Annotated in this window: 118 protein-coding genes and 7 tRNA genes (2 of these 125 only partly in view); 49 read left to right on the plus strand and 76 right to left on the minus strand. The window is 61.4% G+C overall.

What is annotated here, in order from left to right; genetic code table 11:
- Nucleotides 1-1213: the 5' portion of a cobyrinate a,c-diamide synthase gene (locus tag MCUTH_RS06690; protein ID WP_066957373.1), read on the minus strand. It extends 119 nt beyond the left edge of the window; only the first 1213 of its 1332 coding nucleotides appear in the window; it begins with the start codon at nucleotides 1211-1213; the stop codon falls past the left edge of the window.
- A 128-nt stretch (nucleotides 1214-1341) separates the two neighbouring features.
- On the opposite strand from MCUTH_RS06690, the gene MCUTH_RS06695 reads away from it, so the two are divergent.
- The 6 genes from MCUTH_RS06695 to MCUTH_RS06720 all read left to right on the plus strand — a co-directional run bounded on the left by MCUTH_RS06695 (nucleotide 1342) and on the right by MCUTH_RS06720 (nucleotide 6985).
- Nucleotides 1342-2034, plus strand: coding sequence for an energy-coupling factor ABC transporter permease (locus MCUTH_RS06695; protein WP_066957732.1), 693 nt, complete (start codon nucleotides 1342-1344; stop codon nucleotides 2032-2034).
- Complete coding sequence (locus MCUTH_RS06700; RefSeq protein ID WP_066957375.1) at nucleotides 2031-2321, plus strand: energy-coupling factor ABC transporter substrate-binding protein; 291 nt, start codon at nucleotides 2031-2033, stop codon at nucleotides 2319-2321. Before MCUTH_RS06695 ends, MCUTH_RS06700 begins: the two co-directional genes overlap by 4 nt.
- A gap of 43 nt (nucleotides 2322-2364) precedes the next feature.
- Complete coding sequence (gene cbiQ, locus MCUTH_RS06705; RefSeq protein ID WP_066957377.1) at nucleotides 2365-3141, plus strand: cobalt ECF transporter T component CbiQ; 777 nt, start codon at nucleotides 2365-2367, stop codon at nucleotides 3139-3141.
- Nucleotides 3138-4343, plus strand: a complete 1206-nt coding sequence (locus MCUTH_RS06710) for an energy-coupling factor ABC transporter ATP-binding protein (RefSeq protein WP_066957378.1) — start codon at nucleotides 3138-3140, stop codon at nucleotides 4341-4343. Before cbiQ ends, MCUTH_RS06710 begins: the two co-directional genes overlap by 4 nt.
- 115 nt (nucleotides 4344-4458) lie before the next feature.
- Entirely contained in the window at nucleotides 4459-5958 is a 1500-nt protein-coding gene (pyk, locus tag MCUTH_RS06715) for a pyruvate kinase (RefSeq protein WP_191092826.1), read from the plus strand.
- 55 nt (nucleotides 5959-6013) lie between these two features.
- Complete coding sequence (locus MCUTH_RS06720; RefSeq protein ID WP_066957381.1) at nucleotides 6014-6985, plus strand: cation diffusion facilitator family transporter; 972 nt, start codon at nucleotides 6014-6016, stop codon at nucleotides 6983-6985.
- A gap of 9 nt (nucleotides 6986-6994) precedes the next feature.
- On the opposite strand, the gene MCUTH_RS06725 is transcribed toward MCUTH_RS06720, so the two are convergent.
- The gene (locus MCUTH_RS06725) at nucleotides 6995-7594 is read right to left on the minus strand and encodes a diacylglycerol/polyprenol kinase family protein (RefSeq protein WP_161937581.1); all 600 of its coding nucleotides are present in this window, start codon (nucleotides 7592-7594) and stop codon (nucleotides 6995-6997) included.
- Between the two features lie 264 nt (nucleotides 7595-7858).
- On the opposite strand from MCUTH_RS06725, the gene MCUTH_RS06730 reads away from it, so the two are divergent.
- The 3 genes from MCUTH_RS06730 (at nucleotide 7859) to MCUTH_RS06740 (ending at nucleotide 9946) form a co-directional block, all read left to right on the plus strand.
- Entirely contained in the window at nucleotides 7859-8563 is a 705-nt protein-coding gene (locus MCUTH_RS06730) for a small multi-drug export protein (protein ID WP_066957737.1), read from the plus strand.
- A 121-nt stretch (nucleotides 8564-8684) separates the two neighbouring features.
- Complete coding sequence (locus tag MCUTH_RS06735) at nucleotides 8685-9191, plus strand: hypothetical protein (protein WP_150468715.1); 507 nt, start codon at nucleotides 8685-8687, stop codon at nucleotides 9189-9191.
- 362 nt (nucleotides 9192-9553) lie between these two features.
- Nucleotides 9554-9946, plus strand: coding sequence for a cache domain-containing protein (locus MCUTH_RS06740; protein WP_066957392.1), 393 nt, complete (start codon nucleotides 9554-9556; stop codon nucleotides 9944-9946).
- Between the two features lie 50 nt (nucleotides 9947-9996).
- On the opposite strand, the gene MCUTH_RS06745 is transcribed toward MCUTH_RS06740, so the two are convergent.
- Entirely contained in the window at nucleotides 9997-11955 is a 1959-nt protein-coding gene (locus MCUTH_RS06745; protein WP_066957394.1) for a PAS domain S-box protein, read from the minus strand.
- Between the two features lie 405 nt (nucleotides 11956-12360).
- On the opposite strand from MCUTH_RS06745, the gene MCUTH_RS06750 reads away from it, so the two are divergent.
- The 3 genes from MCUTH_RS06750 (at nucleotide 12361) to MCUTH_RS06760 (ending at nucleotide 14647) form a co-directional block, all read left to right on the plus strand.
- On the plus strand, nucleotides 12361-13248 hold the full coding sequence (locus MCUTH_RS06750) for a DNA-methyltransferase (RefSeq protein WP_236707441.1): 888 nt from the start codon (nucleotides 12361-12363) through the stop codon (nucleotides 13246-13248).
- A gap of 68 nt (nucleotides 13249-13316) precedes the next feature.
- Nucleotides 13317-14252, plus strand: coding sequence for a DNA adenine methylase (locus MCUTH_RS06755; protein ID WP_066957739.1), 936 nt, complete (start codon nucleotides 13317-13319; stop codon nucleotides 14250-14252).
- Between the two features lie 71 nt (nucleotides 14253-14323).
- A complete protein-coding gene (locus tag MCUTH_RS06760) occupies nucleotides 14324-14647 on the plus strand; it encodes a transposase (protein ID WP_066957396.1) in 324 nt (107 codons plus the stop codon).
- Here the strand turns inward: MCUTH_RS06760 and MCUTH_RS06765 are convergent.
- From MCUTH_RS06765 to cbiT, 8 genes are read right to left on the minus strand one after another with little or no spacing between them, the layout of a single operon-like run.
- Nucleotides 14644-15216 carry a cobalt-precorrin-7 (C(5))-methyltransferase gene (locus MCUTH_RS06765; protein ID WP_066957398.1) on the minus strand — a complete coding sequence of 191 codons (573 nt, stop codon included), beginning with the start codon at nucleotides 15214-15216 and terminating at the stop codon, nucleotides 14644-14646. The genes MCUTH_RS06760 and MCUTH_RS06765 overlap by 4 nt on opposite strands.
- Complete coding sequence (locus tag MCUTH_RS06770; RefSeq protein ID WP_066957400.1) at nucleotides 15213-16223, minus strand: cobalt-precorrin-5B (C(1))-methyltransferase; 1011 nt, start codon at nucleotides 16221-16223, stop codon at nucleotides 15213-15215. Before MCUTH_RS06770 ends, MCUTH_RS06765 begins: the two co-directional genes overlap by 4 nt.
- Nucleotides 16204-16884 carry a precorrin-8X methylmutase gene (locus MCUTH_RS06775; protein ID WP_066957403.1) on the minus strand — a complete coding sequence of 227 codons (681 nt, stop codon included), beginning with the start codon at nucleotides 16882-16884 and terminating at the stop codon, nucleotides 16204-16206. Before MCUTH_RS06775 ends, MCUTH_RS06770 begins: the two co-directional genes overlap by 20 nt.
- On the minus strand, nucleotides 16832-17626 hold the full coding sequence (gene cobJ / locus MCUTH_RS06780; protein ID WP_066957405.1) for a precorrin-3B C(17)-methyltransferase: 795 nt from the start codon (nucleotides 17624-17626) through the stop codon (nucleotides 16832-16834). Before cobJ ends, MCUTH_RS06775 begins: the two co-directional genes overlap by 53 nt.
- Nucleotides 17595-18467, minus strand: a complete 873-nt coding sequence (gene cbiG / locus MCUTH_RS06785) for a cobalt-precorrin 5A hydrolase (protein WP_066957407.1) — start codon at nucleotides 18465-18467, stop codon at nucleotides 17595-17597. The genes cobJ and cbiG overlap by 32 nt, the downstream gene beginning before the upstream one ends.
- Nucleotides 18464-19180, minus strand: a complete 717-nt coding sequence (locus MCUTH_RS06790; RefSeq protein WP_066957410.1) for a cobalt-precorrin-4/precorrin-4 C(11)-methyltransferase — start codon at nucleotides 19178-19180, stop codon at nucleotides 18464-18466. Before MCUTH_RS06790 ends, cbiG begins: the two co-directional genes overlap by 4 nt.
- Complete coding sequence (locus MCUTH_RS06795) at nucleotides 19173-19790, minus strand: cobalt-factor II C(20)-methyltransferase (protein ID WP_066957412.1); 618 nt, start codon at nucleotides 19788-19790, stop codon at nucleotides 19173-19175. Before MCUTH_RS06795 ends, MCUTH_RS06790 begins: the two co-directional genes overlap by 8 nt.
- A complete protein-coding gene (gene cbiT, locus MCUTH_RS06800) occupies nucleotides 19781-20311 on the minus strand; it encodes a precorrin-6Y C5,15-methyltransferase (decarboxylating) subunit CbiT (RefSeq protein ID WP_066957414.1) in 531 nt (176 codons plus the stop codon). The genes MCUTH_RS06795 and cbiT overlap by 10 nt, the downstream gene beginning before the upstream one ends.
- Nucleotides 20312-20492: 181 nt before the next feature.
- Here cbiT and MCUTH_RS06805 point away from each other — a divergent pair, with 181 nt between their 5' ends.
- Both MCUTH_RS06805 and MCUTH_RS06810 read left to right on the plus strand, forming a co-directional pair.
- Complete coding sequence (locus tag MCUTH_RS06805) at nucleotides 20493-20669, plus strand: 4Fe-4S binding protein (protein WP_066957416.1); 177 nt, start codon at nucleotides 20493-20495, stop codon at nucleotides 20667-20669.
- Nucleotides 20659-21855 carry an NAD(P)/FAD-dependent oxidoreductase gene (locus MCUTH_RS06810; RefSeq protein WP_066957418.1) on the plus strand — a complete coding sequence of 399 codons (1197 nt, stop codon included), beginning with the start codon at nucleotides 20659-20661 and terminating at the stop codon, nucleotides 21853-21855. Before MCUTH_RS06805 ends, MCUTH_RS06810 begins: the two co-directional genes overlap by 11 nt.
- On the opposite strand, the gene MCUTH_RS06815 is transcribed toward MCUTH_RS06810, so the two are convergent.
- Nucleotides 21847-22512 carry a potassium channel family protein gene (locus tag MCUTH_RS06815; RefSeq protein ID WP_066957419.1) on the minus strand — a complete coding sequence of 222 codons (666 nt, stop codon included), beginning with the start codon at nucleotides 22510-22512 and terminating at the stop codon, nucleotides 21847-21849. The two genes, MCUTH_RS06810 and MCUTH_RS06815, sit on opposite strands and share 9 nt — an antisense overlap.
- A 39-nt stretch (nucleotides 22513-22551) precedes the next feature.
- On the opposite strand from MCUTH_RS06815, the gene rnhB reads away from it, so the two are divergent.
- Together rnhB and MCUTH_RS06825 are read left to right on the plus strand one after the other, a co-directional pair.
- Complete coding sequence (gene rnhB / locus MCUTH_RS06820) at nucleotides 22552-23196, plus strand: ribonuclease HII (RefSeq protein WP_224732767.1); 645 nt, start codon at nucleotides 22552-22554, stop codon at nucleotides 23194-23196.
- Between the two features lie 40 nt (nucleotides 23197-23236).
- Nucleotides 23237-24568 carry a site-2 protease family protein gene (locus MCUTH_RS06825; protein ID WP_066957421.1) on the plus strand — a complete coding sequence of 444 codons (1332 nt, stop codon included), beginning with the start codon at nucleotides 23237-23239 and terminating at the stop codon, nucleotides 24566-24568.
- A 155-nt stretch (nucleotides 24569-24723) separates the two neighbouring features.
- On the opposite strand, the gene MCUTH_RS06830 is transcribed toward MCUTH_RS06825, so the two are convergent.
- The 7 genes from MCUTH_RS06830 to MCUTH_RS06860 form a co-directional block, all read right to left on the minus strand.
- Nucleotides 24724-25989, minus strand: coding sequence for an ABC transporter substrate-binding protein (locus MCUTH_RS06830; protein ID WP_066957423.1), 1266 nt, complete (start codon nucleotides 25987-25989; stop codon nucleotides 24724-24726).
- A gap of 226 nt (nucleotides 25990-26215) precedes the next feature.
- A complete protein-coding gene (locus MCUTH_RS06835; RefSeq protein ID WP_066957426.1) occupies nucleotides 26216-27295 on the minus strand; it encodes an SPFH domain-containing protein in 1080 nt (359 codons plus the stop codon).
- 1 nt (nucleotide 27296) lies between these two features.
- Entirely contained in the window at nucleotides 27297-27755 is a 459-nt protein-coding gene (locus MCUTH_RS06840; protein WP_066957428.1) for an NfeD family protein, read from the minus strand.
- Between the two features lie 46 nt (nucleotides 27756-27801).
- Nucleotides 27802-28413: a hypothetical protein gene (locus tag MCUTH_RS06845; protein ID WP_066957430.1), complete on the minus strand. Its 612-nt coding sequence runs from the start codon at nucleotides 28411-28413 to the stop codon at nucleotides 27802-27804.
- Nucleotides 28414-28450: 37 nt separating this feature from the next.
- Nucleotides 28451-29416: a phosphatase PAP2 family protein gene (locus MCUTH_RS06850; protein ID WP_066957431.1), complete on the minus strand. Its 966-nt coding sequence runs from the start codon at nucleotides 29414-29416 to the stop codon at nucleotides 28451-28453.
- Nucleotides 29417-29433: 17 nt separating this feature from the next.
- Entirely contained in the window at nucleotides 29434-30078 is a 645-nt protein-coding gene (locus MCUTH_RS06855) for a MarC family protein (RefSeq protein ID WP_066957433.1), read from the minus strand.
- 51 nt (nucleotides 30079-30129) lie between these two features.
- Nucleotides 30130-31299, minus strand: a complete 1170-nt coding sequence (locus MCUTH_RS06860) for a hypothetical protein (RefSeq protein WP_236707439.1) — start codon at nucleotides 31297-31299, stop codon at nucleotides 30130-30132.
- A gap of 560 nt (nucleotides 31300-31859) precedes the next feature.
- On the opposite strand from MCUTH_RS06860, the gene MCUTH_RS06870 reads away from it, so the two are divergent.
- Nucleotides 31860-33482, plus strand: a complete 1623-nt coding sequence (locus MCUTH_RS06870; protein WP_066957743.1) for a putative manganese-dependent inorganic diphosphatase — start codon at nucleotides 31860-31862, stop codon at nucleotides 33480-33482.
- Between the two features lie 13 nt (nucleotides 33483-33495).
- Here the strand turns inward: MCUTH_RS06870 and MCUTH_RS06875 are convergent, their stop codons facing one another.
- Both MCUTH_RS06875 and MCUTH_RS06880 read right to left on the minus strand, forming a co-directional pair.
- Nucleotides 33496-34818: an FAD-dependent oxidoreductase gene (locus tag MCUTH_RS06875; protein WP_066957438.1), complete on the minus strand. Its 1323-nt coding sequence runs from the start codon at nucleotides 34816-34818 to the stop codon at nucleotides 33496-33498.
- 9 nt (nucleotides 34819-34827) lie between these two features.
- Nucleotides 34828-35808 carry a hypothetical protein gene (locus MCUTH_RS06880; protein ID WP_066957440.1) on the minus strand — a complete coding sequence of 327 codons (981 nt, stop codon included), beginning with the start codon at nucleotides 35806-35808 and terminating at the stop codon, nucleotides 34828-34830.
- 348 nt (nucleotides 35809-36156) lie between these two features.
- Between MCUTH_RS06880 and MCUTH_RS06885 the strand changes: the two genes are divergently transcribed.
- Nucleotides 36157-36903, plus strand: coding sequence for a DUF128 domain-containing protein (locus MCUTH_RS06885; protein WP_066957442.1), 747 nt, complete (start codon nucleotides 36157-36159; stop codon nucleotides 36901-36903).
- Here MCUTH_RS06885 and MCUTH_RS06890 read toward each other — a convergent pair.
- Nucleotides 36897-37706: a TrmB family transcriptional regulator gene (locus MCUTH_RS06890; RefSeq protein WP_330219241.1), complete on the minus strand. Its 810-nt coding sequence runs from the start codon at nucleotides 37704-37706 to the stop codon at nucleotides 36897-36899. The two genes, MCUTH_RS06885 and MCUTH_RS06890, sit on opposite strands and share 7 nt — an antisense overlap.
- Before the next feature lie 50 nt (nucleotides 37707-37756).
- Here MCUTH_RS06890 and MCUTH_RS06895 point away from each other — a divergent pair, with 50 nt between their 5' ends.
- Both MCUTH_RS06895 and MCUTH_RS06900 read left to right on the plus strand, forming a co-directional pair.
- Nucleotides 37757-39040 (plus strand): COG1361 S-layer family protein, encoded by a 1284-nt coding sequence (locus MCUTH_RS06895; RefSeq protein ID WP_066957445.1) that lies wholly within the window; start codon nucleotides 37757-37759, stop codon nucleotides 39038-39040.
- Nucleotides 39040-39762, plus strand: a complete 723-nt coding sequence (locus tag MCUTH_RS06900; protein WP_066957447.1) for a glucose-6-phosphate isomerase family protein — start codon at nucleotides 39040-39042, stop codon at nucleotides 39760-39762. The genes MCUTH_RS06895 and MCUTH_RS06900 overlap by 1 nt, the downstream gene beginning before the upstream one ends.
- A gap of 361 nt (nucleotides 39763-40123) precedes the next feature.
- Here MCUTH_RS06900 and MCUTH_RS06905 read toward each other — a convergent pair whose 3' ends face one another.
- Nucleotides 40124-41041: a TIGR00269 family protein gene (locus MCUTH_RS06905; RefSeq protein WP_066957450.1), complete on the minus strand. Its 918-nt coding sequence runs from the start codon at nucleotides 41039-41041 to the stop codon at nucleotides 40124-40126.
- Nucleotides 41042-41090: 49 nt separating this feature from the next.
- Between MCUTH_RS06905 and MCUTH_RS06910 the strand changes: the two genes are divergently transcribed.
- The 3 genes from MCUTH_RS06910 to thiL are packed head-to-tail and all read left to right on the plus strand — an operon-like array spanning nucleotide 41091 to nucleotide 44756.
- Nucleotides 41091-41948: a serine/threonine-protein kinase RIO2 gene (locus MCUTH_RS06910; RefSeq protein ID WP_066957452.1), complete on the plus strand. Its 858-nt coding sequence runs from the start codon at nucleotides 41091-41093 to the stop codon at nucleotides 41946-41948.
- Nucleotides 41945-43894 carry a DUF460 domain-containing protein gene (locus MCUTH_RS06915; RefSeq protein WP_066957453.1) on the plus strand — a complete coding sequence of 650 codons (1950 nt, stop codon included), beginning with the start codon at nucleotides 41945-41947 and terminating at the stop codon, nucleotides 43892-43894. Before MCUTH_RS06910 ends, MCUTH_RS06915 begins: the two co-directional genes overlap by 4 nt.
- Nucleotides 43887-44756 (plus strand): thiamine-phosphate kinase, encoded by an 870-nt coding sequence (gene thiL, locus MCUTH_RS06920; protein ID WP_066957455.1) that lies wholly within the window; start codon nucleotides 43887-43889, stop codon nucleotides 44754-44756. Before MCUTH_RS06915 ends, thiL begins: the two co-directional genes overlap by 8 nt.
- Here thiL and MCUTH_RS06925 read toward each other — a convergent pair.
- Nucleotides 44753-45547: a YhfC family intramembrane metalloprotease gene (locus tag MCUTH_RS06925; protein ID WP_066957457.1), complete on the minus strand. Its 795-nt coding sequence runs from the start codon at nucleotides 45545-45547 to the stop codon at nucleotides 44753-44755. The two genes, thiL and MCUTH_RS06925, sit on opposite strands and share 4 nt — an antisense overlap.
- Nucleotides 45548-45614: 67 nt before the next feature.
- Here MCUTH_RS06925 and MCUTH_RS06930 point away from each other — a divergent pair, with 67 nt between their 5' ends.
- From MCUTH_RS06930 to MCUTH_RS06940, 3 genes are all read left to right on the plus strand, one after another.
- Nucleotides 45615-46721, plus strand: a complete 1107-nt coding sequence (locus MCUTH_RS06930) for an acyltransferase family protein (RefSeq protein ID WP_066957460.1) — start codon at nucleotides 45615-45617, stop codon at nucleotides 46719-46721.
- A gap of 164 nt (nucleotides 46722-46885) precedes the next feature.
- On the plus strand, nucleotides 46886-48064 hold the full coding sequence (locus tag MCUTH_RS06935; protein WP_083524809.1) for a WD40 repeat domain-containing protein: 1179 nt from the start codon (nucleotides 46886-46888) through the stop codon (nucleotides 48062-48064).
- A gap of 102 nt (nucleotides 48065-48166) precedes the next feature.
- Nucleotides 48167-48406, plus strand: coding sequence for a hypothetical protein (locus MCUTH_RS06940; RefSeq protein ID WP_150468714.1), 240 nt, complete (start codon nucleotides 48167-48169; stop codon nucleotides 48404-48406).
- A gap of 162 nt (nucleotides 48407-48568) precedes the next feature.
- On the opposite strand, the gene MCUTH_RS06945 is transcribed toward MCUTH_RS06940, so the two are convergent.
- From MCUTH_RS06945 to MCUTH_RS06960, 4 genes are all read right to left on the minus strand, one after another.
- A tRNA-Ala gene (locus MCUTH_RS06945) sits at nucleotides 48569-48640 on the minus strand.
- Nucleotides 48641-48662: 22 nt separating this feature from the next.
- Nucleotides 48663-49679: a transcription initiation factor IIB gene (locus MCUTH_RS06950; RefSeq protein ID WP_066957466.1), complete on the minus strand. Its 1017-nt coding sequence runs from the start codon at nucleotides 49677-49679 to the stop codon at nucleotides 48663-48665.
- Nucleotides 49680-50017: 338 nt separating this feature from the next.
- A complete protein-coding gene (locus MCUTH_RS06955) occupies nucleotides 50018-50662 on the minus strand; it encodes a histidinol phosphate phosphatase domain-containing protein (RefSeq protein ID WP_066957468.1) in 645 nt (214 codons plus the stop codon).
- A gap of 5 nt (nucleotides 50663-50667) precedes the next feature.
- The gene (locus MCUTH_RS06960) at nucleotides 50668-50940 is read right to left on the minus strand and encodes a signal recognition particle subunit SRP19/SEC65 family protein (RefSeq protein ID WP_066957470.1); all 273 of its coding nucleotides are present in this window, start codon (nucleotides 50938-50940) and stop codon (nucleotides 50668-50670) included.
- Between the two features lie 55 nt (nucleotides 50941-50995).
- On the opposite strand from MCUTH_RS06960, the gene hypB reads away from it, so the two are divergent.
- Both hypB and MCUTH_RS06970 read left to right on the plus strand, forming a co-directional pair.
- Entirely contained in the window at nucleotides 50996-51643 is a 648-nt protein-coding gene (gene hypB / locus MCUTH_RS06965) for a hydrogenase nickel incorporation protein HypB (protein ID WP_066957471.1), read from the plus strand.
- Nucleotides 51644-51747: 104 nt separating this feature from the next.
- Entirely contained in the window at nucleotides 51748-52125 is a 378-nt protein-coding gene (locus tag MCUTH_RS06970; protein ID WP_066957473.1) for a 30S ribosomal protein S8e, read from the plus strand.
- Between the two features lie 7 nt (nucleotides 52126-52132).
- Here the strand turns inward: MCUTH_RS06970 and MCUTH_RS06975 are convergent, their stop codons facing one another.
- Nucleotides 52133-52471, minus strand: a complete 339-nt coding sequence (locus MCUTH_RS06975) for a DsrE family protein (RefSeq protein WP_066957476.1) — start codon at nucleotides 52469-52471, stop codon at nucleotides 52133-52135.
- Nucleotides 52468-53907: a bifunctional metallophosphatase/5'-nucleotidase gene (locus MCUTH_RS06980; protein ID WP_066957477.1), complete on the minus strand. Its 1440-nt coding sequence runs from the start codon at nucleotides 53905-53907 to the stop codon at nucleotides 52468-52470. The genes MCUTH_RS06975 and MCUTH_RS06980 overlap by 4 nt, the downstream gene beginning before the upstream one ends.
- 91 nt (nucleotides 53908-53998) lie before the next feature.
- On the opposite strand from MCUTH_RS06980, the gene MCUTH_RS06985 reads away from it, so the two are divergent.
- Nucleotides 53999-54421: a hypothetical protein gene (locus tag MCUTH_RS06985; RefSeq protein WP_066957479.1), complete on the plus strand. Its 423-nt coding sequence runs from the start codon at nucleotides 53999-54001 to the stop codon at nucleotides 54419-54421.
- Nucleotides 54418-54882 (plus strand): DUF2240 family protein, encoded by a 465-nt coding sequence (locus MCUTH_RS06990; RefSeq protein ID WP_066957481.1) that lies wholly within the window; start codon nucleotides 54418-54420, stop codon nucleotides 54880-54882. The genes MCUTH_RS06985 and MCUTH_RS06990 overlap by 4 nt, the downstream gene beginning before the upstream one ends.
- A 159-nt stretch (nucleotides 54883-55041) precedes the next feature.
- Here MCUTH_RS06990 and MCUTH_RS06995 read toward each other — a convergent pair whose 3' ends face one another.
- Entirely contained in the window at nucleotides 55042-55440 is a 399-nt protein-coding gene (locus tag MCUTH_RS06995) for a 30S ribosomal protein S6e (RefSeq protein WP_066957484.1), read from the minus strand.
- A gap of 114 nt (nucleotides 55441-55554) precedes the next feature.
- Nucleotides 55555-57336 carry a translation initiation factor IF-2 gene (gene infB / locus MCUTH_RS07000; RefSeq protein ID WP_066957485.1) on the minus strand — a complete coding sequence of 594 codons (1782 nt, stop codon included), beginning with the start codon at nucleotides 57334-57336 and terminating at the stop codon, nucleotides 55555-55557.
- A gap of 355 nt (nucleotides 57337-57691) precedes the next feature.
- Here infB and MCUTH_RS07005 point away from each other — a divergent pair.
- Nucleotides 57692-57764: transfer RNA gene (locus tag MCUTH_RS07005), tRNA-His, on the plus strand.
- A gap of 146 nt (nucleotides 57765-57910) precedes the next feature.
- On the opposite strand, the gene MCUTH_RS07010 is transcribed toward MCUTH_RS07005, so the two are convergent.
- Complete coding sequence (locus tag MCUTH_RS07010) at nucleotides 57911-58333, minus strand: pyridoxamine 5'-phosphate oxidase family protein (RefSeq protein ID WP_066957487.1); 423 nt, start codon at nucleotides 58331-58333, stop codon at nucleotides 57911-57913.
- Between the two features lie 316 nt (nucleotides 58334-58649).
- Between MCUTH_RS07010 and MCUTH_RS07015 the strand changes: the two genes are divergently transcribed.
- Nucleotides 58650-59963, plus strand: a complete 1314-nt coding sequence (locus tag MCUTH_RS07015; protein WP_066957489.1) for a serpin family protein — start codon at nucleotides 58650-58652, stop codon at nucleotides 59961-59963.
- Between the two features lie 59 nt (nucleotides 59964-60022).
- Here the strand turns inward: MCUTH_RS07015 and MCUTH_RS07020 are convergent, their stop codons facing one another.
- Nucleotides 60023-60775: a TrmB family transcriptional regulator gene (locus tag MCUTH_RS07020; protein WP_066957490.1), complete on the minus strand. Its 753-nt coding sequence runs from the start codon at nucleotides 60773-60775 to the stop codon at nucleotides 60023-60025.
- A 653-nt stretch (nucleotides 60776-61428) separates the two neighbouring features.
- On the opposite strand from MCUTH_RS07020, the gene MCUTH_RS07025 reads away from it, so the two are divergent.
- The 3 genes from MCUTH_RS07025 to MCUTH_RS07035 all read left to right on the plus strand — a co-directional run bounded on the left by MCUTH_RS07025 (nucleotide 61429) and on the right by MCUTH_RS07035 (nucleotide 64817).
- Nucleotides 61429-61770, plus strand: a complete 342-nt coding sequence (locus MCUTH_RS07025) for a hypothetical protein (protein ID WP_066957491.1) — start codon at nucleotides 61429-61431, stop codon at nucleotides 61768-61770.
- Nucleotides 61767-64028 (plus strand): efflux RND transporter permease subunit, encoded by a 2262-nt coding sequence (locus MCUTH_RS07030; RefSeq protein WP_066957493.1) that lies wholly within the window; start codon nucleotides 61767-61769, stop codon nucleotides 64026-64028. Before MCUTH_RS07025 ends, MCUTH_RS07030 begins: the two co-directional genes overlap by 4 nt.
- Nucleotides 64029-64145: 117 nt before the next feature.
- Nucleotides 64146-64817 (plus strand): mechanosensitive ion channel family protein, encoded by a 672-nt coding sequence (locus MCUTH_RS07035; RefSeq protein WP_224732766.1) that lies wholly within the window; start codon nucleotides 64146-64148, stop codon nucleotides 64815-64817.
- Nucleotides 64818-64836: 19 nt separating this feature from the next.
- On the opposite strand, the gene MCUTH_RS07040 is transcribed toward MCUTH_RS07035, so the two are convergent.
- Genes MCUTH_RS07040 through nifS form a run of 6 tightly spaced genes read right to left on the minus strand, consistent with a single transcriptional unit; the run spans nucleotide 64837 to nucleotide 68696 of the window.
- Nucleotides 64837-65622, minus strand: a complete 786-nt coding sequence (locus tag MCUTH_RS07040; RefSeq protein WP_066957745.1) for a 4Fe-4S binding protein — start codon at nucleotides 65620-65622, stop codon at nucleotides 64837-64839.
- Nucleotides 65623-65676: 54 nt separating this feature from the next.
- On the minus strand, nucleotides 65677-66084 hold the full coding sequence (locus MCUTH_RS07045; RefSeq protein ID WP_066957497.1) for a molybdenum cofactor biosynthesis protein MoaE: 408 nt from the start codon (nucleotides 66082-66084) through the stop codon (nucleotides 65677-65679).
- Between the two features lie 15 nt (nucleotides 66085-66099).
- Nucleotides 66100-66372: a ubiquitin-like small modifier protein 1 gene (locus tag MCUTH_RS07050; protein WP_066957499.1), complete on the minus strand. Its 273-nt coding sequence runs from the start codon at nucleotides 66370-66372 to the stop codon at nucleotides 66100-66102.
- On the minus strand, nucleotides 66369-67103 hold the full coding sequence (locus MCUTH_RS07055) for a HesA/MoeB/ThiF family protein (RefSeq protein ID WP_066957501.1): 735 nt from the start codon (nucleotides 67101-67103) through the stop codon (nucleotides 66369-66371). Before MCUTH_RS07055 ends, MCUTH_RS07050 begins: the two co-directional genes overlap by 4 nt.
- A gap of 4 nt (nucleotides 67104-67107) precedes the next feature.
- Entirely contained in the window at nucleotides 67108-67497 is a 390-nt protein-coding gene (gene nifU, locus MCUTH_RS07060) for a Fe-S cluster assembly scaffold protein NifU (RefSeq protein WP_066957747.1), read from the minus strand.
- A gap of 5 nt (nucleotides 67498-67502) precedes the next feature.
- Entirely contained in the window at nucleotides 67503-68696 is a 1194-nt protein-coding gene (nifS, locus tag MCUTH_RS07065; protein ID WP_066957503.1) for a cysteine desulfurase NifS, read from the minus strand.
- 107 nt (nucleotides 68697-68803) lie between these two features.
- Here nifS and MCUTH_RS07070 point away from each other — a divergent pair, with 107 nt between their 5' ends.
- The 7 genes from MCUTH_RS07070 to MCUTH_RS11960 all read left to right on the plus strand — a co-directional run bounded on the left by MCUTH_RS07070 (nucleotide 68804) and on the right by MCUTH_RS11960 (nucleotide 74717).
- Entirely contained in the window at nucleotides 68804-69127 is a 324-nt protein-coding gene (locus MCUTH_RS07070; RefSeq protein ID WP_066957505.1) for a transcriptional regulator, read from the plus strand.
- Nucleotides 69128-69141: 14 nt separating this feature from the next.
- Complete coding sequence (gene larE / locus MCUTH_RS07075) at nucleotides 69142-69942, plus strand: ATP-dependent sacrificial sulfur transferase LarE (RefSeq protein WP_066957507.1); 801 nt, start codon at nucleotides 69142-69144, stop codon at nucleotides 69940-69942.
- A complete protein-coding gene (locus MCUTH_RS07080; RefSeq protein ID WP_066957509.1) occupies nucleotides 69939-71123 on the plus strand; it encodes an aminotransferase class V-fold PLP-dependent enzyme in 1185 nt (394 codons plus the stop codon). Before larE ends, MCUTH_RS07080 begins: the two co-directional genes overlap by 4 nt.
- Nucleotides 71123-71902, plus strand: coding sequence for a formate dehydrogenase accessory sulfurtransferase FdhD (gene fdhD / locus MCUTH_RS07085; RefSeq protein ID WP_066957511.1), 780 nt, complete (start codon nucleotides 71123-71125; stop codon nucleotides 71900-71902). The genes MCUTH_RS07080 and fdhD overlap by 1 nt, the downstream gene beginning before the upstream one ends.
- 659 nt (nucleotides 71903-72561) lie before the next feature.
- On the plus strand, nucleotides 72562-73458 hold the full coding sequence (gene pdxS, locus MCUTH_RS07090; protein ID WP_066957513.1) for a pyridoxal 5'-phosphate synthase lyase subunit PdxS: 897 nt from the start codon (nucleotides 72562-72564) through the stop codon (nucleotides 73456-73458).
- A gap of 131 nt (nucleotides 73459-73589) precedes the next feature.
- Nucleotides 73590-74090: a GNAT family N-acetyltransferase gene (locus MCUTH_RS07095; protein ID WP_066957515.1), complete on the plus strand. Its 501-nt coding sequence runs from the start codon at nucleotides 73590-73592 to the stop codon at nucleotides 74088-74090.
- Nucleotides 74091-74207: 117 nt separating this feature from the next.
- The gene (locus tag MCUTH_RS11960) at nucleotides 74208-74717 is read left to right on the plus strand and encodes a hypothetical protein (protein ID WP_224732765.1); all 510 of its coding nucleotides are present in this window, start codon (nucleotides 74208-74210) and stop codon (nucleotides 74715-74717) included.
- Between the two features lie 78 nt (nucleotides 74718-74795).
- On the opposite strand, the gene MCUTH_RS07105 is transcribed toward MCUTH_RS11960, so the two are convergent.
- A complete protein-coding gene (locus MCUTH_RS07105; protein ID WP_066957516.1) occupies nucleotides 74796-75005 on the minus strand; it encodes a hypothetical protein in 210 nt (69 codons plus the stop codon).
- A 92-nt stretch (nucleotides 75006-75097) separates the two neighbouring features.
- On the opposite strand from MCUTH_RS07105, the gene MCUTH_RS07110 reads away from it, so the two are divergent.
- The gene (locus MCUTH_RS07110) at nucleotides 75098-75352 is read left to right on the plus strand and encodes a winged helix-turn-helix transcriptional regulator (protein WP_066957518.1); all 255 of its coding nucleotides are present in this window, start codon (nucleotides 75098-75100) and stop codon (nucleotides 75350-75352) included.
- 184 nt (nucleotides 75353-75536) lie between these two features.
- Here the strand turns inward: MCUTH_RS07110 and MCUTH_RS07115 are convergent, their stop codons facing one another.
- The 13 genes from MCUTH_RS07115 to MCUTH_RS07175 all read right to left on the minus strand — a co-directional run bounded on the left by MCUTH_RS07115 (nucleotide 75537) and on the right by MCUTH_RS07175 (nucleotide 86855).
- Nucleotides 75537-76892, minus strand: coding sequence for a nitrogenase component 1 (locus MCUTH_RS07115; protein WP_066957520.1), 1356 nt, complete (start codon nucleotides 76890-76892; stop codon nucleotides 75537-75539).
- Nucleotide 76893: 1 nt separating this feature from the next.
- On the minus strand, nucleotides 76894-78447 hold the full coding sequence (locus tag MCUTH_RS07120; protein WP_066957522.1) for a nitrogenase component 1: 1554 nt from the start codon (nucleotides 78445-78447) through the stop codon (nucleotides 76894-76896).
- 30 nt (nucleotides 78448-78477) lie between these two features.
- Nucleotides 78478-79368 carry a nucleotide-binding protein gene (locus tag MCUTH_RS07125; RefSeq protein WP_066957524.1) on the minus strand — a complete coding sequence of 297 codons (891 nt, stop codon included), beginning with the start codon at nucleotides 79366-79368 and terminating at the stop codon, nucleotides 78478-78480.
- Nucleotides 79369-79559: 191 nt separating this feature from the next.
- Nucleotides 79560-80096 (minus strand): threonyl-tRNA synthetase editing domain-containing protein, encoded by a 537-nt coding sequence (locus tag MCUTH_RS07130; RefSeq protein WP_066957526.1) that lies wholly within the window; start codon nucleotides 80094-80096, stop codon nucleotides 79560-79562.
- 119 nt (nucleotides 80097-80215) lie between these two features.
- Nucleotides 80216-81511, minus strand: coding sequence for an O-acetylhomoserine aminocarboxypropyltransferase/cysteine synthase family protein (locus MCUTH_RS07135; protein ID WP_066957528.1), 1296 nt, complete (start codon nucleotides 81509-81511; stop codon nucleotides 80216-80218).
- An 11-nt stretch (nucleotides 81512-81522) separates the two neighbouring features.
- Entirely contained in the window at nucleotides 81523-82887 is a 1365-nt protein-coding gene (gene pscS, locus MCUTH_RS07140; RefSeq protein WP_066957529.1) for an O-phospho-L-seryl-tRNA:Cys-tRNA synthase, read from the minus strand.
- Between the two features lie 12 nt (nucleotides 82888-82899).
- Nucleotides 82900-82970, minus strand: a tRNA-Cys gene (locus MCUTH_RS07145).
- A gap of 323 nt (nucleotides 82971-83293) precedes the next feature.
- A tRNA-Cys gene (locus MCUTH_RS07150) sits at nucleotides 83294-83365 on the minus strand.
- A gap of 882 nt (nucleotides 83366-84247) precedes the next feature.
- Nucleotides 84248-84526 (minus strand): MoaD/ThiS family protein, encoded by a 279-nt coding sequence (locus MCUTH_RS07155; RefSeq protein ID WP_066957532.1) that lies wholly within the window; start codon nucleotides 84524-84526, stop codon nucleotides 84248-84250.
- Nucleotides 84523-85269, minus strand: a complete 747-nt coding sequence (locus MCUTH_RS07160) for a HesA/MoeB/ThiF family protein (RefSeq protein ID WP_066957534.1) — start codon at nucleotides 85267-85269, stop codon at nucleotides 84523-84525. The genes MCUTH_RS07155 and MCUTH_RS07160 overlap by 4 nt, the downstream gene beginning before the upstream one ends.
- Nucleotides 85270-85436: 167 nt before the next feature.
- Nucleotides 85437-85508: transfer RNA gene (locus tag MCUTH_RS07165), tRNA-Cys, on the minus strand.
- 230 nt (nucleotides 85509-85738) lie between these two features.
- Nucleotides 85739-86656: a TIGR00269 family protein gene (locus tag MCUTH_RS07170; protein ID WP_066957536.1), complete on the minus strand. Its 918-nt coding sequence runs from the start codon at nucleotides 86654-86656 to the stop codon at nucleotides 85739-85741.
- A gap of 4 nt (nucleotides 86657-86660) precedes the next feature.
- Nucleotides 86661-86855 (minus strand): MoaD/ThiS family protein, encoded by a 195-nt coding sequence (locus tag MCUTH_RS07175; RefSeq protein ID WP_066957538.1) that lies wholly within the window; start codon nucleotides 86853-86855, stop codon nucleotides 86661-86663.
- A gap of 180 nt (nucleotides 86856-87035) precedes the next feature.
- On the opposite strand from MCUTH_RS07175, the gene MCUTH_RS07180 reads away from it, so the two are divergent.
- Nucleotides 87036-88028 carry a radical SAM protein gene (locus MCUTH_RS07180; RefSeq protein ID WP_083524813.1) on the plus strand — a complete coding sequence of 331 codons (993 nt, stop codon included), beginning with the start codon at nucleotides 87036-87038 and terminating at the stop codon, nucleotides 88026-88028.
- 9 nt (nucleotides 88029-88037) lie between these two features.
- On the opposite strand, the gene MCUTH_RS07185 is transcribed toward MCUTH_RS07180, so the two are convergent.
- The gene (locus MCUTH_RS07185; RefSeq protein ID WP_066957540.1) at nucleotides 88038-88385 is read right to left on the minus strand and encodes a hypothetical protein; all 348 of its coding nucleotides are present in this window, start codon (nucleotides 88383-88385) and stop codon (nucleotides 88038-88040) included.
- Nucleotides 88386-88507: 122 nt separating this feature from the next.
- Here MCUTH_RS07185 and nadA point away from each other — a divergent pair, with 122 nt between their 5' ends.
- Nucleotides 88508-89431: a quinolinate synthase NadA gene (gene nadA / locus MCUTH_RS07190; protein ID WP_066957542.1), complete on the plus strand. Its 924-nt coding sequence runs from the start codon at nucleotides 88508-88510 to the stop codon at nucleotides 89429-89431.
- Between the two features lie 6 nt (nucleotides 89432-89437).
- On the opposite strand, the gene cysE is transcribed toward nadA, so the two are convergent.
- The 10 genes from cysE to MCUTH_RS07240 form a co-directional block, all read right to left on the minus strand.
- Nucleotides 89438-90391 (minus strand): serine O-acetyltransferase, encoded by a 954-nt coding sequence (gene cysE / locus MCUTH_RS07195; protein WP_066957545.1) that lies wholly within the window; start codon nucleotides 90389-90391, stop codon nucleotides 89438-89440.
- Nucleotides 90392-90406: 15 nt separating this feature from the next.
- The gene (cysK, locus tag MCUTH_RS07200) at nucleotides 90407-91336 is read right to left on the minus strand and encodes a cysteine synthase A (RefSeq protein ID WP_066957547.1); all 930 of its coding nucleotides are present in this window, start codon (nucleotides 91334-91336) and stop codon (nucleotides 90407-90409) included.
- An 18-nt stretch (nucleotides 91337-91354) separates the two neighbouring features.
- Nucleotides 91355-92491 (minus strand): tRNA uracil 4-sulfurtransferase ThiI, encoded by a 1137-nt coding sequence (thiI, locus tag MCUTH_RS07205; protein ID WP_066957550.1) that lies wholly within the window; start codon nucleotides 92489-92491, stop codon nucleotides 91355-91357.
- A complete protein-coding gene (locus MCUTH_RS07210) occupies nucleotides 92488-92775 on the minus strand; it encodes a DUF1894 domain-containing protein (protein ID WP_066957552.1) in 288 nt (95 codons plus the stop codon). Before MCUTH_RS07210 ends, thiI begins: the two co-directional genes overlap by 4 nt.
- Nucleotides 92754-93236 (minus strand): DUF1890 domain-containing protein, encoded by a 483-nt coding sequence (locus tag MCUTH_RS07215; RefSeq protein WP_066957554.1) that lies wholly within the window; start codon nucleotides 93234-93236, stop codon nucleotides 92754-92756. The genes MCUTH_RS07210 and MCUTH_RS07215 overlap by 22 nt, the downstream gene beginning before the upstream one ends.
- Nucleotides 93233-94702: a homoserine O-acetyltransferase MetX gene (metX, locus tag MCUTH_RS07220; protein ID WP_066957556.1), complete on the minus strand. Its 1470-nt coding sequence runs from the start codon at nucleotides 94700-94702 to the stop codon at nucleotides 93233-93235. Before metX ends, MCUTH_RS07215 begins: the two co-directional genes overlap by 4 nt.
- A 1-nt stretch (nucleotide 94703) precedes the next feature.
- Nucleotides 94704-95999: an O-acetylhomoserine aminocarboxypropyltransferase/cysteine synthase family protein gene (locus MCUTH_RS07225; protein WP_066957558.1), complete on the minus strand. Its 1296-nt coding sequence runs from the start codon at nucleotides 95997-95999 to the stop codon at nucleotides 94704-94706.
- Nucleotides 95996-97375: an O-phospho-L-seryl-tRNA:Cys-tRNA synthase gene (pscS, locus tag MCUTH_RS07230; protein ID WP_066957560.1), complete on the minus strand. Its 1380-nt coding sequence runs from the start codon at nucleotides 97373-97375 to the stop codon at nucleotides 95996-95998. The genes MCUTH_RS07225 and pscS (MCUTH_RS07230) overlap by 4 nt, the downstream gene beginning before the upstream one ends.
- An 11-nt stretch (nucleotides 97376-97386) precedes the next feature.
- A tRNA-Cys gene (locus MCUTH_RS07235) sits at nucleotides 97387-97458 on the minus strand.
- Between the two features lie 142 nt (nucleotides 97459-97600).
- Nucleotides 97601-98170 (minus strand): hypothetical protein, encoded by a 570-nt coding sequence (locus MCUTH_RS07240; protein WP_066957562.1) that lies wholly within the window; start codon nucleotides 98168-98170, stop codon nucleotides 97601-97603.
- A 248-nt stretch (nucleotides 98171-98418) separates the two neighbouring features.
- Here MCUTH_RS07240 and MCUTH_RS07245 point away from each other — a divergent pair, with 248 nt between their 5' ends.
- Nucleotides 98419-98709 (plus strand): hypothetical protein, encoded by a 291-nt coding sequence (locus MCUTH_RS07245; RefSeq protein WP_066957564.1) that lies wholly within the window; start codon nucleotides 98419-98421, stop codon nucleotides 98707-98709.
- On the opposite strand, the gene MCUTH_RS07250 is transcribed toward MCUTH_RS07245, so the two are convergent.
- Nucleotides 98680-99489, minus strand: a complete 810-nt coding sequence (locus tag MCUTH_RS07250) for a lipase family alpha/beta hydrolase (RefSeq protein ID WP_066957566.1) — start codon at nucleotides 99487-99489, stop codon at nucleotides 98680-98682. The genes MCUTH_RS07245 and MCUTH_RS07250 overlap by 30 nt on opposite strands.
- A 178-nt stretch (nucleotides 99490-99667) precedes the next feature.
- On the minus strand, nucleotides 99668-100873 hold the full coding sequence (locus MCUTH_RS07255; protein WP_066957568.1) for a deoxyguanosinetriphosphate triphosphohydrolase family protein: 1206 nt from the start codon (nucleotides 100871-100873) through the stop codon (nucleotides 99668-99670).
- Nucleotides 100874-100983: 110 nt separating this feature from the next.
- On the opposite strand from MCUTH_RS07255, the gene MCUTH_RS07260 reads away from it, so the two are divergent.
- A complete protein-coding gene (locus tag MCUTH_RS07260; RefSeq protein WP_066957570.1) occupies nucleotides 100984-101649 on the plus strand; it encodes a dihydrofolate reductase family protein in 666 nt (221 codons plus the stop codon).
- Nucleotides 101650-101721: 72 nt separating this feature from the next.
- Here the strand turns inward: MCUTH_RS07260 and MCUTH_RS07265 are convergent, their stop codons facing one another.
- Nucleotides 101722-101967, minus strand: coding sequence for a hypothetical protein (locus MCUTH_RS07265; RefSeq protein WP_150468712.1), 246 nt, complete (start codon nucleotides 101965-101967; stop codon nucleotides 101722-101724).
- A gap of 238 nt (nucleotides 101968-102205) precedes the next feature.
- Nucleotides 102206-102397: a hypothetical protein gene (locus MCUTH_RS07270; RefSeq protein ID WP_066957575.1), complete on the minus strand. Its 192-nt coding sequence runs from the start codon at nucleotides 102395-102397 to the stop codon at nucleotides 102206-102208.
- 451 nt (nucleotides 102398-102848) lie between these two features.
- Between MCUTH_RS07270 and MCUTH_RS07275 the strand changes: the two genes are divergently transcribed.
- The gene (locus tag MCUTH_RS07275) at nucleotides 102849-103331 is read left to right on the plus strand and encodes a hypothetical protein (protein WP_150468711.1); all 483 of its coding nucleotides are present in this window, start codon (nucleotides 102849-102851) and stop codon (nucleotides 103329-103331) included.
- A gap of 270 nt (nucleotides 103332-103601) precedes the next feature.
- Here MCUTH_RS07275 and MCUTH_RS07280 read toward each other — a convergent pair.
- Nucleotides 103602-103673: transfer RNA gene (locus MCUTH_RS07280), tRNA-Thr, on the minus strand.
- A 71-nt stretch (nucleotides 103674-103744) separates the two neighbouring features.
- Nucleotides 103745-104041 carry a DUF3467 domain-containing protein gene (locus MCUTH_RS07285; protein WP_066957753.1) on the minus strand — a complete coding sequence of 99 codons (297 nt, stop codon included), beginning with the start codon at nucleotides 104039-104041 and terminating at the stop codon, nucleotides 103745-103747.
- A gap of 159 nt (nucleotides 104042-104200) precedes the next feature.
- Between MCUTH_RS07285 and MCUTH_RS07290 the strand changes: the two genes are divergently transcribed.
- Nucleotides 104201-104863, plus strand: coding sequence for a CRISPR-associated protein Cas4 (locus MCUTH_RS07290; RefSeq protein WP_066957579.1), 663 nt, complete (start codon nucleotides 104201-104203; stop codon nucleotides 104861-104863).
- Here MCUTH_RS07290 and MCUTH_RS07295 read toward each other — a convergent pair.
- From MCUTH_RS07295 to MCUTH_RS07315, 5 genes are all read right to left on the minus strand, one after another.
- Nucleotides 104860-105789 (minus strand): DNA polymerase subunit beta, encoded by a 930-nt coding sequence (locus tag MCUTH_RS07295; protein WP_066957582.1) that lies wholly within the window; start codon nucleotides 105787-105789, stop codon nucleotides 104860-104862. The two genes, MCUTH_RS07290 and MCUTH_RS07295, sit on opposite strands and share 4 nt — an antisense overlap.
- 3 nt (nucleotides 105790-105792) lie before the next feature.
- On the minus strand, nucleotides 105793-106368 hold the full coding sequence (locus MCUTH_RS07300; RefSeq protein WP_066957584.1) for an L-threonylcarbamoyladenylate synthase: 576 nt from the start codon (nucleotides 106366-106368) through the stop codon (nucleotides 105793-105795).
- Nucleotides 106368-107045 (minus strand): DUF5612 domain-containing protein, encoded by a 678-nt coding sequence (locus tag MCUTH_RS07305; protein ID WP_066957586.1) that lies wholly within the window; start codon nucleotides 107043-107045, stop codon nucleotides 106368-106370. Before MCUTH_RS07305 ends, MCUTH_RS07300 begins: the two co-directional genes overlap by 1 nt.
- A 102-nt stretch (nucleotides 107046-107147) precedes the next feature.
- Nucleotides 107148-108206 carry a lysylphosphatidylglycerol synthase transmembrane domain-containing protein gene (locus tag MCUTH_RS07310; RefSeq protein ID WP_066957588.1) on the minus strand — a complete coding sequence of 353 codons (1059 nt, stop codon included), beginning with the start codon at nucleotides 108204-108206 and terminating at the stop codon, nucleotides 107148-107150.
- A 276-nt stretch (nucleotides 108207-108482) separates the two neighbouring features.
- Nucleotides 108483-109173, minus strand: the 3' portion of a protein-coding gene (locus MCUTH_RS07315; RefSeq protein ID WP_066957590.1) for an FprA family A-type flavoprotein. It continues 524 nt past the right edge of the window; the window shows 691 of its 1215 coding nt (coding positions 525-1215); its start codon lies beyond the right edge, outside the window — the gene reads right to left on this strand; the stop codon is at nucleotides 108483-108485.

The raw sequence follows: 109173 nt of genomic DNA on the forward strand, positions 1-109173 counted from the left end.
CGATTCCCCGGCCGCGGAGGAGTTCGACGGCGAACCGTGCATCGGGAGCGCAATCGAGACGCGAGTAGTGAAATTCGTGGCCCCGGAACGAGGAGCCCGGTGCAAGCACCGGTGCCCCGCCGACCACCCGGGCCTCCACGTAGCCAAGCCCCTGGATGCGTTTCGTCATCGCGGCCGACGCCGGGAGGACGCCCGCCATCGGGAAATCACCCTCATCGGTCGTAAGCCGCTCGGTGAGGTAGATGAGCCCCCCGCACTCCGCGTAGACCGGCATGCCGTCGCCGACCGCCCGCCGCACGTCCTCACGGCACCGGGAGGCCGCAAGCGCCCCGGCGTGGAGTTCCGGGTAGCCTCCCCCGAGGTAGAGAGCGTCCACGTCCGGGAGCCGATCCGTCAGAGGTGAGAAGAAGACCAGGTCCGCCCCGGCCCTCACGAGCCGGTCGAGGTTGTCGCGGTAGTAGAAACAGAACGCCGCGTCATTGGCGACGCCGATACGGACACCTGCATCCGGTCGGGTGGGGACATCCGGAGGCACCGGAAGGGGCGGGGCCGACCGGGCGAGGTCCAGGATCCCGGAGAGATCGCACGTCTCCTCCACCACCGCACCGAACCGTGCCATCGCCTCGGTCTCGGCCGCCATCGCAAGCCCGAGGTGCCGGCTTTCGACCGCAAGATCCCTTCTCCGCGGGATCCCGCCGTAGATCGGGAGGCTCTTCGTCTCTTCGATCATGGCAAGATGGCGGGGGCTCCCGATCCGATTAAGGATGATTCCGGCGACCCGGACAGCCGGATCGAACCCCGCGTAGCCCTGGGCCATGGCGTGGACGCTCCGCGACGCACCCCCTGCATCGACCACGAGAATGACCGGGGCGTCGAGGATCTTTGCGACGTGCGCCGTGCTCGCGGTATCGGTCCCCTCAAGCCCGTCGAAGAGCCCCATCGCACCCTCGACGACGGCGATATCCGCCCCGGCGGAGGCACGGACGAACGTCTCCCGTACTCCCGCCTCTCCCATCATATAGGGATCGAGGTTGCGGGACGTCCGGCCGCAGATGGCCGAGTGATGCGTGGGATCGATGAAATCCGGGCCCACTTTGAAGGGCTGGACGGCGAGCCCACGGGCGGTGAGCGCCGCCATCAGGCCGCTTGCAAGCGTGGTCTTGCCGCAGCCGCTGTGGGTTCCCGCGATGACGATTCGTGGAATCGGGCGCATAGCGTTCCAGTACTCATCAATACCGCAGAAGATAAATATGAGGGAGAATAACCAGCATATATCAAAATATTTTTAGTTATAACAAATTAATTTGATTGCACCGCCAGGAGGGCGGTCGGGTGATCATCATGCACATCATGGAAGGATTCTTACCAAGCCCCTGGTGGGAGATCTGGTTCCTCGTCTCCCTGCCCTTCATCGTCATCGGACTGTACCAACTCGACAGGCTCGTCAAAGAGAAACGAGAAGCCCTGCCGCTTCTTGCGGTCGCAGGCGCATTCGTCTTCGTCCTCTCCTCGCTCAAACTCCCCTCGTTCAACGGGAGTTGCTCCCATCCCACGGGGACGGGGCTTGGCGGCATCCTCTTTGGCCCCTGCATCGCCGCCGTCCTCGGCCTGATCGTCCTCATCTTCCAGGCGGTCTTCCTCGCCCACGGCGGGATCACCACCCTCGGGGCGAACGTCTTCTCGATGGGGATCGCGGGGCCCGCCGTCGCCTACCTCATCTATAAAGCCGGGACCCGGGCGGGTGCAAACACCTACGCGACGGTCTTCCTTGCCGCTGCCCTTGCCGACCTCGTTACGTACGTCGTCACCTCCATCCAGCTTGCGCTCGCATTTCCCGCAGCCACCGGGTTTTTTGAGGCGTTCTCGGCCTTCGCCGCGATCTTTGCCGTCACCCAGGTCCCGCTCGCCATCGTGGAAGGAGCGGTGATTGCACTCGTCTTCAAGTATATCGTCCAGCTCAAACCCGAGATCCTCACCCGCCTAAACCTCCTATCCGAAAGCACCGTCAAGAAACTCCAGGAGGCCGCCGCATGAAGTATCGTATGGAGATCGCGGTCGCCGCAATCATCATCATCTTTGCCGCGGTCTTTCTCGTTCAGGACGCCGCGATCCGGGCCTCCGGAGAGGAGGCCTGGGGCGGGGCAGACGGCGAGGCCGCCGCCCTCATCGAGGCTTCAGGCTACGAGCCCTGGACGGAGTCCTCCTGGGTGCCCCCGAGCGGTGAGATAGAGTCGCTCCTCTTTGCCCTCCAGGCCGCCATCGGTGCCGTGATCATCGGCTACATATTCGGCTACTGGCATGGCAGCAGGAAAACCGCCTGATTTTTTGACGGACCGGTCAACTCGGTAAGGGGACGGGACTACCGTGCACAATATCCTCGATGACTATGCTCAGACAAACGGTCTGCGGCAGATAAACCCGGGGCTTAAACTCTTCATCGGAATTGCGAGCATCCTCCTCTGCGTCTCGTCCCCAGGACCCGTCGCCCCTCTCTTCGTCTCAGCCTCGATGAGCGCTGCGATCCTAGTCCTGGCAAAGATTCCGGTCCGGTTCTACACCCGGCTCCTCCTCATCCCGGTCTCGTTTGCGGCAATGAGCATCGCCGTGATCCTCTTCATCACCCCAGGAGGAGACGTCCTCCTCGAGGTCCCCGGTCTTCCCCTCACGATCACGGCCGGGGGGGCAAACCTCGCCGCCCTCCTCCTCGCCCGGGTCTTCGGGGGGATGTGCTCGCTCTTCTTCATCGCGCTCACGACCCCGATGGCCGAGATTCTCGAGATCCTCCAGCGACTCCGGGTGCCCGCCGTCTTTGTCGATCTTACCATGCTCACCTACCGGTTCATCTTCATCCTCATCGAAGAGGCGGGCCAGATCTATCGTGCGCAGGTGATGCGCCTCGGTTACGGCCGGTTCCGGGAATCGATCCAGTCGTTTGGGATGCTTGCCGGAGCCCTCTTCCTCCGCACCTGGGAGAGCGGCGAAGCCCTGATCCTCGCGATGGACGCACGCTGCTACGACGGCAGGCTCACCCTCCCCGGTGAACCCCGATCCATCTCCGCCACAGCGGTTGCGGCCGCCCTCCTCTATCTCCTGGCCGCCCTCGGAATCCTGCTCTCTACCGGAGGTCTGACACTCATATGACGACACCACTGCTTGAGACCAAGAACGTCACCTACGCCTACCCAAACGGTCCTGCCGCCCTCGCCGGGGTGAGCATCAAGATCGCCGCCGGCTCGAAGACCGCCCTCGTCGGGCCGAACGGCGCCGGGAAATCGACGCTCCTCCTGATGCTCAACGGCATGATCCGACCCGATTCGGGAGAGGTCCGCTTTGGCGGCCGACCGATTGCATACGATAACCAAAGTCTCCGGGAACTGCGCCGCCGGGTCGGATTCGTCTTCCAGAACCCCGACGTCCAGATAATCGCCCCGACCGTTGAGGCGGACGTGGCCTTCGGGCCGGTGAACCTCGGTCTTTCCCCCGACGCCGTCCGGCGGGCGGTCCGGGACGCCCTCGGCTATGTCGGGCTCCAGGGTTACGAGAAGCGGCCTCCCCACCACATCTCCGGCGGGGAGAAGAAGCGCGTCGCCATCGCCGGTATCCTCGCGATGGAGCCGGCGGTCCTCGTCTTCGACGAACCGACGAACACCCTCGACCCCGCGAGCTCTGAGGAGGTGATGGAGCTCCTCGACGAACTCGCCTCCAGCGGCCGGACGGTGCTCGTATCGACGCACGACGTCGAGCTCGCCTACCGCTGGGCCGACTCGGTCATCCTCATGGCGCATGGCAGGGTCCTTGCCCGTGGGCCGCCGGAAGAGGTCTTCTCGGACCACGCCCTCCTTGCCACCGCCCGCCTAAAACCACCAGCCCTGCTCGACCTCTACAACGAGCTTGGGCTACGGCGCATCATCGACCGCGACGTCCCGCCTAAGAGCGTGCTTGAGTTCACCGACCGGATCGAGCGGGTGCTGCACGGCCACGTCCCGGCACGGAACGGGACCGGGACGATCTACCTCTGCAACGCCGACCGGACCGGCGGCGACGAGGTTCGGGCGCTCCTGGAGCGCGGAGAGGTCGATCACGTCGGGGCAATGGGCACACGCGCAAAGGAGTTCGCGAACCGAGAGCGGATCATCCTCGATTACACCTACGGTGTCATCGACAAGTGCATCCTAAAGGCGCTCATCGGCGAGAACTCGCTCATCATCACCACCGGGGGTATGGTCGAGCATGTCCACCGCCGGATCGGGGAGTACGGCGCCGAGAGCGGACGCAAACTCATCGTGACACCGGTGCAAGAGACGTTGACCCCGGTACCCGACCGCGAGAGGATACCGGAATAATCGGGGCGGTAATTGTCCCGGAGTGAGCTTATGGTCCGGGCAGACTGGTTTGTCCCCTGACCATCATCAACGTTCGGGCGAAGATTAATCCGATACCGGTACCTGTGGATATCTTATGATGGTCGAGGAGGTGCTGCACAGGATATCGGAGCAGGCAAAACGGAAACGGATGAGCCTGCCCGACCATAAGACAAAGATCGTCTGTACCATCGGGCCCGCATCCCGTTCCCGGGAGGTGCTCGTCCGGATGATCCAGGCCGGCATGGACGTCGCCCGGCTCAACCTCTCCCACGGATCGTTCGACGAGCACCGGGAGACCATCCGCAACATCCGGGCCGCCGCGGATGATGCCGGGCTCCCGGTCACGATCCTGATCGATCTGCCCGGACCCAAGATCCGGATCGGCGATCTTGCGATCGAGCCGCTGGAACTCCACAAAGGCGAGGTCGTCACCCTCACCACCGCCCCGGCGGCCGGCGATCCCACACGGATCCCTGTCGAGTTCGAGCAGTTTCCGCAGCTGGTCTCGGAAGGGAGCATCATCTACCTCAGCGACGGGTTCCTCCAACTCCGGGTCAATGAGGTCGCGGGATCGGACGTCCGGGCAACGGTGATCGTCGGCGGCCCCCTCCTCTCGCGCAAGGGGATGAGCATCGTGGGCGGCGGAGGAGTCCTCGCAGTCAGCGCCCTGACCGACCGCGACCGAGAGTGCATCGATTTCGGGCTTGGAGAAGGGCTCGATACGTTCAGTATATCCTTCATCGAGCGGCCGGAGGACATCCTGAGAGCCAGAGAGCATGCGGCCCGGTCCGGGAAGACCATCAAGGTGATCTCAAAGATCGAACGGCAGGAGGCGCTCGCAAACATCGACGGGATCCTCCGGGAGACCGACGGCGTCATGATTGCCCGCGGCGACCTCGGGGTCCAGATCCCCATTGAGGAGGTTCCTGCGGTGCAGAAACGGATCATCCAGAAGGCCAATATCCTCGGCCGGCCGGTGATCACCGCCACCCAGATGCTGATGTCGATGACCGACAACATCCGGCCGACACGAGCGGAGGTGACCGATGTCGCAAACGCCATTCTCGATGGGACGGATGCCGTCATGCTCTCCGAAGAGACGTCCATCGGGAAGTACCCGGTCGAGACGGTCGCGATGATGGCAAAGATTGCCCGTTCGACCGAGGAGAAACGCTCGAGTATCGGGCCGGGGTGCAACCTGCTCGGCTATTTCCGGCAGGGAAAAGGCCGGGAGAAGATCACCGTCAACGATGTCGTCTCGTTAAACGTCATCGAGGCACTGGACGCTCTCAATATCCGGTTCGTGCTGACGCCCACCCGCTCGGGGATCACGCCGAGGAATATCTCCCGGTTCAAGCCTGAAGCCTGGGTCCTCGCGTTCACCCGGAACCCGAGCACAGCCAAGTTTCTGGCGTTCTCCTACGGGGTCAGGCCGTTCCTGATCCGGAGCGAGAAGGAATACTGGCACGGAGCGATCCTGGACGCGATCCGGGACTGGGGCCTGATCGAACCCGGCGAGCGCGTGGTGCTGACCGAAGGGGTCTCCCCGGGGCGTGAGGGCACGGACTCGCTCATCATCCTGACCGTTGATTAAAGAGACCCCCGGCACAACAAACCCTATCCCGGTGGGGAGCGAACACCTACAGTAGATGGGAGCGGCCGCATCAGAGAAGCGTGAGGTTCCGGGCCAGGACGGCGTGCTCAAAGAGAAGACTGCACGCCTCTCGGTCGCTTCGAATGCATTTCTTGTGACGGCGAAACTCGCCGTCGGATTTGCCATCGGCTCGATCAGTATCATATCCGAGGCAATTCACTCCGCTATCGACCTGATTGCCGCGATCATCGCCTACTTCTCGGTCCGGCAGTCTGCCCGGCCCCCCGATGAGTGCCACACCTTCGGGCACGGGAAGTACGAGAGCATATCGGGGCTCCTTGAGGCGGTCCTGATCCTCGCAGCCGCCCTCCTGATCATCAGCGAGGCGGCGGGAAACCTCCTTGGCGAGGGGGAGACGCTGGACGTCGACGGGCTCGGGCTCGGTATCGCGGTCATGCTGCTCTCGGCCGGGGTGAACCTCTACGTCTCGTCCCGGTTGATGAGAGTGGCAAAGCAGACCGAGTCGATAGCGCTCGAGAGCGATGCCTGGCACCTGCGGACCGACGTCTACACCTCCGCCGGGGTCGTGGCCGGGCTCGTCCTGATCCGGCTGACCGGTCTTGTCGTCCTCGATTCTATCGTTGCGCTCGCGGTCGCCGTCATCATCCTCCGGGCGGCCTTCGATCTTATCCGGCGCTCGTTTGAGGACCTCGTCGACCGGAGTCTTCCCCCAGATGAGGAGAGCCGGATCCGGGAGATCATCAGCAGCCACTGCACGGACGTCATCGGGTTCCACCGGCTCCGGACCCGCCGGTCGGGACCGAACCGGTTCGTGGACCTCCACCTTGTCGTCCCGAGGACCGCGACCCTCGAGGAGGCGTACGGTATCGTAAAAGAGGTGGAAGACGACGTCAAACGGGAGTTCCCCCGGACAAGCGTCACGATCCGGGTCCAGCCCTGCACCGGCGAGGACTGCCCGGCTTGCGCGATCTATACTGTGTGCGATCACGCGGTGCACCGGGACTGACCGCCGCTCTCAGAGCAGCACTGCAAGAACGAGGCAGGCCACGACCGGGACGACGAGGTTGTCGTCCACGGGGCTTGCGAGTTCCGCAAGGCCGGCGATCGCGGCGGTCAAAAGAGCGATCGGCGGCGGGACGATGAGAGAGAGCACAACCGCCGTCACCACAATTCCGGCGGATGTGCCCTCAAGGGACTTGTGGTTGTAGATCCGGGTCCGGCCGAACCGGACGCCGACAAGCGTGGTGACGCTGTCAAGGAGCGAGAGCACAACAAGTCCGGCGAAGGCAATCCCTTTTGGGAAGAATACAAGGCAGAAGAGGGCACCGATAGCAAAGAAGAGAGCTCCTCTACCCGGGACGGCATCCCGCCGCTCAAGACCCGCAAGGATCCGCGAGATGACCGGGATGGTGTAGCCACGGGAGACGGCGTCGGAGAGGATGGACCCACCAAAGAGGGCAATCATGAGGACTGCAAGGGCGAGGTCGCGGTCAAAGAGGAGGACAAAGCCCGCGATCCCGAGCCCGAAGACGAGGTGGACGACCTGCCGGAGCGACTCGTTCATCCTCTCCGGTATCGGCGTGCAGACGGTTAAACTCTCGTCTGGTCGCAACATCACCGCGAGCGGCATTCCCGTATGATGGCCCGGGCATCCTCGCGGATATTCTCAAGCGCGGCTTCTACGTTTGCGACCGTGCGAGAGTGCACTCTCCCCGGTGCCGGCCTCGACGCTTGGTATGGGAACCGGGGCTGTCGGGCGGGGGTCATGCACGTATCCTCGTCCTCCACAGACTTGAAGAACCTGCCTAGAATCACTTCGATAACGTATTATCCCGATACACTAAATTTGAACTACATCTCCCACCCGGGCGACCGTATCATGACCGCGGAACACACACCCAGACCAGAGGGTTGGAAGGCTCTTTTCGCGAACCCCTACATCATCATTCCCATCAAGTTCATCCTCCCGCTTGCCATCATTCCCGCGGTCATTGCGGCGCTCTACCTGACTGAGCCCTACGAACGATTCCTGATCATCTCCGGGCTGATCGCCGCCTACTTCGTCCCCCCGGCCGGGAAGGAGACGATCATCCCCCTCGCGATCATCGCGGGTTATCCCTGGTGGCTCATCACGGCCGTGATCTTCCTCCTCGACGTCGCCGTCTCTCTCTTTGTCGTCTGGAACTTCGATCTGGCTCTGAAGATCCCCTTCATCGGCCGGCTGATTGAGAGCGGGATGACGTTCGGCAGGAACTACACCGAGCGCCAGCCATGGCTCAGGCGGTTCTCTACGATCGGGCTCATCCTCTTTGTCTTCTTCCCGCTCCAGGGGACGGGGGCGATGAACGGGGCGATCCTCGGGCGACTGCTCGGGCTGAGCGGACGGCGGGTCTTTGGTTGCGTCTGCACGGGATCGCTTGCCTCCTGCCTCGTCTTTGCCCTCGGCGCCGACGTGCTCCTGGAGATCTACCGCGAGGATCCTACACTCGGGATCGGGATCCTGGTCGGGATCGTTGCTGCGATCGTGGCCGCGGCCGCGGGCTGGCTTATGCATAAGAGGCGGCTCCGTGAACGGCGGCCATGATGGCTGCTGTTTTCGGTGGAAACCGAAGTAATTTCGCAGTATTTATATCCTTCCAAGTCATTGCTACCATTTACGAGGCTTTTAAATGAATTCAGTGTCGTATCCTAGGATTGCCCCGTTTTTGGCGATTCTGGTTGCGATATGCGTGGGGGTTGCGATCGGCGTCGGTTTTGTGGTGCTTGACCAGCCGGTGGCGCCATCCGATCCCGCGACCGAGCATGATGCTACGGTGCTCCTTACACATCTTCAGTCCGATATCTCCACGGTGCTCGAGGCGCTCGATGGCCGCCTGAGCCACGTTGCCTTCGGGGATACTGGCCTAAGCGAGAGCACCACCCGCGGTGTCCCTGTGAACCTCAACTGGTCGGATCTTGAGATTGTCTGTGGGACGCTCCCTGATGCGGACGGGGGGATCGTTGCGGCCGATCCGGCCTTCGACATCGATGGCCAGAGTCCCGAGGATCAGGACCACGCCCTTACGTCGGAGGTGTTCCCGGAGGTGATCGTCACGACGCCGGTCTTCTCGGGAGAGGAGCCCTCCTCAGGGGCTACCCCGGTCACTTTCTCTCTGTATGATCTGCTTGACGGGATTGCCGACCCGGCGGCGAACGACACCACAACGAGGTGACGGTCCTCAGGACGACGACCGGGCTCCACGGGGTTGAGGGGAAGGGGGCAGTTGTGGGGGAGAATGGTGAATTTTAGATGGGGTGTTACAGGGTAATATCCCCGAAAACAAGAAACCTGCCGGTCGGCGACGGCACAAACGGCGTGATCTGTTGGGCCTCATACGAGCACAGCAACTGGCCAGAGAACGAAGAGAGATAACTTCCCAGACCCGGGAACTCCCTTCCCGTTCATGCAACCGCCTCCAGGAGGTTTACCGGCAGAACCCCGCGCCCGGGATCGGAACCCTAGCCGCTATCGGCGTCGTGACCGCTGCAGTCGGGCGGCGGTTGCATAAGGGGCGGCTTCAGGATCAGACCCCAGGTGGCGGTCATCGAGGCACCCGTCTTCACGGACGAAGGGCTCTTCGTCGGGTTCACCTCCATCGTCTTCCGGCCGGAAGTCCTGATCGGAGAGATCGCCGGCCCGGCGGCGGACGGCACCCCCTACCAGGTGATGGTCCTCCAGACGGACGGACGGGTGATCTACGACACCGACCCGGCCCAGATCGGGCGGATGATGTTTGAAGACCCGCTCTACACCGATCACCCGGACTTGCTCGATACGGCCCAGCGGGTCGTCAGCGAGCGCTACGGCACCGCGACATACAAGTTTGCCGCCGACGGAGGAGAGACGGTGCAGAAGGAGATCACCTGGACGACCACCGGGCTCCACGGGACGGAGTGGAGGGTGGCGGTGATCCGGGCGGTTGAATAAGAAGAAAGGACGGGTGGCCGCGTGAGAGCAGGTCTCATCTTCCTGTAATCTCACGGCCGCACCGGCACTCCTTCCGCCTCCCGGAGCAGGAAGGAGAACGCCGCCCCCTGTTCCGAGCGGCCCGGCACCCGGTCCTCGACCCAGATCCTGCCGCCGTAGCGATCGACGAGGATCTGGACAAGGTAGAGCCCGAGCCCCTCGCCCACACCACGCTGCTTCCTCTCATAGCGGTGGAAGATCACGTCTTTCTGGCTATCCGGGACCCCCCGCCCGGTGTCCGCGACCGTCACCCGGAAGAACCCCACCTCATCCGCCTCGACCCGGATGGATATCGCAACGCCCGGACCGCCGTGCTTGACGGCATTGCCGATCAGGTTCGTGAAGATCTCGGAGAGGAGATCGTCGGCGAGGACCGTAGCCGTGGTCCCCTCGTAATGAATGGGGACCTCCGGGAAGTGGGCGATCTCGGCCCTGATGACCGCATCGAGATCGGTCGGGCGAAGGAGAGGCGGGCCTGCATGGATCCGCCGGATCTTCGAGACCATCCCGAGGATCTCGATGCTCTTTGTTATGCTCCGCTTCAGGTTCACCAGATACCCGACCGCCTCCCCCTCCACGGAATCGAGGAGGAGTTCGGTGTAGAGGTTTGAGACGTTCTCGGTGTTCCTGATGTCGTGAGTCAGGATATCGAGGTAGAGGTTCGCCTCCCGGTGGGCGGACTCAAGATCCCGGTGGATCCGTGTAAGTTCAGCCGCGTGACGCTGGAGGGCCTCCTCCGTCTGCTTTCGCTCGGTGATATCACGAAAGATCCCGCTCCGGAAGTGCGGCCAGCCGTTCACATCGTCGATGACCGTGAAGTGATCCTCAAGCCAGCGATACTGGCCGTCTTTTGCCCGGAACCGGTACACAAGGAACCCTTTCGTCCTGAGAATGGACTTATAAAACTCCTCTTCAACCACCGGACGATCTTCAGGATGGACGCGGTCCATGAACGCGTCATGGTCCATCGTGGTCATCTCCCCCGGGGTAACACCGAGGATCTCCCCAACAACCGGGCTCACATAATCGTAGCGATCGGTCTGCAGGTTGAGCCGATAGACTACATCGAGCGAACTCTCGAGCACCGCACGAAACCGCTCTTCGCTCTCCCGGTGGGCCGCCTCCGCCCGCTTACGCTTCGTGATGTCGGTGAAGAATGCTGTAACCCGCCCCCGTTCGAACGAGAACGCGGTGACCTCAAACCACCGCGAGAGGGACGGGAGCGGGTACTCAAACGTCGCAGATTCACCCGTCAGCGCCACCCTCCCGTAGATCGTGATGAGATCGGTGACCTCTTCGGGAGTAAAGAACTCGGTCACCCGCCGGTGCAGGGCCGCATCACGCCCAATCCCGGTAAAGAATTCGAATGCCCTGTTGACTTCCAGGTAGACGATATCAACGGGATTGCCGGCGGTATCGGTGACTATCTCACAATGGACGTACCCGACGAATGGGTTATCGAGAATCTGCTGGTACCACCTCATATTCTCCTGCAGGGCATCTTCCGCTCGTTTCCGCTCCGAATCGTCGTAAGTATAACCCTGGATCTCAACAAGTTCGCCGTCTGCATCAAAACGCCCGACCAGGTTCTCGACGACGTGAATGTAACTGCCGTCCCGGCGCCTCCGGGCCATGCCCTCGTTCTCCACCTTTCCCTCTCTTTCGAGGCGTTCGAGGAGCCGGTCCCGGTCCTCAGGGTCGGCGTAGAGATCCCTGATATTCGTCTGCAGCGCATCCTCGATTGAGGCAAACCCGAATATCCGGAGAAACGCCGGGTTGCATGCGAGGATCCGGCCATCGACGGAGGCAAGAAAGTCGCCGGTGAGATCGTCCTCAAAGAGTCGCCGGTAACGTTCCTCGCTCCCCTGCAGGGCATCCTTCAGGGAGAGAAGTGCAGCGTTCTCTCGCCGGAGCATCTCGATCTCGGCCTGGAGTTCCGCTATACGTTCATGCTGCGGCCGCTCTCCCATGGGAGGGGTCTTTCGCCTGCCCCCCCTCACTTCGCTGGAGGATGAAGCCTGTGTTTCATTGAAACCTACCGTCATGTAAAGATCTAAGAGTTGTTTTTCTCCTGCTGTCCGTTGAAATTCGGACCGATCGTATATAACTGCGCGGGTAAGCGGGTGGATCGCCTGTACCATCCCAAAATTCCGCCGGGAATGATCACAGGCACCTCGGAGCGGTGAAGAGATATTCTCGTGCAGCCCACGTGATCTACGTGTAAGCCGGGGTGGAGAGTTACATGAGGTATGAGGAGGTCAACGGCAACATCTTCTACAACGGTGACTGCATCGCCGGGGCGAAAGAGCATATCCCCGACGACGCAATCGACCTGATCATCACGGACCCCCCCCTACGGCATCAACGGCGACCGGCTGCACCAGCACTACAACCGGGACGAGAGGTTCGTCCTCGACGGGTACATCGAGGTTCCCGCTCACCGCTACGGAGAGTTCAGCCTCGCATGGATCCGGGAGGCCGAGCGGATACTGAGGCCAGGCGGGTCGATCTACATCGTCTCGGGCTACACCAACCTCTACCACATCCTCCATGCCCTGCGCAAGACGCACCTTCGCGAGGTCAACCACATCATATGGCGCTACAACTTCGGCGTCTATACGAGCAGGAAGTACGTCTCTTCCCACTACCACATCCTCTACTACGAGAAACCCGGCGGCGAGAGGACGTTCAACCTCGAGTCCCGGTACGGGGCCTGGGAGAGGACGGCGGACGGCCGGTCGCCCAACTACCGGGACCGCGAGGACGTCTGGTGCATCAACCGAGAATACAAACCCGGGCAGACAAAGAACAAGAACGAGCTGCCGGCGGAGTTGCTCATCAAGATGCTCCAGTACAGCAGCAACGAGGGCGACCTCGTCTGCGACATGTTTCTTGGCGGGTTCTCGACTGCAAGAGCGGCCATCGGGCTCAACCGCCGGGCGACCGGGTTTGAGATATCCGGACCGATATTCGATCTCCGGGTGAGAGAGTTGAGGGGTATCAAGCCCGGATGCCTGCTGCAATCGTTAAGGACGCCACTGACAGAGAGACCAAAGAACCAGGGCAGGCCCTGGACCGACAGCGACCGGAGAGCCCTGGTCTCCAGGTTCGCGATACTGATCGAGTCCGGGAGCACAAAGAAGGCAGCCATCGAGAGACTCGGAAGAGAATTCGGCCGGGGCCGCTGGTCCATCGAGAAGATGCTAAAGCGGGAGGGGATCCTGCCTCCCCGGCAGAAAGCGCAAGGCTCCAGACCCGGATGAGAAAAGGCAATACTAAACAGTCTCAGTGCAAACCTTTCTCGATACCTGAAGAACTCACCCGGATTAAGATGACAAGAAATACACCCCTCGCACGACCGTTTCTCAAGTGGGCAGGCGGAAAGGCGCAGTTGCTCGATGCGTTCACGAAAAGAGTGCCTAAAGACCTCACAGCCGGAGCCCTCCCGGTCTTTGTCGAGCCGTTCATGGGTGGCGGGGCGGTATACTTCAATTTTAACAGCATCTTTGGGTTCAGAGAGTGCCATATATTCGATATCAACGAGGAGCTCGTCCTCGTCTACAACGTCGTAAAACGCGACGTCGAAGGACTCATCGAGTGCTTAAGCGATCTTAGCGACGCGTTCCTCTCCCGGGACGATGCCAGGCGCAAAGAGTACTACTACGCCATACGGGATACGTTCAATCGCAGAAAGAGGAGCATCAACTTCGCGCAGTACGGCGAGGGGTGGGTGGAGCGGGCTGCACAGTTTATCTTTCTCAACAAAACATGCTTCAACGGCCTATACCGGGTAAACTCGCGGGGCGAGTTCAACGTCCCGTTCGGCAGATACAAAAACCCGACGATCCTGCACGAAGATCTGCTCCGGGCCGACTCCCTCGCGCTTGAGAATACCACCATCCATCTCGGCGATTTCACGCAGTCTAGACCCTACATATCCGAAGAGACCTTCGTCTACTTCGACCCCCCGTATCGGCCCCTGAACCGGACATCCTCGTTCACGCAGTACTCGAAAGGGGGGTTTAACGACGCTGAGCAGAAGCGTCTTGCGGCGTTTTATGCAGAATGCGATGCGAAGGGCGCGAAACTCATGCTGAGCAACTCGGACCCGAAAAACATCGACCCAAATGACGGATTCTTCGATGATCTCTATAAGGACTATTATATAGACCGGGTCCCGGCGAGACGGATGATCAACTGCGACGGGGCGGGGCGGGGCAAGATCCATGAGATCATCGTTATGAACTACGATCCGCGCGATCGCTGAGAACATTTATCGCCGGGCCCCGAACACTACCCATCCCAAAACTATAAGGCCTCCGAGGACATGCAAGGCCTATGGCGTTTCGGGAGATCGACGACGAACTCTGGGAGATTATCCAGAGACACCTCCTGCCTCAGAAACCTCATATCGGCCGGCCGCGCCGGGACCCTAGATGCCTCTTCAACGGCATCCTGTACGTCCTCACCACCGGGTGCGCCTGGAGCGATGTGCCGGCGCGGTATGGTACAAAATCGACGGTTCACCGCTACCATCTCGAGCTCTGCGAACGAGGGGCGTACCAGACAATCTTCCTCGACCTCCTCCGGTCAGGCTACGAGTTCCGGAAGGGGGAGATAGATCGATGCGTGAGGGTGGAGCCCCAATCGTCCGTCTCTTAAAAATCTCCCGCCACCACCACGAAAAGGTCGCCCCGGGGTGTTGGGGGCTCCGCGGCCGTCCCGACGGCGATCCGCTCCGCCGGGTAGCCGAGGTCCTCGCAGACGGCAATCCGGATCCGGGGCGGTAGGGCGGCCGCGAGTGCCCCTACCTTGAAGGCCGGGTCGGCGATGAGAAAGACCACCCGGCCCGCAAGGACCTCTTTTTTAGCGTCGGCAACCGCACGGATGTGGTCCTTCCCGTGGGCCGAGACGATCGCCGCCCTTGTGAGCGGAAGTTTGAGCCGGGCGAAGGCAACCTGGAGCGAGGAGATCCCCGGGACGACCTCGCCGGGGAGGTAGCCGAGCCCCGCAAGCATCGGGTCTCCCGTCGAGAGGACGACCGCGTGGTCTGGGAGGGAGCGAAGGCTTCGGTAATCCGTGATCTCGTGCACCTCGCACTCCGGCGGGATGGCATCCCGCGCAAGTTCGATCGCCCGGGCCGAGCCGTAGATGAGCGAAGCGCCAGCGATGATCCTCGCCGCCTCCGCGGTCAGCATCCCCGGCCCGCAGCCCACGCCGACGATCTTCACGGCGATTCCCCGATGATCCGGCCGCTGCGGTCGACGATCACGACCCGGACGCGGGGGTAGCGGTCCCGGAAAGCCGCTAACTCCCGGCGGGCCACCTCATCCCAGAGCGAGGTCGTCGAGAGTTCCTCCACCGTCGCGCACCCGGTGCCCTCGAGAACATTCGGGTTCATGAACTTCATGATAAGGCCGGGGAGCCCGCAGATCACCGTATCACCGTCGGCCACCCGGAGCGCCTCCTCGAGTTTGCTCCCGACGAGAATCGCCTCCCGGTCGGGGAAGAGGAGTCGGGAGTAGCGCAGCCCGAGCCTCCCGGTCGTCAGCACGACCGCATTCGTGCGGGCAATCCGGTCGAGCACCCCCTCCGTCATGTGGTCGTCCCACGGCTCGACGAGCCCGGTCGTCCCGAGGATCGATATCCCGCCCTGCACCCCTATCCTCGGGTTTAAGGTCTTTTGCGCCACCTCGGCCCCCCGGGGGGCCGTGAGGATGACCGTTACCCCAGAAAGACCCGCCTGCTCAACCGCCTCACCGATCGAGCGCTTGATGCAGTCGAGCGCCGGATCGCTGATTGCCGGTGTCCCCAGCCGGTGACGGTGGGTGTTGCGGGCGAAACTCCCGATCCCCGCGCCCGGAACGAACTGGACGCCATCCGAGAGAGAGGAGACCGCGGTCGCGGTAAACTCAAGCCCCGCGGTCACGTCCGAGGGGTAGTCCCCGGAGTCCTTCCGGCACGACGCCTCTCCGCGATAGGCGTCCACCGGGAGGCTGACCGTGATACCGCAGGGAAGGGTGACCTCGACCTCGTTTACGGTATCGAGGGCAAGCGAGAGGACCGCCGCCTTGCAGGCAGCGGCCGCGGTCGTCCCGGTCGTAAACCCCCGGCGGAGGACCGATCCGGACGCCGTCAGGACCGCAAGCCCCCTCTCCACGTCAGGGAGGAGGTCGGGCGAGCGGCAGGCCGCGACCCAGGCCTCGGGGTACTCGAAATCAGTAACCGGGTCCCGCATGGCCAGCACGCTCGGCAAAGATCGTGATGATCTCATTCATCGCCGCTACCGCAACCGGCGTCCCTCCGCGGGTCCCGACGTTCGAGATCGACGGCAGATCGAACTCGCGGAGCACTTCCTTAGACTCCGCCGCGTTCACAAATCCCACCGGGGTCCCGATGATGAGCGCCGGTCGGAGCCCCTCCCGGACCATATCGCAGACGCCGAGGAGCGCAGACGGAGCGTTCCCGATGACCACGACCGAGCCCTCAAGTCGATCGCGCAGGGCAAAGAATCCCGCGGACGTCCTGGTAATCCCACGTTGTTGGGCGATATCCTCGCCGTAATCGAGGGCGCAGAGGACCTCGCTTGAATGCCCGCGTTTCAGGATGCCGGTCTGCACCATCCTGATATCGGTGATGATCGGCGCACGCATCTTGAGTGCAGCGACCCCGGCCTCGACCGGGTCGCCGGAAAAGCGCATAAGATCAGCCATCGCAAAGTCGCCGACCGCAACCGAGCACCGCTGCCGGATCCGGTCCTCGAGGGTGGCGTCACCCACCATCTCCCGGGCCAGGTTCCGGCTCGTGCTCGCTATTGCGTAGGCCTCCGGGGTGACCGCAGCAAGATCAGTATACGTATTTCCGGTGGTATCCCCGGGGCGTGATGATTCCTCTCGCATCAGTCTCACTTCTCCAGATTCTCGTCTCCTCTCCGCCGATAAAGACGATCGAGTGCATGTCCACGAAGGCAAAGTGATCGCCGAACTCGCCCAGCGTCGTTATCAACCGTTCCTCCCCCATCCGGTAGGCGTTCTTGACCACCCCGACCGGTGTAGTTGCCGGGAGGTAGCGGCGGGCGATCGCGATCGCCGCATCGAGGTTATGCTGCCTCCCCCGGGAGCGGGGGTTGTAGAGGACGACCGGAACCCGCATCTGAAACGCCAGATCGAGCCTCCGCTCGATCTCCTCCCAGGGGGTGAGGAGATCCGAGAGACTCATCGTGACGTAGTCGCCCGAGAGCGGCGACCCCAGAAGCGCCCCCGCCGAGAGCGCGGCCGTGATCCCGGGGATGACCTCGATTGCGACATTCGATCCCGACCGTTCGGCCACCTCGAGCACGATGCTCGCCATCCCGTAGACTCCGGCATCGCCGCCGCTCACCATCGCGACGACACGGTCTTTTGCAAGATCGAGGGCACGTCGCGCCCGGTCGACCTCGCGGCCCATGCCGCTCCGGATGACCTCTTTTCCAGCGAGCATCGGCTCGACGAGGTCGAGATAGAACCCGTTGCCGATGACGCAGTCGGCCTCGCCGAGGGCTTTGAGCGCCCGGGGCGTCATCTGCAGCAGGTCGCCGGGACCGGTCCCGACGATATATAGTCTTCCACTCCTATCGCGCGATTGCAACGGTAACACTCCCATAAGTCTGCTTGGCAAGCACCAGTTCCTTCCTCTTCGAGGCTGCAAGAGCCGCGGGTTCCGCAACCCCGGAAAGCCCGATCAGATCGGCTCGCGAGGGCGACGGGGCCGCCTCTGCATTCAGCGTCTCGTCGTCGAAGAAGACGAGGTTTCCCCCGAGCTCCGCGACGGCCTCAAGAAGCCCTGTCTCGTGACGCTTCTTTGCCGTCGTCGCGTAGACAAGAACCTCGCTCTCCGTGATCCCGACAGCCTCGAGAGCCCGCCGGGCGGCCTCCACCACCTCGGGCGCCCCGACGCCCTTGCGGCACCCAAGGCCGACGACGTACTCCCCCTTCCGGACGAGGAGGGCGACCCCCGGACCCGCGACGACGATCCCGGTCCCGGTCACCGTATAGAGAGGGACGTCGCCGTCCAGGATCGCGGCGTTCACCGCCCGGGTGGAGGAGCGGTTCACGACGTCGCACCCCGTGCGAGTGGCTATCCCCTCGACAGACTCGCGGCCGCATGCCTCGGTCGCGGTCGTGATCACCGGCGTGACCCCGAGAGCGGCAAGTTCCCGGGCAAGATCGTTTGCGCCGTGGTGCCCCCCGACGACCGGGACGGCGTAGCGGAGGTCGGGGCCGACCACCACCACCGCGGGGTCCCGCCACTTGTCGGAAAGGAGCGGTGCGATCCCCCGGACGGCTATTCCGGCCGACATCAGGGCGACGATCCGATCGTAGGCAGAAAATGCCGTCCGGAAGACTTCCGGACCGTAGGGCAGAAGATCTGCGCCGAGCGCATCGGCAAGCCGGCGGGCTTTGGGGAGGAACCGCTCGAGGGCGATCACCACAGTCCCGGTCATGAGTAGAGGACCGACCTCCCGTAGCCCGAGGCCGCCCCAACGACCGCCTTCCCGATGATGATCAGCGCCGTCCGCTCGATCCCGGCCTCCCGGGCCTTTGCAGCGATATCAGCCACCGTCCCCCGGATGACCTTCTGGTCGGGCCAGGATGCGTGGTAGACAACAGCCGCCGGGGTCTCCGGCGGGCACTCCACCCGGGCGAGGACCTCCTCCATCCGCTCGGTCCCGAGGAAGACCACCATCGTCTGCTCAAGCCGGGATAACTCCGGGATCAAGTCCTCTTCAAGCGTCGCCCCCGCCGGGCGGGTGACGACCAGCCCCTCGGAGACGCCGCGGAGGGTGAGTTGAGTCTTTAGGGCCGCTGCGGCCGCAAAGAGCGACGAGACCCCGGGGACGATCTCGGCCTCGATCCCGCGCCGTTCAAGCTCCGCCATCTGCTCGACGATCGCACCGTAGAGAGACGGATCGCCGGAGTGGAGCCGGACGACGAGTCTTCCCGCCCGGACGTGCTCCTCGATCGCATCCACGATCTCGGGTAGACTCATCCCCCAGCTGTCGAGTTTCACCTTCGCGCCGGACTCTGCAACCAGGGCCGGGTTCACGAGCGAGCCCGCGTAGATGAGGACGTCCGCCCGCCGGAGGAGGTCCATGCCGCGGACGGTGATGAGATCGGGCGCCCCCGGCCCCGCACCCACGATGTAGAACTTATGCATGCGACCGCCTCGCAAAGAGGATTGAGAAGTAGTCGCTCGTCTCGGGGAGTTCGTCCCCCCGGTAGACCCGCTGCTCTGGCAAAAACATCCGCTCGACGAGGACGAACTCCGAGTATCCCTCCTTTGAGAGGGAGGCCGCGAGCGCCGCGGGCCGTCTGACCTTCATGAAGATCCGGGACTCCGGTTCGCTCCCGTCCGAGACGAGGAACCCGCTGTTCACCGGGACGTTCGCGACGGAGGCAAACGCGGTGATGGAGCTGATCCCGGGCTCGGTCGCAAACGTGATCTCGGGGTAGCGGGATGCGATCACCTCACAGAGCCGGGAGAAGGTCGAGTAGAAGTTCGGGTCCCCGATGATCCCAAAGACCGCGAGACCGTCCTTTGCATACGGCGCGATCCGGGCGGCGTTCGCCTCAAGGCACTCCCGTATGTAGGCCTCATCGCTCGTCATCGGGAAGTCGAGGACAACGGCCTCGGGACGGTAAGGACGAACCAGTTCGTAGGCGAGGTTGCCGGGGACAAAGACCGCCGATGCTTCACGTAAAAGTCGGACCGCCCGGAGCGTCAGGAGCTCCGGGTCGCCGGGCCCGAGCCCCACGCCTACGAGCATCCGACACCTCCGACGATGATATAGACAGGATTTATGGGTTTAAACATCACCCCGCCGGCGATCCCGGCGGACCTGGAGACCTGGAGGTGAACGGCCTCTGAAAAGATCCCGAGACGCTGCATGCTCTCGATCGCCGATTGAAGCGTCCCGACCATCACCGCGTTCACGACGATCCTCCCCCTCACCTTCCCGGCAAGGAGGTTGAGGACCTCGGGCAGGCGGCGGGAGCCGCCGACGAAGGCGGCGTCGATCCGGTCGATCTTCGGGATGATCTCCACCGCGTCACCCTCGAAAAACTCGATATTCTCGGCGCCGGCGGCGGCGGCCTCGGCCCGGGCATACGCGATAGCCTCCGGCCGCCGATCAATTGCATAGACGCGTTCAGCCACGGCCGATGCGGCGATCGCGACCTTGCCTGTTCCGCACCCGACATCGACCACCCGGTCGCCCGGACGTAACCCGAGTTTTGCAAGCGAGACGGCCATGACTTCATCCTGCGTGGGTCCACCCTTCAGCCCCATAGCATCCCCGTTTCCCAGATGAATTTGTGTTAACTCATATTAAATAGACCAGTGGAGCACCCGTGTCCGGAGAGCACTGGAGGACCGACCATCGATCCAGCAACGGAAGCGAGGATTTCAATGCTGCAACTCACGCAAGGTGCATAAAGGTTTTTGCGGGACAGACGATAATATGAGTACAATGCTCAGGATAAACCGAGACAAGTGTGGATACTGCGGCACCTGCGTCGCAGTCTGCCCCGAGGATGCGCTCGAACTGATCGACGCGTACCTCAGCCTTGAGCGGGAATGCATCTCCTGTGGCACCTGCGCACGGGCATGCCCGCTTGGAGCACTGGAGGTAGTCCATGAAGAGTAAATACGACATCCTCGTCATCGGGGGCGGACCCGCAGGCGCGCTCGCGGCAAAGACCGCCGCCGAGGCAGGAAACTCGGTCTGCCTCATCGAGAAACGCCCTGCCATCGGCACACCGGTCCGGTGCGCGGAGGGAATCGGCAAAGAGCTCCTAAAAGAGTTCGTCAAACCCGATCCGCGCTGGATCTCCGCAGATATCGAGCGGGCCCGGCTCATCGCGCCGAACGGCACCACCATCGCCCTCGAACAGGACAGGGCAGGAAACGAGGTCGGCTACGTCCTCGACCGGAAAGTCTTTGACCGGGAACTCGTCTGGCAGGCTGCCGAGGCCGGGGCGGATGTGGCCGTCAAGACCCGGGCGACAGCGCCGATCATGGAGAACGGAGCCGTCCGGGGTGCGAACGTGATCTCGATCGGAAGGCCGGCAGAGATCCGGGCCGAGGTTGTCATCGCCGCCGACGGCACCGAGGCGCAGTTCGCCCGCCGGGCCGGGCTCGATACGGTCGTCCCCCTCCGGGAGATGATGAGCTGCGCTCAGTACCTGATGACGGATATCGATATCGACGCAGGATCCACCGACTTCTACCTGGGCAACGAGGTCGCGCCCGAAGGCTACCTCTGGGTCTTCCCGAAGGGCGAGCGGACCGCAAACGTCGGGATCGGCATCTCCGGCCGCAAGAGCCGCGACGGGTCCCGGGCAAAAGACTACCTCGACCGGTTTATCGCGAAGAACTTCCCAAACGGAAAGACGATTGAGGCGATCGTGGGCGGGGTTCCGGTCTGCCGGCCGCTCGCCTGCACGGTTGCCGACGGCCTCATCGTTGCCGGCGACGCAGCACGGGTCGTCGATCCCATCACCGGCGGCGGGATCGGGAACGCCATGTACACCGGAAGGCTCGCCGGTGAGGTGGCCACGGAGTGCATCGAGGCGGGCAACTGCTCGAAAGATGCGCTGATGCGCTACGACAGAGAGTGGCGTGCATCGAAGATGGGCGCGACCATCGAGCGGAATTACAAGGTCAAGGAGTACTTCGTCACCCTCGACGATGCGAAACTCAACACCCTCGCCGACTCGATCGCCAATATCAGCCTCAAGGAGTTCTCGGTCTCGGCGCTCATCAAGGAACTGATCAAGCGCAACCCGAAGATGCTCTTCGAGCTTAAAGCGCTTAAAGACGCTCTAGCCTGACCGTTTCAACTGTCGGGTGAGCGTCTTTATCGTATCACCTTCCGCCTCCTTTTTTGTAAAGACCGTTATGACGTCCCCGGGCCGAATACGGACGGCACCGCTCGGGATGATGAGATCGCCCCCTGCGCGCCGGATGGCGATGAAGACGAAGTCGCGGACCTCGAGTTCGCGGATCTCGTGGTCGACGATCGGCGCACCTTCCTCGGCAACGATCTCGAAGATGGTTCCTCCGGGGATCGAGGCGACCTGCTGGAGGTTAGGGCTTTTTGCCCAGTAATAGAGCCGGGTCGCCACCAGTTCGTCGGGATTTTCACTGATCTTCACACCGACCTCGTTGAAGAGGTCCGAGTGCTCTCTCTGGTTGACGATCGAGACGACGTTTCGGACGTTGTAACGCTTGGCGAGCCAGCAGGTCATCAGGTTCACGGCATCGTCGCTCGTGGTGGCCACCAGGGCGTCGGCCCGATCGATCCCGGCATCTTCGAGCACCGATTTGTCGGTCGCATTTCCGGTGATGGCGAGGACATCGTAGTGCTCCAGGATGTCGCTTGCACGCTCCTCGTCCTGATCGATCACCACCACAGAATCACCGGCGTTCACGGCGATCGCGGTCAAATTTCGGCCGATTCCGCCCAGGCCAACGATGATGGTGTACATCCATCTGGATTCGACCGTTGCCCTTGAAATATCTTGCGAATGAAACAGGAAGGTATGATCTGCGGGGTGGATGAAGCGGGGAAGGGTTCAGTCCTCGGCCCCATGGTTGTTGCCGCCGTCGGGTGCCGGGAGATTGAGGATATTGCCGCCCTCCCCGTCCGCGACTCAAAGGCCCTCCGACCGAAGCAGCGTGAGGAACTCTATGAGATCCTCCTTCGCGACTTCGCGATCTCGATCGTCACGCTTGACGCCGCCGGGATCGACGAGGCACGGACCAGAATGAGTATGAACGAGTGTGTGGCCGAACTCCACGCCGAGGCGCTCATGGGGCTCCGGCCGGAATCGGCCTATGTAGACGCATGCGACGTAAACGCCGAGCGTTACGGTCGAGCAGTCGCGGCCCGCCTGGACTACCCCTGCGAGATCATCGCCGAACACCGGGCCGACGCCCGCTATAAGATCGTCGGTGCAGCAAGCATCGTCGCAAAGGTCACCCGGGACCGGGCGATCGGGGAACTTGCGAAACAGTATGGAAAGATCGGGAGCGGCTACCCCTCGGACCCGACGACCATCGAGTTCCTCCGCAATTACATCAAGGAGTACGGGAATCCGCCGCCCTGCGCCCGCAGGAGCTGGAAGACGGTGGCGATCCTTTCTCAGAGAACGTTGCTGGATTATCAGTAACCCGGAAGTATTTATGCTTCGTGCGCGCCAACCGTGAGTGATGAACTGGCTCCAGATACTCCTCCTTCTCACCCTGGCGTATCTTCTAATTGCCTATTATATCCGCGAGAGGGGGCTGTTTCGCGATCATATCACCTTCTTCGGCCCCATCATGGGGATCAAGACCAACAGGGTCGGGTTCTTTGACTGGTTTAGAAAGATAGGACCCGTGCTCCGGGCCTACGCGACGCTCGGGGTCGTGATGGTCGTTGTGGTCTCGGTCGTCATGACACTCACCCTGGTTCTTGCGGTCTCGCAGCTTATGGTGCAGACTCCGGAACCGACCGGGATCTATGATCCAAGAAATATCCTCGCCATACCGGGGGTCAATGAGGCGATCCCGATCACCGCGGCCGTCATCATCGGTCTCCTGTTCACGATGGTGATCCACGAGTTCGGCCACGCAATCCTCGCCCGAGTCGAGGATATGCGTGTCCGGAGCATGGGCCTCCTCGTCGCCGTCGTCCCGATAGGGGCGTTCGTCGAGCCCGATGAAGAGGATGTGGATGCGGCGAAAGGGATGCCGAAGATCCGGATGTTCGGCGCCGGGATCACGAACAACATCGTCATAGGGCTTGCATGCTTTGCGGCGATGTTCCTCCTCGTAGGGATGGCGACGCCGCTCCCCGTCCCGCTCGTCCAGGGGGTCTACCAGGGCTTCCCGGCAGCCGAGGCGGGCCTCCCCGGCTACTCGGTCATCACGAGCATAAACGGCATCCCCGTGACAACCCAGGAAGATGTCGCGGCAATCATGGACGGAACACGGCCCGGGGAGACGGTCACCCTGACGGCCGAAAAGGACGGGGTCGAGAGCACGTATACGCTCACGCTCGCCGAATGGCCGGAGGTGCTCGATGGCGAACGGGACTCCGGGTTTATGGGAGTCTACTACTACAGCGCCCCGGCGGTGAAGGATCGGATAGGGAGCATCGCGGATCTCGGGCTGCTTGCACCGATCTACCTCACAGTTGTCCCTATCGACGCCTTCATCCAGGGCAACACCCTGCAACTTGGTGTCCTGCTCTCAAGCACCCCCGAGCAGATGGCCTGGGAGGAGCCGTTCCCCTTCTTCTGGGGCCTGGTCCACCTCACCTTCTGGACAGGGTGGTTCAACCTGCTGGTCGGGATGTTCAACGCCATCCCGATCATCCCGCTCGACGGCGGCTACATGATGAAAGAGGGGGTTGAGCGATTCTTCGAACGCCGGGGCTGGTCGCAGTACTCCCAGAGGGTCGTCGCCTCGATCAGCGGGTTCGTGACGGTGCTGCTGATCCTCCTCATCACGATGCCGATGATCGTCGCGGCGCTGCGGTTTGTGATGACGATTGGGTGAGACGCCGAGACACCCGCATTTTTTTACGGTCCAGGCCCGGGCCGGAGGACCAGTTATCCGTCAGCACCCACCAGCGCCTCAGGTGCGGCGGGATCAAAGGAGTTCTTGCATACTGTGCTGTGTTCTAAAAAAGAGGCCGGGGTTCACCCCGGCGTTCAGGCATCGATGCGCTCAAACTGAGGCGGGAGATCTGCCGCCCAGATATCATACTGGGCAACCGGTGTCCAGGTGTAGGTTTCATGCCTGGCGCTCACTGACCAGAAGAGGTAGTGAGCGGTCAACCGGTCGCCGGCCCCGTTCAGTTCCACCGACCCAAACAGAGGCCCGCCGGATTCCTTTGCAGTCCCCTCAAGGGCGATCTTCAACTTCGAGACGTCCGTGGTGTCGGTCTGCGTCCGGGTCATGACGACGGTCCAGAGCGCATCGTAGGAGGCCAGGCTGTAGCCGTTAGGCTGCCGTCCGAGGGCATCCCGGATCTTTTGGACGGTAGACGCATTCGCCGGGGCACGTTCGTACTGTCCGAACTCCGGGCCGGTGAACTTCGTCTCGGCCGCAAACCGGCCGGCATCCCCCGTCACGAGGGTATCGAGGAGGACGTTGCCGTCGCACCCATACCACCGGACCTCCGTGAGGTTCTTTGCCTTCGCGGCCGCTTCCATGATCGCCGCCGCCTCGTCGAGGCTGATCAGGTAGACACCGACCTTTTCCTTCCCGTGCGCTGCGATGGCCCGGCCGACCTGCACGTCTAGATCCGTCACCATCCCGGCGTAGTCCTTCTCGCCCGGCGCATACCGGACCCCGTCGAGGACCGTGCCGTTGCCCCGCGCAAACGACGCCGCGGCGAGTTTCTCCAGCTCGTCGCCCCAGATGTCGCCGCGCCAGATCGGCACGACCGCCGCTATCCCGTCCGCCTTCAGGTAGTAGGCCATCGCACCGGCCTGGTAGGTGTCCGGCGGCACGAACCGGTAGACGTTGTCACCGGCAATCGCGAGCGACGGCGCCGTGCTCATGGTGCTGATCAGGATGATACCGTGCTCGTCGGCATACGTCCGGGCCGCCTCGAGCTCGGCGCTGGAACCGGGCCCGATGACGATCCTGGCACCCTGCTTATCGAGGGCCTGCAGTTTCTCAAGCGCGACGGCGGGATCGGTCTGCGTATCCTCGATGATCACCCCGACCCGGTAGTCCGACCCGATCGCGGTGAAGTAGTCGTTGATATCGCCGGCGGCTACCTCAAGGGCGACTTTGCTCGCTTCTCCACCTTCGGCAAAGCCGCCGGAGAGTGGCAGAAGGGCGCCGACGATGATCTCCTGTACTGCTTCGCCATTCCCTGCGGGAGTGGTCTGTGTCCCGGTGCACCCGCAGGCGAAGACGATCGCTGCAAGAAGAATAAGAATGAGCGCTGGTAAGCTCCGCTTCATACATCTCTCTCCGCTGGTTGGGTTATAATCGTTCTGCTTTGATATCACGAAAGATTGCGGTTAAAAGAGGATACAGAGATTTCAGCGGCGCATGATGCTCCTAATTCCCCATATGGGAGCAGGATCCGGAAACAGGGCTCGTATTCCAGGAAGAAACGGCTGCACCCGGAGGATATGGGGGCAGATAAGAACAGGTGAAAAATAATGGGGTCATTCCGGGGGAGGGTTACTCCTCCTTATCGAGCAGGTCCCGCGGCTTCATCTGCACATCCACGTCGACGTCGGTCTCGATGCTCTTGACCGCCTCCTCTACGGTTTTGACCACATCACGACCCGGGATCTCCCCGAGAATATCCTCCGGCGGCAGTTCCACGCCCTCCGGGACCTCCGGGGCCTCGACCGTGGCGCCGAGGTACTCGGCGGCCTGCTTGACGACGCTAGAGAGCTCGAACGGGAAGATGATCTTCGTCGCCTGGCCTTCGGCCATCTGCTTTAGAGCATCGAGAGAGAGGACCGTGATTGCCCGCTTATCAAGCGGTCGGGCCCCGACCGAGAGGATCCGCAACCCCTGGGCTTCCCCTTGCGCCTGCAGGATACGCGACATCCGCTCGCCCTCGGCCCGGAGGATCTTGCTCTGCCGCTCACCCTCGGCCTCCAGGATGATGCTCTGTCGATGCCCTTCGGACCTGAGGATCGCCGCACGCTTCTCGCCGTCGGCACGAAGGATCGCGGCGCGCCGCTCACGCTCGGCCGCGGTCTGCTCGGTCATCGCCTGCTTGACCGCACCCACCGGGTCGACCTCCTTGATCTCCACCCGCTCGACCTTGACACCCCAGGCATCGGTCTCCCGGTCCAGGATGTCACGGAGACGGGTGTTGATGATGTCCCGGTTGTAGAGGATCTCGTCGAGTTCCATATCGCCGATGATGCCCCTAAGACTCGTCTGCGCCAGCGCCACCGTCGCCGCCCGGTAGTTCGTCACCTCGAAGTAGGCCTTCTCGGGATCGATAACCCGAACGTAAACGATCGCATCCACGTTCGTCGGTGAATTGTCCTTCGTGATCACCTCCTGCCGCGGGACATCCATCACCTCTGTCCGGAGATCGAGTTTCTTGACCACCGTGATCAGCGGGACCACCCACCGGAACCCGGGGTTCATCCTCCCGATGTACCGGCCCAGGCGGATCTGAAGGCCCTGCTCATACGGCTGGATGATCACCACGCCGCGGGCAAAGATGGCGACGATGATGATGATCAGAAAGATTGTAATCAGACCGGTCCACGGAATCTCTCCACCAAAAAGCATCTCATGTAACCTCCCTCACGACAACATGCACCCCTTCGGATCGCACGACGATAACCTTTCGGCCGACCGGGATCACTCCCGATTCAGATCGAGCGCTCCACTCCATGCTCCCGAGCCGCACCTTCCCCGCGAGTGTCTCCGGGTCGACCGGCGCGACCACAGTTCCCTCCAGACCAACGAGTGAGTCCCGCGAGAGGGTCTTTGGTGGTTCGTGGCCGGGCGTGAGACGACCGTAGAGCCATACGGTGATGGAGGCCGCCACGATTGCCGCAAGAACTCCGACAACGAGGGCGATAGGAGAACTGAGAATATCGACACCGAGAAGAAGGAGGATCCCGAGGATGATCAGGACTGTCGCAGGAACCGCAACAAAGAACCCCGGTTGGTAAGCCTCGACCAGGAGCAGCACCGCCCCGAGCACGATGAGAAGCCAGCCGAGAGCGATCCCCTCTACAAGCATGAGGGGGAGTTGACGTTGGGCTATAAAAGTATGCTGAAGGGCCGGCTCAGCCGAGATCCATCACCGGCGTGATCCGGGACGGCACGACCCGCTCAATCTTGAGCGGAACGCCGCCGGGCGTGGCGATCCGGATCAGGAACTTCTCGCCGGGCTCAAGCGGCCGGGAGGGATAGATGACCAGATCGAACCGTTCCCCTGGTTCGAGGAGCGTGTCGTCATCCGCCTCCAGAAACGGGATCGTGTGCCCCATTCGAACAATTGTCCAGTTCCCGGGCCATACCGGCGCACCAGCAGTCCGTTCAAGACGCTCGGCTCCTCCGAGGGTGACGACCTCGACCACGGCACGGCCGATATCGACGCTCCTCATATCACCGATGAAGAGACTGACGCTGCAGGAGACCGCCCCCATCCGTGACGGGTCGGGCCGGTCGCAGAGAAGGTCGACACCGTTGATGGAGCGCTCAGCGAGCGCATACCCGTAGACCCCGCCAGAGAGCATCAGGCATCCTTCATTCTCCTTCACGGCCGAGTAGACAAGGCCCCCCGGTTGATCGAGGGGAGCATTCAGAGCATGAACTACAAGCACAGCAAAGATGACCACCACGATGCAGAGGATCACCCCTTCGAGCACCGAAAGACCGCCGTCTGCCGAATCCATACTGGATCCTCGTCTGCAGGAGATATATACCCCTGCGTTACGCCCCCGGGCCGTACCGGGCGAAGAACGCCGGGGCCCCGAATGAGATCCAGGCACCGGCGACGGCGGCCCGGATGTACTGGAGAGCATACGCGCCAGGAGCGGGATCCGGCGAGATAAGGAGGCCTAGCCCAAACCAGATCGCCCCTATAACCATGATGCCGAAAGCGTAACCCAAGAAGCGAACCGATCCGTCTTCGGCGGAGCAGAGACTCCACCGGTGACGGTCTACGGCAGCGCCTGCTGCAAATCCAAAGAAAAACCCGGATACTGCGAGCGTATCCCAGAGGGAGAGAGGATCGATAGGCTCTCCCGACCGCTCAAGCGCTCCTTCCGACCAGAACGCAGGCACCTCCCAGTCCCCGACGGAAAGAAGAGCGGCAAACGGGATAAGAATAAGGACGATGGAGGCGGCAAACGCCACAAACACCTGCCAGGGAGTGGAGAGCGAGGCGATCCGGCGGGCAACCGGTCTTTCCAGGGTAAGGAACCCGATAAGGATAAGAAAACCGATTATCCAGCCCCCGATAACGTCGGTCGGATAGTGGACCCCAGAGACGATCCGGGACGCGCCGATCAGAAAGATCATCACGAATGCAAAGGCTGATAGCCACCATCTCCGGGCGTCGGCGGCGAGCAAACCCCAGAGCGTCGCAGCACCCAGAGCGTGCCCCGACGGCAGCCCGAACGAGGCCTGGCTCTCGTACGCCCGGATCTCCGGGCTCACCCAGTAGGGGCGGGGGAGATGGAACGCGATCTTGAGAGCCTCATTAAGCCCGCCCGAGATCCCCATGAGGAGACCGAGACGGAGCCCAAGACGCGGGTCCCAGCACCAGTACAGTATCGAGACGACCAGCAGGTAGAACTCAGACCGCCCAAGAAAAGAGAAGACCAGCGCAGGCTCGATGAGCCATGCGGCCTGGGTCTGAAGCATCTCGATGATCGCAATCTGGATATCGGTCATGAGCCGGGTGCATCACCTCAGATATCAACGCTCGCGAGCAGCTGGGGCATCGCCGCTGCAATCCCGTTGATGATGAACTGGATGGCGATAGCAAGGACGATGATCGCCATAAGCTTTGGGACGACCCGCAACCCTGCTTCCCCGATGAGGGCAAAGATCCGGGGTCCGTAGAGCATCCCCACGTATGAGATGCCGAGAGCCACGATGATCCCCGCAAAGACGGCAACCGTGCCGAGAATCCCTTCCGGACCCGAAGCGAGCAGGATCACCGTCGTGATCGTCCCCGGGCCGCACGAGAGCGGAAAGGCCAGCGGGACGATGGAGATGTTCTCCAGGTTCTCGCGCGAGTAGGTCTCACCCTTTGTGCCGAGCATCCCGGTCGCCACACTGACCAGCAGGATACCGCCGGCAATCTGGAACGCCGGGACGGTGATATTGAAGATCGAGAAGACCAGTTGCCCTGTGAGGGCAAAGAAAGCAAGCACGATGAAGGCAATCTTCAGCGAGGTCTCGATGACCCTGGTACGCTCTGCCCGCTCCATCCCCTCGGTGAGCGCCGTGTAAACAGCGATCGTGGAGGCGGGGTTCATAACCGCAGTGATCGACGCGATCGCGACCAGACTAAAACTAAAAAAATTGATGAAATCCGTTATCAGGTCCATACGGGCAGATCACCTTTGAGATTGGCGTATGAGTCGGGGTGTATACGAACCTTACGGTTCACCGTTTGAGCCATTCTCGGGAACATGGACCGCAGGAAACGCATCAAGGAGTTCTCGTGTCAATTCAGCCCCAAGCGAAGGCCGGATAGATTCGAGCCAGAGAAAGAATCCCGCCATGTGAGGCGTCCGCCGGCTCTCGAACTTAAACCCCCCCGTCCGGCTCGGGACCATCTTGAGGTATTCCTTCTTGTTGCGTGTCCGTAAATAAATGATCGGCCGGTACTCTGGAATGTTCACCGCGAGGACAACCTTTGAGAACTGGCTCTGGATAGCATCGGGATCGTATGTCTTTCCTTTGATCCGGATAGGGTACCGCGCATCGAGCATCCTGACGGCGGAGGGATACAACCCGCCGAAGAGGACTTTTTTTACGATCGGCGGGATCTCGTCCGGTGCGCCGAGTTCCCCTACACCCTTCTTCGAGGTGACCGCGGCGATGATGCTCTGCATCCTCTCGTCGTGCAGTTTCTTGTAGTCAAATGGTCGGCGTGGAGGGATATCGTCGATCGATATCAGTTTCTCATGCCGTATCTTGCGGGGCGGGCTTCGTTTGAGGTCCCGGGGGCGGATCAGGGCCTTTAGGTTCTCGCAGGTCGGAGTGGTGAGGAGGACGTTGTCGGGTTCCCGGAGGAGACGGCGGACGACGGCCGTCCGGGAGATGTCGACGGAGGAGATCAGGAGAAACGGGACGGTCGGCTGCCCATAGAGGTAACCGAAGAGTTGCTTTTTGTAGCGGATCTCCGCCTCGAACTCCTTTAGGTCGGCAGGAGAGGTGATGATCTCTCCAAACGTCAGTGCTCCTGTATGGTCGACGAGCACAAGATCGACCTCGGCGAGGTCCTGGCCGTTTCCCCGGACCTTGATATCCCCGATGTTCGAGTAGAACAACCCGTTCTGGCCGAGTTTCGCGCGCCGGACCTTGGACGGCCCGTCGGCGCCGCGGGCCACGACTGAGAGGATAAGGTCGGTCTGCAGCGATAGGTCGAGGATCATCTCATAGGCGATCGCCTCAAACCACCGTCCTTCGGCGGTTCGCATCTCGGGAATATCCTCTGAGAAGAGTTTTTTTCTGTCAGCGGGGCGCAGGTGGCGTAGCGCTCTCATAATGATCGCCCGCGTCGGCTGAAGCGAGCTGAAATTTTTGCCGAGCCACGAAATCATCTGTAACATTCGTTCCACACAGCTTGGGTATTGTTATCGTATTGGGGGACCGGATATGGGTCAGAGCACTTCCTGACAGGAGAGTCTATCATCGAGTGAGTGCTCATAGAGTTTCCGGTCTCCAGAACTATGAAATTACGCATGGTCCCACCCCCCCGCGAGGATCTTCGTTACGCCCGGCCCCACGGTGGACTCCGGGTGAAGCAGGGCCAACCCGGGCAGGAAAAAGAGAGGATTCGGTGCCACGGGGTGAACTTCCGCCCCCGGTGAACTACGTACTCGTAGCGGAACGCCTTGATGACAACCTCTCGCCGATCTCATCGACGCTGACGACCCGGGCAGGGTGGGTTTCGATGAGAGAGCCCGCCCGGTTCCGCCGGAAGTGTCCCACGATCTTGATCAAGACGGGGGTGGCCTGGATCGGGAAACCAAGTACCGCACGGGAAATTGAGAAAATGTCTGCTTCAACGCTCCTCCCTAGCCCCGGCATAAAACCTTTTGATGGCGCAGGGCGATAGCTCTTGGAGACAACCATCACCCCACGGGGTTCCGAGGAGAGCATGGGACAGAATAAGATCTATATCATCGGCCACAAGCAGCCCGATACCGATAGTATCTGCAGCGTCATCGGCTACGCCGAGCTTCGCAACCGCGCCGAGCCCGGGAAGTACATCCCCGCCCGATGCGGTGAGGTGAGCCCGGAGACACAGTTCGCGCTCGAGACGTTCAATGTTGAAGCGCCGGTCTATGTCGCGAGCGTCGAGCCCACCGTATCGGATATACCGCTCGATACCCGGAGCGTCCGCCAGGACGTCCCGACGATCGACGTCGCCGCCCTGATGGACACGTACGATATGCGAAACATGCCGATCACGGACGAGAACAACACTCTGGTCGGTCTTGTGAGCGAGTACGGCCTTGCCCGGGCCTATGTCAGAAAGAACCCCCGGGAACAACTCTCGCTCGTTCCGATGCCGCTTGAGACACTCGCCCGTATCCTGGATGCCCAAATAGTCGTCCCGGCGCACGAGATGCTCCAAGAAGGCCGGGTCTACACCGTCATCGACGCCCTGCACGTCACCCTCTCGCGGATGACGCCAAACGACATCGCGATCGTCGGGGACAACGAACCGGCGCAGCTTGCCCTGATATCGGCGGGCGTCGCCGCACTCATCATCGCCGAAGGGGCACCGGTGGGCGAGCGGGTGATCACTGCCGCCCGGGCAAGGGGAGCCTCGATCCTTGTAACGACACTAGATGCATTCAGTGTCGGCAAGATGATCAGCCTCTCTCTACCCGCGAGCATGATCATGGAGACCGATATCCCCATGGTCCGGATGGAGGACTCGCTTGAGTATGCAAAGAGCGTCGTCTCGAACTCCAAGTTCAGGACGGCCTGCGTCGTCGGCGACGGGCAGCAGCACATAGGGCTCATATCCCGGACGACGCTGATGCAGGACGTCCAGAAATCGGTGATCCTCCTCGACCACAACGAGTACTCACAGGCCGTGGACGGGATCGAACAGGCGGACATCCTCGAGATCATCGACCACCACCGGCTCGGAGCAATCTCGACTCTGAAACCGGTGCGGTTCCTCAACGACCCCGTTGGATCGACCTCGACGATCGTCACGAACAAGTTCATCGAGGCCTGCGTGGAGCCCACGCCGTCGACCGCCGGGCTCCTCCTCTCCGGAATCCTCTCGGATACGATGGTGATGAAACTCTCGACGACCACGCCCGCGGACATCCGGGCGGTCGACTACCTCGCGGAGATCACCGGGGTCGACCCTGCCGAGTTCGGGCCGGAACTGATCCGGAAGGGCATGGACCTTGACGCCCTCCCAAAGGAGGAACTCCTCACCCGGGACATGAAGCGCTACAACCTCTTTGGGAAGAGCATCATGGTCTCGCAGGTGATGGCGTCGTCGTTTGCCTTCGCAGAGACCCATGCCGATGAGATCCGGACGGAACTCGAGCACCTGCGGACGACGCTGGGGGTCGATTGCTTCTTTGCCCTCTTCACCAACGTCTTTGCGAACGCAAGCGACCTCTTTGCAGCCGGCGACGAGGCCTGCATCGCCAAACTGGACCTGCGGGACCAGCCCGTTCGACTCGAGGGCGTCATGTCCCGGAAAAAAGATTTTATTCCGAAGTTCGGGCAGATGTTCCGGCAGCTCTAGCCGCCGGAAGGGATCACTCCTTCTTTTTGAGCACCCCGGCAGCATAGCGGGCGAGAGGATAGATGCCATCGGTCGAGGGGTGGACCTCGACGATATCATCAAAGTCGTCGACGGTGATCCCACGCTTCATCAGGTAGCCGAGGTAGGAGAGGAGAGCCGAAGCGCCGGGGGCAGCTGCGGCGGCCCCGATGAGCCGGCCGCTTTCGGGATCGACCCGGACCTGGGCAAACCCTGCCCAGCCGCCGGGAACATCCCAGAACGATCCGGGACCGGCGGGGGCGGGTGCCGAGAGAGTGACGCAGCCGTCGCTGGATCCGGCCGTAGCGAACGCGTAGTCGTAGCGGAGACTCAACGCCTGGGGGATCCCGGAGTAGTCCATGACCGTATCGTTGCCGAGGATGTTCTCGGCCGCAACCACGCCCTCCCGCCGTGCCGCAGGGGTGAGATACGGCGGGCCGATAACATCGCCGGCGGCATAGACTCCCGGCACACTCGTCCGCATCCGTGAATCAACGATAACGGAGCCGTCCGGACGCTTATCAAGGCCCTGGAGCGATTCCGAACGCGGGACGAGCCCGGTGGCAAGTAGGACGGCATCGGCGGCCAGTTCTTCTCCGTCGGCGAGGAGGACCGATCGGACCCGGCTCCCGCCCTCGATACTCCGTGGAGCAGTATGTTCACGGATGCCGACCCCGGCAAGGTCACGCAGCACTGCGGAGCGCATCTTTTGGTCGAGATCGCAGAGCAGCCCGCGCCGGGCGACGATCTCGACGTCCGATCCAAACGCCCGGAATATGTGGGCAAACTCCGCCGCCACCACTCCACCGCCGATGATGACCAGGCGCCGGGGAAGATCGGGCATTGCAGAGAGTGTCTGGTAGGTATAGACGCCCGAGAGGCTGGTGCCGGGGATATCGGGGATTGCCGCGCGCGACCCGGTGGCCGCGAGAACCGCGTCAGCCCGGATCTCCTCGTCGTCGATGAAGACCCGGTCACCCTCCAGCCGGGCCTCGGCGCCGTAGACGATCTCGACTCCCGCCCGGCGGGTCTCGGCTTCGAGGACCGAGGAGAGTTTCTCCTGGATCTCGCTCATCCTCCGTTTGAGCATAGGGTAGGAGAGGGTCGGGACCGAGTCGAGGATACCGAGGTCTTTTTGTGTTTGGGCGTACTCAAGGAGCCTTGCTACGTCGTTTAAGGCACAGACAGTCATGCAGCGATCATGGAGACACTGCCCCCCTATCTTGCGCTGCTCGATGAGCCGGACCTCCTTGCCGGCCTGTGCAAGGCGCATCGCACCGAGCCTTCCCGCGGGTCCGCCGCCGATGACAACGAACATAACCAATCCTTACAAAAATTCGACGCCCTCGTCCATCGGCATCGAGAGAATCTCGCCGGTGAACCCATTGACCTCAACGATCTTACTTCCACCCCGCACCTGCCAGACCGGCACGTAAACCACCTCAAGATCGACTTTGATATCGTTCCGGTCGGGTTTGAGGGTCTTTTCCTCGTAAAAGATCGCATCCCCCTTTTCGTAGCGGAACCGCACCCGCTGGGTGAGTCGATCGACGACATCGCGGATAATCTGCTCCTCCACATCCTCCCGCAGGAGCCGGGCAGGCACTATCTCGGAACCAAACGGGACCGGAATGCGCTTGATGTCCCGGGGATCAATCTCCATCTTGAGCCCGTTGATGGCGTTGATGGCACCGGATCCTTCGGACTCAAAAGATACCAGCCGATCCTTCACCTCACGCTCGCCGGTGCTCGTATAATGGTAATTCCAGTACGGGATGAACCGGCACTTCGCCGACCCGTGCAACCCGGCGATGCCGCAGGCACGCTTTTCGGTGACCTGGAGGGGGAGGTGAGGCAACATGGGCCCCTCCTCCGGCTCCTCTCCCCCGACTGCAGGGGCAGTCTCCTCCGGCCGGGCCTGCTGCACCGGCGCAGCCAGCACAGGATGGTCGAAGTCGAGGACCAGGCTCTCTCCGAGCACCTCCGCAAGAACAGCCTCTCCCGCGTATCGGGCGAACTCTTCCGGACCCCACTGGATGCAGTCCTCTGTCCGAACCGCCGGATTGAGGGTGAAGAGCAGTTTCAGGCAGACCGGGTCTTCATCCCCGGTGTAGAGATGATATGTCATCGAATCAAAGTACTCGATCATCTCAGGGTCATCAGAGCAGAGCACCACCAGAGGGGCCCCGTTTCCAACAGCAGAGAAATCCAGTTCCGGCGGCACCTCGAGGTCCTTGATCTCGTAGGAGGCCGCAGCGAGGATCCGCTTCAGTACGTTCCGGGCTTTTTCCCGGGTCCCACTCTCCATTCATCGTACAATATTGCAGGGAGATAGAACAAGTTTTCCCTTTCAAGCCGGTCCGCAGGATAAAGGTTGTACATGACCGATAATCAAAAGCGACGGGAGATGCCCTGGAAAGGGATTTGGAGATTCAAAGGCATCTATTTACACCGAAACTGAGTGGTGGGAGGTGCCCCTGGCCGCTCACTCGGTCTCCGGTGAGAACCGCCGTGGTTCCGCCAAACTCCAGTCCACCGGATTCTCTATCGATGCACCGCACGCGCCGGCCAGGCAGCATACCTGGGATGCCGACCCGGCATCCGGGGGATACAAAATAGGCAACCCTTTTTCACCTGACAGGCAAGAGATCTGGTAATGCATGTCCCCCTGAAGTTCACCAATCACCGCATCGAGGAGTACGCGCTCAGGGTGACCTACCGCCCGGAGGAAGACTCCGGGATGATCATCTACAACCTCTCGCTCATCGAGAGCCGCGACCTCGAATTTGCGCTTGCCACGATAAAAGAGGCACACCAGGCAGGTATCACCATCAGCGACCGGATCCGAGTCGCAGAGCCGGGGGAGCAGATCGGCGGCTACATCGTGCCCGACGGTCGGCACGCCATCTGCACAATGTGCAGCATCACGCTCGATGCCCTCCTCCTCCAGCGCGGCATCCCGCTCAACCCGATCGGGGGTGGGATCGTCGAGGTCATCGGGAGGGTACCCCAGCGGTTCACGAGCATGATCCTCTACCGCGACACCACGCTCGATCCCCTTGAGGTCCTGATCTCCCAGGAGGCCACATCGATCCTCGGCGTCATGCACCACGGGAGCGGCAACATCCTTGCAAACATACGCGAGTGCCACATGGAGGCAGAATCGCTCATGGAGACGGTGCTCGACGAACTCGCAGCCATAGGGTTCTCCGGCATCCTGGATATCGGCGCCCCGAACGTCCCGCTGCTCGGCGTCCCGGTGAGCCCGCAGTATGTGGGCGTGGCAATCGTCGGGGGCACGAACGCGATGGCGGCCGTACGGGAGGCAGGGCGGCCGGTCGTGACCAAGGCGCTCAAAGGCCTGATCGATATCCGGGATATGGGCTACCTGGACGATTACTGACCCGTAGCCCTCGCCCATTCCGTGACGCTGGTGATGTGCCGCCGAACAAACGAGACAAGCCCCGCGGACTCCGAGTAGAGGGCCGAAGGCTGCTCGTCGCTCGACCCCGTCCTCGTCCAGAGGAGCGCCCGGGCATTGTCCACCAGGAAGACACCAGAACCCTCGTAGGGTAGCGGTTTTCCGGGTACAGAACAGGTCTCGCGCAGTTTGGCGAGGGGAAGGCCATGAACCCTGAATCGGAACGGCTGCTCGCCCTCCCAGCACTCGGTGATGATATCGATCTGCGCGGAGTCGGGGACCGTATCCAGCAGTGCGAGGACACCCTCACGGAGGAGGTCCCATGTCGCGAGCACCTCCACACTCCGTTCTGCGCTCTGAAACATCTCGGCAAGGCGGGTTCTGATGTTCTCCTCGCCATAGATGGTCCAGACCAGTTCCCGGTTGCCGCGCCCCTCCCGCTCTTTCTCCCGATAGATCGTATCAAGGGCAGCCCGGGCGCTCTCCGCATCTCTCTCGATCCGGATCATCAGGTTGCGGACTCCACGGTCAGGCGGGACCGCATCGAACCGCTTTGGCGTGGTGTGGGAGACGTTGACCAGTTCCTTCTGGATAAGCCTATCGAGGACCGGGTAGACAGAAGCGCGTGGAACCCCGGAGGCCTCATGGATCTCTGTTGCGGTTGCACCGGTCATTCTGAGTAGTCCAATGTATACAAGGGCCTCATATCTTGTAAGACCCAGAGATTTCAGAGATTCAACCAGATCGTTTGGAACACCCCAGGCTGTCCTCATGCCATTAAACATATACGTTCAAACAATAAATGTTGTTGCTAAAATAACAACAAGGTGAAGAGATGCGTTGGCACTACATTCCGGTATTGATGCTTCTGCTGGCGTTCCTGGCCATGCCGGGCGCGGCGCAGGGCGTTAAATACCTCTACGGGAGTCCAGATCTATCAGCAACGATTGCCGGTACGAATGAGTTCGCACCGGGCGCTGAGACCGGTCTGACCGTTGTCATATCAAACAGCGGCCTGAATACTCACAAGATCGTCGGATCATCACTCGTCACCCCCGATGATCAGCCGAATACTGCAAAACTGGTCACTGCAGCGCTCAAGAGCGGGGATGCCCCATTCACCATCAAGACCGATCCGCAGTTCTTAAGCGACATCAGGGGCGGCGCCGCCGCGACCGCCACCTTCAACGTGAAGGTGAAAGACTCTGCAGAGCCGGGCACCTACGTGCTGCCCCTTGAGTTGACCTACACGTATCTGCGCGAGGCGGAAGAGTACGGAAGCGACCTTCTCCGGTACAATTACCAGAAGAAGACCGTGACCCTGCCACTTGAGGTGCGGGTGACACCCGATCTCCAGGTCGAGGTCCTCGATATACGCACCGAGTCGCTGAATGTCGGCACGGAGGGCTACGTCTACCTGACCCTGCGGAACGCCGGGCACGATACTGCGAACAACGCTATCGCGAAGATCACAAGAAACGGCGCAAGCCCGCTCATTCCCACCGACGGCAGCGCTTATATCGGGAGGTTCGAGCCCGGAGATACGGTTGATGTAAAGTTCAAGGTATCGGTCGCAAACAGCGCCGAACCGCAGTCCTATCCGCTCGATGTCGCGGTCACCTACGAGGACTACGAAGGGGACACCGTAACCTCCCGGTCGACAACGATCGGTCTGCCCGTCGGCGGCAAGATCGCCTTTGAGATAGTCTCACCGAAATTGACCCTCAGTCCGGGCAGCAAGGGAGTCCTCGAGGTTACGTACAAGAACACCGGAGACGCACCGGTCTACAACGCACAGGCCCGGATCAGTGCCGTCGATCCTTTCACCAGCAGTGACGACACCGCCTACCTCGGCGACCTTGCCCCGGGTGAGACCGCGACGGCACGGTTCGAGGTGAACATCGATGGTGACGCCACCGTGAAAGAGTACGGTATCGACTCCGAGATCCGTTACCGCGACGCTCTCGACAACAGCAAGATCTCGGACACCATGAAGGTGACCGTCGCGCTCAAACCGCGGGAAGGCACTATATTTACAAATCCGGTCTTCCTGATCGTTATTGCGGCTGTCATCATCGGAGCTGGGTATTATATATTTGTGTACCGTAAGAAGAGGTGATGAACGGGTACTGGAACGGGCCTAAACCGGAGCCGCAGGTGAGAACGATCGAAGAGATGCGAGAGGTTCTTGCTGACCCCGGCTGCACCTCCGATCAACCCCTCTATTTTATGTACCGGGATCTCGCCAGAAACGAGAGCGATCGGGAGTGGCTCCGGCAGCACCACGTCCGTTACGATATCACCGTCATTCCTGCCCGGACCCTCTGCGGGGAATATGTCAAGACAAAGGGGCACTACCATACCGAGAACCCTGCAGGGGCACCTTACCCGGAGATCTACGAGGTGCTTTTGGGGACCGGGCACTTCCTCCTCCAGACCAGGAACGCCGACGATGTGGTGATGATCGAGGGCACCCCCGGTGACAAGATCCTGATCCCGCCGGGATACGGCCATGTGACCATCAATCCGGGGACGGAGGATCTCGTGATGGCAAACCTCGTCTCATCGGAGTTCGCAAGCGACTACGGTCCCTATGCAGACCTGCAGGGCGCCGCCTACTACGAGATGGAGGGTGGAGCGCTCGTGAAGAACCCGCGCTATCCCGATGCTCCCCCGGTGCGTTACTGCAGCCCGGTGGAGGTCCCTGATCTTGGGATCGAGAAGGGAGTCGGGCTCTACGACCTGATCGGGCGGCCCCGGTCGGTCGCGTTCTTAAACCACCCCGAGCAGTTTGCGGAGATCTTCGCCGACGTGACCGGCGGATGCCTGGTGATGAGGTAGAGGGAAAACGGACGGTTTTCCCATCCTCCATTAATCCAATTTAGTTGCCGCCCGGAGATCCCAGATGTTCTGGATTTGAGAATAGTGCTCTGAGTGATGTTCTTCAGTTTTAGGATTGTTAAGCCTGGTAGTACATTTACATCTCAAATTTGACCCCTTTGACGACATGATGAACCCCGTGCACGGATTTCATGGGGATATCACAAATGGGGGTGGGGTTTCAGGGGAGGGGGGAGCATCCCCCCTCCCCTGTCCCCTCCCCCCTAGAATGCGATGCCCCCACGGTCCAGTTTACGGTGTTTTATATCGCTATCCGCTCATTCCACCCTTACACTCAAGGCCCATCTCTATGGAGACACACTTAATCTTCATCAGGCCCCTTTGATCGGAATCCCCGAACCTCCTCAATCACCTGGCACACCCGGCAGATCCTCCCGCCGGAGAGCTCCCCGCACCTCTCGCATCTACGAAGCCCTTCGCCGTCACCACACCCCGGCTCCCGGAGGGCCTCGCCGAGGTTCACGAGCGAGTATTTCGTCGCCGGGTGCCGGGAGGTGTACTCATCGAGGATCCTGCGGGCGTCACCCTGCAGGGCGCCGACCGCGTAGGGGCATTCTGCAAGGTCGAACCCCTCAACGTTGAGGGAGGCATACAGCGCCACCTCGCTCCCCGGGATGCACATGAACGGCTTGATCCGGGGTACCATCCCCTCGACCTCCTGAACCGGGTGGATGAGCCGATCCGCATCGCCCCGGAGGACGCTCGTCAGGACCGACCGGGCCCCGTCGTCCAGGTTGAACCCGTAGGCGAACTTCGTAACCCCATGTTCGCAGGCGATCCGGTTCATCAGCGCCTGACGGAGCACGCCGCAGTAGGAGCAGGCGAGTTCGGCTCCTTTCCGGCCCACAATCTCATCGAGCGTGATCCCGTACTCTTTGGCGAACGAAGCCGTCACCCAGGGAACGCCGAGGCTGTCTGCAATCGCCCGGGCCCGGCGCGGCTCGCGGTAGCCTCTGATCCCTTCATCCACGGTGATGGCCATCAACCGGATATCCCGGCGTTCGCGAAGGAGCCGGCTGAGGAAATAGAGGAGGGCGCTTGAGTCCCCATCCCCCGAGAGCGCCACCGCTACCGTATCGCCGGATTGGATCCATCGGTGCTCCCGGATCGCCCGCTTCGCCTTCGCCTCAAAATCGCGATTGAAGTGCTGTTCACAGAGGTGCAGCCCCGAGTAGCGCTGGTATATGATTGCTTCGCGGCGACACTTGCTGCACTTCATCTTCTCTCGATCATGCTTTTATCACCAGCCCACATAAATGGTGTAGAAGATGCCTGTTCCTGCAGAATACGTGCGATCCTTACACGCTTACGAACTCCGGATCCTGCTCGCCCTCGAACGCCTCATGCGCCGGTACCGATGGGTGCCTCTCGAGGTGCTCAAGTCGGCCACCAAGTTCTCGGAGTCGGAACTCTCCTACCGCCTGGGCAGGCTGATGGCCATGGATATGGTCAGGTACGAAAAGGTTCCCTACGAAGGCTATGCCCTTGTCTTCAACGGCTACGACACCCTGGCCCTCCACACCCTCACCCGCCGGGGCACCATCCAGGCGCTCGGAACCCTGATCGGCGTCGGGAAAGAGTCGGAGGTCTACGAGGCAATGGGGCTTGGAGTCGTCGTGCTGAAGTTCCATCGGGTCGGGCAGCGGTCGTTCCAGGCGGCCCGCTTAAAACGCGGCTACATGCCAGAGGGGGGGCACTGCCCCTGGATATTCGCATCGAGCAACTCGGCGAAGATGGAGTACGACGCGCTCAAGATCCTCCACCCCGCCGTCTCGGTCCCCCTTCCCATCGACCAGAACCGGCACGTCGTGGCGATGTCGTTCGTCCCCGGAATCAACCTCTCGCGGGCAGAACTCGCAGAACCGGAAGTGATCCTCGATCGGATCCTCGATAACATCCACAAGGCTTACCGCCTCGGCATCATCCACGGCGACCTGAGTGAGTTCAACATCATGGTCGACGAAGGCCAGTGCTGGCTGATCGATTGGCCGCAGTGGGTAGAGGTAACCCATCCGAACGCCGGCGAGATCCTCAACCGGGACATCGCAAACATCCTCCAGTACTTCAAGCGAAAATACGGCCTCGATTACGCCTTTGACGAAGCGCTGGCAAGGGTGGTGGAGTGAAGGTCTTCGGGATCGACGTCATCAAAGGTTCTGTTCGCTCCCGTACCCGGCGGCCCGTCTATGCTCTTGCCCGTGTGGAAGACGGAGAGATTTTAGACGTCGAGGAGGTCACCGGGTTCCGGCTCCAGCGCCTCCTCGCCGCCGAAAAGCCCGATATCCTCGCCGTCGACAGCATCCAGGAGATCGCCGCCGACCGGAACGAACTCTACGCCTTCCTGCAGGCGCTCCCGCCGGCAACAAAACTCGTCCAGGTGACCGGCGGCGAGCGCACAGAGAGCCTCGGTAAGGTCGCGGCCCGCTACAACATCAGTTTCAACAAATTCGACCCATACGCCGAGGCCCGGACCACCGCCCGGGTGGCCGCCCTTGGAGCGGGCGTCGAGGTGATCGCGTTTGAGAACACCACCGATATCGTCGTCAGCAGGCATCGCTCGCCCGGTCGGGGCGGATGGAGCCAGAACCGCTATATCCGCAAGATTCACGGCGGTGTGATGCAGAAGGCCCGCGAGATCGAGGGACAACTTCGCAGTGCCGGGCTCGATTACGAGAAGAAAGAGACGAAGGCTTTCGGTGGATATTCCAGGGTGGCCTTCCGGGTCAAAGCCCCGCGGGAGATGGTCCCGGTCCACTCCTCACGGGGCGCTGACGTTCAGGTCCGGGTGACGGGGAAGGAACTTGACCGGATACGCTTCGAGCCGCTCTCCAGCAGGCCCCGCTACCTGATCGTCGGACTCGACCCGGGAACAACCACCGGGATCGCCGCAGTGGACCTCGACGGGAACCTGGTCCTCCTCACGAGTTCGCGGCAGATGACGATGTCCGATATCATCGAGGAACTTTATCACGCTGGAAAACCGCTTATCATCGCTTCAGACGTCCACGAGATGCCCTACTCGGTTGAGAAGATCCGTCGGGCGTTCAACGCGATCCCCTACACACCAAAACAGTCCCTCTCGGTTGAGGCAAAGTACGACCTCACTGCATCGTTCACGTACATGAACGACCACGAGCGCGACGCTCTCTCGGCGGCGCTGGACGCCTACCGGAGCCTTCAGAACAAGTTCCGCAACATCGTAAAGAGGGTGCAGCCGGGAGTCGACCTTGATGAGGTGAGGGCACGGGTGCTCCGGGGCCAGCCGCTCGATGCGGTGCTTGCGGACCTGCAGGGAGCGCCCGCCCGGCCGAAGGAGGAGGAACCTGCCGCCCCCATCCCGGAGCGGCCGATCGAGGACGAGCGTGTGATGGCGCTCGACGGGATGGTGAAGCGGCTTCGCAGTTACGTGCAGGAACTAGAGGAAGAGATCCGGGAGCGCGACCGCGAGATAGATCGACTGCGACAGGATCTGCGGCGAGCACGCTCCGCAACGGAGCGAAAGATCCGACGGGATGCGGAGCTGGCAACGAAAGATGCAACCATCGAGAGCCTGCGTGAGCAACTCCGCGGTGAACGGCGGCGGTCTCGCCAGCTGAAGAAGCGCCTGGAGCGGATGCGGAAGGTCGAAAAGATCGAGATCTCGGAGGGCTATACCCCGCTCAAGGTCCTCGACTCCCTCACCCGGGATGGGGTGCGGAGCCTCCAGGAAGGGGTCGGCATCTCTTCAGGCGACATCCTCTACGTCCCGAGGACCCACGGCTGGGGTCGGGGCGTAGTAAAGGACCTCGCGGAAACGGGGGTGCGGGCGCTGGTCATCAACGGGGAGGGGCCCGACCCGCACCTCGTCCGGGTTGCCCGGGAGGTCAATCTCCCTCTCCTCCCTGCAGAGACCGTCCGACCGAACATCCAGGGCAGGACGGGAGCGGCAAAGACCGATGCCATCGAGGAGGCCATCAGGGAGTGGGAGGAGGAGCAGAAGGAGTTTCGGCGCGAGGAGGAGGCAAAACGCGTTGAGTATCTCTTCAAGGAGTACCGGAGCGAACGTGAAAAGGAGGTGCGTCGAGGTGGATGAACGGGCGCTACACAAAATGATTGGGACGATCATCGATCCAGAGCGGCTTGAGGATGACTGTGCGGTCATCCCCTGCGGCGATGGACGGTTGCTGGTCGCAAGCACCGATATGCTCCATGAGACGACCGATTTTCCGGCCGGGATGACCGACTGGCAGATCGGCTGGATGGCAACGGCCGTCACGCTCTCTGATATCGCGAGCATGGGTGCAAGACCGGGGCAGGTGCTCCTCGCGGTCGGCCTCGACCGCCCGGAACGGCTCCGCGGGATCATGGAGGGGGCACGCGACTGCTGTGCGAGGTTCGGCGCCGAACTCGTGGGAGGGGATCTTGACGCGCACGGTGAACTGACGATCGTGAGCACGGGGCTCGGGACCGTGGAGGCGGCGCAGATCGTCCGGAGACGCGGGGCACGGCCGGGCGATATCATCGCAGTCACCGGGCCGCTCGGGGAGGCGCAGGCGGCTCTCGTCGGCTACGACCGGCACTGGAAGGAACTCCTTGAGCCGCAGCCCCGGGTCCGGGAGGGGATGGCGCTCGCCCGTGCCGGGGTCTCGGCGATGATGGATATCTCCGACGGCCTTGCGCTCTCGCTCTACGATCTTCTCGGCGTGAACGACTGCGGGTTTTCCGTCGATACCGCCCGACTCCCGCTCCCGGCCGGGGTGCCGGAGGATGAAGGGCGGGAACTTGCGCTCTACGGAGGGGGAGACTTCGAGCTCCTCTTCTGCGCCCCGCCGGGGATCCTCCCGGTGGCTGGGGTGGACGTCCACGTCATCGGGGAAGTCATCAGGGAGAGGGTGGTCCTCGCCGATGGCGAGCCGCTCGAACGCCGGGGCTACCTGCACGAGTGGGGCGGCTAGGAGGGCGAGGGGGGCGCCCTTACCCCCATCCGCCGCCACTCCCAGAAGATATATGCAAGGGCCAGGACCGCGAAGAGGAAGACCGACCCCTCGGTCACCAGGAGCCCCTGCATCGGGAGAAGGTAGACGGCGGCGGCGTCCACGGCGGTATGCCAGAGGATGGCAAGGGCAAGGAGCGCTTTTTTACCATAGATGACGGCGGCAAGCACCATCAGCGACCAGGCGATATGCAGCGTGATCGTCATCATCCGTTCGGCGAGGCCCGGGAGGATATCGAGCGGGGTGAGAGCCTGCACGGCCTCGATCTCCGCCTGGGTGGCGGGGTCGTCGGGCAGGGGGATCGCCCCCGGATCACCGGTGAGGACGATGTAGGTGAGCATGCCTGCAAGGACGACCAGCGCGACGATCATACTCTCAACACCGCCCCACCCCGTTCCGAAGAGGAGACCGTTCTCACGGGTGAGGGGGATGTTCTGCCGCGAGAAGATGTAGCGGTAGACGAGGTAGCGGCCGATCTCCTCAAAGAGGCCGGCCATCAGCCCGAGGTAGAGAGCAAGACCGGCAAGCGCCGCCGTCGTTCCAGACGGCAGAAGGGCGAGATAGAGCGGGTTCTGTGTTGCAAGGACGAGCGGCGCGTGAAAGATCTGCACGACGATGAAGAAGATGGCGCCAAGCCCAAAGACCCGCCACGATAGACCGAATTTCCTGATAAACCAGTAACCCAGTGCGAGCGGAACGATGATCTCGAGCAGGGCAACGATGGCGAACGTGGCGACTACAAGCGGGTCCATGTGTGAGATTATTTTGACTAATTATATAATTATTCTCGCTGCATAGTGAGAACAGGATTTTATCGCCATGACCACGGCTCACCCGCATGCAGTCCCGGGAGACACGAGCATTCCAGATGGTCGGTTCTCAAACAACTTCGACTTCCTGCGCTTCGCAGCAGCGCTGGCGGTCGTTGCCGCGCATGCCTACGCCCTCAGGCTCGGCTACATCGGCATAGGAATGCATGACCCGATCATACTCATGGGGCAGGCGGGACTTGCCGCCCTTCTTACCACCAGCGGCTACCTGATTACAGCGAGCTGGGAGTCGACCGCATCGCCGCTCCGGTTCGCCTGGAAACGGTTTCTCCGTGTCGTGCCCGGCCTCATCCCCGCAATCCTCATCACGCTCTTTCTCATCGGCCCGGTGATGACCTCGCTTTCGTTAGGAGAGTACTTTTCTGCCCTCTTCTCCCCGGCCGGGATTGCCGCAGTCCCGTTCTTTGAGAACGGGTCGACGATCGGCCTCTTCTCGGAGAACCCCTGGACCTACGTCAACGGCTCGCTCTGGACGATCCCTCTTGAGGTCGCCATGTATGGGGTCGTCGCAGCCCTCGGGATCGCCGGGCTCCTGCACCGGTGGGGCGCCATCCCTGCCCTTGCCGCCGGAAACGTCCTCCTCTGGATGGTCTGGTTCGACGACCCGCGGATGTCGAAGATCCGGTTCGCCCTCTACTTCCTCATCGGGGCCTGGCTCTACCTTCACCGGGAGCGGATCCCCTACCGGCCGACCGTCGCCGGGGGACTGCTCCTGCTGCTCGGGCTCTCGGCGCTGACACCCTACCCGACCGTCGCCGGAGTGATCGCCATCCCGTATCTGACGATCTATGCTGCACACCTCCCGCTCCCGTTCCTCAACACCTTCGGAAAGCCCGGAGACTTCTCCTACGGCATCTACATCTACCATTACCCGATCCAGCAGACGATCATCCAGGCCACGGCAAACACTCTAACCCTTCCGGCGCTCTGCGGGGTCTCGTTTGCAGTGACGTTTCTTCTTGCGTTCCTCTCCTGGCATCTTGTCGAGAAACGAGCTCTTGCGGCAAAGAACCTCAGCGCCGCCGACCTATCAAGGCTGTTCGGGCTGCCGGCTCTCCCGGAGCCCATCACCCGGTGGTGGGCCGCCCGGAAGTGACGGACGCGGGGATCTCGAAGGTGATCACCTCCGGCCCACTGAATGGATGAGACTCCACCGGCTGGGTCCAATTCTGTGGAACGAACCCAATTTCGAAACAGTTTTAGAACCCATCCAAGAAAGTAGAACTATCCAGGGAATACTCTCCCGCGGAAGGGCAGACCATGAGGAGAACAGCAATAATCATCGCCATGCTCGCTATCATGATCCCGGTGGTGACCGGGGCGGAGGCTACCTACCACGACGTACCGACAGGGAGCACCGTCAACGACGTCGCAATCGCGGCAGACGGCGGGTATATGATCGCCGGGACGGATGAGGGGAGGATCATCTGCATCCAGCAGGACGGCACGGTCCTCTGGAACGTGAGCACAGGGAGCGCCGTAACCACGGTCGATATTGCGGATAGCAGGGGTTACGTTGCCGCCGGGACCGACAGGGGCGATGTGATCCTTCTAGGCAGGAACGGCGAATACTACTGGACCCGAAGCATCGCAGGACCGGTCCGCGACCTTGCCTTCTCCGGGGACGGCCGGGCTCTCGCGGTGGGAGGAGAACGCATCGCCCTCTACGACTATCAGGGCAAAGAGAACTGGAACTTCTCGACGGTAGCCGCCCCACCCGCCGCGCCCCAAACCATAGTCTCCGTCGCCATCACGCAGGACGGCAACTACATCGCAGCCGGGAGCGATAACGGGGTCATCTACTTCATCGGCAAACGAGGGAACATGATCTGGCAGTCGCTCGCCCGGGGCCCGGTCACCGCGGTCGATACCAACCGTGACGGGTCGCTCATTGCGGTCGGAAGCCGGGACCGCGCTCTTCAGGTCTATGGACGGCCGGGGATGCTCTCATGGGTGATGCCTACCGGAGCGTCGATCCTCGCCCTGGCTCTCTCGGAGGACGGACGGTTCATAGTTGTCGGCAAGGAGGGAGGGGATGTGGAGTGCTACCGACCGGACGAGGGGCTCCTCTGGAGGGATCGGATCGGAGGCGACGTCGTCACCGTTGATGTATCCCGCCGGGGCGAGGCTGCAGCAGCAGGGACCGCCGACGGGACCATCCGCCTCTTTGGAGGTGAGAGTGCTATGCGCTGGTCATTCGGCGCCGGGGCTCCTGTTCGGGCGGTTGCCCTCTCGGAGAACGGAGATTACCTTGCTGCGGGTGCGGGCGATCGGGCCCTCATCTTCCGGACCGCCGATCCTCCGATGCCGGCGAGATTGGAGGATCCCGAGAGCACCACCCCGAGACCCACCCCGACCCTGGCGGGCGGAGAGGGGGCAATCGTCGGGCTTCTTGCCATAGGGGCGGCCGGGGCCGCGTGCCGCCTCCGGCGCCGGTGATCCGGGGGCGACATCCCCACCGGCATCTATTTTATACCTCAAGGCTTGAACCCCGTCCGGGCGATCAGAAGGTAGACACCGGATCGTCCGGGAGCGATGCAGATGGCAGAAGATCGGAGAAGGAAGCGGGACGAGGGACCAGCCGAAGAGGAGCCATTCGAGGACAGAGGGACCGATATCGTCTACAGCCCGGTTCCAGCTGAACTCGGCGATGAGGGGAGAAAACCCAGTCATCCACCAGGGGCGCCCGAGACGCCAACGCCGCGGGCGGAGCACGAGACCTCAAAGAAGGGCGAAGAGCGGATCGCGCGCCAGCAGGTGGAGGGGGATGAGGAGGAATGAGGAGACGCTGAGCGAAAGGGCTACATCAAAGAGGCTATGCCGTTCTCAACCGAAGGGGCTCCGCCCCTCTCGACACCCCCGGCGACCTGCGGTCACCTATTGGCATGTCGTGTAGTGGAACAATGATGGCTTTTAAAACGTGTTATTAAGCAGAAAGAGAAGTGGACTCGGCGGGATTTGAACCCGCGGCCTTTGCGTTGCGAACGCAACGATCTACCCCTGATCTACGAGCCCAAGGGTGTGGGGTGATATGAGATCAGAGTATGATCTCGACATCTAATTTTTCTGCCAGTTCCTTATATCTGTTCCTGATCGTGACCTCTGTCACACCTGCAACTTCGGCGACTTCCCGCTGGGTGCGCCGCTCTCCACCGAGGATCGAGGAGATGTAAATGGCGGCCGCAGCGACGCCCGTTGGGCCTCTGCCGCTCGTAAGTTCGCGCTCTCCGGCCTGCCTGAGGATCTCGACCGCACGGCTCTGAACCTCACCCTTCAGATTGAGGCCCGAGCAGAAGCGCGGCACGTAATCGATCGGGGACGTCGGCAGGAGTTTTAACCCGAGCTCGCGCGAGATGAACCGGTAGGTGCGCCCGATCTCCTTCCTTGATACCCGCGAGACCTCCGCGATCTCATCAAGGGTTCTCGGCACGCTGCACTGCCGGCACGCAGCATAGAGCGCTGCCGCGGCAACACCCTCAATGCTCCGGCCGCGGATCAGGTTCTTGTCCACAGCGTCGCGGTAGACCACCGCGGCGGTCTCGCGCACGTTCCGGGGCAGACCGAGCGCAGACGCCATCCGGTCCAATTCCGAGAGCGCGAACGCCAGGTTCCGCTCGGTGGCGTTCGAGACACGGATACGCCGCTGCCACTTCCGGAGCCGGTAGAGCTGAGCACGGTTCTTGCTCGAGATCGCACGACCGTAGGAGTCACGGTTCCTCCAGTCGATCATCGTCGAGAGACCCTTGTCGTGGATCGTGAACGTCATCGGAGCGCCGACACGGGAACGCTTCATCCGCTGGTCATGGTCGAAAGCACGCCACTCGGGACCACGGTCGATGAACTCCTCATCAAGGACGAGACCGCAGTTCTGGCATACGAGTTCAGCACGCTCGTAGTCATGGACGAGCTGGCGGCTGCCGCACTCGGGGCAGACAGACTGAACGCTCTCTTCAGTGCGCTTCTGCTCGGTCTCCTTGACCTTCTGCTGCTCCCCTCTCTTCTTCAGAGCTTCACGCTGCAACTGCAGCTGTTTCAATTTTTCTACTTCTGCCATTGCTTATACTCCTATTTTGCAAAGATCTTCTCGCCAACCTGCACCGAACAGCCATTATGGCAGAGGACTACGGCATAGGGAGATGATATATTACCGAAGATGTCAACAACTGTCCCAATCGGTTTTAATCGGCGATCCAAAGCCTCACTGTAGAGGGGGGGCAATTGTGCTGCATCACATCGCAAGATTAACAAGCGATCACTGCAAACACTTACAGAACGACCGATTAACCGCAAACTGCAACCTCTAGAGGATTCTATAGACGGATGTATTTAGTAACGTATATATATTGAACATAGAAGTATAAAAACATTTTGCTAAATTATAAATACCCCTTCTCATTTCAGGATAGCGGAGGCTATATCCAGGGAAAGAACTTTACGCGATTCTGCGTCCGTCAGCCCGCTTCCAAGAGCCACTGCCCACCGCGCTTCCTCCGTCATCAGATCGGACGGGGCATGCGTATCGGAATCGACCACAAGGGAACAGCCGGTCTCCCGCGCCACCCGCACCACGTGGCCGTTGGTCCGGTTATGCCCCGCCCGTGAGGTGATCTCCAGCGCCATTCCGCGCTCCGCTGCAATCCGTGCATCCTCGACCGTAATAAGGCCGGGATGGGCGAGCACGTCCACGTACTCGCACGTGCAGGCGGCGTGATTGGTCCCGGGAGGCACCGGCTCCACGACCGTCTCGCCGTGGACTAAAACGATATCGGCACCACGCCGTTTTGCGTCGCGCGCGAGCAACGGGATCAGAGGCGGGGGGACATGGGTGAGCTCCACCCCGACGAGGAGGTTCACACCGTAATGCTGCGCAGAATCCCGGACCTCTGCAACCGACTCAACCAGGCGCCCAAGGTTGGAGGCATCCGCATGGTCGGTGATGGCAAGGGTATCGTAGCCGAGCACGGCAGCTCGCCGGATAAGTTCCGACGGAAGGAGTTCACCGTCGGAGAAGACGGTATGGGTGTGCAGATCGTACATCCCGGTCACTTCCGGTCGGCAAGACTCCGGGCAACCTTCTGGATAAGGTCTTCTTTGCTTCCTTCCCACTCCACGACGATCCGGCCCTCGCGCTCCGCCCAGCGGGCGGGATGGTGGTGCTCCTCCACACGATACGGGACCTTCATCCTCTGCAACGCCGCCTCTATGGCAGGGAGTTCCGGTGACTTCACGCCGAGATTTTTGGGGACGCGACGTCCTTCCCGTCGCTTAAGCGAGGTATCAAAATAACAGGGGTACAGGATGCGTTCCGCGCTCATTACTGTAGGTTTTGAGTGTTAACCTATAAACAGATCATGATCACAATACTATACCATGCACCATATCGACGTCCATGTGGAGAAGGACATCTACGACGTCAACAACCGCATTGCTGACGCCAACGCAAACCTTCTCAAGGAACACGGAGTTCGGGCGTTCGACCTCCTCGGCGCGATCGGATCCGGAAAGACCGCCACGATCGAGCGGCTCGCACCCCTGATCCAGGAGCGAGGACTCCGCGTCGGCGCTATTGCCGGGGATGTCTACGGGGACGATGACTACAAGAGAATTGTTGCCCTCAAGATCCCGGCTTACAACGCGAATACCGGAAAGGAGTGCCACCTCGACGCCCACCTGGTTGAGCATGCCCTCGAGCACCTTCCGCTCGACGAGATTGATATCCTCTTCATCGAGAATGTGGGCAACATGGTCTGTCCGACCGACTTCCGGCTGGGTGCCGAGAAGCGGATCGTCGTCGTCAGTTCCACCGAAGGGGACGACGTAGTAAACAAACACCCGATGATGTTTCGGAGCAGCAATATCGGTGTCATCAACAAGATTGACCTCGCTCCGCTCATCGGCGCCGATCTCGACCGGATGGAGCGGGACATGCACCGCTATAACCCGGAGATGCAGGTCTTCCGCACAAACATGAAGACCGGGGAAGGATTAAACGAACTCCTGGATGCGATCCTCGCCTGATCAGCAGAATTAAATATATACGTCTCGAATAGTTATAGCACTTTAACGAGAGATTGCTATCCCTTGAGGGTACCGCGTCCTCAATATAGTATTTCGGTGGTCACATGCAGTGGCAAGGAAGATCAGTTAGGAAGCCGTCGGGTGGACGCTATCACACCTCCCAGGGCAAGAAGAGAGCGGAGATCGGAAGAGCTCCCGCAGAGACGCACGTCGGTGAAGAACGCAAGAAGATCATCCGCACCTACGGGGGCAACCGGAAGGTCCGGGCTCTTCGGATAAACTACGCGACGGTCGCGAACCCCAAAACCGGCGAGACCCGTAAGGCGCAGATTGAGACGGTCGAGGCGAACAGCGCAAACCCGAACTACGTCAGGCGGAACCTCCTGACAAAGGGCGCAATCATCAAGACTGATATGGGACGCGCCCGGATCGTCAGCAGACCGAGCCAGGACGGTGTCGTTAACGCCGTCCTGATCGAATAACTCATTTTTACGGGCGAACATAACACCAGCCCTCCTCCTGCTTAAGGACCAGTTCCACAACCCCCGACGGGACGGTCTCCATGTAGTCGGGGAAGTCCTCCACGGTCAAATCCCGGGAGCGGAGAGTGTTTTCGCAGAGAACGAACCGGACACCCTGGCTCGCAAGCAGATCCATGAGCGCCGCCTGCGATCCCCCGGTACGGAGCCCCTCAACCCCGTCCGAGTAGGCCACCACCTCCACCTCGACCTTGCCAAGACCGGCAACGAGGTTCTTTGCGCTGTTCAGGACGAGAGCGGCCTTTTCAGGCTCATCCAGATGAATGAGAACACGATGTACAAACGTCATATCGCCACCACGCTCCCACGAAGTTCGGCGCTGACCGGCCCTCGCGCGAGGTACCGCTCAAGCGCCTCGATCGCCCTGATATCAAGATCCTCGCGGTTCCTGCCGTAGTTCGACGGCACGCCCTGCCCGGTGACGAAGGCGGCACGATAGATTGCATCCGGATCGAGCGGTTTTCCGGCCGCAAAGAACTCCTGGATACGGTGACCCGGCGGGTTTTCGAGCTTGCAGTAGATATTGACCCCGGCACAGCGCTTCACGTAGCCGCCCATCTGATGGTAGGGATCGCGCGCGAATGTCCGCTCCAGATTCTCCTCCATCATCGCCCGGAGTTCGCGGCCCGTGATCTCGACGGTCGAGACCGGAGGATTGACCGGTATGATGTTCCAGAGGTCGTTGACCGTGATCGGACCCGGCGGTATTGGGGCGCCGTAGCGCCAGCCGTTCGAGAAGGCCATCTCCGCGCCGGTAGCGTCCATAAGAGCCTGCAGAAGAAGGTTGTCCATCGTGGCCTCAAGAACCGTGTTCCGGTTGAGATCGGTCCGGGTCTCCCCGACCACCCGGGAGAGATACTCGCGATGCGGGTCCATGATTCCCTCAACCATCTCCTCGACCTCCGGCTCGGGCCGGATCTCATCCCCGATGACGATGAGCTCGTGGGAAAACCGCTTCACCCGCCGGTTCTCGACCGTTACGTCGAGGCGCCCGAGAAAGGAGCCATGGCAGCCGGACTGGATGATGATAGTCCCGTTGACGACCGCCGGCTCAAAGAGACGGTTGTGGGTGTGCCCCGAGAGGAGAATATCGATCCCGTCCACCTCGCCTGCAAGTTTCGCATCCTGAGGAAAGCCAAGATGCGAGATCACCACGACGAGGTCCACTCCCTCCTCATCTCGGAGGTGGGTGATGTGGCCGGGGAGTTCGGCCTTCCCGAGAGAGAAATGGATCCCCTCGGAGAAGGAGTCAGGCATCACCTTGTCGACGATTGTCGCGGCTATCCCGATGACGCCGACCTGAAGGCCCTCGGTCTCGCAGACCGTGTACGGCAAAAAGACGAGATCGCCGCTCGCATCGTCGTAGCAGTTCTCGGCGAGGACCGGGTAGTTCAGTCCGCGTGCCACCTTCCGGAACTGTTCCGGCCCGTAGGCAAACTCCCAGTGAGCGGTCATGGCATCGAACCCGAGCGCATTCAGTATCGGGATAAACGCCTCGCCCTTCGATTGGACGGCAGGGTATGTTCCGTGGATTGTGTCGCCGCAGTCAAACGAAAGGACCCTGCCCGGTTGCGCATCCCGGACCTCCTCTAAAATCGTAGCGATCCGGGCATATCCCCCCGCCAATCGGTACTCAGGCGGCCCGCCGGCATAGAAGAGCTCCTGGTGCGGCTCCAGATACCCATGCGAGTCGTTCATCTGCAGGAGGGTAAGATTGCCTGTCATACACGTGCAGGAGGGAGAGGCCGAATCAAAAATCTTTGGATCTTTAGCGCGAACATATCCTTTTTACGTTTCGCAGACCTCAATTTTAGTGATGCGCAGGATATATCATCGTTTTCCTCAGTCGGTCGACCTCGATTTCGAACTCAACCGGCCGTTCCGTGAAGTCCTAAATTGCATTGCCCGGATGCACGATACCCATACGACCACACGCGGGGCCGACGGCCTCGTCAAGGAGCGGATCCTCTTCCAGATTGCGGATGAACGGACGCAGTTCCAGGATCTCGATACGCTGCTGCCGCTCGCCGAGAAAGTCAGCGAAGTGGCGGACTTCCGGGTCGAACTGCAGAGGACACTGCTCACCCCCGAAAAGAGACTGCCGGTCTCGGAGAATGCCTTCTTCCTCCGGATTGTGGATAAGGGCCGGTTGACGGAATGCTACGTCGCGAAGGACGGCCACCACGGCGATCTGGACGCGATGAATCTGCGGAGAATTCTCAAGGGTGCCTGCGAGTGAGTCTCAAGATTGCGGTTGCCGCGCCGTTCAAGCACATGCGTAAAGAACGGCTGCAGAGGAGCGAGTTTGTCTTCTACATCGCCATCGACCGGAAGTGGATGAACAAAGAGCAGGCAAACCAGCTTCTGGAACGGGCGAAAGCGGAAGGGCTCGTCGAGATCGACGGTGGAACCATCCGGCTGCTCTTCGATCTCGCAGAGGTCTCGATACCGCTCGGGTTCAAGCCTACCTCCGATCTCCTCACGGTCGAGAGCCCGTACGAAGAGTTACTCGGGCGGATCGCCGCTGCAACCGGGAGACCGCCGCAGGAGATCGTCGCAGAACTGCACCGGATCGTCTCCGACAACTTCGACGGCAACCTCCGGGTGGAGGCGGCAGTGGTCATACTCGCGAAGAAGTACGGGGTGGCCTTCGAGGACAAACTTGCTGCCCTGGAACGTTCGGTCATGAAAAAACGCTAGGACTTCAATATCCCTCTTTTTCGCAAGGAATCTACGCTGCCCTCTCCGCGACCGCTGCCCGGCTACACCGGGAGAGCCCTGACGCTGTCGATGGAGCGACGAGAAATGCGGACCGACTGCCCGGGGGCGATAACGCTTCAGAAAAGATTGGGTGCTGATTTATTCAGCCGCCGCCTCGGGCTGGCTGAAGTATTCGGCCAGGGGCTTTGCACCGGTGTTTACAACCACGGCGTTAATCTGGACTAAGTCAGCGCTGATCTCGTTTCCGCGCACGGACTTCCGGCGGCGCTCCCCCTCCATGACGGGGTGGAACCCGATGCCCTCGGAGAGGAGAAGCTTTCTTCTTGCCGGCCCGGGGAGATCGCGGCGTACGGGAATGCCGGTCTTATCCGAGCCACCGGTAAGCCGGATCGTATAGCCTGCAAGACCAAAGATGCCCCCATCGATCTCGTCACCAATGCGCTTGCCGATGAGCGCTCCTGCGGCGGGACCAGTCGCATCGATCTTATATGAACGCCCGGTCGCCGGGTCTGAGAGGATAATTTTAAAATCAACCATGTTGACGACTCCTTCGAAAGTACCTATACAATTTGAGAATATGGTATTAAAAGACTACCTTTGCAGGGCTGAAAAAGATATCAGCCGGGAGATGCTGCATCTCCCCCGAGCTGCTCATTTCCCCCAGAAAGGATCCTCACGGCGCTTGAGGGCCGTGAACTCCTCAAAGACCTCCCGTGTGCTCGGGTTTAACTGGTTGATCATCTCCCGCTCGATCACCTTGACATGCCGTTCAGGCACGTCCACATAGAGATCGTCGTCGACGTTGATCTGGCGGCCGACGGTCGGCCCCTCGATGGAGATGGCCACCTCCATGCCGGCCTCAGCCTCCAGGATTGACTCGTTCTTCGCCTGGATCTGCTTGAGGCGGCCGATATTTCTGCCATTCGAGAGGACGAGGTCGACACCGCTCTGGAGTTTTCCTCCAAGAACCCGGACCCCGACCACCGCCGGGTTGCTCTGCCGGAAGACGCAGTTTGGAAGGATCCGGATCTTTGCAGGCATGACCAGTTTCTCGAACCGCTGCCGCTCGAGTTCCTGCTTCTTCTCCTCACGCCACTCGACGTAGTCGTCGATGAGCTGGTAGATGACCCCACCCTCAAATATGCTGACGTGAGACATTGACGCGTCCGCCAGCATATCGATTGCGTCCGGCAGAACCGGGGTGTTGAAGGCGATGATTGCACTATACAGCGGGTCCTTGATCGTCCCGGCCTCTATGACGTCGTGGCGGGTGACCGGCCCGACGGCGGCCCGCATAACCTGGATCTGGTGACCTTCGAGTTCTTTCGAGAGCGCTTCGAGAGCGCCGATGGTATCTGCCCGGATGATGACCCCGATATCGGAGAGGTTCACCTGGATATCCTGGATCTCGTGCCGGACCTGCTCGACAACCTCGTCCCGGTTGCCCCCCCGGATGACCCGGAGAGGGGACCCTGCGATGACCCCCTCGAGTTTCGGGGCGGCGACCTTGATGCCCGCAGCAGCCGTTATAGACTTGACCCGCTCGAACCGCTCCTCGATCAGGATCTCCTTCATCGGACGGGGCTGTAAGAGGGAGCGCACCTTGGTCTCGATGATCTGATCGTTCCCGGCCACAACGATCTCGTCCCCGACCTTGAGGGTCCCGTCGTAGAGGATCACATCAAGCGTCATCCCGAGCCCGCGCTCTTCCTTCACCTCAAGGACGGTGCCGGCGCCGGGGCCATCTGCGCTGACCCGGAGGCTCTCGGTCATGTAGCGCTGGGCAAGCCCGATCAGCACCATAAGAATATCGGGGACGCCTTCCCCTGTGAGTGCGCTTATCGGGACGATGCAGATGTTCCGTGCAAAGTCCGAGACCCGGTCGAACCGCTCGGAGTTGAACCCGAGCTCGGAGAGTTTGCCGACGAGCTCGTAGACCTTCGTCTCGAGCATCCCCTGGACGCGCTCATTCTGCTGTGCGAATGTCTTTAAGAACGGCTGGCCCTCGTTGACACGCCAGCCGTGGATGCGGTCGATCTTGTTTGCCGCAATCACGAACGGCGTCCTGTAGTTGCGCAGGATCTGGAGCGCCTCGATCGTCTGGGGACGGAACCCCTCGTTGATATCCACCACGACGATTGCCATATCGGCGAGCGCCCCGCCGCGCGCACGCAGTGTGGTGAAGGCATGGTGCCCGGGGGTATCGATAAAGAGCAGACCCGGGACGTTGACGTTGACCTTGCTTAAGGCCCCGCTCATACGGACGATCGCATCGATGGGGACGAGCGTGGCGCCGATGTGCTGCGTGATCGCGCCCGCCTCCGTTGAGACCACGGACGAACCCCGGATCCTGTCGAGAAGAGACGTCTTGCCGTGATCTACGTGACCCATCACGCAGACGATGGGGGTCCTGATCTTTGATTCTTTAGCCATGAGTATCACCTTCCGGTATATAGAGAATGGACGATTGAACCCAAAAAATCTGGAACATTGACCGCTTTTCTCAAATCACACCATAAATCGGGCGATTTCCCTACCCCCGGGGCGCCTTTTGCGCCCGGAACACCGGTACGTTATAGAGCATGGAGTCTATTAATGATTCTCCCCGCAGCCAGTCCATACTTTTAGGAAAAATCACCCCGCATGTCGGCTATAACGGTGGTTAGAAGGGCGTGTCGTGGCCAGGATGCCCCTCAGATCGTGAGACTGCCGGCGATCCCGATAGGGACGCACGTGTGATGAAGAGATACCTTAATCAAATCCTACTACCAACTATAATGAGCACCTTGCCAGGGTGGGGTAGTTGGTTATCCTAAGGGACTGTGGATCCCTCGACCCGGGTTCGAATCTCGGCCCTGGCCTACTTTTTAGCTGAAATTCTCGCTCAGGTTCTTTCCGATCTCATTCTCTCCTCGCAAAGACACATTCACCATCAGCCCTGCGGGCGTTCAACGAGACCTGCCCATACCGTAGAGAGATGGAGAGTCCCTGGAGAGCGCGGGGCAGTTCATGCAATCCTCATCCCTGCTGCCTCAAGCCGGGGAGTCTGGTCGTAAATTTCCTCGACCGTGAGGACGACCGCCGCCATCTCTTCGGTTCGAGCCGCGAACTCCGCACTGTGCCCGGCCCAGACGCTCTTGTCAAGCGATGCCGCCACTTCGTCATGCCTGTGGATCGCCACCCGCCCCTTCACCTTGTACGCCGTAAACGGCGGGTTCCAATCCCAGACACAGAGCGACGCAACAGGATGCCGCATGAGGTTCTCGTAGGTCTGCATGAAGTAGAGTTCGCCCCAGACGATGGTCTCGGGATCCCGGACCGTGACCGACTTCGCTGCAACATTGGGCATTCCATCGGCTCCAGTGGTCGCGACGGGGACTGAGTGCCAGTCCCGGAGGAGCGCAACGAGGGTATCGGGCATTGCCACCATGGATCATCACACCGGAGAGGACTGCACCGCAACCATGTTAGGTATCATGAACAGTCTCGGGGCTGTCTCCCGCGCACGCTCATAGATGTTTTGGTGCAGCAGATCGCGAGCGTTCCAGGGAAGGCATTCGTTTGGTCCTTGGGCGGCGGCGGGAGACCTGCGGCGTATCCCTCGCACACGGCTACCTGCAGAACGCAAACTGGATGTCAGGCCAAGTTCATCGAGGGTTTCCGGCGCAAAGTCCGCCCGCGGAACGAGGCGCAAACGCCAATCGATAACGCTACGCATAACAACCCCGGGCACCATACCGCACAGCATGAATAGAAGGGTTAGCGGCCTGCTGCTCCTTGCAGGCCTCATCGTGATCGGCTGCATCGCCGCCGGATGCATCGATGCGCCGCAGACAACAACCACGCAGCCAACCCCACTTGCCGGGGAGAATGAATCCATGAATAACCAGACAGCAGCCAGCGCCGCCGGCAGCATCTCGGCGGGGAACAACCGGTTCGCGGTCGACCTCTACCGACACCTCGCGAGCGACCCGGGATCCGCGGACAAAAACATCTTCTTCTCGCCCTACAGCATCTCATCAGCCCTCGCGATCACCTATGAGGGCGCCCGGGGCACGACCGCCGACGAGATCGAATCGGCCCTCCACCTGCCGGAGAACGAGACCCTCCGGAGAACCGGGTTTGCCGGGCTTGATGCCACCCTGAATGCCGGAGATGAGAATTACACGCTTCGCACCGCAAACGCCCTCTGGGCCGAGGAGACCTACCCATTCCTCCCAGAGTACGTCGATACGGCCGCGCGATGGTACGGAGCGAACGTCACGAACCTCGACTTCATCAAGAACGCCGATGCGTCGCGCGAGACCATCAACCGTTGGGTGGAGGAGAAGACCGAGAATAAGATCCGCGACCTCCTTCCCGCCGGCTCGATCGACTCCATGACCCGGCTCGTGATCACAAACGCCATCTACTTCAAGGGCACCTGGGTCCGGCAGTTCGATCCCGCCGAGACGACGGAAGAAGAGTTCCAGGTTGCTCCGGGGGAGACCGTCCGGGTCCCGATGATGCGCCAGACCGACGAGGATGCAATCTTTGGGTACGCAGAGACCGAGAGTCTCCAGGTGCTCAGGATGCCGTATGCGCACGGAAACGGAACCGAGCTCTCGATGCTCGTTCTCCTCCCGAAGGACGACAATCTGACGGCGGCGGAAGAGGCCCTCGACGCCGAGACGCTCGGAAAGATCAGAGAATCACTGATCGAGCAGCGTGTCAGGGTCGTCTTCCCGAAGTTCACGCTTGAGACGACCTACAGCCTCCCGCCGGCGCTCGCGGCGATGGGGATGCCGACGGCGTTCACCGACGCAGCCAACTTCTCGGGGATGGACGGGACGGAAGAACTCTTCATCAGCGAGGTTGTCCATAAGGCCTTCGTCGACGTGAACGAGGAGGGGACCGAGGCCGCGGCGGCGACCGGCGTCGTCGTGAACCTGGCAAGCGCACCCATGGAAGACCGGACGCCCGTCTTCCGGGCGGACCACCCATTCGTCTTCCTCATCGTCGAGGAGGACTCCGGCGCGATCCTCTTTGCAGGGCGGATTGTAAACCCGGCAGGATCGTGAGGAGGAGGGCGACCGGCCCATCCTCTCTCCTCTTTGCAGCAACTGATTGTCGGTGACCCTTACGTCCCGGTGAGCCGCTCGACGATCGTCTTTTGCAGGTAACTGATGATCGGCATATCCGACCCGATCACCGCGTGCCGCCCGGACCCCCCGGTGGCGATGATGAAGAAGTCCCGGCCGTCGACCAGGATCGTACACTCATCCTTCCTCAGATCGACCTCTGGCTCGTTCACGGGTCGCGACTCAAGAAGTTCAAGCACGGCTCCCCTGGCCTCGTAGATCGGAAGCCTGATCTCGGCATACTCGTCCTTCTTTCGCACGACCACGTAGAGATCGATCTTGCGTTCGAGGGGTTTGATGTCCGCATAGTGCTTCCGGAGGAACTCCGGGTCATAGCAGAGGATGACCATGCTCTTTTTCACCCGGCGGAAAAGCGAGGCAACATGGTTCTCGATTGCCCAGTCGCTTCTGAGGATGAAGAACGAGTTGGGAGGAAGACGCAGCTTGACCGAGAGACTCTTCAACGCCTCGCGGGTCTCGTCGAGGGCGCGGATGTAGTCCTCTTTGAGCCGATCAAAGACCTGGTCGATATCGAGCACGTAGTAGGAGGTGGGAGATCCCTCCTCGACCGCGATGAATCCCCGGCGGGCCAGATCGTTTAGGATCTCGTAGATCCGTCCCCGGGGAACCCCGCTTAATTCATGGATGTCCCGCGCGGTCGCTTTCTGCAAGCCGACAAGCGTCGAATAGACACTTGCCTCGTACTCGTTCATCCCGAGAGCCCGGAGCCCAAGGACTATCTCATCAGTCATTGCACCTCTATTAGGTTGCAACAAACTTATGGGTTCCGATGAAAAACTGATATCTGCGAGAGAGCGACGAACTCTCCGCGCACGAAGCGTATCTCCACAGCGGCCGCCTACCAAAGGCAGAGCATGGGCCATGAACAAACCCCACGTGAAACCGCTGGAATACCAGATCCGGCATATCCATCTCCGAGAATGGCTGCTCTGGAGAATGAATGAGAGCAGCATGCAGAGCGATACCACCTGAACCAGTAGAGTGCCCAATTCCGAAATCGGACCATCGGGATGTAAATGCATCCCGGGGCACCAGCGGCAGGCTCAAAGCGTGGATGGGCCGCCGCTCAAATTGCTGCTTCTCCCGGGATGCATCGACGGCAGCTAAGCATCATTTCCGCATCAAACATATTGGAAATTAATTTGATGGGAGCGAGGTCGTTTTAAAGGCCCAGAGCCGCGCAACAACTCGCTGCCGGGCTCGATACTTCAAAACCAGTCCTGATTGTGGTTGCAGTAAGTTCATATTCAGTCTTTAGAAAATACTAACTCCAGCATATGAGTCATTTATAAAGAGGAGAGACGTGAACTGCGCAATTGCCTGTAATATTGGTTCTCAACGGTCCTCCGGTAGGCCGCCATCTCGAGGGCCGGACCACCAGAACATGTTCTACAAGGAATTTCTTCCGGATAATACAAGCCAAGTATGGATCGAGGTCGGATTTCTCCCCCCGATAGAGTATCAGCGGGCCGTTGCCCTGCTCCACCGTCTCGCCATGAACGGAGAAGCGGGAGCGTCACTGATCGCGTCCATTCTCATCGCAGCAACGGCGGGGTCCGGCAGAACAACCTGTAGTTACCGGATCCTCGATTCTGCTCGCCTTCGACGCACCGCTCGGGAGTACGGGATCGACCCTGCCGGCAGGACCGACATAGAACTCGCGCGTGCCGTGACACGTGCAATCATCGCCGAGTACGGTGACGGGACAGCGGAGGAAGACGCATGAAGAACCCCTACGAGTGGCTTGCCGCCGCCATCAACAACCGCACCTGGGCTGTCGCCGGAGTCGCCGTGGCTGTTTTCATCCTGGCACTCCTTGGACTCTCAATGGTGACGATGCAGACCGGCGACGACACATATATAGATAAAAACACCCCCCGGGGGGCGCTCCTCGCCCACTATAAGGAGACCTACGGCTCAGACGCAATCATGATCATCTACGAGGCCGACAGCGTCCGGAGCCCGGATGTCCTGACGTATATCGATAACCTCCAGGAGGATCTCCGCAACGAACGCTACGTCGATACCGTCTCCGGCGTCGTCGACCTCGTAAAGCAGGCGAACGGCGGCACCCTGCCGTCGTCAACGGCGGAGATCAACGCGATCATCGAGATGGCTCCGTCAGAGACGGTGGAGAAGATGCTGCCTTCGGATATGATGACGATCAGCGTCATCGCCCTTGAGCCGGGCGTCTCCACGCAGGTCCAGGGGCAGGTCATCGAAAATATCAAGACCATCGTCAGTATCTCTGATCCCCCGCCAGGCGTCTCGGTCACGGTCTCGGGGACCCCCGCGTTCTCAAAGGAGATGGGTGAAGCTATAGGATCCGAGACAGGTATGCTGATCCTCGTGGCCATGATCCTGATGGTCCTCGCGGTGATGCTTCTCTTCTCGCATGTCCGCTATCCCCTTCTCCCCGTCGGGGTCGTGGCCGTCGGGCTCATCATGACCTTCGGGTTCATGGGTCTCTTCGGTATTCCTCTCAGCATGGTGGTTGTCGGGGCATTCCCGGTGCTGATCGGGATCGGTATCGACTACGCGATCCAGCTCCATGCGCGATTCGACGAGGAGATCCAGCGCGGTACGATCCCGGAAGCCGTATGGGCCACCGTCACGAATATGGGGCCGTCGATCCTGATCGCCATGTCGGCGACGGCGCTCGGGTTCATTGCGATGTTCTTTGCCCCGGTGCCGATGGTGGCCGATTTTGGAACGGTCTGTACCATCGGGGTCGTCTCGTGCTACATCGCAGCGCTCATCATCGTCCCCGTCTTTGCGATCATCACCCGCTACCGGCCAAAGAATGAGAAGGCACCCACCGCTACTTCCGCCCCGGCATCCGGTGAATCTTTCATGAAGCGGTATGACCGCCTCCTCGGCCGAATTGCCTATACGGTCGCAAAACACCCGATCCCCGTCATCATGCTCTTTGCGGTGGTCGCAGCAGGGGGCTTCTACCTCGACGAGAAGGTTCCCGTCAGCGCGGATGAAAAGACCTTCGTTCCCGACGATATGCCCGCCCTCCGATCTCTAGAAAAGATCACCCGGGTCATGGGCTCGACGAGCACCATCCCAATCGTCGTGACCGCAGACGACGTCCTCTCCCCGGAGACGCTTGCTTGGATCGATCAGTTTGGCGTCTACGAGCAGGAGCATAACGACAAGATCACCGGGGTAACGAGTATCGCAACCCTGATCCGGCAGTACAACAACGGCGTGCTCCCCTCGACCGAGAGAGAGGTCGACGACGTCATCGCCCGGATCCCGGAGAACACGCTCGCCCGTTACCTCAACGGGAACATGGAGACGGTGCTCGAGTTCTCGACCGTCCAGATGGAGATGAGCGTCGCCCGAGACCTTGTAGGGAGGATACAGGACGACGTCGCATGGAACAACCCGCCCGCCGGTGTGACGGCAAAGATCACCGGCAGCATGGAGATGTTTGCCGCCGTCATGGACGATATCGAGGAGTCGAAGACCTACATGACCGTGCTCGGATTCGCCTTCATCCTCGGGTTCCTGATCCTGGTCTATCGGAAGTTCAGCGCCATCTCACCGGTCATCCCGATCGTCTTCATCGTGGGGTGGAACGGTGCGATCATGTATCTCCTCGGCCTGGACTATACGCCGCTCACTGCCGTCCTCGGGTCGATGACGATCGGCGTCGCCTCGGAGTACACCATCCTGATCATGGAGCGGTGCGAGGAGGAACTCGCCCGGGGCGCGGAGTTCCTTGACGCCGTCCAGATCGCCGTGCAGAAGATCGGGACGGCCATCACGGCATCCGGGATGACAACGGTCTTCGGGTTCTCGGCACTCACCATCTCGACGTTCAATATCATCTCAAACTTCGGAATTGTAACGGTCATCACTGTCGGATTCTCGCTCATGGGCGCGATCGTCGTGATGCCGGCGATACTCTCACTGATGTACCGCTTCAGCGGCCGCTCCCACATCCCGGTCAACGCCGGGATCGCGGAGTGACCGCCCCATCAACACCAAACCGGGCAATGAGGTCTCTGTGAGCCGGGGATACGGCAATTATATATAGTACCTCCCATATCCCTCCTCCGGTGATATACCATGACAAATGGAGGCCTCATGACGCAGGTGTTTGAGCCAGTTGAAGAATTGGCTCGTGAAGTCATTCTGTTTCTACCAAACCTCATTGCAGCAATCATCATTCTCATCATCGGCTGGATCCTCGGGCGAGTTCTCGGCAGAATCGTCTCCGAAGTCCTCGACCGGCTCGGTGTCGATGATGCGCTTCGAAAGACGTCTGCCGGCCAGCATATTGAACGATCTGGAACAAACATAAGCCGCCTCTTCGACCTCATCGTCCGCTGGTTCATCTATCTTATCGCAATCCTCACAGCCGTCAGCGTCCTGCAAATCCCGGCGCTCACGGCTGCCGTTGCCGCAATCGTAGCCTACATCCCGAACATCGTCGCATTCATCATCATCCTGGTCGCCGGATTCATCCTGATCGATTGGCTGATGGATTTCCTCCAGAGCATGGGGGAGACACAGCAGATCCAGGGTTTTGGATTGATTACATTGCTTCTGCGGGCATTCCTCTACTTCATCGTCGCCATTCTCGCGCTTCAGCAGCTCCTGCTCGATCTCACGATAATCTATGCATTCGTCGTCCCGGTCGCCTGGGGAGTCGGGATCGGCATCGGCGCGGCGATCGCCATCATCATCGGATTCGGCCTCAAAGACCGGGCACCCGAGATGATGGACCGGCTGATGGGCAGGATGAGAAGAGAGTAATCTTTTCCGGTGGGGAGATCTAAAACCCACCGTATTTTTGCACGTGTTCCCGGGCCCGGCGGCGCAGATCCGCCCCGTCGGGGTTTTTGCTGGCGTAATGCCGCCGATCCTCTCCTACCGGGCAGACATTTATGCAGATCCCGCAGGGTGAGATATGGCGCCGGGCGAGCTTGGCGCTGTTTGCCGCGCAGGCCGCTTTATCGGTGAGCCCCTCAGGGTAGTCTCGCTCATCGAGGGCACCGGCCGGGCAGGCGCGGACGCAGAGCATGCACCGGGTGCAGAGGTCGTCAGAAAGCATCGGATCGGGCGGGAGGTCGGCGGCGGTGAGGACCGAGCCGAACCGGACGCGGGGTCCGTACTTTGGTGTTATGAGGGTGTTGTTCACGCCGAAGGTCCCTAGCCCCGCAAGGAGCGCGGCGTGCCGGTGGGAAAAGAAGGCAATAGGGCTCTTCTGGAGCACCTCGATGGACCCGTAGCCGTCCCGGGGGACGAAGACCGAAGGGTATCCGCAGTCGTTGAGGAATGAGGCGAGCCGGTAGGTGTACTGGTCGAGAAGGGTGTTGACGGTCTTATACAACTCGTGGTAGTAGATCGAGGGGGTGGTCTCAAGCACCGGGAGATGGACGGGAAGGCCGATGACGATCACTGACCGGGCCTCGGGAAAGATCGACTGTGGGTAGAACTCCTCAGGCATCCAGGGCTGGAACGGCGGGTTCTCCCACCGGTCGGTGCTTGCGATCCCGATGAGCGGGATCTCCATCCGCCGGCACCGTTCGAGGACGGCTGCTTTGAGGTCGCTGTTCATCATCGATATCTTTTCGCCCGGCGGGAAAAAAGGTTCACCCCGGGAGGAGGGGGTCTAATCGACGTACTCCCCCGGCACCCACCGCTCGCCGTCCCGGTAGAACTCCTTCTTCCAGATCGGGACTGTCTGCTTGATCCGGTCGATGATGTACTCGCAGGCGGCGAACGCCTCTTTCCGGTGCCCGGCACCGACGATGATGAGGAGGATGGTCTCGCCGACCGAGAGCGATCCGACCCGGTGGACGATATCCACCGACTCAATCGGGTATTTTTGCATCGCCTCGTCGCGGATCGCCTCCATTTCGCGGACCGCGACTTCCTCATAGACCTCAAGTTCCATCCGCTCCACCCCTCCGTCGTCCCGGACAACGCCGCAGAAGGTGACCAGGGCTCCCATGCCCGGCCTCTTCGCCGCCTCGATCATCGCGCCTGCGTCGATGACGTCCCGTGTAATTCCAATCATATCTCCATCTCCTCCTCATCCACCTGCGACCGGCGGGAAGATAGCGATCTCGTCTCCGTCCGCAAGGGGATCGGGGTCGTCTCTCTTCACCCGTCGTCCATTCCGCATCAGGATGACGTGCGCCCGGAGCGCCCCGGTCTCGTCAAAGATTGCATCGCCATTATCTCCGGCACGATCCCGGAGCGCGGCGAGAACCGCCGCCATCGTCGCCCCATCGGGGAGATCGACGAGAAGGTCGCTCCCGAGGATCTCCCGGAACCGGGCGAACGCCTTCACTCGAACCTTCATTGACACACCTCTCTACTGCAGGCAGGGCATCCCGACCGCCGCTCCACGGCAAACGTCTCAAGTTTCGCCGCAAGGCCGTCCCAGAGGAGGAGCCGACCGGCGAGGAGGTCGCCGGAACCGGTGATGTACTTGATCGCCTCGTTCGCCTGGATGAGACCGATGAACCCCGGCGTCGTCCCGACGACCGGGAAGACCTCGGCGGGCGGGGCCTCCGGGAAGATGCACTCAAGGCAGGCCGTCCGGCCGGGGACGATCGTCGTCACCTGGCCGTCGAACCCCCGGATGGCACCGTGGATGAGCGGCACGCCCGACCTGATCGCCTCCCGGTTCAGGAGGTAGCGGGTCGGGAAGTTGTCCATCGCGTCCACGATCAGGTCGGCACCGGCGGCCAGGTCATGGACGTTCGCTTCATTGATCGTCGCTTCCAGGGCTTCTATTCGGACGTCGGGGTTAACCTCCCAGAGTTTCTCCTCCGCGGATCGGACTTTCGGTATGCCGAGATCCTTCTCCCAGTGGAGAACCTGCCGGTTTAAGTTGGTCCGGTCCACGACGTCCCTGTCCACAAGGCGGATCTCCCCTACGCCGGCGACGGCAAGATAGAGGGCGATCGGGCAGCCAAGACCCCCCGCCCCGGCGATGAAGACCTTCGCCTGCTTCAGCCGCTCCTGCCCCTCCTCACCGAAGAGGAGAATCTGCCGGCTGTAACGCTCACGTTCCCGCTCGGTGAGCATCAGGTTATCCTCCGCTCGCCTCCGGCGAACCGTGCCGTGCCCGGTAATCGGCGATTGCCTTGCGGATCCCCTCCTCGGCGAGGACCGAACAGTGGAGCTTCTGGGGGGGCAACCCCTCCAGCGCCTCGGCGACCGCCTTGTTGGTGACCGCCAGCGCCTCGTCGAGAGTCTTTCCCCGGATGAGCTCGGTGGCCATCGAACTCGACGCAATGGCGGCGGCGCACCCGAAGGTCTTGAACTTTGCATCCACGATCCTATCCCCTTCGATCCGGAGGGTTATCCGCATGATGTCGCCGCAGGCAGGGTTCCCGACCTCACCGACACCGTCCGCATCCGGGATCTCCCCCATGTTCCGGGGGTTCATAAAATGGTCCATGACCCGTTCGCTGTACATGATGATCACGCATATCGTTCAGGGCTCAGGGGGGACATCCTGCGCAGGCGCTCGATCACCCGGGGCAGGACCTCGAGGACGTAGTCGACGTCCTCCTCGGTATTCCGGGAGCCGAGGGTGAGCCGGAGGGAGCCGTGCGCCTCCTCGTGCGGAAGACCGCAGGCCACAAGAACATGCGAGGGCTCAAGCGATGCCGATGTGCAGGCGCTCCCCGTCGAGGCGGCGATCCCGAGTGCATCGAGCATAAGGAGGATCGATTCGCCCTCGACGTAGCGGAAGGCGACGTTCACGTTGTTCGGGAGCCGCTCGGTAGGGTGACCGTTTAAGCGGGTCTCCGGGATGGTCTCGAGGATTCCCTTGATCAGTCGGTCTCGCATCGCGGCAAGCCTTGGGGACTTCTCAGGCATCTCGGCGACGGCTAGTTCGATAGCCTTTCCGAGCCCCACGATCCCCGGAACGTTCTCGGTCCCGGCCCGTCTTCCCCGTTCCTGCGCCCCGCCGTCCATGAACGTCCCGATCCGGGTCTTATCCCGGATATAGAGCGCCCCCGTCCCCTTCGGGCCGCCGAACTTGTGACCCGAGAGCGAGAGGAGGTCGATCCCCATGTTGTCAACGTCGATCGGTATCGCCCCGATCGCCTGGACGGCGTCGGTATGGAAAGGAACGCCGTGGTCGTGAGCAACTTTCGCGATCTCGGCGACCGGCTGGATCGTCCCGATCTCGTTGTTTGCCGTCATCACCGAGACGAGGATGGTTTTGTCGGTGATCGCCTCCTCGACCGAGGCAGGGTCAACCCGGCCGAACTCGTCGACAGGGAGGTAGGTGACCCGGTAGCCCTGCTTCTCAAGGCTCTGGCAGGTGTGGATGACGGCGTGGTGCTCGATCGCGGAGGTGATGATATGATCGCCTTTCTTTCTGTTTGCGGCTGCAACCCCCTTGATAGCCCAGTTGTCGGCCTCGGTTCCCCCGGAGGTGAAATAGATCTCCTTGGGGTTTGCGCCGATCGCATCCGCCACCTGTCTCCGCGCCTTCTCCAGTGTCACCCGCGCCTCGCGGGCGAGGGCGTAGACGGAGGAGGGGTTCCCGAACCGCTCCGTAAAGCAGGGGAGCATCTCTTCGACGACCTCCGGCCGGACCGGGGTCGTCGCCGCGTGGTCCATATAGACCAGCCGTGATCTCCGATTAACCGTAGTATTCATGCTGCACCCCGGCTCTACGCAAAGGTATTTCATCCCTGAAGTCAAAATTAACAATTGTTAACATCATTGTTAGATCCACTCCAAAACCATTAAACATTGTGGTATTAATGAAACTCCCCTGCCAGTTAATTGTATGGAATGTGCTGCCCGCAATCCGTGCGGCGATCGCAGAAGAACTAATTAACATGGGCGTCTCGCAGCTCGAGGCCGCCCGCCTCCTTGAGATGACACCCTCAGCGATCTCCCAGTACCGCACCGGGAAGCGGGGCTACCGGATCGTCTTTGAAGGCGAGGTAAAGGAGGCAATCAACCGGCTTGCGCAGGACCTCAAGGCCGGCCAGGTGGACGACCTCGCCTCCCGGATATGTGAGATATGCACGCAGATCCGCGAAGAGAACCAGCTCGGCGAACTGTGCGATACAGAAGCATAAGGAGAACGATACCGATGAACTCCAGGTGCAGCAAAGAAGCGGTCATCGAGGCCCTCAAGGAGAAGGGTCCTTTGCTTATCGCATACTCCGGAGGCGTCGACAGTTCGCTCCTCGCCGCACTGGCCGTCCGCGCGCTCGGGAAGGAGCGGGTCCGGTGCGTCCTCCTTGACTCGCCGCTCATCCCCCGGCGAGAGGTCGAGGCGGCGCGAAAGACCGCAGCCCGGCTGGACCTCCCCCTGGAGGTCGTGGCGTTCCCGATTCTTGAGGATGAGGCCTTCCGGGCGAATCGGCCCGACCGCTGCTACACCTGCAAGAAGGCATCGGCCCGCCTGCTCAAAGATCTGGCCCGGCGGGAAGGGATCGGCACGGTCGCGGACGGGACGAACCTCTCCGACCTCGGGACCTACCGGCCGGGGCTTGCCGCAGGCGACGAGGAGGGGATCTCGCACCCCCTCGCCGATGCGTGTGCGACGAAAGACGATGTCCGGAGAATCGCCCATGAGTGCGGACTATCGCTCTGGAGCAAACCATCGGCGGCCTGCCTTGCCACCCGCCTCCCCTATGGGACCGAGATCACAGAGGAGGCGCTCGCCCGGATCGAGGCGGCCGAGGATGCACTGCATGATCGGGGATTTTCCCAGGTGCGGGTCCGCCTTCACGGTGACGTCGCCCGGATCGAGGTGCCGCCCGAGGAGATGGAGCGGCTCTTTTCCATGCGGGATGATGTGACGGCGGCCCTCCGAAAGATCGGTTTTACCTACGTCGCCCTGGACCTTGCCGGGTACCGGAGTGGGAGTATGGATGAGGTCCTATGAGGATCGAAGACTGTAGAACGGACTTCCCCATCACACGGGACCTCATCTACTTAGACAGCGCCGCAACATCCCTCACCCCAAAGCCTGTGGTCCAGGCGATGGTCGAGTACGACCTTCGTTACCGCGCAAACGTGGGAAGAGGCGTCCACCGGCTCGCCAATGTCGCCACCCACCGCTACCGGGACGCCCACGACGCCATAAAGTCGTTCATTGGGGGCGAGGGCGGCACCCTTACGATCACCAGAAACACTACCGAGGCGATCGGAGCGGTCGCCGCCGGCCTCGACTGGAAGAAGGGCGACCGGGTGGTGACGACGCTCCTCGAGCACCACTCAAACCTCCTACCCTGGCTCCGGCTCCGAGAACGTGGAGTCGCGGTGGATATCGTTCGGCCGAATTCCGATGGCGGCCTCGAGATAGCCGATCTGGAGGCGGCCATCCGCGACGAGACCCGGCTCGTCGCCGTCACCCACGCCTCAAATGTCCTCGGCACCGTCCTCCCCGTCCGGGAGATCGCCGGGATCTGCCGCGACCGGGGCGCAAAGTTCCTCGTCGACGGAGCCCAGTCGACCCCGCACATCCCGGTCGACGTCGCCGCCATCGGGTGCGACTACTTCTGCTTCTCGGGCCATAAGATGCTTGGGCCCACCGGGACGGGCGGGCTCTGGATGCGCCGGCCGGATCTCGAACCGCTCCATGTCGGGGGCGGTTCGATCGAGAGCGCGTCGTCCGACGGCTACACCCTTGCTCCCGGTGAAGAGCGATACGAGGCGGGGACGCCGCCGGTCGCCGGCACCATCGGGCTTGCCCGGGCGGCGGCATATCTCCGGGAGATCGGGATGGACGCCGTCCGGCGGCACGAGGAGCGGCTCACCGCCCGGCTCATCGACGGGCTTGCGGCGCTCGACGGCGTTACGGTCGCGGGCCTGGATGCCGGGACCGATCGGATCGGCGTCGTCTCGTTCACGGTCGAGGGGATGCACCCGCACGAGGTGGCCCAGATCCTCGACGAGGCGTCCGCCGTTCTGGTCCGGTCGGGGCACCACTGCTGCCAGCCGCTGATGGAGCACCTCGGTCTCCCGGACGGGACGGTGCGGGCGAGCACCTACATCTACACCACAACAGAGGAGATTGATACGTTGATAGCCACCGTTGAAGAGATCTCCCGGAGGGCGATCTGATGCTCTACCGGGAACTGCCGATCGTCAAAGTCGACGACGAGTCGTTCGTCGCCGCGACTCACCCCGTCGTCGAGGAGATGCCTCTCTCCGTGACCGTCAACGGGCGCCACGCCCTCACCGCCATGACAAGCCCGGTGATGCTCCGGGAGTTCGTCGTGGGGTACCTCTACACGGAACGGATCGTCCGGGAACTCGATGAGATCGAGTCGATCCGGATCGAGGGGAATACCGCAAGTGTCCTCACAAAGAACCCGTTCTCGATCCTCACCTCGCACAAGACCGTCCTCTCCGGGTGCGGCGGGACCGCGTCGTTCCTCGACGCCGGGCGCCTTCCTGCGATCCGCTCCGATCTCACACTCGCGCCCGAGACGATCCGGGCGGCGACGAAAGAGACGCTCGATTCGGATCTCCACAGGATCACCGGCGGCATCCACCTCGTCGGGCTCTTCGACGGAGAGGGGAAGGCGATTCTGATCGCCGCGGATATCGGCCGGCACAACGCGCTCGATCGGGTCATCGGCCACGGGCTTCTTGCCGGGATCGATCTTTCGCGGACGTTTGCGGTCAGTTCCGGACGGATATCCTCCGAGATGGTCAGGAAGTGCCTGGTCGCAAACATCCCTGTGATCGTCTCGCGGGGGGCGACGACCACCACCGCCGTCGAGGCCGCAAAGGCCGGCGGGCTCACGATCGTCGGGTTCGTCCGGAGCAGAAAGATGAACATCTACACCGGGTGGGAGCGGGTCCGCGGCGCGTCACAGGCGGCCGCCGGCGAGTGAACGCCCCCGCTGCTGCCTTCTGCACCAGGGGGTCTTCGCGGTATTCGTCGACACCCCTTCCCCAAGTTCAGGAATCTCCCGTATGCTCTGTGCAGAAGAGTGATCATATCAGGTACAGTCGTTCACGGGTGTGCGGCGGAAGTTGCGTGAGAAGAACATCCTGGAGATGAAGGCAGCCGACATGCCCTCCGGGACATAATCCGGGAAAGAGGGCCGCATGGGCACCGTTCCCGGAGTTTGTGCGGCAATGATACTCTCCGCCAGGCAACGGAGTGCCGGTTCATGGCGGAGAGGGTGCAGAACGAGCGGGCGGGGTGCTGTGCTGTAACATGGGTTTTCCAATGCCCAGCCGGACGATACTGGCCCATCTCTCTTATTTTGTTCACATCCGTGAACTATACCCGGGTACGTGCCGGAAGAATTTATTTCGACAGAAATGGACAAAATTTGCCGCAATATGCGCGATGACGGGCAACATCCACGAATGAGCCGTACGGACGACTCGCCGGTCGGACTGGAGAGGAGAGAAAATTCACAATTGTGAATATATTTAAAACCTTACGAAACACACCCTTGCTCAAGACAGAGGATACGCTCATCAGGGACCCGTCTCCGGCATTCGGGCACCGGGTTGAGCGAGATCCCGGGAAGGAGAAAAAATGGACTTAAAAGATCTCAGGTCCGGTACCGAACTCCTGAAGAGAGGGTTTGCGTCGATGCAGAAAGGCGGCGTCATCATGGATGTCGTGAACGCCGAACAGGCACGAATTGCAGAGGAGGCGGGTGCCGTTGCGGTGATGGCGCTCGAACGCGTCCCTGCCGACATCCGGGCGGCAGGCGGCGTGGCCCGGATGGCCGATCCGGAGAAGATCGTGGAGATCATCGATGCGGTCTCGATCCCGGTGATGGGCAAGGTACGGATCGGCCATTTCGTCGAGGCGCAGGTACTCGAGGCGCTCGGCGTCGATATGATCGACGAGAGCGAGGTTCTCACGCCTGCCGACGAGGAGTACCACATCGAGAAGAAGCGGTTCTCTGTCCCGTTCGTCTGCGGAGCCCGAAACCTCGGCGAAGCCCTCCGACGGATCGATGAGGGAGCGGCGATGATCCGGACAAAGGGCGAGGCCGGCACCGGCAACGTCGTCGAGGCTGTCCGGCACATGCGTGCGATCATGGGCGAGATCCGGCTCCTGCAGGGGATGAGCGAGCAGGAGTTGATCAACCGTGCTCGCGAGATAGAAGCGCCGGCGGACCTGGTCATCGAGTGCGCAGAGCGCGGCCGGCTCCCGGTGGTGAACTTCTCGGCCGGCGGGATTGCAACGCCTGCCGACGCGGCGCTGATGATGCAGCTCGGCGCCGACGGGGTCTTTGTGGGCTCGGGCATCTTCAAGTCGTCCAACCCGGAACGGATGGCAAGAGCGATCGTGGAAGCGGTGAACCACTACGACGACCCGGCGGCAATCGCCGGCGCATCCCGTGGGCTCGGCGAGGCGATGCCGGGGCTTGACGTCCACCTCCTCAGCAAAAGCGAGACGCTCCGGTACCGCGGGCGCTGATACCGATACATACAGGCCCGGGATTACTGCTGCAAAACCCCGGCGGGATACGGACGAACCATCGTGAGGTTTGCAGCAGAAATCCCGGTGAATATCGCATAAACATATCGGGATCATACAGACCAGAGGCGGTGAGAGAGACGGCAATAAAATTTCAGTTGGCCCGGAAAGGCGATCTCCCGGTCATTGCAGAGATTTACAACTATTATAGCCATCACACGACCGCGACGTTTCACGACGGGGATATCACCCCGGCGGAGTTGAGCAAGGACTACCCGCCGGGCGATCAGGTCTATCGGGCGTACCTGATCCTGGACGGTGAAGAAATCCAGGGATATTGCGGGGTGCGCAGGTACAAAAATTTGCGGGCATATGACAGAACTGTGGAGATCTCGATCTACTTAAAGCCGGAGCATACCGGTAGGGGGATCGGGAAGATCGCTCTCTCTTTCCTTGAGGATCACGCGAGGAGGGCAGGGATACGTGTGATCCTGGGAACAGTCACGGGTGAGAACCATGCGAGCACCAGGCTATTTGAGGCGGCGGGTTATTCCCGATGCGCTCACCTCCGGAACGTCGGAGAGATAGCGGGGAAGGTCCTCGATGTCGTGATGTACCAGAAGGAGCTCTAGCGGGAGCAGCCGAAACGATGAGAGGGCGTTCCGCAACATTTGCCGCATTCAGGAAAATGTCCGAATATTCCCGTCAATGTTTGCTGAATCGCCTGAGCATAAATGGTTTCCCGCCCCATGGGTGGAGGTGATCCTGCGGGAGGAGAGAGGGAAGCAGCCATCCATGGGAAAGAGAGCGTCGGTACATCGACGGTCGCGCCGAATCATGCTGTCTCCCACATCTGCAGCATCATTGAGGTGTTCCGGCCCACCCTGATCGGCTCGGTCTACGTGCGTCCAGTACCATCAGTTCACAGATGCTTTGTGGGGGCGGAAGAACAGGCGAAGATAAGGCAGAAGGATATGCAGTCAGGAAACCCATTCTTCAGAAAGACGCCGAATTATCGGGTTCTGATCGATTCGGAAGGCATCGGCCACATCCGGATCATCAAGCGGGTGAACTTCAGGACGGTCCTCGCCATCTTCAGGGACCTGTACCTGGAGTTAAAGAAGAAGACAGCAAGACCGCATATCATCGTCTACGTCTCGCCCTCGCTCTCATCGGAGATGTCTGAAAACATGAGGGATTTCCTTGATTTTGCCGCCGCCTGCATGGAAGGCAGGTTCGAGTTGACGATCCTCGAATGATGCGCCGGTGTGGGTTTTTGACGTCTTCATCCCAATATCGGGCAGATACGGCGATTCATACGTGAGCTACTCCGCCTTTCAGGGCAGGGCTTCCTGCTGCATCAATAACAACCTATAGCCACAATCGCGCAATAACTGCACGGCGAGAATCGCTGACATCTCTTCCGAAGCATACAGCGCCCGGGCGATCCACGCACCGATATCGTCAATTTTTGACTTTTTTGTTGTTATATGGTATAAATTGCCCCTATCCCCAATCACATCACTACGATTGACCATCGAATCCATCGCAGGGACAATCGAAAAAGTTAACAATTGTGAACCACAACATGAGTATGGTGATTCCACTATGAGGGATCGTTTTTGTCAACGAAACTGACGTGAATGAGAAGAGACTGGCAAAGATCGGACACCTCCCGCCGTCGGCAAAACTCGTGTACAAGGTTCTCGAAACAGGCGGTCAGTTCACCCAGAAAGATCTGATCCGCGAGACCTCTCTGCCGGCGCGCACCGTGAGATACGCTCTGAACAGACTCAAAGAAGAAGGGATACTTATAGAGCGGCACTATTTCATCGACGCCCGCCAGAGCCTGTACGGACTGAACGTCCCGGAGCCGGAGGTGATAACCGCATGATGCGGCCGCCTATGCGTCTCGATATAACCCCTTAAACATCCTCCTCTGTCCCTCCGTGGACCGACCCTGACACCATTTTTCACGCGGGAGACCTCAACTCCGGGCTCTCTATTGCTGCACCGGTGCGTTCGACGATCGTCCACACTCGTCGACGGCGTTCCCAAAAAAAGGACGGAAATCTCCGTCACAGAGGCCCGACAAACGAACTGATGATCTCTTCAAACAGGGTCAAGGCTCCGTCGAACCCGGCGTAGGTCCGATTCAGGACGAGCCGGTTCAATGCAGGGAACGCGACGGTGATGGGGAGCGCGCCCCACTCCGCGAGAGCAATAGGGGCTTCGAGGGAACTTGCAAACAGGAACAGGAACGATCTTCCCAACAAGTTCTGCCGTATAAGATGCGCATCTGTCTCGAAGACCACCTCCGGTTTGAGAGGGGTTTCAAGGTCTTCTGTGAGCCACCTGACAATCTCGTCACGCACCTCCTCGGGCGGGTCGTCGGTGATCTGGACGATATCCGGCAGGTAGCCAAGCTCATTGATGAGGAAGCGCGAGATGCCGATCGCAGTCCCCGAATCCGCCGCAACCGCAAAGAACGGGTGCGGCCGGACAAGCATGTGGGCATCGCCTCCGTATTCGATGAACCGGTACACCCGCCGCTCTTCCCGCGCGATCACGCGCTCGACAACCTCTTCCGATATATCGAAGACCTTTGCCACCCTGCGCAGAAACTCCGCAGTCTGCTTCGGCCCCACGGGGACCGAAGGGAAGGTCAGGTACGGTGTGCCGAACTTCTCTTTCAGGAGTTTCGCCGTCCGGTGGCCGTTCCAGGTGGAGAGCACGATGTTGTACTCTGCAGCAGGAATGTCACGCAGCTGAGCCGCCCCGTCGAATTCCGCGAGGAAGACATTGGCCGTTATCCCGATCTCGGCGAGAAGGTTCTTAATGGTCCGCGCATCGCCTTTCCAGAAGACATGCTGGTATGGGACGATACCGAATACGTTCACCGTCTTTGGCCGGATCTTCTCCGCAGGTTTGAGAAGATCCTCTATCAACCCCTCGAAGAAGAGCTCATAGCCTTCGTATGAGTTTCTGGCAAACCCGGAGGACCGCACGAAGAAGATATCATTCTTCTCGCGGAACTCCTTGACGACAGAGTTTACGTCGTCCCCGATCAGCGACGGGACGCAGCCGTTTATGACCGCATAGAGTTCTCCGTCCATCAACTCAGTGCTCGCGCGGATCAGGTCCCGGAGCTTCTCCTCACCTCCGAATACCACGTGGTGCTCCACCAGGGAAGAGCAGGGGGTGCTGGTCCCCCCCTGCGGTCCGCCTGCGTTCTGTCCCCCGGCGTAGAGTTGCCCGAAGAGCTGCCCGATACCGCACCCGGCACCGGAGTGAAGGATGGGGACGACGCCGTAGATCCCGACCGCCGTGCCAAGAGCTCCTCCGAGGGCGCAGGAGAACCTGGGGGCCTCTATTGCAGAGGACTCCGGGACCTTCCCCGGGCCGTATGCCTCTTCTGCCTTAGAATCCGTCATATTATACCACCCTCTTCATGTAGTACAGCGGGTTGCTCTGCTTGAACCACCAGTCGCGGTAGCTGTCTTTCGTCTTCTCTTTGAGGGTCTTCTGGAACGACCTGCTCTTCAATGCCTGGAGCAGGAAGTTTCCGTAGGCCACCGCCCCCGTATAGCCGCTCTGGGCGCTCCAGGGATGCGGGTCGCCGCGCAGGGCGTGGATCCGGGTCGCACCCTTGATCCGCTTGTACGCTCCTCCCTGGAACGGGCAGGTGAGCGTCAGATCGGGGTCGAGCTTCGTCGTGATATGCGACTGCTCCGCCGCCTGGAACGTATTGACCAGCAGGTCGAAGTCGCCGACCCGGGAGACGACCTCCTCGAGTTCTTCGAGGATCAGGTTGTCGTAGTCCTGCGACATCGCCGCGGGCGACACCAGTCCGAGTTCGTCAAAGAAGGGCATCTGCGCCAGCAGCCGCCCCTGGCCGAGCGAGCCGAGAACGCTCACCTTGCTGCCCTTCTCTGCGGCGATCCTGTCGAACTCGGACCGTATGGCCTGCATCTTCGGCATCCAGATCCGGTGCTCCTCCTCGATGAGGGCCTCGACTTCGTCGGACTTGCCGGTGTACTTCCCGATCTGCCTGAGCCATTCGTCGGTGTTGGTGATGCCCATCGGCGAAGGGTACAGGAAGTAGGGTACGCCGTACTCCTGCTCGAGCCCGCGTGAGAGGTAGTCGGTGTAGGTGGGGCAGAGCGGTGCGGTCACGGCGGCCTCCGAGAGCTGCTGGAACTGCTCGACCGTTGCAAACTCCGGGATAAGGTTTGCACGGAGTCCGATCTTGCCGAGCAGGCGCTGGATCTCGAGGCGGTCCTGCCAGGTATACGAGAGCATACTCGCCACGTTCACGAGGTCCGTCTGCTTCTTCTCCGGCTTCTTCACCAGATACTTCAGCACCGCATGCCAGAAGGCGTCATAGCCGGTCTGCACGATCCTGGAGCGCACCCCCTCACAGTGGATGGGCACGAGCCGTGCGTCGATATGCGGCTGAACGTCGGCAACCGCCCCCTCGATATCCTCCCCGATGATGCCGGTGGTGCAGGAGGTAAGGATGAAGATGGCTTTGGGGTTATACCGCTCTTGAGCCTCGTATATTGCCTTCTTCAACTTATCCCCCGCTCCGTAGACGACGTCCTTCTCGCGCAGATTCGTGGTCATCCAGTGGAGGTCGTACTCGGCCGGTCTTCCCAGCTCGACGGGAACCCCCCGGAAGAGTTCCCGGTACCCGAGGGCCGAGGACGAGCACCCGACCGGCGCGTGGAAGATCGTCGCAGCATCCCGTATGGTGCCGACGCGGACGGAGAGGTAGAAGTTCAGCGAGCAGCCGGATGACTGTGCAAAACCACGCTCGTGGTTCTGCAGGCACCCCGACCGGGCCTTCTCGATGAGGTCGCTTGCCTTGCCGTAGAAGATGTTGATGCCGTTCGCCCTCTGTTCGCGGTTGGGGCAGGTCGCCTGGGAGAGGTCTATCCTCTTCTCGTAGAGAGCCGAATCGGCCTCATCTCGTGTTGCAAATACCATATCAATTTCCCCGATCTCAGGTGCATGCCGCTACGTGCTCGTCGAGGCTATCTCCCGTGACCCGGAACCCGACCGCGCGTCGTTCTTCTTCGTAAGGAGCCGATCTGACCACGACTCCGCCCACACTTTCAGTTCCGCTGCCTCGAGCGGCTTTGGCACGTACCTCTCCTCGTTCTTCAGCAGCGTTCTTGCGAGACTGCGATACACTTCTGCCTGCGTTGAGTCCGGATCGTACTCGATTGCGGTCTGGCCCAGAAGTTCGCTCCGGGTGATCGTATCGGACCGCGGGACGTACTCTGCAATGGTGGTGCCGGTCCGTGACGCGAAATCATCGATGATCTCCCGCTGTACCGGCAGCGTCACCGAGTTGGCGATGATGCCGGAGAAGAGCGCACCCCCGCTGCTGGCGTACTTCTGTATCCCCTTGAAGAGGTTGTTTGCAGCGTAGATGGCCATGAAGTCCGCAGACGTCACCGTGTAGACCTGCTCGGCGACGCCCTCGCGGATGGGGACGGAGAAACCGCCGCAGACCACGTCTCCAAGGACGTCGTAGAGGACGACGTCCGGCTTGTACTCCTCAAAGACCTTCTTCTGCCGGAGGAGCTCGATTGCAGCGATGATCCCGCGTCCGGCGCAGCCGACGCCCGGCTCCGGGCCCCCGGCCTCTATGCAGAGGACGCCGCCGAACCCTTCGTAGACGATATCATCCAGCTCGACCGGCTTTCCGCTCCTGATGGCATCGAGGACCGTCGGGATCGATCTCCCTCCACGGAGGTTGTTGGTCGAGTCGCTCTTTGGGTCGCATCCGATCTGGATGACGCGTTTTCCCATATCGGCAAGGGCTGCGCTGAGATTGGATGTCGTCGTCGATTTTCCGATTCCGCCTTTGCCATAGATGGCAACACTTCGGATCTTCGTCATGGAACCTCCTTGTGGAGTATACAGTTCTCCTCGGGAAGGGATAATATCCGGCAAACCGGCCAAATATACACGATTTTTCTGGAAAAAGAGTCATTTGCGGCAAATTATGCCGGACGGATCCAGGGTAGAGAAGCGGTACGGTGAAACGATCGGGAGGGCCGTAGCCGATCTGCCCGTCGAGGGGCTCTCCGTCACGGGTCGATGCTCTGTCCCGGCGGCGTCCGGGTTTTGGATGCAGGAGGTGATTCCAGGTCGACCGCCTTGATCGGGTTTTTGCAATGCGGACACCGGAAGTCGCACTCCCATCCCTCGTACGGGCAGATCGTCATGGAGAGATCGGCGAGCGGGTGGCCTTTCCCCCGGATCTCGAACTCCTTGTACCAGCCGAACGGCGCCCGCTTCACCTCGACGCCAACAGAGCGGAGTTCGTCTTCAAGGCTCTGCAGGATGGAGAGCGCACACTCCGGGGAGCCGAGGGTGTTCGTGAGGTGGGCATAGGGGTAGATCAAAACCCGGCTCACCTTCAACTTCGCGAGTCGATCGAGGATGTTTGCCTTCGCGCTTGCAACGACGTACGACGGGTTTTTCTCGTCGAGTTTCTCAACGCAACAGAAAAGAACCACACATTCATCCATCCTCTCTTCCCGGGGTTCAACGGCCTCCGCCATCTTCGTCCGCTTTGTGGGGCGGTACCACATAGTATCCGCATGGATGGAGAGTATTCTCATATGCCGGGTCTCCTCCCGGCGGGTTGAGACTCAAAAAAGGGGGAATGGGGTGGATGGGTGCTCCCCGGACCGCGACAACGCCCGGAGGCGACTGTAGCAGGGCAGGGCCCGCAGACCATCTACACGCCCTCCAGCGCCTGATCGAGGTCTTCGATGATGTCCTCGATATCCTCGGTGCCGATGGCGAGCCGGATGTAGTCGGGGGTGACCCCGGTCGCCTGCTGCTCCTCCGGAGCGAGCTGCTGGTGCGTGGTCGTCGCCGGGTGGATGACCAGGCTCTTTGAGTCCCCGATGTTTGCCAGGTGCGAGAAGAGCCTGAGTCGCTCGATGAATTTTTTCCCGGCAGCCTCTCCTCCTTTGACCCCGAACCCGACGATCGGGCCGTAGTTCCCGGAAAGGTACTTCGTTGCGAGGGCGTGGCTCCGGTGCTCGGGAAGGCCGGGGTAGTTCACCCAGGCGACCTTCGGGTGGTCCTTGAGGAACCGGGCGACCGCGAGAGCATTCTCGGAGTGGCGCTCGACCCGGAGGTGAAGCGTCTCGAGCCCGAGCAGGAAGAGCCAGGCGTTGAAGGGGGAGAGCGCCGCCCCGGTGTCCCGGAGGAGCTGGACGCGGATCTTGAAGGCCAGCGCGACGTTGCCGAGCCCCGGGAAGTTCCCGAACGCCTCCCAGAACCGGAGCCCGTGGTAACTCGGATCGGGCTCGGTGAACTCGGGGAACTTCCCGTTGTTCCAGGCAAAGTTCCCCGAATCGACGATGGTTCCGCCGATCGAGTTCCCGTGGCCGCCGATGTACTTCGTCGCCGAGTGGACGACGATATCCGCACCGTACTCGATCGGTCGGACGAGCCCAACCGCCGTCGTGTTGTCGACGACGAACGGCACCCCGGCCTCGTGGGCGATCGCCGCGATCGCCTCAAAGTCTGGAACGTCGAGTTTCGGGTTCCCGATCGACTCCGCGTAAACCGCCCGCGTTTTGTCGGTGATGGCCGCCGAAAACGCCTCCGGGTCGGCCGAATCGACGAAGATCACCTTGCGCCCGAGTTTCGGGAACGTGTAGTTGAAGAGCTCGTAGGTCCCGCCGTAGAGATTGTCGGCAGCGACGATCTCGTCGCCCGGCCGCGTGACCGCAAGGAGGGCGTAGGTTATCGCCGCCTGGCCGGAAGCGACCGCAACGGCCGCACGGCCCCCTTCGATAGCCGCGACGCGTTTCTCAAAGACGTCGGTCGTCGGGTTCATGAGCCGGGTGTAGATGTTCCCGAGTTCTTTGAGCGCGAAGAGGTTCGCGGCGTGGTTCGTGTCTTTGAAGACATACGACGAGGTCTGATAGATCGGTACCGCCCGCGACCCGGTCGTGGGGTCGGGCTCCTGTCCTGCATGGATTGCAGTTGTCCCTAAACGAAATGCTTTCTCTGCCATGGAAATCCCTCTTACGTGGTGATGGGGAGATCGTATTTTGCGGCGATCTCCTGGAAGGCCTCCGCGAGATAGCGGACCTGCTTCCAGGAGAGGCCATAGGTGTTGAGTTTCCAGGTGCGCGTTGCTCCTGCGAACTCTCCGACGATCCCGCGCTTTGAGAGTTCGTCGGAGAGGAAGAAGCCCCGTCGCTTGTGGGTCGCGGCGACCGCATCGAAACTCCCGGTGGTGTCGACCTTGGTGAGCGTATGCTTTCTCGGGTACTCGGAGAGGACCTTTGAGCCCTCGATGGCGAGGAGGGCGTCGATGAAGTAGTTTGACTTCTTCACCTCTTCGTCCCAGTGGTTGACCCGCTCCTTGACGGCGGGGAACGAGGCCATCATCGAGAGCAGGGTCCCCCCCATCAGGGTGCACCCGAGCATCTCCACCTCCTTGATCCCGAACTTCCGGTTGGTGACGTCGCCGACCATCGCGGTGGTGCGCAGCACTTTCGGTGCCCATTCATCGGTCGTCGCCAGCACTCCGGACGGCGCGACCGATGCCATACTCTTGTGTCCGGAGCCGACGACGAAGTCGGCCCCGATTGCCTTGCCGTCGACCGGCATGACGCCGACCGTGTAGGCACCGTTGTAGAGGAACGGGATGTCGTACTGGTGCGCGACCTTCGCGATCCCCCGGACGTCGTGCTGGTTTGCGAACTGGTAGTCGTAATGGTCGATCATCACGAGGGCCGGGGTTTTTCCGCTCTCCCGGACGACCTCCTCGATCTTCTCCGCCGTTGCATCCGCCGTGACGCGATTGCCGGCGTCAAGCGGCACCTCCTTCACGACGCCTCCCGCTTCTTCCACGGCCAGGAACTCCGTGTAATGGGCGAGGGCCGAGACGATGACGGGATCGCCCTTCGAGACGAGCGTGGAGGCGACTGCCTGGAACCCGCGTCGTGCGCCGGGGACGACCCGCGCCTGGTCCATGTTCACGAACTTCGCGAGGTCCTCGTGGAACGCCGCAATGGAGGGCTTCGTGATCTTATCGAGCCGGAAGGGCTTTCGGCAGGCGTCACAGGTGGAGTAGCCGTCGCCGTACGAGATCAGGGCCTTTCTCGCCTCCGGGGTGAGCCGGCCCGCCGCCTGGATCGGCTGGATATTGATGTATTCCTCTTCCCGCGAGCGGAGGGGAATGGTATCGGCGATCATCGTGGTGCGGGGAGTACCCCGGTCTTCTTCAAGCTCCGCGATGATGGACTTCAGATCCGCGATCTTAGCGCGGAACGCCTTCTCTTCCTCCTCGTCAAGGCCGGTCGGGAGCGAACCACGAAAGATCTCCCGCAGGTCCTCAAGGGCGAAGAGGGCTTCGAACGTCTTCTGGACTCTAATACTCATGGTATCCCTTAAAGCCCGGGATGAGACTTGAACTCATCTCCTCCGATCTGCAGTCGGACGCATAACCCCTCTGCCACCCGGGCGCCTGAGTTCACAATTGTGAACTCTGCATAGTAGATGCCACATGCAGATAGATATAGATTAACAAAGCGGCGAATTTTTCCGGGTTTCCCTCCGAACGGAAGGGTTTAACAGGTACGGGAGGGAAGCAGGGCCGACTCATCTGCGGCACATTCGGAATGGAGACGGGGTATGCGGCGTGGCCTGCAACACCCGGACAGGAGAGCAGAAGCAGGGAGAAAAGTGTGTTTCGCGATCGGCCCCGCCGGACCAGGGAGTCACGATACGGAAGAGAGACCCGGAGCGGAGGATCGCAGCGTCGCCGCGAAACGATACAACAGAAGAGAGCCAGGGCCCGGATTTGAACCGGGGTGTAGTTGATCTGCAGTCAACCGCGTAGCCACTCCGCCACCCTGGCAGGTCGGTTCACCTCTGAGTGACCTGTTTACTCTGTTGGATGTCAGCCTATAAATGTGCGGAGGTTTCGGCAATTTCTGCCGCATAATCTTGCCGCTTTCTCAACGATTATCGTATAGCCGGCCAAGATACATCGAGTTAACAATTGTGAACAGGCGATGACCATGCGTACACCAGCACCGGATTTCGGAGGGGTCTTCCCCGATAGGTGGAAGAACCAGGCGAGGTTCACCGTTGCGGAGCGCAGCGCCCGGGGCGCGAACGAGTACTGTCGTTTGCCAACCTTTCGCATATCGGGCAGCAGCCGATCCGGTTGCATCGCCATAATCCCATAACAGCGCCGTGAGAAACGAGCGCTCCCCCTTAAGCGGGCGTACAGCCGGTTGAAGACAGAACCCATACGAGGTGAATAATAGAATGCGCAGAAGAAACGTTCGCATACTCCGACCCGGCAGAGTGATTGCCGGTCAGGAGACCCTATATCCCCGCAAAAGAGCGTCAAGGCAGGAGGACCTCAATGACGACAGCATCATTAGCGTGGACCTTGAAGAATGGCTCATACGGAATAAGTAGTTGAAACAGGCAGAACAACGGAGAAAAGGCGATCTTCTGCCGTAAGGCACGTCCTCCCCCTCTCCGTTCTCATCTTTTCGAACCGGGGTGCCGTGCACCCAAAAGCTTCGACCTGCAGATACTCCCAGCTTCCGTTCTTCCCCCGACCACCCGTCTCCCGGCCGGCTGCGGCACGTTCGGATGTGGCCGTGGAGAGTGAACGAGGGCCACAAGCGTGGTCGATTCTGATCTGTCCGGGAAACCTGCAGAATAGTTCGAGGCGGAGCTAGTTAGCCCCGCCCGGGAGACGAAGCGATCCTATTCCGGCTCGTTATCCTCCCGCAACCGGCGGGAAGACGGCGACTTCGTCCCCTTCGGAGAGGGGTGTCCTCTCTGCAGCGGCCGCAGAGACCCTTTTACCGTTCCGCATCAGGATGACGTATTCACGAAACTTTCCCTCTCCGTCGAAGATCAATCCGTAGCCCTCGCCGTTCTGCGACGCAGCATCCCTTACGAGATCGGCAAGCGACGTATTCTCCGGTGCATCGACGATCCGGTCCTTTCCGAGGAGTTCCCCGAACCGGGCAAAGAAACGAAGAGTAACCTTCATGGTGCATCACCGTGTTGATTCATCCCGCCGCATACCTCGCAGGACGGGTTTCGTTCAAGCGCGACCTCCTCCACCACGGCCCGCTCCCCATCCCAGAGGAGGAGGCGATTCGCGAGCAACTCGCCCATCCCGACGATGTACTTGACCACCTCGGTGGCCTGTACCATACCGATGAACCCCGGCGTAACCCCGACGACCGGGAAGACTTCCCTCGGCGGGGGATGGGGAAACGCACACCGGAGGCATGCGGTCTTTCCGGGAAGAATCGTGGTCGCCTGACCGTAGAGTCCCCGGATTGCACCATGAAAGAGCGGGATCCTCTTCTCGAGAGCGGTCCGGTTGAGCAGGTACCGGGTGGGGAAGTTATCCATCGCATCGACGATCCCGTCGGCATCCCCTACGAGTTCGCGCACGTTCGTCTCGTCTATCGTCGTATCGACGACCTCCACGGTGATCTCCGGGTTGATCGCCCGCAGTTTCTCCTCTGCGGATGCCGTCTTCTTCCTGCCGATGTCCCGGTCGTGGTGGAGGATCTGGCGGTTCAGGTTCGTCCGCTCCACGGCATCCTTATCGACGAGGATAATTCTTCCCACCCCCGCAATCGCAAGGTAGATGGATACGGGAGAACCGAGGCCGCCCGCCCCGGCGATGATGATCGTCGCGTTCTTCAGCCGTTCCTGGCCTCCCTCGCCAAAGAGCATGATCTGGCGTGAATACCGTTCACGTTCATTCTGTGAAAGCATCTGTATCCCCGTGATCCCGGCGTAGACCTGCTTGGACGGTCTTTCGAGCGCAGGATTCCGAACAGGAGGACGAGACCGTCATGCAGGCAGAAGCCCAATATTGCGAGTCTGCTCTGCGGTAGTTTCGGGACAGGTCTCCTGCATCCGGGAGCAGAACATTCGCAAAGAGCCAAGGCCCGGATTCGAACCGGGGTGTAGTTGATCTGCAGTCAACCGCGTAGCCACTCCGCCACCTTGGCGCTGGAATTCACAATTGTGAATCCGCTATATCACTATGCTCCCTCTCATGCCATTATAGTTCTTCTTTCGGCAATTCTTTCCGCATCTCAGCCGAGTTCGGACCGAATGCGGCAAACCATCAGGGCGGTCGTCGCCCGAAAGAGACAGGACTCTCCTGCGGCGCACTCGATCCGGGAGCCACCGGAGCGGGAGGCATGGACAAGGCGCTCCAGCCATCGGCGTGCCGCAGTTACCGCTCATCCCGCCCGAGCAGCCGGCAGACCTGGCAGACCTCGCCGCTCGTGAGTTCGCCGCAGATGCGGCAGGCGGAAAGCGCCCTGGCCGGCTCCGCCGGGCGGGCCAGACGCCGGACGCCGTCGCGGAACCTCATGATGCGATGCATCGTGCCCGGATGACGGTGTTCGAGTTCTGCAACCATCGAGCGCACCTCCGACCGGAGCGCCGTCCCGGCATAAGGACACTCGGGCAGGTCGCGGAAGTAACCGCGGAGGAGGAGGTAGGTCACGATCTCCTTCTCGGAGAGGACGGCGAGCGGTTTTATCCGGGGGACGAAATAACCCGGATAGCCGGTCGAGGTGTCCTGGAGAAGGCGAGGGAGGTCGCCGCGGAGGACGTTCATCAGGACCGACTGCGCCTCGTCGTCGAGGTTATGCCCGGTGGCAAGCTTCGTCGCGCCGACCCGCTTCACCCCCTCGGCGAGTGCCCGCCGGCGCAGCACCCCGCAGACGGTGCAGCCCTGCGCCTCCCTGCCGACGAGCATCGAATCGAGGTCCGCCCCGAAGAGGTCGGCGAACGTGACGATCGCGTGCTCGACACCGAGCTCCTGCGTCAGAGCCTCCGCGGCCCTGAGGGTCTCCTCCCGGTAACCCGCGATCCCTTCGTCGATGGTGACCGCGACGAGGTCTGCCCCAAGCGCCGGGAGAGAGCGGTGGAGCATCAGGAGCAGGGCGGTGCTGTCCTTTCCCCCGCTCAGGCCGACGGCGACCCGGTCGCCCGGAGATACCATGCACTCGCGCTTCATGGCGGCAAAGACACGGGCTTCGGCGTCTTCGATGAAGTGGGCGGCGCAGAGCCGCCGCTCCGGCTCGACGAGGCGGACGACCGCGGGTTCGCCGCAGAGGGAGCACCGGTTCCCACCGAAAGTCACCGGCTCACCCGCCGTGCGAGAACCGGATGATCCGGATCTCGTCGCCCTCGGTCGCCACCACGTCTTCGGGGACGATCTTGCCGTTTTTTGTGACGATCACGGTCGTCGGGTTGATCCCGAGTTCACGGAGGATCTCTTCTATCGGCGCGGAGGTGCGAGCGAGCGTTCGCACGCTCCGGTCCGGGAGGATGATCTGCATACTTCTGTTGTGAATGTTGGTTTTGCGATCCCATAAATACCCTCAGGGGTCAGGAGCGAAATACGGCGTATCCGGCGCAACAGTAAAAATTATAAGGATCTCAGAAGAGATCCGTGTGCAGATTCACAATTGTTAATTTCGTGACCCAAGAGCCTGTGGCGACAACCGGGAGGAGAAGAGATGCACACCATGACACCCGAGGAGAAGGCATACCTCATCAGTATCGGATCGGCGAGCATCGACGAGGCGCTCGCCCCTGCTCTCCAATCAACGACGGCGACGGCTGGCCCGGGAGCCGGAGGAACATCGATCTTCATCCGCTCCGGCAGCCGGAGGGTCAGGCTCTCCATCAACCCGGCATCGCCGCTCCGGGTCGTCCCGGACGGGGACGGGGTCGCCGTCGTCCGCGACGGCGAGACGATCACGCGGGGCAGCATCGAACGCCCGCTCTGCCACTGCCCGGAGCAGGCATACGTCACCGTCAGCGAGCGCTGCGTCTACGACTGTAAGTACTGTCCGGTGCCGAAACTCGACGGGGCGATCAAGGATACGGAGACGATCGTGAGAATGGTCGAGGAGGCCGCTGCCAGCGGGAGCCTCTCTGCGATCTCCCTCACGAGCGGCGTCGCCGAGACGCCGGAGCAGGAGGTGGAGCGGGTGGCCGCCGTGGTGAGGGCGCTCCGAACACGGTTCGACCTCCCGATCGGGGTCTCGGTCTACCCCACCGCGGACTCGACCGCGATCCTCCGTGCCGCCGGTGCCGACGAGATCAAGTACAACGTCGAGACGATGGACCCCGAGATCTTCTCGCGGGTCTGTCCCGGCCTCTCCCTCTCGTTCATCCTCGATGCGCTCAAAGATGCGGTAGAGGTCTTTGGGCGGAACGCGGTCTTCTCGAACTTCATCATCGGTCTCGGCGAGGACGACGAGACGATCAGGGACGGCGTCACCCATCTTGCGAAGATTGGCGTCATTCCCATCCTTAGAGCGATCTCCGCATCGCCCCTCCGGGCAGGCGAGATCGCCGTCGAGCGTCCGTCGGCGGAGCGTCTCCTCCGGCTCACGGTGATGACCCGGGAGATACTGGAGCGGTACAACCTCGACCCGCGGCGGGCGAGGACGATGTGCCTCCCCTGCACAGGCTGCGATCTCACCCCGTTCTGGGACGTCTGATGCGGGGGATCACGGGGCGCACCCACCACTGCCCTCGTAGTGCTCGAGGATCGAGAGGGCGACATCCCGGCCGAGCCGGATATCGACGACGGAAAGAAAGACCTCGATGTATTCGGGTGAGACGCACCCGAGGCTCTCGCTCCCGTCCAGTATCAGCCCCGCGAGGTAGTGGAGGTCGTCGTCATCGAGCCGTTCCAGACGGATGCGGAAGTCCTCCGCATTCGCTGCGTAGTGGTTCGCGAGCGGGGGGAGGACGGACCGGTAGGGCCCTCCCGAACCCGCACATACAAGCCCCGTGCATTCGGGAGCGGCCTTCTTTAAGATCGCCACATCCCGCTCGGATAGAATTCGCGCCATGAGATCGTCTCCGCGCGGCCCGGGGGAGTCCCGGGCCGCACCGTACGTTCACAATTGTTAAGTGTACGCAGGAATAACGTTTGTGAAAACGACCTGTATCATAGACCAGAGGTTGTGATACCATCCCGTCCGTCAATACCGATAAAACCCTCGCCGAACGGATAGCAGCGCTGAAAGAGGAGCGAGACGCCATCATCCTCGCCCACAACTACCAGATCCCGGCGGTGCAGGAGGTCGCCGACCTCGTCGGGGACTCGCTTGAACTCGCCCGGGCGGCGGCGAAGGCCGAGGCCGACGTCATCGTCTTTGCCGGCGTCGACTTCATGGCCGAGACGGCGGCGATCCTTTCGCCGGCAAAGACCGTCCTTCTCCCCGCGGCCGACGCCTGCTGCCCGATGGCGGAGATGGTTACCCCCGGCGAGGTCCGGGTGCTGCGCGAGCGGTTCCCGGAGGCCGCCGTCGTCGCCTACGTCAACACCTCCGCCGCGGTGAAGGCGGAGAGCGACATCTGCTGCACCTCCGCAAACGCCGTCGCGGTCGTCGAGTCGCTCGACGCAGAGCAGGTGATCTTCCTCCCCGACAGAAACCTCGGCCGCTACGTCGCCCGGTTCACAAAAAAGGAGATCCTCCCCTGGGAGGGCTACTGCATCGTCCACGACCGAATGACGGCCGATGAGGTGCTGGCCGCCCGCCGCGCACATCCGGAAGCCGAGGTGCTCGTCCACCCCGAGTGCCGGCCCGAGGTGATTGATCTGGCCGATCACGTCTTCTCGACCTCGGGGATGGTGCGCCACGCCTGCGATAGCCCCCGTCGGGAGTTCATCATCGGGACCGAGGTCGGGCTCCTCCACCAGCTCGAGAAGAAGTGCCCGGGAAAGGTCTTTTATCCCCTCTCAAAGAAGGCAATCTGCGTCAATATGAAGAAGACCAATCTCGCAAAGGTATGCGCCACCCTCGAAGAGTGCAAGCCGCGGGTGACGGTCCCGGAGGATACCGCCGCCCGGGCGCGGGTCGCGATCCAGCGGATGCTGGATCTCCCGCGGTAGTCATTTTCAGGTCTTCTCGAAGAGATTCCGTTCGCCGAAGAACCGGTCCCAGTCCCAGGGCTCGTCGAGAACCTGCACCTCGACGTTCTGAACGCCGCTCACCTCGAGGACCCGGCGCCGGACCTGGTCGGTGAGGTAGTCGACGAGCGGGCAGGTGGCGGTGGTCAGGACCATCTCGACAAGCACCGATGAGTCCCGGACGGTGATCCCCCGGATCAGACCGAGGTCGACGAGATCGATCCCGACCTCCGGGTCGATCACCTCTTTTAACGCCGCCCGGACTCTCTCCTCGAGTTCGATCTCCTCCTGGCGTCTTCCGGGAACCAGGCCCGCCCGCTCCATCGCCCGGAGCCGCTCCTCAATCCGATTCTGCCTATCAAGCATGCGGCTGATTACCCGGAGCATCGGGTCGGGAAGGTCGCCGCGGTCGAGTTTCTCCTGGCCCCGCGGACACTTCGGACCGGCAAGCCTGCCCGGGACCCCGACGACCGTCGCACCGGGGGGGACGGGGTGGACGACGACCGAGCCTGCGCCGATCTTTGCCCCGCGCCCGACGGTGATGGGGCCAAGCACGATCGCCCCCGACCCGATGATGACGCCGTCCTCGATCGTCGGGTGCCGCTTTGTCCGTTCGAGGGCGGTCCCGCCGAGCACCACACCCATGTAGATCAGGACATCGTCCCCGACCTCCGCGGTCTCCCCGATCACGACACCCGACCCGTGGTCGATGAAGACCCGGCGGCCGATCTTCGCGCCGGGGTGGATCTCGATCCCGGTCAGCGCCCGCGATATATGAGAGACGAGCCGGGCCAGGAAGTAGAGTCGGCGGCGGTAGAGGGCGTGCGCTATCCGGTGCGCCCAGATGGCGTGGAGGCCCGGGTAGCAGAGGAGGACCTCGAGCGTCGACCGGGCCGCCGGGTCCTTGTCAAAGACCGTCTGGATGTCTTCCCTGATGCTCACCGCGTCGCCCCCGCCTCAGGCGCTAAAGAGGTCCGTCGAGAGGTACCGCTCGCCTGTATCCGGGAGGATGACGACGATCACCTTTCCCTCGTACTCCGGCCGGCGGGCGACCTCGCAGGCCGCATGGACCGCCGCACCCGAGGATATGCCGGCGAGGATACCCTCTTTGGCGGCGAGCCGGCGTGCCATCGCGAAGGCATCCTCGGCGGTGACCCGGACGACCTCGTCGATGAGATCGGTCCGAAGAACGCCCGGTACGAACCCGGCCCCGATCCCCTGGATTCGGTGCGGGCCAGCCTGGCCGCCGGAGAGGACGGGGGACTCGGCAGGCTCGACAGCGATCGCCCTAAATGAGGGTTTCCGCGCCTTGATGACCTCGGCAATCCCGGTGATCGTTCCTCCCGTCCCGACGCCGGCGACGATGGCATCGACGGCCCCGTCGGTGTCCCGCCAGATCTCCTCGGCGGTTGTCCGGCGGTGGACGGCTGGATTCGCCGGGTTATCGAACTGCCTGGGCATGAAGTAGGCGTTCGGTTTCTCGGCGGCGATTTTGGCGGCACGGCTGACCGCTCCCTTCATCCCCTCGGCCCCGGGGGTGAGGACCACCTCGGCCCCCAGCGCGGCGAGAAGTTTGCGCCGTTCCACACTCATCGTCTCGGGCATCACCAGGATGAGCGGGTAGCCGCGGGCGGCACAGACGAACGCAAGCGCAATCCCGGTGTTGCCGCTCGTCGCCTCGACGATCGTCGTCCCTTCCCGGATATCGCCGGCCCGCTCGGCCTCGTCGATCATCGCAACACCGATCCGGTCTTTCACGCTCCCCATCGGGTTGAACGACTCCACCTTGGCGAGGACCGTCGCCCGGGCCCCATCTGTTACGCGGTTCAACCGGACAAGCGGGGTGTTCCCGATCGTCCTGGTGATGTCATTGTATATCCTTCCCATAGGTATTGCCCCATTTGATCATTCACATACTTGAATAGACAGCATTTCCACATCTCCGGCATCCCCCACCGCCTCTTCGAGCGCACGGACCGTCTCGATCGCCGCAGCGGTGCAGGGACGTGCCGGGACCGCTCCGCATCCGCTTGCGGGTGCGATCGAGACATCGAACGTCCCGATATCGCGGGCAATTCGGATGACGTCCTCCTTGTCGAACCCGATCAGCGGCCGGTAAACAGGGATCGTCGCCGCATCGGTGAGCACCGCCAGGTTGTCCAGGGTCTGCGATGCGACCTGGCCCATCGACTCGCCGGTGACAAAGCCCTTCGCCCCCACCCTCCGGGCGACTTCAGCGGCGATCCGATACATTCGCCGCTTGCAGAGGAGGCAGGTATAACGCTCCTCTCCCCGCTCTTCAAGCGTCCGCCGCGCCCGGGCGAGGTATCCATCCCGAACGACCATAAGATCGATATCCGGCTGGTAGCGGCGGAGGGCCTCGACCGTGGCCTTCGTCCGGGCAAGGTTCGTCTCGTCAAGGAAGCCCTCGAGCCCGACATAGATCGGGACGATCCGGCACCCCCGCTTCATCATCAGGTAGGCCGCGACCGGGGAGTCGATCCCCCCGGAGATGAGCGCAACAAGCGTCCCCTCCACACCCGGGGGGATGCCGCCGGCGCCAGGGATCTTCTGGTCGAAGAGGTAGCAGGTCCCGTCCCGGACCTCGATAAAGATCTCCCGTTCTGGGTGATCGAGGTCGACCGAAAGGTGCGGGTACTCCGACCGGACCAGGTCTCCAAGCCGCCTGGCAAGATCCTGTGAGGTGAAGGGGTGAGTCCCGACGCGCCGGATCCGGAGGGCGAAGGTCGCGGCGTCTTCGATATCGTGATCATCGCAGAACCTAAGAAGCCCCGCCGGCAGATCGTCGAGCGGCACGACATCGCAGAGCGAGAACGAGACGATGCCAAAGATATTCCGGAGCACCTCCGGGTCGACGTCCCCGGTAAGCCAGATCCTCCCGCGCTCACGCCGGACTTTTGCACCCGGGAGCACTCGTTCGATCCCGCAAACAAGGCTCTTCTCCCACGCCCGGCGGACGGGCTCCGACTTGAGGAAGACCTCGGAGTAACGCACCAGCCAGACCCGGTTCGGTTCGGTCATGGTCTCCGCCTCCCCTTCAGCCGGAGCCGTTCGACCTCCGCGCCCCCCGGCACACGGATCAGGAACGTCCCGTAGCAGGGCTTGGTGTAGGGGAGGACGATGTAGGCATCCTCCTCCACCCCGACGGCGATCGGCGGGACCCCGATGATGTGCGTATCAAAGATCGCGTACCCCGGATCGACGTAGTAGATCTCGCGGCAGCGCTTCTCCACCGCCTTCCGGCACTCAGCAAACGAGGCTCCCCGAAGGAGAACCTCAGGGTTCAGCTCGTCGATGCACGCCATCCGAAGACCTCGTCGATCCCAATTTTTAGTTTTCCCGGGTTGTGGACCGCCTTCTCCACGACCTTCTCGCAGGGGAACTCGACCCCTGCTGCGAGTTCTTCGGCGATCCTGCCGAAGATAATGAGGAGGAGGCGTGCGTTGGGGAGGAGGTGGCGCACCGTCGCGGCATACGAGACGCCGGCATCGTTATGGGCGAAGACCACACAGAGAGCGGCATTCCGCTTCCTCTCCGCCAGTTCCCCGATACAGCGGTCGAGGTCGATGGTCTTTCCGATGTAGTGCTGCCTCCAGTCGGAGACGCGGAGGAGGCCAAGAACCGAGGCGTTCCCGGCACAGAGGACGTCGTAGCCATCTTCAGCGAGCCGGCCTGCAAGGTACAGACCGATCGCCGCCTGCACCGGAACCTCCGGGCACCCGAAGACCAGGAGGGCCGATTCATCCGTCTCTGCCTGCGGCGTCATGTGCACCTCCCTATGAGGGTGCTGATCGCATCGCTCGATATGAGCCCGATCACCCGCCGGTCCGCGTCGACGACGGGAAGGGCGGAGATCGACCGCTCCTCCATCCTCCGGGCGACCTCCGCGACCGGCTCGTCCGGGGCGGCGGTGACGACCGAGCGCGACATGATCTCGTCGAGGCTCCCATAATCGCAGGCAACCGCTTTCGCGATGTCCCAGGAGGTGACGATCCCGGCGAGATCGCCCTTCTCAGAGAGGACGGGGAGGTGGTTGACGCCGTTCTCGATCATGATCCGGGAAGCGTCGTGAATGGACGCCCGTTCGACGATGGTCGGAATGCCCGTCTCCATGACGTCCCGGACGAGCAGGTGGTCGAGGAACGTGCCGATGATGTAGTTCAACTGCCCATACTCGAGGAGGAATCCGTCGTGCCCGTAATTCGACCGGATCTCGCAGTAATGGACGGGAATGCCGTTTGCGGCCAGGGCATTGACGATCTCCTCGGACTGGTAGGGCGGGTAGAGCCAGTCCGAGGAGACCGAGACGACCAGGAACGAGGCCTTCGCCCCGGCAAACCCAGCGGCGAGCGAGTCGTCCACGGCGAGATCGAAGTAGTCGAGCGCCCGGGTGATGTAGAGGTAGGAGTTGGCGTCGAAACGCCGGGTGAAGGTCTCGCCCTGGTGGTGGAGGTAACTCTCGACCTGAAACTCGGTGGAGAACCCGTAGCCGACGCTGCTGCGGCCCTGCAGGTTGCGCCCGAACTTCTCGCGCATCGCCCCGTCGGAGAGGTAGGTGATGTGCCCGATCATCCGGGCGAGCCTAAGCCCCTGCACCGGCGGGCGATCCGCCGGGTAGGCCCCGCCCGCCCACGCGGGATCGGCCATGATTGCCTGCCGCCCGACCTCGTTGAAGGCGATCTGCTGGGCGGTCGAGCGTGCGGTCGTGGCGATGGCGATCACCTTCCGGACCGCCTCCGGGTAGGTGACCGACCACTGGAGCGCCTGCATGCCCCCCATCGAACCCCCCGCCACCGCGGCGAGGCAGTTGATCCCGAGGTGGTCGATCAGGCGTTTCTGCGCCCGGACCATGTCCCGCACGGTGATCACCGGAAACTCCAGGGCATAGGGCCGGCCGGTCGCGGGGTTGATGGAGGAGGGGCCGGTCGAGCCCTTGCAGCCGCCGATGACGTTGGAGCAGATGACGAAGTAACGGTCGGTGTCGAAGGCCTTTCCGGGCCCGATGACGCCGTCCCACCACCCAGGCCGGGTCTCACCTTCATGGTAGCCTGCCGCGTGGGCGTCGCCCGAGAGGGCGTGGCAGATCAGGATCGCGTTGCTCTTCTCCCGGTTCAGCCGGCCGTAGGTCTCGTAGGCGATCGTCACCGGCGAAAGGACCGCACCGCTATCGAGAGGGAGGGGTTCGGAGAAGGTGACGTACTCCGTCCTTGTGGTGCCGACCGATCCGGGCATCTTACTCATCCCCGAGCGCCTGGTCGAGGTCTTCGATGATGTCCCTGACATCCTCTATCCCGACGGAGAGGCGTATGTAGTCCGGGGTCACCCCGCAGGCCGCCTGCTCCTCGAGCGTCAGCTGCTGGTGAGTGGTGCTCGCCGGGTGGATGACGAGGCTCTTTGAGTCTCCGATGTTTGCCAGGTGCGAGAAGAGCCGGAGCCGCTCGATCACCTTTTTGCTCGCATCACACCCCCCTTTCACCCCGAACCCGACCAGGGCGCCGAACCCGCCGGAGAGGTATTTCCGGGCGAGGGCGTGGGACGGGTGGTCGGGGAGGCCGGGGTAATTCACCCAGGCGACCTTCGGGTGGTCCCGGAGGAACCGGGCGACCGCGAGAGCATTCTCCGAGTGCCGCTCGACCCGGAGGTGGAGGGTCTCGAGCCCCAGCAAGAGGAGGAAGGCGTTCATCGGGGAAAGGCACGCTCCCATGTCCCGGAGGACCTCAAGCCGGACCTTGTAGGCGAGGGCGACGTTGCCGAGCCCCGGGAAATTCCCAAACGTCTCCCAGTACCTGAGCCCGTGGTAGGAGGGGTCGGGCTCGGTGAAGCCGGGGAACTTTCCGTTGTCCCAGGCGAAGTTGCCGGAATCGACGACCACCCCGCCGATCGAGGTGCCGTGGCCCCCGACGAACTTGGTCGCCGAGAGGACGACGATGTCGGCACCGTGGTCGATGGGGCGGACGAGACCGACCGCCGCGGTGTTGTCGACGACGAACGGCACCCCGGCGTCGTGTGCGATCGCCGCGATGGCCTCAAAGTCGGGGACGTCAAGTTTCGGGTTCCCGATCGACTCCGCGTAGACCGCCCGGGTCTTTCCCGTCACCGCCGCCGAAAACGCCTCGAGGTCGGTCGAGTCGACGAAGACCACCTTGCGCCCGAGTTTCGGGAACGTGTAGTTGAAGAGTTCGTAGGTGCCGCCGTAGAGGTTGTCGGCGGCGACGATCTCGTCGCCCGGTTGTGTGACGGCAAGGAGGGCGTTTGTGATCGCCGCCATCCCCGACGCAACCCCTACCGCCGCGGTTCCTCCCTCGATCGCAGCCATCCGCTGCTCGAAGACGTCGGTGGTGGGGTTCATCAGCCGCGTGTAGATGTTTCCGGGCTCTTTGAGCGCAAAAAGGTTCGCTGCGTGCTCCGTATCACGGAAGACGTAAGAGGTCGTCTGGTAGATTGGTACGGCACGGGCTCCCGTCGTCGGGTCGGGCGACTGCCCGGCGTGGAGGGCGAGCGTGCCCAGCCGGTAGTTATCTCTGCTCATGCTGATCCTGTCCTCGGTTTCACATTCAGATTGTATTTTGTGGCGATCTCCTGGAAGGCCTCCGCGAGATAGCGGATCTTCTTCCAGGAGAGGCCGAAGGTGTTGAGTTTCCAGGTGCGCGTCGCTCCTGCAAACTCCCCGACGATCCCGCGCTTTGAGAGTTCGTCGGAGAGGAAGAAGCCCCGTCGCTTGTGGGTCGCGGCGACCGCATCGAAGCTCCCGGTGGTGTCGACCTTGGTGAGCGTATGCTTTCTCGGGTACTCGGAGAGGACCTTTGAGCCCTCGATGGCGAGGAGGGCGTCGATGAAGTAGTTCGACTTCTTCACCTCCTCGTCCCAGTGGTTGACCCGCTCTTTTACGGCGGGGAACGAGGCCATCATCGAGAGCAGGGTCCCTCCCATCAGGGTGCACCCGAGCATCTCCACCTCCTTGATCCCGAACTTCCGGTTGGTGACGTCGCCGACCATCGCGGTGGTGCGCAGCACTTTCGGTGCCCATTCATCGGTCGTCGCCAGCACTCCGGACGGCGCGACCGATGCCATACTCTTGTGTCCGGAGCCGACGACGAAGTCGGCCCCGATTGCCTTGCCGTCGACCGGCATGACGCCGACCGTGTAGGCACCGTTGTAGAGGAACGGGATGTCGTACTGGTGGACGACCTTCGCGATGCCGGCGACGTCGTGGAGGTTCCCGAACTGGTAGTCGACATGGTCGAACATGGCGAGCGCCGGGTTTTTCCCGGTCTCCCTGATGACCTCCTCGATCTTTTCGGCGACGGCGTCGGGGGTGACGAGGTTCTCCTTCGAGATCGGGACCTCCTTCACGACGCCTCCCGCCTCTTCGACCGCCAGGAACTCCGTGTAGTGGGCGAGGGCCGAGACGATGACGGGGTCGCCTTTCGAGACGAGGGTGGAGGCGACCGCCTGAAATCCCCTGCGGGCTCCGGGGACGACACGGGCCACGTCCATGTTCACGAACTTCGCGAGGTCCTCGTGGAACGCCGCAATGGAGGGCTTCGTGATCTTATCAAGCCGGAAGGGCTTTCGGCAGGCGTCGCAGGTTGAGTAGCCGTCGCCGTAGGCGATGAGCGCCTTCCGGGCCTCGAGGGTCAGGCGGCCGGCGGCCTGGATCGGCTGGATATTGATATAAGCCTCTTCACGATTCCGAATATCGAGGGTGCCCGCGATCTTCGTGACAGCAGGGGTCCCGGTCCCCGCCTCCAGGTCGTCAAGGATGGCGCGGACCCGGGCGACGCCCTCCCGTACAGCCTGCTCCTCGTCGGGATCGAGACCGGTCGGGAGCGCCTCCCGGAGCACTTCCCGGATATCTTCAAGGGCGAAGAGGGCTTCAAACGTCTTCTGAACCTGTTCTTTCATGGAACACCTCAAGCCGAGGCCCGGAGTCGAACCGGGATGGAGTTGATCTGCAGTCAACCGCGTAGCCGTTCCGCCACCTCGGCAGGATAGGGGGTTAACAATTGTTAATTCTACTATCATAGATAACAATTGTGAATATTTATACCTTGGGATTGTGCGGCCCGCCGGAGGAGAGAAGGAGGCAAAAGTTATCCGCGATCGGACAAAAGCAAGGACTGCCGCGGCTCAGAACGCCAGGCGAACGAGCCACGACGCCGCCGCCATGACCGTGACGACGGCGATCGCCCAGCCGGCGGTCATGCAGAGGAGGGAGGAGAACCGCGGATACTGAAAGAGCCAGGCGACGACGGGAGTCCCATAGAGGGCAATTCCGGGGAACCATATTGTCGGGATGAGCATCAGGGCCCCGTATCGCCCAAGAAAGGCAACCCTGCCCGCCCTTGCATTGGTCGTCTGGATCAGTCGCTGGAGCAGACGAAAACGCCCGCCGAAGAGATAGCAGAGTTCGAGGATACCGATCATGACCCCTACCGCCACCGATGTCAGGAGGGCAAGCACGATCGCAGGATGAAGCCCAAACCCAAGGCCGATGACGGCCGCGATCGCCTGGAAGGCAAGCGTCGATGCGATGAGCGTAACGATCACCAACGGGGGCACTCCGAAGGCGAATCCGAGAAGGAGCGGGAGAGCCAGGAGGAAGAGGATAACAAGCGTGGCAATTCGTGCGATCGCAAAAATGCAGCGCCCAGATGCAAGAGCCCGCTCACACCGCTCGAGGCCGGCAACCAGGAACATGGGTCTTCCCCTGTGCCCAGGAGATAATTAACCTGTGCACCGGGATTGTCCCGGACGCAGTAGAGGCTCCATGCAGGTATTCAGGGGCTCAAGACGCCTCGAAAAGATGCAGGGGGTTGGATAGCGTCCTGACGCGCCATAAGATTCAGGCATCACCCGGGTCCTCCCCGATACAAGAAAGGGCCTACCCGGGAAGCCATGGCGTAAAAAAGCAGATTTTTATTCGGGAGAGACCTACACCCAAGTTTATGAGCGAGGAAAAAGGTCGTTTTGTTCAGGGGAGGTGGGTGGTTGACCCCGACCCCGAACCTGTGGAGGAGGAGGCTCCGGCCGCTCCCACCGTTGAAGAACGCATACACGAGGCAGCCGAATCGGTCCGAAAAGCCGTCAACGACGTTATGAACGCGGGCCACCACCTCCTTGGAACGCCCGAGGGGCACGAGCATATAGAACGGACGGCACGAAAGGCTGGTGAGGACCTGGAACGGGCAATCAACGCCTGGGCGGAGTCAGCGCGGCAGGCCCTCCGAAGACTTTAGGAGAGCCGTGATCCGGGCGATGACCTCCGGGTTTCTCGGCAGCATGATATGGCAATAGTGCTCCGGGTGCCGGGCCAGGCTCCCGGGATCCTCCGGGAGGAGATCCACCCTCGCGCCGGGGAGGTAGGAGTCGGTGTGGGGGACGATGCCGTCCCCGGCATACGTCGTCCGCCACCCGCCGTTCGGGTCGATCTCCCATGTTCTGCCGCCGAACGCCGGGAAGAACGCCGGCGTTTGGGTCCGGTTTGCGGCGAGGAGGAGCCGGTAAGCGATATCGTCGCGGGTCCCGGCGCGGCGAAGCGCCAAAACGATCTTACTGCCCGGACGGAACTCCTGAACGATGGTGTCCTCCCCGGGGTCGTAGTCCTCCGGGACGAAGACTCCTGCAAGCCGCCGGATCACCTCCGGGCCCTGCTCGGGATCGTTGAAGAGCTCGGCGAGAGCCGAGCCGTTGTTCGGGGGGCCGATCCCGACGATCAGCCGAACCTCTTCCTCTTGCTTGCTGCCGTCGAGGACCTCAAGGAGGTACCGGGCGATGCATGTCCCCATCGAGTGACAGACGAGGTCGACGGGGCCGGCGTAGCCGGTCTCTCTCCGCTGTTTGTGGATATAGTCCTGGAGAGCGAGGGCGATAGCCTCTGTCCCGGCGTTCTGGATTGCGGTGTAGTCAAACCTCCAGATGGGCACTCCGGTCTCCGATAGAACCGGGGCAAGGCGATTCCAGATGCCGGGATGGCTCCGCCACCCGTGGACCAGGACGGCCGGACGCCTCGAGTTCATCCGGATGGTATCACGCCTCCTCCGGGCAGGCAGGGTTCATGTACTCATGATCCAATCCCCGGCACGATGTATGTTTCGGCGGATCTGCAATCCAGCGTGAGGCTGACCCTCTCCGTCTCTTTCATCAGAACTTCCGGGCAGAGATCGCGATAACGGGCGAACCTTAACCTCTGGGGATTCACCATCCCCGGTACCTCGACCGGACTCTCTCCGGGAGGATGCTCCGCCGGAAGACCCACTCGAAGTAGCGGTCGGTCATCCCGGCGATGAAGTCCCTCGCGAGTTCCGCCGGCGCGGCGGTGGCGACGTACCGCGGGGACACCCACGGTGCGTTGATGAGATCCTCGTACACCGGCGAGTTCTCGCGCTCATCCTCAATGTCCTCGATGATCCGATCGAAGAGATACCGGAACATGAACCGGATCTTCTCCCGGTTCGCGAGGAGCCTTTGGTTCGAGTAGATATGCTCCATGTTGAACTCCTTGAAGGCCGCGACGCACGCCGACGCCTCCGCCGAGAAGGCGATGCAGTCGGCATCGTAGCTCTCCGTGATGATGTCGCGGATCAGGATGTCGAGCACCTTTCGGTTGATATCGGAGAATGCTTCCCTCTTCCTTCCGGCGATACCGAAGAGGTCCATGCAGTTCTCTGGGAAGTCCTCGAGATCCCGTTCACCGATCACCTCGACCTCGAGGGCGTCCGCCAGATCGCGGCCGAGGTAGGAGATGCTGTCGGCAATTCTCACGACACATCCCTCGGCAGTGAGCGGGTGAGCATCGCCCCCGCCTTCGATCTTCCGTAGTTTACTCTCAAACGAGTCCCAGTCAGCTTCGCCCTCGATTGTGAGAGTATGGTTATTGGACTCGCCGTTGTGGCAGAGGATCCCATCGAGCACCTGCAGCGTGAGGTCGCATTCCTCGATGTCGTCGAGGAACCTGACGCTCTGAACGTTGTGCCAAAACCCCCTAAGTCCGTGCTCGGCGCAGAGCTCGTCGAGGAACGTCTCTCCGAGGTGGCCGTAGGGCACGTGGCCGATATCGTGGCCGAGGGCGATCGCCTCGATCAGGTCCTCGTTTAAGCCGAGGGCTCTTCCGATCGTCCTTCCAATCTTCGAGACGAGCTGGACGTGGAGGACGCGGTGGGTGATATGGTCGTTCTCGACGAGGTAAAAGACCTGGGTCTTGTCGATGTAGCGCGAGTATGCCTTCGAGTGGACGATCCGGTCGGCGTCCCGGAAGAACGGCGGCCGGATCACCGGCTCTTCGGGTTTGAAGCCGGACCGCCTGATATAGTCGGCGTTTCGGGTCGCACGGGGCGAGAGGAGGGATTCGCGATCGGCCATTCTCCGGGCCATCCGGTCGGCGATGTAGGGCGGGATCTCCATGGTATCCTCCAGTGAAGAGTTCTCGGCCGGGAAAAGGGATAGGGCTTTCTGTATCGGCGGGAGGAAGCGGATCCGCGAAGACTATATCCCGAACAGACGAATCTCCCCGCATGTACCCGGAAGTCATCATCCACAACAGCGTGAGCCTCGATCACGCGGTGAGGGGCTTTGAGGTCGATCTCGGGCTGCACTACGGCGTGCTCCAGGCTCTCAAGCCGGGGGCGGTGCTCGCAGGTTCGGCCACTGCAAAGTCGGGGATCGAGATCTACCAGGATATCAACGAGCCCGAGACGGAGGCGGACCGGCACCGGCCAGAAGTCAGACAGGATGATCCACGCCCCATCTTCGTCATCGTCGACAGCAGGGGCGTGCTCAAGGATCTGCTCCACTTCTACCGGAAGATGGAGCACACAAAGGACGTCGTCGTCCTTGTCTCGGAGGCGACACCCGAAAGTTACCTCGATTACCTCCGCGAGCGGGAGTATCCGTTCATTCGGTGCGGCAGGAGCCGGGTGGATCTTCGGGGTGCCATACTGGAACTTGGGGAGCGATTCGGTATAACCCGGGTGGTCTCCGACTCCGGCCCCGACTTAAACGACGTCCTGATCCAGGAAGGGATCGCGGATACGATCAGCCTGATTGTCCATCCGGTCATCGTCGGCGGGGAGGAGAAGAGGCTCTTTTGTCAGGTTGGGGGCCCGGTAACGCTCGAACTTCAAAAAGCCGTGCCGATGGAAGGCGGAACGGTCCATCTCACGTATACTCTAAAAGATTAGGGAGGACTGCGGATCCGGCGGAGCACCCGTGCCGGACCAAAAAGACCTGCCAGCGGGGCGGCACCGCCCGGCTCACCGCCTCAACTGCCGCCTGATCGATACGGCGATATCTCCCCTCCTGAAGGCGGCATACCCGGCGAAAAGCACCGCAGCAGTGCAGAGGATCAAGCCGAGGGTTTCGGTGCTGAACCCCGTCGGATCGGACCCAAAGATGTAGTAGTCTGCGACCGAGAAGTGCATCAGAAATACGATGCCGAGAAGATACATGGTAAGCGCCAGCGTGCCGATCCCGTATGCCATGGGTCTCTGAGTATGCATACACAGGCCGAGGTTATTCATCTTTTGGATTTTTCCTTGCTGAACGGCGACATCGAGAAAAGACCCTATAGATTTAGGGATTTTTATTTTTACCATCTAAACACTAAAAATAAACGAATATTCTTGGCAGGGAGGGCCTGCATCCTGCCGGGCATCCGACCGGCTTTTGTTGTTGCCCATGGCCGCATGAGAATAGGGTGGAGTTGCGTTGGATTCCGAAGGAGTCGCCAATCGCTCCTCATGCATTCTTTGCGGCCCCAAAGCCGGCCAGGATCACCCCGAGGATGCAGATGATCAGACCGAGCGTCCCGGTGCTGAACCCCGTCGGTGCAGAACCGATGAAGTAGTATGGTGCCGCCGAGAAGTGCAACACAAGCGCTATGCCGAGGAGTGAGATGGTGATTGCCAGAGTTCCAGTGTCGTTTTGCATGTTCTCGGAAGAGACGTGGGCGGGGATCGGTTATCCGTTTTTTGGTGGTTTGCTGATTTGGATTGAACCCTGCCGGGCCGAAAAAGGCAGATATCCGATGCCGGAACAGTTCAGATGAGATCGAATTTCGAAACGTATATACCCGATTAATCAATCTCTGTACATGACCGGATGATGTTGAAACAGTGCCTGCATCTTTCCGGTAAAGGCATCGATCCCGCTTGCTTACACGATTTCAGCTGGATTACCGTCACCTCTCCGTATACTGATCCCGGAGGGGGGCAAACGAACTCATCGACGATTCATTGCAATGCGAGGAACTTCAATGAGCGGGAAAACTGTAGAAGATTGTGTTAGGGAGGTTAACAATTTAGCGGACAAGGCCGGTCTGTCCAGGGAGATCTGCGCCTACCAGTATAGGAAATATAAATGGATCTCAAACATCCTGTCGTTGATCATTCTGCTCTTCTCGGCATCCATCGCCTTCCTGAGTATCGTGGATACAGACATCCTGGTCTCGTTGTCGCTCCCCTTTCACGATCAGCAGGATCTGCGAAACGTGATTGCGTTCCTCGGCTTCCTGATCTTCGTGATCTCGTTCTCCGATAAAATACTGAACCTGACCGCGACCATGAACAAGTACGAGCAGGGGATGAGGCTCTTCACGGACTTCATACGGGACTGCCGTACGTTTCGGGACGTGGGGTCGAAGGACTGCGACGAAACTTCGGCCGGCCTGAAACTGGAATCGATCAAGGAGCAGTACAGTTACCTCAACCAGGTGATCTCCTCCAACATGCTCTTCAGCAAGACGTTCCTGAAGATTAAAAAATCGTATAAGATGAAGAAGCGGGTGAGCAAGATGCTCGACGAGGACCCCAATATCAGTATCGGTAAGTACTACCGGATGAGGATCTGGGAGTGGCTGTTCTGAGAAGCCCGGTAGGGCATGCAGAGCAGCGATATTCTTATTTTTGGCCGGAATCGAGCCACCCACTCTCGTTTTGTCCGGTTGGATGCCATAATCTCCTGCAGTCTCCAGGCAATCTGTTTTGATACTCGCTTAGCCACACCTCCTGAGGAGTTGAAACAGATAAAAGAAATCCATGGAACCGAGCCAACACCAATATGCAAACAGAGACTTGATGTTGAAAAAACGGGCGAATCTTTGAGAAAACGGTGAAGGAGACATACCCCCATCTTAAGCCGCTGGAGGGATTTGAACCCCCGACCTGCTGATTACGAATCAGCCGCTATACCACTAAGCCACAGCGGCAACTGCCTTAGACTATTGTACGTCTTGCATTAAAAAAGTATCACATATGGGGACTCGCCACCCTACCCCGTTCAGGAGTAGCCCCGGATGGTGACATTGCTCTCCTGGTGTGGAGCAGCCTCCGGAGTGGTGAGCTTGCCGAACTTCTGCTCGTAGTCGGCGACGCTTTTCGCGAGCACCTCGACCAGGTTCTTTGCGTGCCGGGGGCTGATCGAGACGATCGCCTTCGCCCGCGCCTGGTTCGCGCCGGGGATCTCGTGCAGGAAGAGGAACGTAAACTCATCCTCCTTGTAGGCGATCTGGATGCGGTTCGAGTAGACCGGGTCGAGATCGCCGGGGATGTTGACCGATATCTCGCGGTTAGCCATACTCATCATCTGGGCTCCACTCCGGCATAAGAGTTCGTCTTCTCCAGCCCGGCCCCGGGGGAAGGGACCGCCACGCCGACCGCAACCCCGGACGGGTTCAGAGCATAGCCCGATATATATCGGGAGGGCGTACCCCTTCTCAAACGGGACTCGTCACGCATGACCGATTACATACCGGTATCCGCCGTCATCGCCTGCCACATCTGCCCCCGGCGCTACTACTTCGAGCGCTCGGATGAGAGTGAAGAGTCGCTTCGCTACACCGTCTGCAAACAGGTCTCAACGCACCTCGGGGAATACCTCGATGACGAGGAGATCTGGCGGGAGATCCTCTGCATCCTCCCCGAAGCGCCGCCGGAAGCCCGCGACTTCCTTGATGAGTGCATCGCCGCCTGCCGGGAGACGGCCTGGCGGACCCCGGTCCAGATCGACCTCGCCGTCGAGTCGGATACCCTCGGCATCCGGGGAAAAGTCGACAAGATCTTCGAGGACGGCACGTTCGCCATCGTCCGCTCAAGCGTCGCCCCGAAGGCCGGGGCATACGGCACCGACCGGCTCCGGGTAGCCTGTTACGCCGCCTGCCTCAAAGAGACGCTCGGCCGGCCCGCCGCCGGCGGCTACGTCGAGTACGTCGCGAGCGGAGTCTTCCGGTTTGTCGAGCCCCAACCACGGGACCGACGGGAGATGATCAAGGCGATTCGGGCGGCAAAAGGGGTGGTTGCAGGGGAGATCCCGCCGCGCCCGCTCCGGGCCCCTTGCGAGAACTGCCCGCACCTTGAGCGGTGCACCGCGGGCCCTCGGCGGCTCTCCGACTTATTCTAGACGCTCTCAAGCAGGGTCTTTGAGATGATGTACTCGCCCTTCGCCTCGCGGGTCGTCCCGACGATCAGCCACCGCTCATCGCCGTGCTCCTCGACGACGCCTTTCGCCTCGATGACCTCACCGGCGAGCGCCTGGCCCGAGTAGGTGTGGGTGAAGGAGAGGACGCGGGAGATCTCGTCGTGGTCCACAGCGTAGACCGCAGGGCTGTCGAAGGAGAGGGAGGCATCGGTGACCGTCGCCTCGATCGTCGCCCGCCCGAGCACCGTGCCTTTGCCGGCCGGGAGCGCGTTCAGGTTATCGTAGGCCCGCGTATAGAGGAGATCAAAGTAGGTCCCCTCGAACTCCCCGCGGTTCCACTTCCGCTGCTCGTGCAGGACGAACGCGTCAAACGAGATCTCCGGGACCCTTTTATCGTAGACCTTCCGCCACATCGCGGTGCTCATCTCCGGGATCACCCCGGTCTCTACGAGGCGTTTGAGCTGGCGCTGGGCGGCAAACCAGGCGTCGCCGTAGACCACGAGATCGATATCGGAGGCGGCGTTCTCAAGGCCGCAGAGGAGCGAGCCCGTGCACCCGAACGAGCCAGCCGGGAGGCTGAAGTGTGAGAGGAGTCTCCTTACCCGATCGTTCCGGGCAGCCACTTTCCCGATCTCCTCCTCCGGTTTATAGACCCGGACTACGTCGCTGTGCGGCACCCGGTGGACTGAATCCAGGTACTCCGGTTTATGCTCCCTGATCCAGGCGAATGCCTCGGAAAAATCGTATTTCCGGTAGCGCCTTCCGGTGGTGCGGCTCACCCGCTCCCCCTCCGTATCGGGGACGTAACGGAGAATACAGCCTACCCGGTCGGAGTTGTCGTAGTTTGAGACCGCATAGAGGCAACCCTCGCGGTCCTCGATAAAATCGCGAAGCCGTATCGTATTCATGGGTTACAGGGCCTCCAGAAACGCTTCCACCTCTTCCCATTCGGTGCCCTTCCGCAGGATGCGCCGACTGGAGAGATCCGCCACCGTGCTCGGCGTGCCCGGGAGCTCGCCACCGTCGACCAGGTAGTCGTGGGGAACGGAGACATCTTCCGGCCGGGTCGGCGGGGCCTCGCCGGAGAGGTTCGCGCTGGTAGCGGTGATGGGGGAGTCAAGCCGGGAGATTATTTCAAGCGCGATCGGGTGGTTGGGCCACCGAATGCCGATAAGACCGCTTCCGCCCGTGAGAGTCTCTGGAAGGCAGGACTTCGCCGGGAGGATCACCGTGACCGGTCCGGGCAGGAACCTGTCGATGAAAGCCCGGGCGGCGTCGTCTACCACCGCGACGGCACGGAGCATCTCCATATCCGAGACCGCAACCGAGATCGGTTTTCCAAGCGGCCGGTTCTTGGCCTCATAGACCCGCATCACTGCATCCTCGGAGAGTGCATCCGCCCCGAGGCCATAGACCGTCTCTGTCGGGTAGACAACGAGCCCATCCCGCTGCAAGACCCGCACAGCCATATCGATCGTCGGCTCCATCAGAACTCACGACCCCGCACACGGTTGATATCAAAGACCCCTTTGCTGCTGACGTGCATCACGGCAAAGACCCCGGCCTGGATGGGATCGGTCACGACCAGGTCGGCATGCTCGGGGACGCTGCCAGCCATCTTGAGGGCGATCACCGGGATACCTGCCGCCCTCACCCGATCCACGGCTCGCGAGACCTCACCGCCCATCAGCGACCCCGCAAGCACCAGGATCGAGGCCCGGGGGAGCCGGGCCACCGCATCCACGGCGAGCGCGAGGTTCTGTTCCCCGACGAGGGGGATTGTGTCGACCGATATCCGCTCACCCCGGATGTTATGGCGGTCCGCCTCGTTCACGGCGCCCATCGCCACCTGTGCCACCTGCGCACCTCCGCCGATGATGATCACCCGTGACCCAAATATCCGGGAGAACGGCGGGTAGAACGTGACGTCAATGACGGACGGGATCTTTGTAAGATCGGCGATAAGGTCTCCATGATTCCCGCATTCCTCAAACTCAAAGTAGAGGTAGGCCTTCCCGGTCTTTGGGCCGGTGGTGATGATAGACTGCTGGATCATCTGGATGTTGGCCTGATAGTCCGCAAGAACCGTAGCCACATCGCGCAGCACGCCAGCCCGATTCTCAGTGATGATGCTTAGGGCATACATATCGGTATCGGTGATCATGATCCTCCCCGCTGGAGAAGCGTACGCTTTTAAATCGTCCGCTAAGCCAGAAAAATTCGTTCATATTCTACGTTAATCGATAGATCTTAGTCTCATAAAGGGTTATAGGTTTTCAATACGGCTGGAACCGGTCTCCCCCCTCGCGGTAACGACGCCCGCAAGAAGCCCAAGGGGTATATTGAGGTAGTAGAGGAAGAGACGCCAGAGAAGAACGAAGATGCCGAGAAGATAGGCGGGTACGAACTGGCTATAGAGCGTTGCGGCACCGAACTCTGCAACTCCGGCCGATCCCGGTAAAAGCGGAATGATGGCGACCATCTGAAGAATTACCTGGAAAAGGAGCGATTCCAGAAGAGAAGGCGGCAGCCCGAGAGCAACCAGCAGGGCCGATGCGACGGAGAAGTAGAGAACCCATTCGAGGAACGTGAGCACGAGTGCTCCGCCGACCGCCCGCCGGCCGGCCCGTGCAAATCGGGATGAGCCTGCGATGAACGCCTCGGTCTCGCGGTCGATCCGTTCGGTGAGCGGTTCTGCACCCTCCGCCCCGGGACAGAACCGGAGCCAGCGCCGACTCCGGCTGCACCGATCGATCACCCGGGTGGCAATACCGCCCATTACCCGCTTCGCAAGCGCCGGCCGGCGGGTAAGGGCGATGAGGCCCAGCAAAAGACCAAGCACGATGAGCAGGAAGACCGCCACAGGATAGAGGACGGTTGCGGCAAGATAGCCCCAGAGGTGCTGAAGGAGGGAAAGTGCCACAAGGGTGAGAGAGATAAAGACAACAAGGTCGAGCACCCTCTCCGCGACGGCGACGGCAACGGCATCCCCGAGAGAGAGCCCGGTGCGCGAGAGCCGGTGGATCCTGACGGGTTCACCGCCCACCTGTCCGGGAGTGATCGAGCCGGCGAAGAGCGAGAGGAGCTGGATGGTCGTGAGGCTCCCAAACGGCACCGTGTAGCCGAGACCGCGGCAGAGGACCTGGATCCGCGCCACGCGACAGAGGATTGCCGCCGCACGGAGCCCGAGAGCGATGAGAATGGCGGTGATGCTTGCCTCCCCGAGGTAAGCCCGCGTCTCGGGTGTGAGGGTCACCGCAAGCAGGATTGCGAGGGCAGCGCCGCTGATCAGAAGCGAGAGGACGATCCAGAACCGGTTCTTCATGCCAGTCACGTCTCCCCTCTCAATCAACCATCCCGGCCAACAGCCCCGGCTCAAGGCCGGGGGCTCCCCGGCCCACGATCCCGAACAGAAGGATCATGCGAGGGAGAGTGTTACCAGGGGTAAAAAGCGTATCCACCCCGAAGATGGATGTGAAGAGGAGCCGGACAATCACGGCTCTCCCGCACCGGCATGATCGGGTCTAAAAGAGGTATGCCGCCCAAAAAGGGCGACTATCGTCCTGGATCCGGACGTACAGGCTTTAGTTTTGAAGGGGCGTCACCGTGACCGAACCTTTCGTGCCACGCTTCGTCCAAACTCGTAAGCCCGGGCGAGTTCGTCGGCATCCGGGCGGTAGTTCACCTGGAACCCGCCTTCGATCACCTCAATCCCGGCAGCCTTCAGGAGCTCGTTCGCTTGGGCAACCGCACCGCCCATACCGCCGTGCGACCCGAACGCGCACCCGATCTTCTTTGTCCCGAGACGGCCCGGCCGCAGCCCCCGGAGGTAACTCAGGAAACCCGCCACCGTGGGAAGGACCTCGTCCTGGAGCGTCGGGGACCCGATGAGGACCGCCTTTGAGTCGAGCACCTCGGTGACGACGTCGCTTCGGTGCGTTCCCTCGTAGCGGCCGTCGCGGAGGAGGCAGACCCGGACGTCGACGCCCTCTGCCATGACGCCCTCGGCTATAGCCTTCGCCATCATGCCCGTCGAGCCGTGCATGGTATCGTAGACGATCGTGACCTTGTCCTTTGAGACGCCACGGCTCCAGTCGGTATAGGCCTTGAGGATATCGCCGGCATATGTCCGCCAGATGACCCCGTGGCTCGGTGCGATCATCTTGATATCGATCCCGAGAGCGCCGACCTCGTCGAGTTTCTTCAAGACCTTCGGCGCAAGCGGTATGATCAGGTTCGCAAAGAACTTCTGCGCGTGGGCCAGCGCCACGTCTCTTCCGAGTTCATCGTCG

Source organism: Methanoculleus thermophilus (assembly GCF_001571405.1).
Classification (GTDB): Archaea; Halobacteriota; Methanomicrobia; order Methanomicrobiales; family Methanoculleaceae; genus Methanoculleus; species Methanoculleus thermophilus.

What these genes read in the sequence shown, in the direction of transcription:
- MCUTH_RS07035 (WP_224732766.1), top strand. Translation starts at nt 64,146, where the DNA reads ATGACGCAGGTGTTTGAGCCAGTTGAAGAATTGGCTCGTGAAGTCATT.
- MCUTH_RS07245 (WP_066957564.1), top strand. Translation starts at nt 98,419, where the DNA reads ATGAGCGAGGAAAAAGGTCGTTTTGTTCAGGGGAGGTGGGTGGTTGAC.
- MCUTH_RS07105 (WP_066957516.1), bottom strand. Translation starts at nt 75,005, where the DNA reads ATGGATTCGATGGTCAATCGTAGTGATGTGATTGGGGATAGGGGCAAT.
- MCUTH_RS07080 (WP_066957509.1), top strand. Translation starts at nt 69,939, where the DNA reads ATGAGGATCGAAGACTGTAGAACGGACTTCCCCATCACACGGGACCTC.
- MCUTH_RS06855 (WP_066957433.1), bottom strand. Translation starts at nt 30,078, where the DNA reads ATGGACCTGATAACGGATTTCATCAATTTTTTTAGTTTTAGTCTGGTC.
- nifU (WP_066957747.1), bottom strand. Translation starts at nt 67,497, where the DNA reads ATGTACAGCGAACGGGTCATGGACCATTTTATGAACCCCCGGAACATG.
- MCUTH_RS06880 (WP_066957440.1), bottom strand. Translation starts at nt 35,808, where the DNA reads ATGGAGAGTGGGACCCGGGAAAAAGCCCGGAACGTACTGAAGCGGATC.
- MCUTH_RS06845 (WP_066957430.1), bottom strand. Translation starts at nt 28,413, where the DNA reads ATGGATTCGGCAGACGGCGGTCTTTCGGTGCTCGAAGGGGTGATCCTC.
- MCUTH_RS06995 (WP_066957484.1), bottom strand. Translation starts at nt 55,440, where the DNA reads ATGGTTGATTTTAAAATTATCCTCTCAGACCCGGCGACCGGGCGTTCA.
- MCUTH_RS07130 (WP_066957526.1), bottom strand. Translation starts at nt 80,096, where the DNA reads ATGAGAATACTCTCCATCCATGCGGATACTATGTGGTACCGCCCCACA.
- MCUTH_RS06860 (WP_236707439.1), bottom strand. Translation starts at nt 31,299, where the DNA reads ATGATTTCGTGGCTCGGCAAAAATTTCAGCTCGCTTCAGCCGACGCGG.
- nifS (WP_066957503.1), bottom strand. Translation starts at nt 68,696, where the DNA reads ATGAATACTACGGTTAATCGGAGATCACGGCTGGTCTATATGGACCAC.
- cbiT (WP_066957414.1), bottom strand. Translation starts at nt 20,311, where the DNA reads ATGGGGCTGAAGGGTGGACCCACGCAGGATGAAGTCATGGCCGTCTCG.
- MCUTH_RS06970 (WP_066957473.1), top strand. Translation starts at nt 51,748, where the DNA reads ATGCAGTGGCAAGGAAGATCAGTTAGGAAGCCGTCGGGTGGACGCTAT.
- MCUTH_RS06840 (WP_066957428.1), bottom strand. Translation starts at nt 27,755, where the DNA reads ATGCTTGTAGAGGGGATCGCTCTCGGCTGGCTTCTCATCGTGCTCGGG.
- MCUTH_RS06950 (WP_066957466.1), bottom strand. Translation starts at nt 49,679, where the DNA reads ATGGCAGAAGTAGAAAAATTGAAACAGCTGCAGTTGCAGCGTGAAGCT.
- MCUTH_RS07185 (WP_066957540.1), bottom strand. Translation starts at nt 88,385, where the DNA reads ATGGCGCGAATTCTATCCGAGCGGGATGTGGCGATCTTAAAGAAGGCC.
- MCUTH_RS06805 (WP_066957416.1), top strand. Translation starts at nt 20,493, where the DNA reads ATGCTCAGGATAAACCGAGACAAGTGTGGATACTGCGGCACCTGCGTC.
- MCUTH_RS06695 (WP_066957732.1), top strand. Translation starts at nt 1,342, where the DNA reads ATGCACATCATGGAAGGATTCTTACCAAGCCCCTGGTGGGAGATCTGG.
- MCUTH_RS06940 (WP_150468714.1), top strand. Translation starts at nt 48,167, where the DNA reads ATGGCAGAAGATCGGAGAAGGAAGCGGGACGAGGGACCAGCCGAAGAG.
- MCUTH_RS06875 (WP_066957438.1), bottom strand. Translation starts at nt 34,818, where the DNA reads ATGTTCGTTGTCATCGGCGGCGGACCCGCGGGAAGGCTCGGTGCGATG.
- MCUTH_RS06760 (WP_066957396.1), top strand. Translation starts at nt 14,324, where the DNA reads ATGGCGTTTCGGGAGATCGACGACGAACTCTGGGAGATTATCCAGAGA.
- MCUTH_RS06935 (WP_083524809.1), top strand. Translation starts at nt 46,886, where the DNA reads ATGAGGAGAACAGCAATAATCATCGCCATGCTCGCTATCATGATCCCG.
- MCUTH_RS06885 (WP_066957442.1), top strand. Translation starts at nt 36,157, where the DNA reads ATGCATGTCCCCCTGAAGTTCACCAATCACCGCATCGAGGAGTACGCG.
- MCUTH_RS06825 (WP_066957421.1), top strand. Translation starts at nt 23,237, where the DNA reads ATGAACTGGCTCCAGATACTCCTCCTTCTCACCCTGGCGTATCTTCTA.
- MCUTH_RS07010 (WP_066957487.1), bottom strand. Translation starts at nt 58,333, where the DNA reads ATGGTGGCAATGCCCGATACCCTCGTTGCGCTCCTCCGGGACTGGCAC.
- MCUTH_RS07070 (WP_066957505.1), top strand. Translation starts at nt 68,804, where the DNA reads ATGAAACTCCCCTGCCAGTTAATTGTATGGAATGTGCTGCCCGCAATC.
- MCUTH_RS07025 (WP_066957491.1), top strand. Translation starts at nt 61,429, where the DNA reads ATGTTCTACAAGGAATTTCTTCCGGATAATACAAGCCAAGTATGGATC.
- cysK (WP_066957547.1), bottom strand. Translation starts at nt 91,336, where the DNA reads ATGGGAAGGATATACAATGACATCACCAGGACGATCGGGAACACCCCG.
- thiI (WP_066957550.1), bottom strand. Translation starts at nt 92,491, where the DNA reads ATGACCGAACCGAACCGGGTCTGGCTGGTGCGTTACTCCGAGGTCTTC.
- MCUTH_RS06850 (WP_066957431.1), bottom strand. Translation starts at nt 29,416, where the DNA reads ATGACCGATATCCAGATTGCGATCATCGAGATGCTTCAGACCCAGGCC.
- MCUTH_RS06895 (WP_066957445.1), top strand. Translation starts at nt 37,757, where the DNA reads ATGCGTTGGCACTACATTCCGGTATTGATGCTTCTGCTGGCGTTCCTG.
- MCUTH_RS07305 (WP_066957586.1), bottom strand. Translation starts at nt 107,045, where the DNA reads ATGATCACCGATACCGATATGTATGCCCTAAGCATCATCACTGAGAAT.
- pdxS (WP_066957513.1), top strand. Translation starts at nt 72,562, where the DNA reads ATGGACTTAAAAGATCTCAGGTCCGGTACCGAACTCCTGAAGAGAGGG.
- MCUTH_RS06815 (WP_066957419.1), bottom strand. Translation starts at nt 22,512, where the DNA reads ATGTACACCATCATCGTTGGCCTGGGCGGAATCGGCCGAAATTTGACC.
- MCUTH_RS06870 (WP_066957743.1), top strand. Translation starts at nt 31,860, where the DNA reads ATGGGACAGAATAAGATCTATATCATCGGCCACAAGCAGCCCGATACC.
- MCUTH_RS06795 (WP_066957412.1), bottom strand. Translation starts at nt 19,790, where the DNA reads ATGCTCGTAGGCGTGGGGCTCGGGCCCGGCGACCCGGAGCTCCTGACG.
- MCUTH_RS06835 (WP_066957426.1), bottom strand. Translation starts at nt 27,295, where the DNA reads ATGCTTTTTGGTGGAGAGATTCCGTGGACCGGTCTGATTACAATCTTT.
- MCUTH_RS07250 (WP_066957566.1), bottom strand. Translation starts at nt 99,489, where the DNA reads ATGAACTCGAGGCGTCCGGCCGTCCTGGTCCACGGGTGGCGGAGCCAT.
- MCUTH_RS06930 (WP_066957460.1), top strand. Translation starts at nt 45,615, where the DNA reads ATGACCACGGCTCACCCGCATGCAGTCCCGGGAGACACGAGCATTCCA.
- MCUTH_RS07055 (WP_066957501.1), bottom strand. Translation starts at nt 67,103, where the DNA reads ATGCTCACCGAGCGGGAACGTGAGCGTTACAGCCGGCAGATTCTCCTC.
- MCUTH_RS07295 (WP_066957582.1), bottom strand. Translation starts at nt 105,789, where the DNA reads ATGAATACGATACGGCTTCGCGATTTTATCGAGGACCGCGAGGGTTGC.
- MCUTH_RS07050 (WP_066957499.1), bottom strand. Translation starts at nt 66,372, where the DNA reads ATGAAGGTTCGAGTGAAGGCGTTCGCCCGGTTCCGGGAGATCCTCGGG.
- MCUTH_RS07125 (WP_066957524.1), bottom strand. Translation starts at nt 79,368, where the DNA reads ATGACGAAGATCCGAAGTGTTGCCATCTATGGCAAAGGCGGAATCGGA.
- MCUTH_RS07255 (WP_066957568.1), bottom strand. Translation starts at nt 100,873, where the DNA reads ATGGAGATCCCGCCCTACATCGCCGACCGGATGGCCCGGAGAATGGCC.
- MCUTH_RS07020 (WP_066957490.1), bottom strand. Translation starts at nt 60,775, where the DNA reads ATGACTGATGAGATAGTCCTTGGGCTCCGGGCTCTCGGGATGAACGAG.
- MCUTH_RS07265 (WP_150468712.1), bottom strand. Translation starts at nt 101,967, where the DNA reads ATGCATACTCAGAGACCCATGGCATACGGGATCGGCACGCTGGCGCTT.
- MCUTH_RS06890 (WP_330219241.1), bottom strand. Translation starts at nt 37,706, where the DNA reads ATGTTTAATGGCATGAGGACAGCCTGGGGTGTTCCAAACGATCTGGTT.
- MCUTH_RS07300 (WP_066957584.1), bottom strand. Translation starts at nt 106,368, where the DNA reads ATGGAGCCGACGATCGATATGGCTGTGCGGGTCTTGCAGCGGGATGGG.
- MCUTH_RS06900 (WP_066957447.1), top strand. Translation starts at nt 39,040, where the DNA reads ATGAACGGGTACTGGAACGGGCCTAAACCGGAGCCGCAGGTGAGAACG.
- fdhD (WP_066957511.1), top strand. Translation starts at nt 71,123, where the DNA reads ATGCTCTACCGGGAACTGCCGATCGTCAAAGTCGACGACGAGTCGTTC.
- hypB (WP_066957471.1), top strand. Translation starts at nt 50,996, where the DNA reads ATGCACCATATCGACGTCCATGTGGAGAAGGACATCTACGACGTCAAC.
- MCUTH_RS07290 (WP_066957579.1), top strand. Translation starts at nt 104,201, where the DNA reads ATGACCGATTACATACCGGTATCCGCCGTCATCGCCTGCCACATCTGC.
- MCUTH_RS06710 (WP_066957378.1), top strand. Translation starts at nt 3,138, where the DNA reads ATGACGACACCACTGCTTGAGACCAAGAACGTCACCTACGCCTACCCA.
- MCUTH_RS06755 (WP_066957739.1), top strand. Translation starts at nt 13,317, where the DNA reads ATGACAAGAAATACACCCCTCGCACGACCGTTTCTCAAGTGGGCAGGC.
- MCUTH_RS06985 (WP_066957479.1), top strand. Translation starts at nt 53,999, where the DNA reads ATGCGCAGGATATATCATCGTTTTCCTCAGTCGGTCGACCTCGATTTC.
- pyk (WP_191092826.1), top strand. Translation starts at nt 4,459, where the DNA reads ATGATGGTCGAGGAGGTGCTGCACAGGATATCGGAGCAGGCAAAACGG.
- MCUTH_RS06720 (WP_066957381.1), top strand. Translation starts at nt 6,014, where the DNA reads ATGGGAGCGGCCGCATCAGAGAAGCGTGAGGTTCCGGGCCAGGACGGC.
- MCUTH_RS06745 (WP_066957394.1), bottom strand. Translation starts at nt 11,955, where the DNA reads ATGGGAGAGCGGCCGCAGCATGAACGTATAGCGGAACTCCAGGCCGAG.
- MCUTH_RS06980 (WP_066957477.1), bottom strand. Translation starts at nt 53,907, where the DNA reads ATGACAGGCAATCTTACCCTCCTGCAGATGAACGACTCGCATGGGTAT.
- MCUTH_RS07045 (WP_066957497.1), bottom strand. Translation starts at nt 66,084, where the DNA reads ATGATTGGAATTACACGGGACGTCATCGACGCAGGCGCGATGATCGAG.
- MCUTH_RS07285 (WP_066957753.1), bottom strand. Translation starts at nt 104,041, where the DNA reads ATGGCTAACCGCGAGATATCGGTCAACATCCCCGGCGATCTCGACCCG.
- MCUTH_RS07030 (WP_066957493.1), top strand. Translation starts at nt 61,767, where the DNA reads ATGAAGAACCCCTACGAGTGGCTTGCCGCCGCCATCAACAACCGCACC.
- MCUTH_RS07040 (WP_066957745.1), bottom strand. Translation starts at nt 65,622, where the DNA reads ATGAACAGCGACCTCAAAGCAGCCGTCCTCGAACGGTGCCGGCGGATG.
- MCUTH_RS07215 (WP_066957554.1), bottom strand. Translation starts at nt 93,236, where the DNA reads ATGACGCCGCAGGCAGAGACGGATGAATCGGCCCTCCTGGTCTTCGGG.
- MCUTH_RS06955 (WP_066957468.1), bottom strand. Translation starts at nt 50,662, where the DNA reads ATGTACGATCTGCACACCCATACCGTCTTCTCCGACGGTGAACTCCTT.
- pscS (WP_066957529.1), bottom strand. Translation starts at nt 82,887, where the DNA reads ATGAGTATTAGAGTCCAGAAGACGTTCGAAGCCCTCTTCGCCCTTGAG.
- MCUTH_RS07135 (WP_066957528.1), bottom strand. Translation starts at nt 81,511, where the DNA reads ATGGCAGAGAAAGCATTTCGTTTAGGGACAACTGCAATCCATGCAGGA.
- MCUTH_RS07210 (WP_066957552.1), bottom strand. Translation starts at nt 92,775, where the DNA reads ATGGCGTGCATCGACGAGCTGAACCCTGAGGTTCTCCTTCGGGGAGCC.
- MCUTH_RS06700 (WP_066957375.1), top strand. Translation starts at nt 2,031, where the DNA reads ATGAAGTATCGTATGGAGATCGCGGTCGCCGCAATCATCATCATCTTT.
- rnhB (WP_224732767.1), top strand. Translation starts at nt 22,552, where the DNA reads ATGAAACAGGAAGGTATGATCTGCGGGGTGGATGAAGCGGGGAAGGGT.
- MCUTH_RS06830 (WP_066957423.1), bottom strand. Translation starts at nt 25,989, where the DNA reads ATGAAGCGGAGCTTACCAGCGCTCATTCTTATTCTTCTTGCAGCGATC.
- MCUTH_RS07260 (WP_066957570.1), top strand. Translation starts at nt 100,984, where the DNA reads ATGTACCCGGAAGTCATCATCCACAACAGCGTGAGCCTCGATCACGCG.
- MCUTH_RS07155 (WP_066957532.1), bottom strand. Translation starts at nt 84,526, where the DNA reads ATGAAGGTTACTCTTCGTTTCTTTGCCCGGTTCGGGGAACTCCTCGGA.
- MCUTH_RS07115 (WP_066957520.1), bottom strand. Translation starts at nt 76,892, where the DNA reads ATGACGGATTCTAAGGCAGAAGAGGCATACGGCCCGGGGAAGGTCCCG.
- MCUTH_RS06775 (WP_066957403.1), bottom strand. Translation starts at nt 16,884, where the DNA reads ATGCGAGAGGAATCATCACGCCCCGGGGATACCACCGGAAATACGTAT.
- metX (WP_066957556.1), bottom strand. Translation starts at nt 94,702, where the DNA reads ATGCCCGGATCGGTCGGCACCACAAGGACGGAGTACGTCACCTTCTCC.
- cobJ (WP_066957405.1), bottom strand. Translation starts at nt 17,626, where the DNA reads ATGGGAGTGTTACCGTTGCAATCGCGCGATAGGAGTGGAAGACTATAT.
- MCUTH_RS07310 (WP_066957588.1), bottom strand. Translation starts at nt 108,206, where the DNA reads ATGAAGAACCGGTTCTGGATCGTCCTCTCGCTTCTGATCAGCGGCGCT.
- MCUTH_RS07160 (WP_066957534.1), bottom strand. Translation starts at nt 85,269, where the DNA reads ATGCTTTCACAGAATGAACGTGAACGGTATTCACGCCAGATCATGCTC.
- pscS (WP_066957560.1), bottom strand. Translation starts at nt 97,375, where the DNA reads ATGAAAGAACAGGTTCAGAAGACGTTTGAAGCCCTCTTCGCCCTTGAA.
- MCUTH_RS06975 (WP_066957476.1), bottom strand. Translation starts at nt 52,471, where the DNA reads ATGACGTTTGTACATCGTGTTCTCATTCATCTGGATGAGCCTGAAAAG.
- MCUTH_RS06925 (WP_066957457.1), bottom strand. Translation starts at nt 45,547, where the DNA reads ATGGACCCGCTTGTAGTCGCCACGTTCGCCATCGTTGCCCTGCTCGAG.
- larE (WP_066957507.1), top strand. Translation starts at nt 69,142, where the DNA reads ATGAACTCCAGGTGCAGCAAAGAAGCGGTCATCGAGGCCCTCAAGGAG.
- MCUTH_RS06770 (WP_066957400.1), bottom strand. Translation starts at nt 16,223, where the DNA reads ATGCGGGACCCGGTTACTGATTTCGAGTACCCCGAGGCCTGGGTCGCG.
- MCUTH_RS06810 (WP_066957418.1), top strand. Translation starts at nt 20,659, where the DNA reads ATGAAGAGTAAATACGACATCCTCGTCATCGGGGGCGGACCCGCAGGC.
- MCUTH_RS07120 (WP_066957522.1), bottom strand. Translation starts at nt 78,447, where the DNA reads ATGGTATTTGCAACACGAGATGAGGCCGATTCGGCTCTCTACGAGAAG.
- MCUTH_RS06730 (WP_066957737.1), top strand. Translation starts at nt 7,859, where the DNA reads ATGACCGCGGAACACACACCCAGACCAGAGGGTTGGAAGGCTCTTTTC.
- cbiG (WP_066957407.1), bottom strand. Translation starts at nt 18,467, where the DNA reads ATGACCGGGACTGTGGTGATCGCCCTCGAGCGGTTCCTCCCCAAAGCC.
- infB (WP_066957485.1), bottom strand. Translation starts at nt 57,336, where the DNA reads ATGGCTAAAGAATCAAAGATCAGGACCCCCATCGTCTGCGTGATGGGT.
- MCUTH_RS06725 (WP_161937581.1), bottom strand. Translation starts at nt 7,594, where the DNA reads ATGTTGCGACCAGACGAGAGTTTAACCGTCTGCACGCCGATACCGGAG.
- MCUTH_RS06960 (WP_066957470.1), bottom strand. Translation starts at nt 50,940, where the DNA reads ATGAGCGCGGAACGCATCCTGTACCCCTGTTATTTTGATACCTCGCTT.
- MCUTH_RS07180 (WP_083524813.1), top strand. Translation starts at nt 87,036, where the DNA reads ATGCACACCATGACACCCGAGGAGAAGGCATACCTCATCAGTATCGGA.
- MCUTH_RS07175 (WP_066957538.1), bottom strand. Translation starts at nt 86,855, where the DNA reads ATGCAGATCATCCTCCCGGACCGGAGCGTGCGAACGCTCGCTCGCACC.
- MCUTH_RS11960 (WP_224732765.1), top strand. Translation starts at nt 74,208, where the DNA reads ATGGGTGGAGGTGATCCTGCGGGAGGAGAGAGGGAAGCAGCCATCCAT.
- MCUTH_RS07225 (WP_066957558.1), bottom strand. Translation starts at nt 95,999, where the DNA reads ATGAGCAGAGATAACTACCGGCTGGGCACGCTCGCCCTCCACGCCGGG.
- MCUTH_RS06910 (WP_066957452.1), top strand. Translation starts at nt 41,091, where the DNA reads ATGCCTGTTCCTGCAGAATACGTGCGATCCTTACACGCTTACGAACTC.
- MCUTH_RS06790 (WP_066957410.1), bottom strand. Translation starts at nt 19,180, where the DNA reads ATGCATAAGTTCTACATCGTGGGTGCGGGGCCGGGGGCGCCCGATCTC.
- MCUTH_RS07240 (WP_066957562.1), bottom strand. Translation starts at nt 98,170, where the DNA reads ATGTTCCTGGTTGCCGGCCTCGAGCGGTGTGAGCGGGCTCTTGCATCT.
- MCUTH_RS07270 (WP_066957575.1), bottom strand. Translation starts at nt 102,397, where the DNA reads ATGCAAAACGACACTGGAACTCTGGCAATCACCATCTCACTCCTCGGC.
- MCUTH_RS06905 (WP_066957450.1), bottom strand. Translation starts at nt 41,041, where the DNA reads ATGAAGTGCAGCAAGTGTCGCCGCGAAGCAATCATATACCAGCGCTAC.
- MCUTH_RS07015 (WP_066957489.1), top strand. Translation starts at nt 58,650, where the DNA reads ATGAATAGAAGGGTTAGCGGCCTGCTGCTCCTTGCAGGCCTCATCGTG.